This is a genomic window from Nonomuraea sp. NPDC059007, assembly GCF_042740555.1.
In the GTDB taxonomy this organism is placed as follows: Bacteria; Actinomycetota; Actinomycetes; order Streptosporangiales; family Streptosporangiaceae; genus Nonomuraea.
In genome coordinates this window covers 1-115,343 of record NZ_JBHYJD010000008.1, presented here as the reverse complement: position 1 = coordinate 115,343, position 115,343 = coordinate 1, and the positions used below count along the sequence as shown (strand labels likewise).

The following is a 115,343-nucleotide window of genomic DNA, read 5'->3' as shown; positions in this document are numbered from 1 at the left end:
GGCACCGTACGCATCCTCGCGGTGACCAGCGCGGAGCCGATCGACGTCGTCAAGGACGTGCCCACGCTCAAGGCGTCCGGCATCGATCTCGTCTTCAGCAACTGGCGCGGCATCGTGGCGCCGCCCGGGATCAGCGACGCCGACAGGAAGACCTGGATCGACGCCATCACCAGGATGCACGACTCGCGGGAGTGGAAGGCCGAACTGGCCAAGCGCGGCTGGACCGACTCCTTCCTCACCGGCGACCGGTTCACCGCCTACCTCGCCGAACAGGACAAGAACGTCGTCGCCATCCTCGCCGAACTCGGGCTGGCATGAGCCACGGCACCCCGGCGGCGGCGAAGGACCGCGCGCAGTACGGCGTGTGCGCGGTTCTGGCCCTCGCCGGCGTCCTGGTGATCGCCGACAGCCTCGGGATCACTCATCTGACCAGCAGCAACGACCCCATCGGGCCGCGCCCGGTCCCGGTCATCCTGGGCGTCTGCCTGCTCGGGGTGGCGATCGGGTACGCCGCCGACGTCGCCCGCGGCGGCCGCGGCGAGCCGGAGCCCGGCGAGGACGTCGACCTGACCACCCGCGCCGACTGGCGTACCGTGCTGCTCCTGATCGGCGTCTTCCTGCTCAACGTGGCGCTGATCGACTGGCTGGGCTGGGTCGTCAGCGGTTCGATCCTGTTCTGGGGAGCGGCCTTCGCCCTGGGCAACCGGCATCACGTGCGCGGCCTGCTGATCGCGGTCACGCTGGCCCTGGTCACCTTCTACGCGTTCGCGATCGGCCTCGGCGTGAACCTCCCGGCCGGCGTGCTGCGGGGCATCCTGTGACGGACAATCTGAACCTCCTGCTCGACGGCTTCGCCAACGTCATGGCCCCGGGCAACCTCCTGATGGCCCTCATCGGCGTGATCGCCGGAACCGGTGTCGGGGTACTGCCCGGCATCGGCCCGGCCATGACGGTGGCACTCCTGCTGCCCATCACCTACGGCCTGGACCCCACCCAGGCGTTCATCCTGTTCGCCGGCATCTTCTACGGCGGCATGTACGGCGGCTCGACCACGTCCATCCTGCTCAACACGCCGGGCGAGTCCTCCTCGGTCATCACGGCCATCGAGGGCAACAAGATGGCCAAGGCGGGCAGGGCGGCCCAGGCGCTGGCGACCGCGGCGATCGGCTCGTTCGTCGCCGGCACGATCGCCACGCTGGCGCTCGTGCTGGTCACACCGTTCGTGGTGAGCTTCGCCGTCAGCCTCGGCGCGCCCGACTACTTCGCCATCATGCTGCTGGCCTTCGTCGCCGTCTCGGCCACGCTGGGCGCCTCCCGGGTACGCGGCTTCGCGTCCCTGCTGATCGGGCTGGTCATCGGGACGGTCGGCATCGACGGCGTCACCGGCCAGCAGCGGCTCACGCTCGGCATCCCCCAGCTCGCCGACGGCATCGACGTGGTCGTCGTCGCCGTCGGCATCTTCGCCGTCGGCGAGGCGCTGTGGGTCGCCGCGCACCTGCGCCGCACGGCCGTCCCCGTCGTCCCCGTCGGGCGGGCGTGGATGGGCGCGGAGGACTGGCGGCGATCCTGGAGGCCGTGGTTGCGCGGCACCGCGCTCGGCTTCCCGTTCGGCGCCCTGCCCGCCGGCGGCGCGGAGATCCCCACCTTCCTGTCGTACGTCACGGAGAAGCGGCTCGCAGAACGGCCGGAGGAGTTCGGTCACGGCGCGATCGAAGGCGTCGCCGGACCGGAGGCCGCCAACAACGCCTCGGCCGCCGGCACGCTCGTGCCGATGCTGGCCATCGGCCTGCCCACCACGGCCGTGTCCGCGGTGATGCTCGCCGCCTTCGAGTCCTACGGCATCCAGCCGGGGCCGCTGCTGTTCGAACGCCAGCCGGCCCTGGTCTGGACCCTGATCGCCGGCCTGTTCCTGGGCAACCTGCTCCTGCTGGTGCTCAACCTGCCGCTCGCTCCCGCCTGGGCCAGGCTGCTGCGGATCCCGCGCCCCTACCTGTACGCGGGCATCCTGTTCTTCGCCTCCATGGGCGCCTACGCCGTCAACGCCCAGCCGTTCGACCTGCTCCTGCTGCTCGGGCTCGGCCTGCTCGGCTTCGGCATGCGCCGCTTCGGGCTCCCGGTGCTGCCGCTGATCGTCGGCGTCATCCTCGGCCCGCGCGCCGAGCTCCAGGGCCGCCGCTCGCTGCAACTGTCCGGCGGAGAACTGCCGGGCCTGCTCGGCGGCCCCGTCTCCTTCCTCGTCTACGCCGTCATCGTCATCGTGCTGGCCTGGCCGTGGATCAGGCGTTTCGCCCGGCGGCCCCCACGGCGGCGTAACGCGCCGCCAGCTCGCCGCACGCCTCGATGAGCTCCGGCGGGCCGCCGCCGCGGAACACCCGCCACCGCGCCCGATCGAGATCCAAGACGAGAAGGCGGTGTGGCTCCACCCGGAGGGGCGGCGGCTCCTCCGCCTCCCGCGCCGCCGTGGCCGAGTAGTCGAAACGCGGCACCTCGCACCAGTCGCGGCGTGCCTGAAGGAGCGAGAGCAGGAGGAGTGAATGGCGGCCATTCGATGTCCGCCTCTGGTGGAACCGTGCCCGCATGGCTTCCCCACATACCGCTTCGCCGCCGGACTCCTCGATGATCACCAGTGGCCGCGTGGCGCTGATCGCCGTCGCCGTAGTGCTCCTCGCCGACTTCATGGAGCTGCTCGACGCCACGATCGTGAGCGTCGCGGCTCCCGAGATCATGCGTGAGCTCGGCGCGAGCGAATCAGCGATTCAGTGGACGGTCGCCGGCTACACGCTCGCGATGGGCGCCGTGCTCATCACCGGAGGGCGGCTGGGCGATCAGTTCGGCAGGCGGCGCGTCTTTCTCGGCGGACTGTCCGGATTCGGCGTCGCGTCGGTGCTCTGCGCCCTGGCGCCGAGTCCCGAGGCGCTGATCGCCACTCGTGTGCTGCAGGGCCTGGCCGGTGGACTCATGGTGCCGCAGGTGTTCGGGATCATCCGCTCCTCGCTGCGCCCCGCCGCCCGCGCCAAGGCGTTCGGCGCGTACGGGGCGGTGCTCAGCCTCGCGTCGGTCGCCGGACCTCTGCTCGGCGGGTTCCTCGTCGACGCCGATCTGTTCGGCCTCGGGTGGCGCGCGATCTTCTGGGTGAACATTCCCATCGCGATCGCCGGCCTGATCCTCGGCGCGAGATACCTGCCCGAATCGCAGGCCGAGGAGAAGCCGCGGCTCGACGTTCCCGGCGCCGTTCTGGGCGCGGTGACGTCCGTGCTGGTGCTGCTGCCGCTCGTCCAGGGCCGCGAATGGGGCTGGCCCTGGTGGGGCTACGCGATGATGGCGAGTTCCCTGCTGACCGGCGGGCTGTTCCTGCTCTGGGGGCGCCGGGTCTCATCGCGCGGGGAGCAGCCGGTCTTCGATCCCGCCCTGCTCAGGGTGCGATCCTTCTCCGGAGGGCTCGCCGCCTCGCTGCTCTTCTTCGGCGCCGTCGGTTCGTTCTTCTTCCTGTTCTCGCTGTACCTGCAGCTCGGGCTGGGGATGAGCGCGTGGGAGACCGGGCTGGTGATCGTCCCCTACGCGGCCGGCGCGATCGTGACCTCCGGCATCGGCGTCCAGTTCGCCGGCCGGGCCGGGCGGGCGCTCCTGATCGGCGGAGCTCTGGTCCTGGCGGTGTCCCAGGTCGTCCTGCTCGTGGTCGTGGGCGCCGGGGCTCACCCCGGCTACTGGCTCCTGGCGCTGCCGCTGTTCATCGGCGGCCTGGGCCTCGGCCTGACCGCGCCCTCGCTCGTCAACGTGATCCTGGCCGGGGTGCCGGCGAGGGCCGCGGGTTCGGCCGGCGGCGTGCTCACGACCGTCAGCCAGATCGGCAGCGCCGTCGGTGTCGCGGTGCTCGGCGGAGTCTTCTTCGCCGGTGTCGATGGGGCGCTGGCCGCCGGGACGGCCGTGGCCGACGGATTCGCGCAGGCGTTCGCCGCGATCCTTCCGTGGCAGATCGGGTTCTACGTGCTCGCGGCGGTGCTCATGCTGCTGCTGCCCGCGCGCGCCGCCGTATCCGCGGATTGAAGTTGCTCAGTTGTACTTACTAAGTTTTACTGAATACATGGCAGGGAGAACATCGGAGCTCGGCCGCTTCACGGACGTGGCGCTGCTGGTGCTCATCAGCCTCGCGGAGGGGCAGAAGCACGGATACCGGATGATCAGCGATATCGAGGAGTTTTCCGGGACGTCGCTGGAGCCGGGCACGCTCTACGGCGCGCTGATGCGGCTGGAGGAGCGTGGCTGGATCGAGCGGGTGGAGTCGACCGAGCGGCGCAAGCCGTACCGGATCACCGAGAGCGGACGTGACGCGCTGCGTGAGCAGCTCGCCACGCTGCGCCGGGTCGAACGGGCAGGATTCAGGCGAGTGGCATGGGGGCAGGCGTGAGACGGCGTAGGGGCGTGCTGCGGATCGTGGCGGGGGTCGTGCTGGGGCTCTATCCGAAGCCGTGGCGGGAGCGTTACGGCGAGGAGGTCGCCGACCTGGTCGACTCGCGGCCGGTGCGGCTGCGCACGGTGGCCGACCTGGCCGGCGGGGTGGCCGACGCGTGGGTGCACCACCGGCGCGTTCCCGGCGCCCGGCCGCCGCGCGTGCCGCTCCCGGCGATCCTGGCCGTCGGCGCGGGCGCGCTGGGGTTGTTGTGGAATCCGGGTGTACGCGACGCCGCCAGCCTGCACGGCGTGTGGGAGCGGGCGGCCGGAGCGGGCGCGATCGCCGCCGAACTGCACAGGACGGCCACGGCGTTGTTCGCCATGGCGGGGCTTCTGGCGCTGCTGTCGCTCTGGCAGGTCGCCGTGAGGGTACGCGCCGCCGGGAAGGACGCGCAGGAGCGGGCGATCAGGGGGCGGATGGTCATGGTGGCGGCCCTGGTCGCCGTCCCGGCCGGGTTCGTCGTCGCCGCCTACGTCGGCCTCGGATTCCTGGACGTCGGCCATCCCGTCGGGCCCCTCGCGGAGGCCATGCTGGGCGGCTTCTTCTCGCCGATCGTCATGGCCCTCGTCCTGCCGTTGCCCCTCACCGCGGCGGCGTCTCCCCGGCTTGCGGACGCCGTACGCGCCGCCGGCAAGTCGCTCGCGGTGGCCGCCATCCTGAACGCTATCGCCTGGCTGGCCGTGGCGGCCCTCCTGGCGATCGGGCTGAGGCAGGCCTCGCCGTGGTTCGCGATGGCCGTGGCGGCCAGCGCGCTGGTGAGCACCGGCATGGCGGCGCTGGTGGCGCGGGCCGTGCTCAGGCGGGCCCCGCATGACCCGGTCGGGCCTTCCTCGATCGGCCGCCTCCCGGCCTGAGGCGTCGCACCGCTCCTGCCTACTCCTGCCAGTCCGCGTCGGGGATCTCGTCGGCCAGGGAGAGTATGACCGAGCCGCTGACCGGTTCCGGCCCCAGGTCGCCCTGGGCATGGCGCAGCGCCAGTACGGCCCTGGCCGCGACGTCCCCGATGGTCGCGTACACGTGCGGCGCGTCGGCGGAGAAGGCCACGAAGTCGCCGGTGGACAGCGTGACCGGCTGGTCCACCGGCCCGGCGGTCAGCGTGCCCGCGGTGACCACGATGTTCTCCACCCCGGCGTGGCCGCGCGAGCGGTACTCCTGGCCGGGCAGCACGATCATCTCGTAGAACTCCACCGTGTCCAGGCCGCTGGAGCTGAACCTGTGCATGAAGCGCAGATCCAGATTCGGCCGGGTGACCCGCGCGCCCTGGTCGGCCCGCACCACGGTGACGGGCGGCCGCCTGGCGCCGTCGATGAGGTCGGTCACCGGCACGCCCAGAGCGGCGGCGAGTGATGTCACGGTCTCCAGCGTCGGGTTGCCCTGCGAGCGTTCCAGCAAGGACAAGGTGGCGGGGCCGACGCCGGCCCGCCGCGCCAGTTCCGCGCTCGACAGGCCGCGCAACCGCCGCAACCGCCGCAGATTCGCGGCCAGCAAGTCAATGATCTCCACGTTACCCATCACAACCTCCGGGTGAATTCTCGCGCCCTTTGAAGGCTCCTCTGGGCGGAAGGGGGCTTGACGATTGGGGTGCTCGGCGTTCAGTATGCGATGTCATCGTTCGATTCGTCGAATTGTAGAGCTACGAGCAGGGAGTTTGCATGCCGTCAGAGATCGTTGCCCGGGTCATGTCAGGTCTCTCGGAGACCATCGGCGTCCGTTTCTCGGCCAGTGAGGGCGAGCACCGCGCCGCCGAGTTCCTGTCCGAGTGCTTCCGCGAGCAGGGCCTGCCGACCACGTTGCAGCGCCTCGGCTTCGTCGGCTGGTCGGTGACGCGCGCGCCCAGCCTGACCGTGGCGATCGGCGGCGCCGAGGAACCCCTGGACGTGGCGCCCGTGGTCTACTCCGCACCGGCCGACGACCTGACCGGGACACTGCGCAGGTACGGCGTCAAAGTGCTCATCGAGGGCCTGTACGAGATGCCCACCATGGAACTCGTGGACGGCGCCGGAAACCCCGTCGCCCAGATCGTGGTCAACGCGAGCGGCGACGCGATCCCGCTGATCAACCCCAGCGCGCTGTATCGCGTCCCGATGGTGGTGGTGTCCGCCAAGGACGGCGAACGGCTGCTCGCCGCGATCGACGCGGGCACACCGGTGACCGCGCGGGTGTCCATCGGCACCCGGCTCGACCCCGACGCCTACTCCTACAACGTGATCGCCACCTACGAGGGCGACCCGTCCTCCAGCGACTACGTGGTGGTCTGCGCGCACTACGACACCCAGCTCGACACCCCCGGCGCCTACGACAACGCCTCCGGCACGGCCGGCATGTTCGGCGTACTGGAACACCTGCGGGCCAACGACATCGCGATGAACGTCAAGTTCGTCGGCATCGCGGGGGAGGAGGTGGGCATGTTCGGCTCTCACTTCTTCGTCAACGACCTCACCGAGCGCGGCCTGCTCGGCCAGGTGCGCTACTGCGTCTGCCTCGACCAGATCTCCGGCGGCGACTTCTTCTGGCTGTGGTGCACCGACCCGGACCTGCGGGCCACCGCGCTCGAGGCCATCGAGGGGGCCAAGGTCGCCGAGATCGGCGAGGTCAGGGTGGACGACAACAAGCCGGGCGCCGACCACTGGGCCTTCCACGAGCGGGGCATCCCCGCCCTCCTGCTCATGTGGTGGCGCCAGGCCGACTACCACAAGCCGGGCGACACGTTCGACAAGGTCGACTTCGGCCGCGTCGACGTCGCCGTCGAGGCCGCCGGACGACTGCTGGCCTCGCTCGCCAAGCAGATGTGAGGAACCGGATGTCCACCACCACGCGAACGCCGTCACCACCCGCGGACACCCCGTCCGCCACCCGGCCCGCCGGGCGGCGGACCGCCACGGCGCTCGCCGGCGGACTCTCGTGGCGGCAGTGGGCCCTGGTTGCGCCCGCCGTACTCGCGACGCTGCTTCTCTTCGTCGCCCCGCTGGGGCAGATGGTCGCCGCCAGCTTCACCGGCGGGGCGTCGGCGTACCGGCGGGTCCTGACCGACGGGCTCTACTTCGAGGTGACCGTCACCACCCTGCGGGTGTCGCTGATCGCCACCGCGGTGACCGTGGTCGTCGGGTACGCCACCGCCTGGTGCATGGCCCGCTGCGTGCGCAGCGCGGCGGTACGGCGGGCCCTGCTCCTGCTTCTGGTCACCCCGCTGTTCATCTCCGCGGTGGTCAGGTCGTTCGCGTGGCTCGTCCTGCTGGGCAAGGAAGGGCTGGTCAACGATGTCGTCAGGGCGCTCGGGCTGTCGCGGGAGGGCTGGTCGCTGCTCTACAACGAGACCGGCGTGATCATCGGCCTGGTCTACATCCTGCTGCCCTACACCACCCTGTCGATCCTGTCGGCCTTCGAGGCGCTGGACGGCCGGCTCGAACGCGCGGCGGCGGACCTGGGCGCGACCGCCTGGCGCCGGTTCACCTCCGTCACGCTGCCCCTGACCGTGCCCGGCGTCGCCAGCGGGGCGCTCATGGCGTTCGCGATGGCGGTCACCGGGTACGTCACCCCGGCCGTGCTGTCCGGCGGCCAGGTGCGGGTGCTGTCCATGCTGATCTACGAGCAGACCCTGGTGACCTTCGACTGGGTGACGGCCAGCGTACTCGCGGTGCTGCTGCTGGTCCTCTCGCTCACCGCGGTCATCTTCTACCTGCGGATGCTCAGGCGGTACGCGATGGAAGGAGCACGATGAGCCAGGGAATGGAGACCGGCCGCGTGGCCAGGACCGCGGGCAGGCTGTGGCTGATCCTGGTGTCGCTGTTCCTGCTCGCGCCCTCGGTGGTGCTGCTGGGCACGGCGGTCACCACCACCGGGTACCTGGCCTTCCCGCCCGAGGGCCTCACGCTGCGGTGGTTCGCGCTGGTGCTGTCGGACCCGGCGTGGGTGGACTCGATCGTGGCGTCGGCCAACATCGCGCTGATCGCCACCGTCGTCGCCGCGGCGCTGGCGGTCCCCGCGACGCTGGCGCTGACCTCGCCGCGGATGCCCGGCCGCGACACCGTCGAGGCGCTGCTGACGATGCCGATGCTGGTGCCGCAGATCGTGCTGGGCGTCGGGCTGCTCCAGTTGCTGCTCGTCCTCGGGGTGGGGCGGACGTACCCGGGCTTCGTCATGGCGCACGTGATCCTGGCGCTGCCGTTCGTGCTGCGCAGCGTGCTCACCTCGCTGCGCGGCGCGCCCAGAACGCTCGAACAGGCCGCGGCCGACCTGGGAGCCGGCCCGTGGCGCAGGTTCGCCCACGTCACCCTGCCGCTCATGCGCACCGGGCTGGGCGCCGGATGCCTGCTCGGCTTCGCGGCCAGCTACGTCAACGTCGAGGTCAGCATGTTCCTCTCCACGCCGGCGCTGAACCCGCTGCCGGTCAAACTGCTCAACCAGGTCGCGTACACGGTGGATCCCGGGGTGTCCGCGGTCTCCACCCTGACCGTGGCACTGGCCTTCGTGGCCATGTTGATCGTGGACCGGGTGTCCGGTCTCAAAGCGGCGGGAGCACCCTCATGACCCGGACAGGACGCGGGCTCGCCGCCCTCGCCGCGGCCGCGCTGCTGGTGAGCGCGTGCGGGAACGTCATAGACGCGCAGAACCAGGCCAAGTCCGGCGAGGACCACGGCGGCGGCAAGCTGCTCCGCGTCGCGATCTTCGGCGGCTCCTGGGAGAAGGGCATCAGGCAGAGCGTGATCGCCCCCTTCGAGAAGGAGACCGGCATCCGCGTGCAGGCCGAGATCGGCACCTCCACCGTCACGCTGGGCAAGCTGCGCCAGTCGCCGGACGCCGTCGACGTCGCCCTGCTCGACTCGGGCATCTCCGAGGCGGCGCGCGCCGAGAAGCTGGTGGCCGCCCTGCCCGAGGACAAGATCCCGGCGATGTCCGAGCTGGCCGATCGCGCCAAGCTGCGCGACCGCGACGGAGTCTGGGCCCTCACCATGGGCTACTGGGCCCTGGGCCTGGCCTACAACAGCGAGAAGGTGAAGACGCCGCCCGGCTCCTGGGAGGACCTGTGGGCGCCCGCGAACGCCGGCAAGGTCGCCATCCCGGCGCCCGCGACCACCGGCGGGCTGCCGCTGGCGCTGCTCGCGGCCGGTCGGCTGGAGGCCAAGGGCGGCGCCGACATCACGCCCGGCCTGACGAGGCTGAGCGACCTGAACGCCGTGTCCTTCTTCGACTCCTCCGGCGCGGCCAGCAACCTGCTGCAGTCCGGCGAGGTCGCCATCGCCGCCCACTACAACTCCGGCGCCTGGCCCCTGGCCGACCAGGGCCTGCCCATCAAGTGGGTGGCGCCCAAGGAGGGAGCGCTGGCCGCCGACAGCCGCTGGCACGTCACCGCGAAGGCGCACAACACGGAGGCGGCCTACAAGTTCCTGGACTTCGCCTCCCGCAAGCAGGCGCAGGAGGGACTGGTCAAGACGCTCTACCTGGCCCCGGCCAGCACCACGGCGGTGATCCCTGCCTCGGTGCGCGAGCGCATGCCGTACGGGCCGGACGGCTCGCTGGACGACCTGCGCTACGTGGACTGGGACATGGTCAACGAGAACAAAGCGAAATGGACGGACGCATGGACCAGGACCGTGCCGCGATGACCGGCGGACAGCTCGAGCTGCGGAAGGTCAGCAAGCGCTACGAGAGCCAGCTCGTCGTGGACGACGTCGACCTCACCGTCGCCGAAGGGGAGTTCCTCACGCTCCTCGGCCCGAGCGGCTGCGGCAAGACGACCGTGCTGAACCTTCTGGCCGGGTTCATCGGCCCCGATGCCGGTGACATCCTCATCGACGGGGTGAGCATGGTGGCCACCCCGCCCAACCGCCGTCCGGTGAACACGGTGTTCCAGGACTACGCGCTGTTCCCGCACCTGAGCGTGCTGGACAACGTCGCGTTCGGACCGCGGATGGCCAGGATGGACCGCAAGGCCCGGCGCGCGCTGGCCGGCGAGGCGCTGGAGCTGGTCGGCATGAGCGGCTTCGGCGATCGCCGCCCGGCCGCGCTGTCCGGTGGCCAGCGCCAGCGTGTCGCCCTGGCCAGGGCCCTGGTGTGCCGGCCCCGCGCGCTGCTGCTCGACGAGCCGTTCGCCGCCCTCGACCTGCAACTGCGCAGGCAGCTCCAGCGCGAGCTGCGAGCCCTGCACACCGAGCGCGGCACCACCTTCGTGTTCGTCACCCACGACCAGGAGGAGGCGGCCACACTCTCGGACCGGATCGCGGTGCTGCGCGGCGGCCGGGTCGAGCAGGCGGGCACACCGGGAGACATCTTCGACCGGCCGGAGACGGCCTTCGTCGCCGGGTTCATCGGCGAGTCGAACGTCCTTCCCGCCGTGACGGGGGAGGCCGGGCTGGTCGTGCCCGGACTGGGCGGCGCGCGGATCCCCGTTCCCGCCGCCCGTCTCTCGGCCGAGGGCGTCGCGATCCGCCCGGAGCGGCTGCGGGTGCTCGCCGCGTCCGAGGACCTTCCGCAGGGCTGGTACGGCGTGCCCGCCCGCACCCTGGACGTCATCAGAGTGGCCTCGGACATCCGCGTCACCGCCGCGACCGAGGCGGGCGCCACGCTACGCGTCACCCTGCCGGTCACCCAGCCCGCCCCGGGCGAGAACGAGAACGTGCGCCTCGCCTTCCATCCCGACCACGTCGTTCCCCTGCCGCAGGCCTGACGTCGTCTTCGGTGCCGGGTCGCAGCCCGCGTACCAGGCACAACGTCGCCAGGACCGACGCCGCGGCCATCACGGACATGGCCACGGCGGGAGAGGTGTACTGCGCGATGGCCCCGGCCAGAGCCGCCCCGACACCCTGCATGGTCATCGTCCCGGACGAATGCAGCCCCAGGGCTTGCCCCCGGATCTCGGCGGGAGTCAGCGCGATCAGCCGCTCCTGCAGGAGCAGGCTGCTCGCGAAGCCCGCCGAGGCCAGCGTGACGGCCACCGCCGCCAAAGGCGGTGCGGGCTCCAGCAGGAAGATCAGATAGGGAGCGGCCAGCAACAGTCGCAGCGGTACGGCGAGCCGCTCCCGCCACCGCGGCGCGAGGAACCGGCCGACGAGCACGTCCCCGGTCAGCATGCCGAACGCGGCCAGCGCGAAGAGCAGCCCCGCGTGGCCGGGCGCGTACGGGACGAAAAGCGCCTCACAGCCGACGATCAGCCCGTTCGGCACCCAGAGCGCCAGATAGACGTACCGGCGAGGCGCCGACGACCACAGCCGCACGTTGGTGCGCCAGGTGACGGCGACCGACGGGCGGCCGGGAGCACGCGCCGCCCGCCGGGACAGTCCGGAACCCGAGATCAGCGCGCCGGCCAGGGCGAGGACCGCGGCGGCGAGCAGCGTGCCCCGCGGCGACAACACGTTCACCAGCAGGCCGCCCAGCGCGAACCCGCAGATCTGCGTCAGGCCCACCGACATGTTCAGCACCGATCGGCCGAGCAGGTATCCGTCACGCGGAAGGATCTCGTTCAGCAACCCGAACCGCACCCCGCCGCCCAGCGACGCGATCAGCCCGAGGCAGAACAGGACGGCGAAGATCGACCACACCGGCAGCCCGGGAACCGCCATGACGGCCGTGCCGACGCCGAAAGCCGCGGCCAGGGCGCTCAGCGCGGCACGCGGCGGCAGCCGGTCCGCCGCGGACATCAACGCCGTCGCGCCCACCACCTGGGCCAGGGACGGACCGAACATGCTCAGAGCCGCGAGCAGCGGCGAGCCGGTCGCCGCGTAGACGAGCGTGCCCAGCGCCAGGCCGCTCACCGTCGAGGCCATCGTCTGCGCGGCGGAGGCGGCGAACAGCGGCGTGAACTCCGGCACCCGGAAGAGGTCCCCATACGTACGCATGGGGGAATCTCATCGGTGCCGATGGCCGGGCCGGTAAGGTTTCGCGGGGGAGCGAAACATGGGTTATTGGGAAGTCAACGCCGACACCCTCGCCAGGAGCCGGTTCGTGGTGTCCGCGCTGGCCGAGACCACCGCGAGCCTGCTGACCTTGGCGATGGGGAGCGCGGCGCATCCGGGTGAGCGCGCGTGGCTGGATGCCCACCGGCCCGCCTACCGGCGCCGGATGGCCGATGATCCGCTCAGCGCGCTGCTGCTGCGCGCCGCGCTCGGACGCCACTGGATCGCCGACTTCCTCATCCCCACGCCTGACGACGGAGCCGCGAGGTTCGAGGACGAACTGGAGCGCGTACGCGAGACCCCCGCCGAGATCATCCACGCGGACCTGGAGGTGACGCTCGGCGGGCCGCTCCCCGCCCCGCTGGACCGCGCCGACCTGGGAGAACGCGCCGCCGACCTGCTGGCGTGGGTGTGGCGGGAGACGGTGTCGCCCTCCTGGCCGCGGCGCCGCAGGGTCGTCGAGGCGGACATCGCCGCCAGGTCGGAGCGGCTGAGCCAGGGCGGGTGGGCCGCGGTGCTGGACGGCATGCGGCCGGGGATGCGCTGGCTGGGGGAGGGCCGGCTGCAGATCAACGCGCACGACAACCCGCCCCGGGAACTGTCCGGCGTCCAGTTGCTGTTCGTGCCGGTGACCCCGGGCTGCGGGCGGTGGGTCAGCTGGCGCCTGCCACACCGCTACGCCGTGATCTACCCCTGCCGGGGAGCGCTCGCCGAAGGTGAGCGGGTGCCGGTGCCCGACGCCTTGAGCAAACTGCTGGGGCAGGCTCGGGCCGGCGTTCTCGTGCTGCTCGCCGGCCCCAAGAGCACGACCCAGCTCGTGGCGCTGACCGGGCAGGGACTCGGTTCGGTGGGGCGCCACCTCAAGGTTCTCCTGGACGCGCGCCTCATCCGGCGCCGGCGGGTGGGCCGCTCGGTTCTCTACTCCCGCACCGATCTCGGCCAGGCCCTGGTCGAAGGCCTGTAGTCGCTCCGCGCGCGAGGCGATCTCCACGGCCCGCCCGCCTTGCCGAGAAGGAAGGACACGGTGCGGACCGTGACGTGGCGCGGAGCGTCGAGGGGCCTGGGCAAGCCGTGCGGGGATCTCATCGGGTTCCGGCGGCCGGACGCCAAGGTTTCGCGGGCGGGCGAAAGACGAGGTCAGCGCGGGGCGTGGTGACGCACGTTCAGGCGCATGAGGTCCTTCCCGACGATCATCTTGCCGCGGTAGCCGGCCTTCTGCGCGCCGGCACGGGCGCGCTCCTGCCACTGCGCGTGCGGCTGGAAATCTCCGATATGGCTGAGCACAAGGGAATCGACGCCCGACTGCCGGGCCACCGTACCCAGGTCGAGAACGTCCGTGTGGGTCGTGCGCATGTGCTCCACGAAGTGCTCTGAAGCTCCGTGCTCGTGCCACCACTGGGGATCGTTGGCCTCGTGGACCAGGATGTCCGCGCCCTCGGCGAGGGTGGGGATGTTCGGCGTCAATGTGGTGTCTCCGGAGAAGACCACGCTGCCGTGTTCGGTCTCGAACCTGTAGGCCAGGCTGGGGAAGACGACGCCGTGGGAGACCAGGATGGCCGTCACCCTGACGTCGTCGTTGCTCATCACGGGGAAAGCCTTCATGGCCGGCGCCGTGTTGCCGATGGGGGACGCGCCCACATCCGGCAGCTTGATCTCATGGACGCGGAGGGCGGCGGCCGGGTCGAATCCGATCTTCTCGGCGATGAAGGTGTTGCTGGAGTAGGCGAAGGCCTCGTTGGAGAGCCTGGTCAGGTCGGCGAGGCCGGGGGTCGGGCGGTGCGGAGCGACCCATTTCGCGCCGGGAACGTCGGGCAGGGCGCCCGCGCTGGGCGGGCCGTAGACGTCGATGCTCGGCAGGGCGCCCGTCTGGGACATGATCGCGGGAGCCATGTACATCGCGAGGTTGAAGTAGTCGGCGATGTGGTCGGCGTGGAGGTGGGTGACGAAGATGCCCTTGAGCTTTGCCGGGTCCAGGCCGGCGCGTACGTACTGCGACACCGCCCCGCGGCCACAGTCGACCATGTAGACGTTGCCCCGGACCACGAGCGCGCTGGCGATGCCGAAGCGCCCGCTCGAAGGCGTCGGACCGGCCGCGGTTCCCAGCAGGACCAGGTCGGTTCCGCCGGAGGGTGTCCTCGCCAGCGCGGGCGCCGGCTGGGAGAGGGCTCCGACCGACGCGATGCCCGCGGCGATGGCACTTGAGCGCAGGAGCGTTCGCCGGCTCAGCGGACCTGGCGTATGGGCATGGTCGTGATTGTTCACAGACGTTCCTCTCACGGTGCGGCCTCGACGAGATGACACTTCCACGCCGCCCCGCGCTTTCGCGTCGGTGATATCTACCTACCTCACTACTCTGTGGTACTGTATAGTGGTACTCGGTACTACAAAGTACCGAGAGGGCGAAGAGGACCGCGATGGACGACCTGACGGAGATGCTGAAGGGCACGCTGGAGGGCTGCGTGCTGGAGATCATTGGCGGTGAGGAGACCTATGGGTACGCCATCACCCGCCGGTTGAACGAGCTCGGCTTCGCCGATGTGGTGGAGGGCACGGTCTACACCATCTTGCTGCGGCTGGAGAGGAACGGGCTGGTCGTGGTGACAAAGCGGCCGTCCGGGCAGGGCCCGCCGCGCAAGTTCTACGCGCTCAACGACTCCGGGCGCGCGGAGCTGGCGAAGTTCTGGGCGAAGTGGGAGTACGTGACATCACGGATCGACACACTCAAGGAGGGTGGGCGATGAACTTCTGGGAGACCATCACAGGCAGTGATCTCACCAGGGAATGGAAGGCGTTCGAGGCTCGGGCCGGGGCGCTGCCCGCCGATTACCGGGGGGCCTGGGAGGAGATCAAGGGTCATCTGACCCTGCACGGGGACTTCACCGGCCGCAACCTGATGCCGATCTTCGACGGCGTGCTGGGGCTGCTCGAAGAGAGCGCGGCCGAGGGGCAGAGCGTGGACGAGGTGCTCGGCGACGACATCGCGGGCTTCTGCGCGGCGCTGGCCGGGGGCGAGCGGGCTCGCAGCTATCGCGATCGCTGGCGCGAGCAGTTGAACAGGAACGTGGCCAGGAAACTTGGCCGGCTAGGAGGCTGACATGGGCATCCAGGACATCATCGAGGGCAAGAAGCAGTGGCGGGCGCACATGGCGCGGGTGAAGGCGCTGCCGCCGGACTACCAGATCGTCTACAAGGAGATGCAGCGGTACTTCTTCAAGGTCGGGCCGGTCGACCTGCCCGACGGGCCGCTGCTGCCGGGGATCGTCGACTTCTTCGAGGAAGGCGTCGCCGCGGGCAAGGGCGTCCTGCAGCTCATCGGCAACGACGTCGCCGCCTTCTGCGACGACCTGATCAAGGACACGCCGACCCACGCCGACTTCTACCAGAAGTCCCTCATCGACAATCCCGGCACGACCGAGAAGTAACACCCATCGGCCGGCGGTGAGCTGCGAAGTGACAAGCCACGAACGAGAGAACGGATAGCCGCATGACCACCAACCAGGACAACTCCCCACAAAGCGGTGTCGAAGAAGGCTGGGGAAAGGTCGCCGACGCGTTCCACGCGAACTTCGACGCCCCCGGCGAGGTCGGCGCGGCGTGCAGCGTCAACGTGGGCGGCCGCCCCGTCGCCAACCTGTGGCGCGGCCTCGCCGATCGCGAGGCGACCCGGCCGTGGCGCGAAGACACGATCGTCCAGGTCGCCTCCACGACGAAGGGCGCCACCGCGATCTGCGCCCACATGCTGGCACAGCGCGGTGAGCTGGACCTGGACGCCCCGGTCACCCAGTACTGGCCGGAGTTCGGCGCCAACGGCAAGGAACAGATCAAAGTACGCTGGCTGCTGTCCCACCAGGCCGGCCTCCCGCTCCTCGACGGACCGCTGACGTTCGAGGAGGCGTGCGCGTGGCACCCGGTCATCCGTGCGATCGAGGCGCAGAAGCCGCTGTGGCAGCCGGGCACCGAGCACGTCTACCACGCCGTCACCTACGGCTTTCTCGTCGGGGAGGTCGTGCGCCGGATCACCGGCAAGTCGCTCGGCACGTTCTTCGCCGAGGAGGTGGCCGCCCCGCTCGGGCTGAGCGCCTGGATCGGGCTGCCGGAAGAGCACGAGGAACGAGTGGCCCGCCTCCACTACGCCGACGCGTTCAGCGTGGAGGAACTGCTCGCCGGGATGATCGCGTCCACCGGCCTCGACGCGGAGACGGTCACCGCATGGGTCCAATCCCTGTGGAGTCCGGGCTCGATCCAGATGCGCGCCGGCGAGCTCGGCGGCGCCCTGGACAACACCTCCGACTATCACACCACGCGGGCCTGGCGCGCGGCCGAGTTCCCGGCCGCGAACATGCTCGCCGACGCGCACTCGCTGGCGCGGATGTACGCCGCCACGGTCAGCGACGTCGACGGGGTGCGGCTGCTCGATCCGCCCGCGGTCGAGACGATGACGGCCGTCCAGACCGACAAGACGCGGATGTACGGGCTGCCGCCCGGCCTGGACATCCCGGCCGACCGGTCCTTCTACATGTCGCTGGGGTTCTGGCGGGCCTGCCCGCCGGCGCCGATGATCGGGCCGGGGTCGTTCGGCCACCCGGGTTCCGGTGGATCGATCGCCCTGGCCGACCCCGACGGCGAGGTCGGCTTCTGCTACGTCACGAACCTCTGGAACTTCCGGCCCGACGACCCGAGGGCGGCGAACCTGGCCAAGGCCGTCCGTTCCTGCCTCGGCTGACATCTACGGCCCGGTTCCGTCAGGGGGCGTCGACCGCCTCGGCCCTGGCGAGGACGGCGGGCTTGAGGGTCTGCGCGCACCACTGCGCGAATCCGGTGGCCGGGCCTGCCTGCGGTGAGCGGTCCACGCCCGAGTCGAGGCCCTGGTCCTTGGCGCGCTTCATGTCGACCATGCCCTCGACGAACGCCTCGTTGAGGCCGTAACCGAGCATGGTGGAGCGCAGTTCCCCGAGCGGCTGACGCCGGTAGCGGACCGGGCGGCCCAGCTCCTCGGTCATGATGCGGGCCAGGTCGTCCGGCGACAGGTCCTGCGGGCCGAGCACCGGAACGCTGCCGACACCGGTCCAGGAACGGTCGAGCAGCAGCCCGGCCGCCGTCGAGGCGATGTCGGCGACGGCCACCAGCGGGGCCGGGCGGTCCGCGGCGACGGTGTCGGTGAAGACGCCGTTCTCGCGGATCGAATCGGCCTCCTCCAGCAGGTTCTCGAAGAACGACGGGCTGGCCAGGGCCCGGTAGGCGACGCCGGAGCCGGCGATCAGGTCGTCCATGGCCAGGGAGGCGGTGACCAGCCCGGCCCGGGCGGCCTGCGGGGTGCCGCGGCCGAGCGCCGAGACGCCGACGACATGGCCGACGCCGTGGGCGGCGAACGCCCGCGCGGCCGGGCGGGTGAAGCCGCTGTACGCCTCGTCCGGTGTGAGGGAGGCGTCCGGCGGCACCAGCCAGAAGACGGCGTCGGCCCCGGTGAAGGCGCGTTCGACGGTCGCGGCGTCGCCGTGCGAGCCGGTGACCACCTCGACCCGTTCGCGCACGGCCTCGGGGAGCCGGGCGGGATCGCGGACGATGACGCGTAGTGCGGGCCCGGCCTCGACCAGCAGCGACAGCAGCCGCCGGCCGATGTTCCCGGTGGGAGCGGTAATGACGATCATGAAAACCTCGCGGTAGGTGCCGGATCGGTACAGCCCCCATCGTGAGGAGTCCCACCGTATTGCCACAATGGGAATTTCAGCATCCAATCATTGCCCGAAATGGAATGATGCCGGTGACCAGCCCAGATCCGAACCTCGACGCCAACCTCGCCATTGCCCTCGACGCGTTGCTGACCGAGCAGAGCGTCACCCGGGCCGCCGCGAGGCTGCGCACCTCGCCCGCGGCGATGAGCCGTACCCTGGGCCGGCTGCGCCGGGTGCTCCAGGATCCGCTCCTCGTGCGGGCGGGGCAGAAGATGGTGCCCACACCCCGCGCCGAGGCGCTGCGGGACGAGGCCGCCGCGGTGGTGCGTCAGCTGGAGGCGTTGCTCACCCCGGGCGGCGGGATCGACCCCGCCGCGCTGCGGCGCACCTTCACCGTTCAGGCCTCGGACCTGGTCGGTACGGCGCTGGCGCCGGGACTGCTCGACCTGGCCAGGCGCCGGGCGCCGGGCGTCTCGCTGCGGGTACTGGCCGAGGAGTGGGAGGCGGGCCCCGCCCTGCGCGAAGGCCGGATCGATCTGGAGATCGGGGCCATCGACCACGTCGACCCGGAAACCAGGGTGGAAGAGCTGGTCACGCTGCGGATGGCGGCCGGCGTCAGGGCCGGGCACCCGCTCACCGGCGGAACGCTGACACCCGCCAGGCTGGCCGGGGCCGAGCACGTGGCGGTCAGCCGCCGGGGACGTTTCACCGGCCCGCTGGACGCGGCCTTGGCCGAGGAGGGGCTCACCCGGCGGGTCAGCGCCGTCCTGCCCGGACATCTGGCGGCGATGGCGCTGGCCGCGGCCGGCGACGTGGTCTGCCTGGTGCCGGCCGCGCTGCCGGGCGAACCCCCTTCACCACTCAGCGACGCCGCGCACACGATGGGGCTGCGCCTGCTGGAAATCCCGCTGCCGCTGCCACCGCTGACGATCGGCATGGCCTGGCACCCGCGCCACACCGCCGACGGGGGCCACCAGTGGCTGCGTGGCGCCGTGCGCCGCGTACTCCGTCGCGCCGACAGGCCATGAGATCCCGATGTAGGGCGTTCACCGGACATTGCCCGGCCCGGCCCGTCCTTACAGTGGAAATCACCTGAGAGGCGGACGGAAAGGTCGCGGTAGCACGCTCTGATGGGAATGCAGATCAACGTCCTGGGACCCTGGGAGATCAGCGCAGGCGGTACGCGGCTGCCGCTGGCAGGCGCGCGACGGGTCGGGGTTCTGACCAGGCTGGCGCTGAGTGCCGGGCAGCCGGTTTCCGCGGACCACCTGCTCGCCCAGGTCTGGGACGAGAGCACCGCGACGACGGCGGCCAAGCAGTTACAGATCGTGGTGTCGAAGCTGCGTGGCCTGCTCTCGCCGCACGCGGGCATCGCCACCGTTTCCGGTGGATACCAGCTCAACGTTCCGCGTGAACACGTGGACGCCCTGCTGTTCTCGCTCCTGGTACGCCGGGCGCGTACCGCGAAGACGCAGGGAGACCTGACGACGGCGGACGGCCTGTTCCACCGGGCGCTTACCCTGTGGCGGGGGGAGGCGCTGGCGGGCGTCCGCGCCCCGTGGGCCCGTGCCGAGGCCGCCCGCCTGGAGGAGGAACGCCTGGCCGCCCAGGAGGACCACGCCGACCTGCGCCTGGCCGCCGGCGACCACCACGGGCTGATGCCGACGCTGGCCGGTCACGTCACCGCGCACCCCCTGCGGGAACGACCGCGTGCGCAGCTGATGCTGGCGCTCTACCGGGCGTCGCGCCCCTCCGAAGCGCTCGACGTGTACCGGGACATCCGCCGCGTCATGGCCGACGAGCTGGGCATCGAGCCGGGACCGGCACTGCGTACCCTGCACCAGGCAGTGCTCAGGCGAGACCCGGCTCTGGACGCCCGCGGGCATGCGTCGTCCTGGGGTTAAGGGGGGTGTTGCCGACGCGTGCGCGCCACAGGTCGTCCTGGGCGCCTGACTTGTGCCAGAGCTGGGCGATGCCGTTGCGGCCGAGGTCGCCGAGCGGGACGAGGAAGTCCGCGGACAGCGTTCTGGCGAACTCGTCCGCGTCGCCGATGGTCCGGGGTTCCTTGTCGCCGGCGCCCAGCCGGCGCAGCGTGCGGGACAGCAGTACCAGCGTGTGGCCGGAGCTCGGCCGGGCGGCAATGAGCGTGGTGACGTACGCCGATTCGGTGGAGGTGGACAGTTCACGGGAGCGGGCGGCGAAGTCGGCGATGTCGCACGGTCGCAGCCGGAAGTCGTAGGAGGCGATCGTTCCGCCGGGGTGGTGGTGGAAGCGCCAGGTGTCCGGGTCGAGCCGTTCCAGCCGGTAGGTCAGGTTTCCCTGGGCGTGCGACCCCTCGCGCAGCGGCAGCGGCTCGACGAAGCCGTCCCCGATGCCCGCGTCGGCCAGCCAGCGGCGGCCGTCGAGGTCGACGAGCAGCGCGCTGTGGTTGCCCCACATCGCCGCGCCGCGAGCCGCGCGCATGACGGCCGCCTCCACCATCGTCACCTGGAAGCCGGCCAGGCGCAGCAGCATGGCCAGGCCGCCGTTCTGCTCGAAGCAGTAGCCGCCGCGGCGCCGCCGTACGAGCTTGTCGAACAGCGGCTCAGGTTCGAGGCTGATCGGCCTGCCGAGCTGGATGTCGAGGTTCTCGTACGGCACGGCCTGCCGCCAGGCCCGGTGCAGGGCGACAAGCGTCTCCAGGTCGGCGGCCACGGGCCCGTGATGCCCGATCCTGTGGAGCATCGGGCCGATGGTCATCTCTGCGGTCATGTACGCCTCCTAAGTGAAAGAAGATCACCCACTTACTTAGCATAAATGACTGAGATCCTTCCGTATACTGCTGGAGTGGACAACGAGAGCCCCGGTCGCAAGCTCCGAGCCGATGCCAGGCTCAACCGTGAGCAGATCATCGAGGCGGCCCGCGTGCTGTTCGCCGAGCGCGGCGCCGAGGTTCCGATGGACGAGGTGGCCCGCCGCGCCGGTGTCGGGACCGCCACCCTCTACCGCCGCTTTCCCGACCGCGAGGCGCTGGTGCGCGAGGTCGCGCTGGACGGCTTCCACCGCGTGGTCGCCATCGCGCGCGACGCCGAGGACGAGGAGCCGGACGCCTGGCAGGCGCTGTCGCGTTTCATCCACCGGGCCGCCGCCGAGCTGCGGCTGGCCACCTGGCTGTCGATCTGGTTCGCCAGTACCTGGGAGCGGGTCCACGACGACCCCGAGCAACGGCGGCTGCGCCGGATTCTGCTGAAGATCCTCGACCGGCTCGTCCACCGCGCCCAGGCCGACGGCGTCCTGCGCCGCGACGTGGACGCCGGCGACCTGGCGATGATGACGGCCCTGCTGCTGCGGCCCATGCCCGGCCTGCGTACCGAGCTCACCCAGCGCGGCGTGGACCGCTACCTGGCGCTCATGCTCGACGGCCTGCGCGCCCACCCGGACAACCGGCGGCTGCCCGACGGCGACATCGGCCTGGCCGACCTCGGCGGCGATTGACGGCACCCTTCGCTCGGACATCGCAGGGCACCGAGACGCGCCGCCAGCCGGCTATCTGCCCCGGAGTTGCGGGTCGTCCGGCTGGGGGCGGTCGAAGGTGGGCCGTGCGTCCTTCCAGTGGCCGCGGGTGAAGTCGGGCACCTTGACCGGGCGCAGCCGCTCGGTCTTCAGCGACTCGTGGCTGAGCGGGATCACCGAGCACCACGCCGCCGAGTCGTAGACGTCGATGTCGGGCGTCATGCCGAGCCGCATCAGCTGGACGAGGCGGAAGATGGAGACGAAGTCGCCGCCGCCGTGCCCGCCGTACTGGCCGGCCAGCCGTTCCAGCAAAGGCCACAGCCAGTGGTCGTGCTGCTTCAGAATGCCGGTGTACGCGCCGCCGGTCCGCCACGCGTGGTCGTGGTGGCCGAGCGACTCGAGGTAGACCCGGGCGTTGTCGAGCTCGATCGACCCCCTGGTCCCGGTGAGCGTGGTCTCCCTGGTGTACGGATGCGGTGAGTTCACGTCATGCTCGACCCGGATGAACCGGCCACCGGCGGTGGTGAGGAAGCAGGTGTGCCGGTCGCCCGAGATGTACGGCCTGTCCTGCCACGACGAGTGATCCGGGCCCACCCGGGAGTCCTCCTCGCGGAACAGGGCCAGCGCCTTGGGCAGGGACGCCACGGCGACCAGTTCGTCGAAGCGGTCGCCGCGGTTGATGCCCATGGACGCCGACACCGGCCCCAGGCCGTGCATGGGGTAGTGCAGGGCGTTCATCCGGGTCTGCCAGCGCCGCCGCCAGTGCTCGGGGTGGTAGGCGCCGCCGAACAGGTACGGCCAGCGCAGATCGTGCACATAGCCACCGGAACCGTGCTGCAGGTCGCCGAACAGCCCCGCCCGTACCATGTTGAACATCTGCAGTTCCGGCCGGAAGTAGTTGACGTTCTCCAGGAGCATGCAGTGCTTGCGGGTACGTTCCGAGGTGCGGACCAGGTTCCAGATCTCCTCCAGGTGCGGGGAGATCGGCAACTCGACGGCGACGTGCTTGCCGTGTTCCATGGCCGCCTTGGCCTGGCGGTAGTGCCACTCCCAGGGGGTGGCGATATAGATCAGGTCGATGTCGTCGCGCTGGACGAGCTTGAGGAAGTCCTCCTCGCCCGCCGAGTATCCGACCGGCTCGACGTCCTGGAAGCCCTGCTCCATGATGCGGGCGATGGTGCGGCTGACCCGTTCGGGCCGGATGTCGCACACGGCGGTGACCGTGGAGACGGCGGCGAACCGCAGATCCTGGCCGCCGCCCCGGTTGCCGAGCCCGATGAGCCCGGTCCGTACCTTCTCGAAACCCTCGAACGGCACGTTGACCATGCTCTTCTCGCGCGGGTCGCGAGCGGGTTCCCAGGCGGCGGCGGTGGTGGTGCCTGCGATGCCGGTGGCGGCGCCCAGGACGATGCCGGACTTCAGTAATCGGCGGCGGGAGGGGGTGTGAGGATGCGGAGGGGCCACGGCGATCACTCCCTGGAGCGTGGACAGTGACTTTTCCCCGATAGTGAGCAGTGTCAACTGTCCGGTGTCAGAGATCAAGGCGATCGCCGCGGCGGTACCGCCTTGTCCACGTCAGGGGACCGGGCGCGTGTCCAGGCCGTAGCTCAGGCGGTCGATCCACCATGGTCCGCAGCTGGCGATGCTCCACTGGCCGCTGTTCGTCGTCGTCCAGCCGCCGTCCCTGCGGCCGTTGACGCACTGGACCCACGCGCGGAACTGGTAGGCGGGACCGCTGGTGGCGCATCGGGCGGAGAACGAGTTCTGGCCGATGGCGTACTCACAGTCACCGGCTTGGGCCGATGCCGGGCTCAGCGCGCCCGACGCGACGGTGATGGCTCCCGCCGCGAGCGCGGTCGCGGCTAAGGCGCGCAGGGTTCTTCTCATACCCTCTCCTAGTACTGGTGGCGGATGGTTCCGCACGCCCCGACTCCGGGTCGTGCGGCAGAGGGAATTCTTAGGAAACTTTCCTAAGCGAAAGATACGTGCCTCTGGTGGCACGTCAACCCCGCGCGCCCGTCCGGCGACCCGGCGTCCGGGCGGGGCCGGGATCGCGGACGGCCCGCCGGCTGGGTGGGGTCAGGAGGCGCGGGTGCTGTGACCGCGGAAGGTGGTGACGATCTGGGCGAGGGTGATCTCGCTGAGGAGCCGGGTCTCGTGCTCGCGGATCTCGCTCCAGACGGCGGCGAGGGGCGCGGCCGCGCCGGGGAAGTGGTCCTGGTCCTGGTCGATGCCCTCGACGACCACGATGACGTCGGCCAGGGAGATCGTCTCGGGCGGGCGGGCCAGGCGGTAGCCGCCCTCAGGGCCGCGCATGCTGATCACGAGGCCGCCGCGGCGTAGCTGGAGCAGGATGTTGTCGCAGAACCGGCGGGGGATGTCCTGGCCGGTCGCGATGCGCCCGGCCGTCAGGGGTCCGTCGGCCGCGGCGAGGGTGACCATGGCTCGCAGGGCGTATTGGGTACGGGCGGAGGTGCGCGTCATGTGCCGCTCCGGTGATGGCTCGGCTTCACGAAAGGGGCTCCTTGGTGTCGGGGTGTCCTTGACGGGAGGTGCGGGCGGGTGGGGCGGCAGGGGTGGGACCGGACGGCCGCGGCACGCTCGTCTCCGGCGGCAGCGCAAAGCTCTCCACCGGCAGCGCGAAGCTCGTCTGCCAGCGGCAGCGCGAAGACCGCGCTCGGCGTGCCGAGCGCGGCCATCACGAAACCGGCCGGTACGGCCGGTGTCATCTCCGTCATCACCGCCCCCCGCGGCTTGTCCCCGATCGCGGGACCGCGCGTCGGGTGACGGCTCCGGTCCCGCGGTCCCGGCCGGTGACACGGCCGGGAAGCGTCGCTGGCATGATCAGGCGGGGCTCTTCTCCCCTTCTTCGGCCGCGCGCTGCCGCAGTTCGGCTTCGATGGCCTCGACGGACTCGTTCTCCTTGTCGCGCCGGTACTCGCGTACCGAGTAGACGATCGCGGCCACCCAGATCACGGCGATGACGAGGTAGGCGATGGCCTGTACGTTGCCGGGCGCGTCGATCCAGTCGCTGCGCAGCAGGGTACGCACGTTCGTCAGCACGATCACGCCACCCACGGCCGAGCCCAGGATGCGCGGCGGGATGTGCCGGACCAGCCAGGCGGCGATGGGTGCGGCGATCACGCCGCCGAGCAGCAGGACGCCGACCCAGGCGAAGTTGATGTTCTCCGAGCCGATGCCGATCAGGAAGCCGACGCTGGCCGCGATCGCGACCAGGAACTCGCTGGCGTCGATCGAGCCGATCACCTTGCGCGGCGGGATCCGGCCGCTGGCCAGAATGGCCGGCGTGCCGACCGGCCCCCAGCCGCCGCCCCCGGTCGCGTCCACGAACCCGGCGACCAGGCCGAGCGGTGCCAGGAAGCGCTTGCGCAGCGGCTTGCCCAGGTTGCCCTTCGGCAGCCCGAACGCGGTGAAGCGGACGATGATGTAAACGCCCAGGCTGAGCAGGATGATCGACATGATCGGCGCCGCGAGCTCGGTCGACAGGCTCGACAGGAACGTGGCCCCGGCGAAGGCGCCGATGGCGCCCGGGACGCCGATCTTGGCGACGACCTTCCAGTCGACGTTGTTGAACCGCCAGTGGGAGATGCCCGAGGCCAGCGTGGTGCCGATCTCGGCCAGGTGAACGGTCGCCGAGGCGGCGGCGGCGTTGGTGCCGATGGCCAGCAGCAGCGTGGTGGAGGTGACGCCGTAGGCCATGCCCAGGCTGCCGTCGACGAGCTGGGCCGCTAATCCCACCAGGCCGAGCAGGATGAGTGCGCGCACCACATCCCCTTTCCGGTAATTCCTACTAAACAAGTAGACATAATCGTGAATGTGGGGAGGGTGGACGTCAAGTCACGGTTCGGACACCGCCTGCCGAGGCAAAGAAACACCCCGGGCTCAGATGCCCCGGCCCGTTCGCGGAAACAGGGGGATGGAAGGAGCCGGCCACGAAGGAGCCCACCATGCGTGGAGTAGTGCTGCACGCCCCAGGCGACGTCCGCGTCGAACAGCGCCAGGACCCGGCGATCGTCGAGCCCACCGACGCGATCATCCGCCTGGCGGCGACCTGCGTCTGCGGCTCCGACCTCTGGCCGTACCGCGGCATCGCGAAGATGGACGGCCCCGCCCCGATGGGACACGAGTACGTCGGCGTCGTCGAAGAGGTCGGCAGTCAGGTGAGCACCGTCCGGCCGGGCCAGTTCGTCGTCGGCTCCTTCGTGGCAAGCGACAACACCTGCGAGATCTGCCGCTCGGGCTACCAGAGCGGGTGCGTCCAGCGGGTCATGATGGGCGCCGTCGGCACCCAGTCCGAGCTGGCGCGTATCCCGCTCGCCGACGGCACGCTCGTCGCCACCCCCGGCACGCCCGGCCCGGATCTGGTGCCGAGTCTGCTGGCCGCCTCCGACGTGCTGGGCACCGGCTGGTTCGGCGCCGCAGCCGCCCAGGCGGGCCCCGGCAAGACCGTGGCCGTCGTCGGTGACGGGGCCGTCGGGCTGTGCGCGGTGCTCGCGGCCAGGCAGCTCGGCGCCGAGCGCATCATCGCGATGAGCCGCCACGAGGCCCGGCAGAGGCTCGCGATGGAGTTCGGCGCCACCGACATCGTCACCGAACGCGGCGACGAGGGCGTGGCCCGGATCAAGGAACTCACCGGCGGGCTCGGCGCCCACAGTGTCGTCGAGGCCGTCGGCACCCAGGAATCCATGACGCAGGCCATCCGCTCCACCCGCCCCGGCGGTCACGTCGGATACGTCGGCGTCGCGCACGACGTCGCCCTGCCGGGCGACGAGTTGTTCTTCTCCCTCGTGCACCTGCACGGCGGTCCCGCGCCGGTACGCCAGTACCTTCCCGAGCTGATCGAGCTGATCTGCGACCGCCGGATCGACCCCGGCAAGGTCTTCGACCTGACCCTCCCTCTCGACCAGGCGGCCGAGGGCTACCGGGCCATGGACGAGCGCCGCGCCGTCAAGGTGCTGCTGCGGCCGTAACCCCCGTCCGCTTCAGGACAGGCGCAAGGGGTTCTTCCCGGACGGCCCGCGGCATACGTTGAGCTGACCCGCCGCCTTGGAACGGTCCCGCAGGCGGCGTCTCCTCCGAGGAAGGACCCGGCCATGGAGCCCTACCAGTTCTACGCGCCCATCCCCGCCTCCACCGCCTCGGCGCAGGCCATCAAGGACTGGTTCTACCGCAGGCGCACGCAGGTGTCGGCGCTGGCCGCGTCGTACACGCCGCACTCGGCCTTCAGCCAGGACGCGATGGAGGCGCTGGAGAAGAAGCTCAGGTCGATGGAGAGCTTCCTCGCCAACAAGGGCGCTCCGGCCACCGCCGTCGACGAGTTCGGGAAATGGCTCGCGAGCGACAGCGACTACGGGGCCTGGGACTACTACGTCGCCGACCAGCAGGCGAAGGACCTGGTCGAGAGCGACCGGCAGGCCCAGGCCATGAACGCGGCCGCGATCACCGACGCCAAGAACCGGGCCAGTGCCGGCGCGCTCGCGCTCAGCAGGCAGAACGCCGCCGGGATGATGTCGCTGGACAAGAAGAACGGCCGGGTCATCGCCGGGCTGGCCGTCGTCGGTGACGCCACGCAGCTCTACACCGGCATCAGCGGCAAGGACAAGCACGGCTTCCCCGACCACCCGCTCATCGCCCGGCTCCTGGAGGGCACCCACCAGGCGATGGACTGGCCGCAGGAGTCGTGCGCCGAGGTGGACGCGCTGAAGAGGTACCTGCACGGGCAGCCCGCGCCGGTCACCGCGCTCAACCAGATCCCGCGCAACACGCTGGTCTTCAACGCCTTGGTCTGGCACCCCGGCGGGAGCTGGGAGGGCAAGGTGACCTCGCAGCGCTGGCAGCCCAGGGCCGCCTGCGCCAACTGCGACCAGTGGCTCAGGAAGATCGGCGCCCTGCGCTCGTAGGCCGAGCATGTGCGAACATGTCCGGAATGTACGCCCGTTTCCTTGGTATCCCCGATCTGGTCGAAGCTCCGTCCGTGGCGGTCGTCGTCGACGTCATGCGGGCCTTCACCGTGGCCGCCTGGGCCTTCGCGCGGGGCGCTGAGAAGATCGTTCTTGCCGAGTCGCTCGACGACGCCCTGGCGCTCAAGGCCCGCCACCCGGACTGGGTGACGCTCAAGGACGGCCCGGCCGCACCCGGGTTCGACGCCGTCAACTCGCCGGGCCTGCTGCGGTCCGCCGACCTCGGCGGCCGGACCGTCGTGCAGAAGACCACGGCCGGGACGGTCGGCGCGCTCGCGGTCAAGGAGGCGTCGCTGGTGCTGTGCGCCAGTTTCGTCGTGGCGGAGGCGACGGCCCGGCTCCTGCGGACGCGCGCGGGCGACGGCGTCACGTTCGTGGTCACCGGCGAGGACGGGCGGGCCGACGAAGATCTGGCCTGCGCTCAGTACATCGCCCGGAGGGCCGACGAGGCCGGGGCGGACGCCGCCGAGTACCTGCGCCGTGCCGCCGGCTCGCGCGCCGCCGCCGAACTGGCGCAGGGGGTACGTGAGGGAGTTCATCCCGACGACGTCGCGCTCTGTCTCGAACTCGACCGGTTCCCCTTCGCCATGGTGGCGACCCTGGAGGACGCGCTCATGGTCCTGCGACCGGAACCCGGACTCAGATCATCCGCCGCAGCGCGGTCTCCACGGCGTCGATGAGCGCATCGCCTTCGGTGCCGGGGCGGCGGGCAAGGCCGAGTTCGACGTCCGGCAGCGCGGGCAAAGCGGCCGCGTCATGGCGGGCCATGGCCGGATCGAGGTTGGCGGGCATGAGCGCGGCGACCCCGAGCCCGGCACGCAGCGCGGCGAGAACTCCGGCCAGGCTGTTGCTCTCGAACGCCACCCGCCAGCGCCGCCCGCTGCCTTCCATCGCGTCCAGCACCGCCGTACGCCAGGCGCAGGTGTTGGAGAACAGCACCACCGGCAGCGGATCGGCGTCGACGGCGACGCCGTGCCCGACCGCCCAGACCAGCGGCAGGCGGACCGTCCAGCGCGGCGGCCAGGGCAGGTCCGGCACCTCGTCGAGCACGAGCTGGACGCGGCCGGTGTCGTAGGCTTGCCGCATCGCCGCGTCGGACAGAATGAGCACCTCCAGTGTCGCCTCGGGATGCAGCCGCGCCAGGTCGGCGAGCGCCTGCGGAAGGCGGGAGACGGCGAGATCCTCGAGGAGCCCCACGCCGCAGTGCCCGGTGAGCGCGCCTCCGGTTTCGGCCAGCGCCTGTGCCGACAGCGCGAGAATGCGCTCGGCGTACGGCAGGAGTTCCTCGCCGGTCCGGGTCGGCCACACGCCGGACGGCGCCCGGTGCAGCAGCGGACGGCCGACGACGCTCTCCAGCCTGCGCAACTGCTGGCTGAGCGCGGGCTGGGTGTTGCCGAGCGCCGCCGCCGCACGGCTGATGCTGCCGGCTCGCACGGCGGTGACGAACGTTCGCAGCAATGCGGTCTCAAGGTCGCGTGCCATAAGCGTTCATTATATCCGGCACAACGAATTAACGACTTCCTATAGCCGCACGGACGACCTACCGTCAGATCAATGACGAGATTTCGCCAGGTGCTCGCGGTGCGGGGGATGTCGCCGCTGCTGGGCGTCTCGCTGCTCGCTCGTACCGCGATCACGGCCGACGCGATGGCGCTGACGATGTACGTCGTGCTCGCCCTCGACATGAGCTACGCGGCGGCGGGTGGCGTGGTGGCGGCGCTCACCGCCGGTGTCGCGCTGGGCGGGCCGCTGCTGGGCCGGATGATCGACCGGCGGGGCCTGCGTGCCGTGCTGGTGGTCACGATCGTGCCGCAGATCGTCTTCTGGCTGACCGTGCCGATCATGCCGTACGTGATCTTGCTGGCCGCCTCCTTCGCCGCCGGGCTGCTGATGGTGCCGGTCCAGGCGGTCACCCGGCAGGCGGTCGCCGCGATGACGACCTCCGGGCAACGGCAGGCGGCGTTCGCGCTGGAGTCGGTGGTGGGCGAGCTGTCGTACGTGGTGGGCCCGGCGGTGGTGATCCTCTTCGCGGCGAGCATCTCCCCCGGCGTGGTGGCCTGGGGCCTGGGCGCCGTGATCGTCGCAGGGGGAGCGGGGATCGCCCTGCTCAACCCGCCGCTGCGGGCCGCGGACGAGGGGGAGGGCGAGGCGGCGGAACGGCCCCGGCGCCGGGAGTGGCTGGGAGCGCGCATGGTCGCCGTTCTGACGATGGGGTTCGGCGTCGCGATGCTGCTCAGCGGCGTCGACCTGGCCATCGTCGCCACTCTTGAGGAAACCGGTCAGCTCTCGTGGGCGGCCGTGGTGGTCGCAGTGCTCGGGGTGACCTCCGTCGTGGGCGGTCTGGTGTACGGAGCGCTGCCGCGGCCGATGCCCACCTGGCTGCTGCTCGGCCTGCTCGGGCTGGTGACGATTCCGGCCGGTCTCGCCCACGATTGGCGGTGGCTGTGTGTGGCCGTGATCGGCGCCGGGCTGCTCACCGCGCCGACCCTCTCCACGGTCTCCGACGCGGTGAGCCGGCTGGCGCCGGTCGGCGTGCGGGGCGAGGCGACCGGCCTGCAGGCCTCGGCCGCGAGCGCGGGCTTCGCACTCGGCGCCCCGGTCGTGGGGACGGCGATCGACGCGTCGGCGCCCGCGGGCGGCTTCGTGGCCGCGGGCCTGGCCGGCCTGCTCGCCGCTCTGACGGGCTACCTGCTCTCCCGCCGGTCACCCGCCAAGGCGACGTACACACGCGTACCGGCCGGAAAGTGAGCCGGCTAGATTATCGCGGCGCCGAGCCCGGCCAGTGTGGGCAGGGAGCGGAGACACGGTCATGTCGTCCAGGATGCCATTCACGCCGGCCGGGCAGGCCGGTCCGGCTCTTCCTCGCCGGCGGGTCTGGCAGGGTGAGGAGCCGTTCTCCGCGATCGCCTGGTAGGCCACGAGTACCTAGGGGATTTCGGATGAAATACCGGAATCGGTGCGATGACCGCCCCCACGGCCGCAGGCAAGATCGCGAACATGAGACGCACCTCGGCCGTCCTGCTCTTAGCCGGCTTACTGGCCCTGCCCGCTCCCGCCCAGGCAGCCGCCACCGGACGGGCGCTCACCGGCACCGAACTCGCCCAGATCAGCCCCCTGCGCTACCACGAGACCATCGCGGACCGCGACGACGTCGCCGCCAGGTTCCCCGTGGTCAAGACGACCCTGAACGACCTCCTGGCCCCCGGCGGCCATACGGCCAGGCCGCTCTGCCACGGCGCGGCCTGGAACAACGGGACCAACCTGCAGCCGAACATCGCCTCCACCGGCTACTGCTGGGACACGACCGACACCACCACCGCCAACTGGTACCCCCAGGGCATCACCGGCAGCGGCGACGCCATGAACGGCTCGGTGAACTACCCGCCGTGCCCCGGCTGTCCCGGCAAGAAGATCACCGCGGTGAGCTGGCGCAACGGGACATTCCCCGCGAACGCGGTCCCGCGCTGGCAGGCCAACCAGTTGGCCAGGGTGACCTTCACCGGCTTCTCCGGCGCGACGGCGGAGAACTACCGGCACGCCCTGCTCGTCGAGCCCGACGGCTCGGCCGAGGGGTTCCGTGAGATCAACAGCCACGCCGACGGCCTCACGTGGTACGGCAACAAGCTGTTCCTGTTCGCCGGAGGCGACCCGGCCGGCCGGGTCGTCCGCGTCTTCGACCTCACCCAGTTCTGGCGGATGAACTCCACCTCCTCCGGCAACGTCGGCTGCGTGAGCGGGGTCTGCTCCGCGGCCTGGTCGGGCTTCGCGCTGCCGCAGATCGGCTACTACCGGTTCCGGGACGCGGGCGGCTGCGCCGGAGTCACGGGGCCGCGGCCCTGCTTCAGCGGGGTCTCCCTCGACCGGTCGGGCGCCGACAGCCTGATCACGGTGGAGCACGTGCAGGCCGCCTCGGGACGCGTCGTCCGCTGGCCGCTCGACTCCGTCACCGCCCGGCTCGAGGAGGGCGCCGACGGCCTGGTCCGGCCCCGGGAGGCCTGGTTCAGTCCGGTGTGGGACATGCAGGGCGCGGTGTTCTCCGATGACATGGGCGTCATGGAAGGACTGTGCCCGAACGGCTATCCAGCGGTCTCCTACATGCCGCACGTCACCGTGGGCGGGGTGTCCCAGTCGATCGTCAACGCCGGCGGCACGCAGTACCGCAAATCATGCCTGCACCAAGTGATCATCTCGGCCGACCGATCGCGGATCACCACCAGCTATCTGACCACCGCGCCGGGCAACGCGCAGAACCTGTCCTTCTGGCCGGCCAGCAACGAACTGTGGCTGGTCAACGAGTACCGCGGTGACACCACCGGCTCCTACGGCAGCAACCGGCAAGTGCTGTCGCTCACCTGCGTCAACCTCGTGTGCTGACTCTGGGCCTGTCCGCGCCGCTCGCGTAAGCGTACGGTGACAGAACGCCTCGGGAACACTTGAGCCCGCAGGCGCGCTAGGGACCCGGGCTGCACGGCCCTGGGCGTCGAAGGGGCCTACCCGCCCCTCGGTGATTGGCGGGTGGGCCCTTCTCGCAGCGCGAAACTTCGCCTCTGGTTTCGGCGCGGCTTCTGCGGGAGAGTAGGCCGAGATCGGCCTACGAGGAGGCGGGCAGTGCGGCTCGGATTCAGTATCGGCACTCTCGGTCCCGTGGCGGCCGGTCATGATGCCCAGTTGGCTCTGGTCCGTGAGGCGGAGCGGCTCGGCTACGACTCGGCGTGGGCCTCGGAGGGCTATGGGGTCGATCCGGCGACCACCCTGGCCTGGCTGGCGGCCGGTACCGAGCGGATCGGGCTGGGCACCGGCGTGATTCAGGTGACGGGGCGTACCGCGATCTCGGCGGCCATGACGGCGACCACGGTCGACCGGGTGTCGGGCGGGCGGTTCCTGCTCGGGCTCGGCGCGTCGGGGCCGCAGGTGGCCGAGGGGTGGCACGGGCAGAGGTACGCGCGCCCGCTGGCCCACTTACGTGACTACGTGGCCGTGGTACGCAAGGCGCTGGACGGACGGCCGGTCGAGCACGCCGGGCCGGAGATCGTGCTGCCGTTGCCGGACAGCCGGGGCAAGGCGCTGAGCATGACCGTCTCGCCCGCGCGGCAGCCGTTGCCCATCCATCTGGCGGCCATGGGGCCCAAGGCGGTGGAACTGGCCGGGGAGATCGCCGACGGATGGTTACCGATCCATTTCCCGCCCGAGCACCTCGCCGAGACGATGACGCACCTGCGGTCCGGGGCGGCCCGCGCCGGACGGGACGTGGCCGGGGTGGAGGTCTCGCCGATGGTCATGGCCATGGTGGACGACGACGCCGACTACGCCCGTGACCTGATCCGGCCGATGCTGGCGGTGTACCTGGGCGGGATGGGCACGCGGGGGGTCAACTTCTACAACCGGCTCGCCCATCGCCTCGGGTTCGGCTCGGCGGCGGGGCGGGTGCGGGACGCCTACTTCGACGGCGACCTGGGCGAGGCGATGGAGGAGGTCCCCGATGATCTCATCGACACCCTGGCCTTGTGCGGTACGCCCGAGCGGGTACGCGAGCGGCTGGCCGCCTACCGCAAGGCGGGCGCCACCCGGGTGATCGTCGGCCTGAACGCGCCCACCGTGGACGACCGCGCCGAGCAACTCGGCTGGCTGGCCGAACTCAACACGTGACCGGTCTCGACACCTGACCGGTCTCGACTCCTGGCCAGACCCGACGCGTGACCGGGCGGGCGCGGGTTCGCGACGGAGCCCGCGCCCGGCCGGGGTCAGGCCGTGGCCGGTGCCTGGGGGAGTTCGCGCATCCGGGGGATCGGCGACAGCGCCAGTACGATCATCGGCACGACCGCGCCGATGATCGCCGCCACCAGCACCACCGGCCGCATCCCCACGGACTGGCCGAGGAACCCGGCCACCAGCGCGCCCAGCGGCGCGGGCACCAGCCCCATCGCCCAGATGGTGGCGATGACCCGCCCCATGAGCTCCCGGGGCGTGGCCGACTGCAGCACCGTGATGTTGTTGACCACGAACACCTGCGTGCACAACCCGACCAGCAACTGTGAGAACGCCAGCATCGCGATCGCCAGCCACACCGGCCCACCGGCCAGCGGCACCAGGATCAGCGCGCTGTTGCCGATCACCGTGGACCAGAACATGGTGGGCCCAGGCCCCGCCCCCTTCATGAGCCGCACCGACAGCCACGCGCCGGCGATCGCCCCGACCCCGCCGACGGCCAGCACGCCCCCGACCCATCCCGCGGGCACCCCGGCGCCGTCGATGACGTACGGGATGTAGAGCGTCTGCAGGATGCCGATGTCGAAGAAGGAGTAGACCGCGCTGGCGATGGCCAGCGGGCGGACGACCGGGTGGCTCATCACCCAGCCGAACCCCGCGCGGATGGCCGCGATCATGCTGCCGCCCTCGTCGGGCGCCGGCGGGTCCTCGCGCTTGCGGATGGAGATCAGGCAGAGCGCCGACAGGACGTAACTGATCGCGTCCACCAGGATGACCAGCGGCGCCGAGCGGATCCCGATGAGGACCCCGGCCAGGCTGGGCCCGACCGCCTTGGAGATCGAGTCGCTGAGCTGCAGCTTGCTGTTGCCGTCACCGAGGTGCTCGGGGGACACCAGCACCGGCAGGTACGACCGGTAGGCGATCTCGAAGAGCACCCCGAACACGCCCATCACGAGCACGACCACGTACAGCCACCACAGCGTCAGCATGTCCATGACGAACAGCAGCGGCACGGTGGCCAGCATGAGCGCGCGGATGACGTCGCTCCAGATGAGCACGGGACGGCGCCGCATCCGGTCCACCCAGACGCCCACGACGAAGAACAGCACCATGGGCAGCCTGGCCAGCGCGCCGAGCACCCCCATCTCGGCGACGGAGGCGTGCAGCCACAGGTACGCGACGATCGGCATGGCGAGCACGGTCACCTGGGAGCCGACCAGTGACAGGCTCTCGCCGCTCCACAGCTTGAGGAAGTCGCGGTTCTTCCACAGCGTCGTGGGCGGCTCAGTCGTGGGGGGTGATGCCATGGTCGATGCTGCTCCTCAATTCGGCGGCCGCGAGGGCGACCCGGGGCTCGTACATGACGGTGAAACGCTCGCCGTGGATCGGCGAGATGCGCAGGCGGCCGGTGACGACGTTGCTCCATCCCATGTCGTCGGGCGGGACGCCCTCGGCGGCGGGCGAGAACAGCAGGACGTCCCCGTCGTAGGGGGCGTGCCGGAAGTGGCCGACGGCGTGCGCGTTGGCACGGAAGACGTCGACGAAACGGCGGGCCTGGCGCAGGTCGGCGGTGTCGGGCTGCAGGGTGTCGGCGCGGGCGGCGGCGTCGATCACGGCCAGCAGCCGCTCGTCCGGGCTCATCCGGTGCAGGTCGTCGAGGTCGACCTGGACCTTGCCGCCGGCGAGGGCGTGGGTGAGCAGGACGGCGTCGTCCTCAAGAGAGGCGCGCAGCACCGGCTCGTCGGCGTCGGAGTAGAACAGGACGAGCAGCGGCACCTCCTCGCCCATCTCCCGCAGGCGGCGGGCGGTCTCCAGGGCGATGTTGCCGCCGATGCAGTACCCGCCCAGCACGTACGGGCCATGCGGCCGCAGCTTGAGCACGTGGGCGGTGTAGTCGTCGACCATCTCCGCCAGAGTCGCGTGCGGCTCCTCGCCGGGGGCGAGACCGGCCGCCTGGATGGCGTAGACGGGCTGGTCGGCGCCGAGGTGGCGGGTCAGCGGCAGGTAGCGGAAGACCTGGCCGCCCAGTGCGTGGAACAGGAAGATCGGGTCGCGTTCGCCGGTGGGCCGCAGCGGCACGATCCGTTCCGGGGCGCCGTCGTTGTCCTGGGGACGGCGCAGCTCGACGGCGAGCTGGGCGACGGTCGGCGCGGTGAGCACGGTCGACAGCGGCACGTCGCGGCCCAGTTCCTTGCGCAGCCGCATGGTCAGGCGCAGCGCCAGCAGCGAGTGGCCGCCGAGGGCGAAGAAGTCGTCGTGCACGCCGACGTCGTCGACGCCGAGCGTCTCCTCCCACAGCGTGCCCAGCTTGGCCTCGAACGGGTCGCGCGGCGGCATGTACGGCGCGCGCCCGGCCTCACCCGGCTCCGGCAGAGCGGCGCGGTCGAGCTTGCCGTTGGCGGTGACGGGCAGCGCGTCCAGGCGTACCCAGGTGGCCGGGACCATGTGCTCGGGCAGCTTCTCGCGCAGTGCCGGGCTGAGATCGGGCAGGTCGTCGCCCTCGGGGACGACGTAGCCGACCAGCCGTTCGCCGCGCAGCACGACGACGGCGGCGCGTACCGCGGGATCGGCGGCCAGCAGCGCCTCGATCTCGCCGAGCTCCACCCGCTGGCCGCGGATCTTGACCTGGAAGTCGGTCCTGCCGAGGTACTGGACCTCGCCGGTGGGCAGCCAGCGGGCCACGTCGCCGGTGCGGTAGAGGCGGGCGCCGGGCGGGCCGTACGGGTCGGGGACGAACCGTTCGGCGGTGAGCTCCGGCCGGCCGACGTACCCGCGGGCGAGCTGGACGCCGCCCAGGCACAGCTCGCCCGGGGTGCCGACGGGGACCCGGTGGCCGTCGGCGCCGAGGACCTCCAGGCGGGTGTTGGCGACGGGACGGCCGATGGGCACCAGCCGTTCGCCCGGCTCGCAGGGATGCCAGGTGACGTCGACGGCCGCTTCTGTGGGGCCGTACAGGTTGTGCAGCTCGGTCCGGGGCAGGCGCTCGTGGCAGCGGGCGGCGAGTTCGGCGCCGAGCGCCTCGCCGGAGCAGATGAGACGGCGCAGCGCGGGCAGGCGGGGCTCGTCGAGGAACAGCTCCAGCATGGACGGCACGAAATGCATGGTGGTGACGTCGAAGGCGGCCAGGCGGGCGCTGTCGCGCTGCGCGCCGGGCTCGGCGACCACCAGTCCGGCGCCGGCCATGAGCGGCCAGAACAGTTCCCACACCGACACGTCGAACGACAGCGGCGTCTTGTGCAGCACCCGCTCGTCCGCGCCCAGCCCGAACGCCTCCTGCATCCACTGCAGCCGGTTGACGATCGCCCGGTGGGAGACGCCGACCCCCTTGGGCCGGCCCGTGGAGCCGGAGGTGAAGATCACGTACGCCAGCGCGTCGGGATGTACGCGCGGAGGCGCGCAGGTGAGGGCGGGGGCGGGCCCGCCGAGCGGGAGGGCGACGCCGTCCGGCAGCGACGACGCTCCCGCCGGACCGGTCAGCACCGTGCGCGCCCGCGCGTCCTCGATCATGTACGCCAGCCGCTCCGGCGGCAGATCGGGCTCCAGCGGCAGATAGGCGGCCCCGGCGCCGAGCACACCGAGCAGCGCGGGCAGCAGGTCGGGCCCGCGTTCGAGGCAGACTCCGACGACGTCGCCCGGCCGCGTACCGGCGGCCAGCAGCCGGGCCGTCACCGCGCCCGCCCGCCCGGCCAGCTCACCGTAGGTGATCCACGTTCCGTCGTAGCAGACGGCGGGCGCGCCGGGCGTGCGCGCTGCCTGCTCCCCGATCAGCTCGTGCAGCACCCCGCCCGGGTACGGCCGCGCCGTGCCGTTCCACCCGCCGATCGCGGCGGCGTCGAGGGAGAGGTAGGGATCGGCGGCCCGCGGATCGGCGGCGGGGTCGGCGGCCTGGCCCAGCGCGATGAGGTAGAACTCACCGATCCGCCCGATCTGCTCGGCTCCGAACTGGGCCCGGTCATAGGTGAGGGTCAGGTCGAACCCGCCGTGCTCACGCGAGCGGCTGAACGCGGCGGCGAACGGCACGTCGGTCTGCTCGAAGAACTCCTGGCCGACGATCTCGATCCCGGGCAGCTCGCGGTAGACGTGGAAGTCGCGGAAGTCGAACAGCACGTCCAGCAGCGGGGAACGGCCCGCCGCCCGCTGGATCTCGAACAGCGGGTACCGCCGGTGCGGTAGCAGCGCCACCTCCGCGTCGAACACCCCGCGCGCCAGCGCCGCCCAGGTCGGGGCGTTCACGTCCAGGCGCAGCGGCACGGTGTTGAGGAACAGGCCGAGGACCTCCTCGCCGGCCTCGCTCTCCGGGCGGCTGTGGGTGACCAGGCCGGTCATCACCTCGTTCTCGCCGGTGAGCAGGGCGAGCACGCGCAGGTGGGCGGCGAGCAGCAGGGTGCGCAACGGCACCGCCAGCTCCCTGGCCGCCGCGCCGAGCCGTTCCAGCAACTCCGCCGCCAGCGGCAGCCGCAGTTCCTCCGCGCCGGGCTCGCCGTGCTCGCCGGGCAGGCGGGGCAGCCGGGTGTCGGGGGCGTCGGCCACCTGGGCGTGCCAGAAGTCGCGCGTCCCGGGCGCGGCCACCGCGGCGCGCTCGGCGGCCACCAGCTCACGGAAGGCCGCGGCGGGCGGGGTGAGCGGCAGCCGTTCACCGCTCAGCTGTCCGTGGTAGCGCTGGAGCAGCTCGGTGACCAGGGACGCCACGCTCCACCCGTCGAGGATGGCGTGGTGGAAGCTCAGGCTGAACGCGAACAGCTCACCGGGCAGCACGTGCACGTGCGCGCGGGCCAGCGGCGGCGCGGCCCAGTCGAACGGCCGCCGCTTCTCCGCCTCCGACCACGCGGCCAGCCGCTCGGCGGCCCCCGGATCGCCGGACAGGTCCGTCACCTCCAGCGGCAGCGTGGCCGTACGGTGCACGAGCTGCAACGGCTCGCTGAACCCGCTCACGTCGATCGAGGTGCGCAGGACGGGATGCCGGGCGGTCACCTCGGCCAGCGCCCCCTCGAACGCCCCGGCGTCGAACCGGCCGCGCAAGGTGATCGTGGTCAGGTCGTGGTAGGTGGCCGCATCCGGCTCGTACGCGCTGTGGTAGAGCATGCCCGCCTGCAGCGCGGCCAGAGGATAGGCGTCCTCCAGGCCGCGTGCGGCTCCCGTCGTCACGGTCATCGCGCCTCGCCTTCCAGCAGTCGTGCCAGGTCCTCGGGATTGAGCAGGCCGAACGGCGTCTCGGGCGCCTCGGGTGGTTCGGCCGCCGGTGCGGTTGGGAGCCGTCCGGCCAGATCTCTGACGGTCTGGTGGAGGAAGAGCTGCTCCAGCCGGATCGCGTAACCGGCCTCGCGCAGGCGGGATACCACCTTGAGGCTGCGGATGGAGTCTCCGCCGACGGCGAAGAAGTTGTCGTGGGCCGAGACCCGCTCCAGCCCGAGCACTCCCTGCCAGGCGGCGGCGACGGCCAGCTCGGCCGGCCCCTCCGGCTCGGCGTGCGCGGCGGTCTCGGGTGCCCGAGGGTCGGGCAGGGCGTTCCTGTCGAGCTTGCCGCTGCGGTTGAGCGGCAGCTCGCCGAGCACGGTCCAGGTCCTGGGGATCATGTGATCGGGCAGGGTGTCGCGCAGCATGCGCTCCCAGCCGCCCGTCGCCCCTTCCGCGGCGGGGACCACGTATCCGGCCAGGCGCAGCCCGGCGCCGTCCTCGATGGCGCGCACGGCCGCGGCGCGCACGCCGGGCAGGGCCGCCAGGGCCGCCTCGATCTCGCCCGGTTCGACCCGCATGCCGCGGATCTTGACCTGGTGGTCGGACCTGCCCAGGTACTCGATCTCGCCGTCGGGGCGCCAGCGGGCCAGGTCGCCGGTGTCGTAGAGGCGGCCGCCCGGGGGACCGTACGGGTCGGGGACGAAGCGCTCGGCGGTCAGCGCGGGACGGGCCGCGTACCCCCGGGCGAGTTGCACGCCGCCGATCCACAGCGCGCCCGGGACGCCGACGGGCACGCGGTTCATGCGGGCGTCGAGGATCTCCAGCCGGGTGTTGGCCACCGGCCGCCCGATCGGGATCGTGCCCTCGCCCGCGGCGCACACGTGCCACGACACGTCCACCGCCGCCTCGGTCGGCCCGTACAGGTTGTGCAGGCCCGCCGCGGGCAGCGCGGCGGCGAAGCGGGCGGCCAGGTCGGCGCCGAGCGCCTCCCCCGAGCACACCACGGTACGCAGCGCGCCCAGCCGCGCCCCCAGCTCGGGCTCGGCCAGGAAGAAATCAAGCATCGACGGTACGAAATGCACGGTCGTGACCGACTCGCCCGCCATCAGCGCGGCCAGGTGGGCGGGGTCGGCCTGCCCGCCGGGCCGCGCGACGACCAGTCCCGCCCCGGTCAGCAACGGCCAGAACAGTTCCCACACCGACACGTCGAACGAGAAGGGCGTCTTGTGCAGCACCCGGTCGTCTCCGGTCAGCCGGAAGGCGTCCTGCATCCAGTCCAGCCGGTTCACGATCGCCCGGTGCGAGATCCCGACGCCCTTGGGCCGGCCGGTGGAACCGGAGGTGAAGAGCACGTACGCGAGCGAGTCCGGGTGCGGCCGGATCCCGAGCGGCCCGCCGTCCTCGGCGGCGACGGCCCCGGCGTCGCGGTCGAGCAGCACCGTCGCGACGCCGCCGGGGCCGGTGAAACCTTCGACGGAGACGGCCAGCCGGGCGCCGGCGTCGGCCATCATGCCCGCCAGGCGCTCGGCCGGATGGTCGGGCTCCAGCGGCAGGTACGCCGCCCCGGTCGCGACGACCGCGTGCACGGCGACGACCAGGTCCGCCCCCCGCTCCAGGCACACCCCGACGACCTGGCCCGGCCCGGCCCCGAGCGCGAGCAGCCGCCTGGCCAGGCGGTTCACCCGGCCGGTGAACTCGGCGTAGGTGAGCCAGGCCCGGGTCCCGTCCGGGGCCTCGTAACCCAGCGCGGGCGCGTGCGGCGTACGGGCCGCCTGCGCGGCCACCAGCTCCGGCAGCGTGCCGTCCGCGACGGGCGTGACCGTGTCGTTGGCCCGGTGGATGGTGTCCAGCTCGGCCGGGGTGAGCACGGGCAGATCGGCGACCGGCCGCTCCGGCTCGGCCACCGCGGCCGCCAGGAGCGCGCGGAAGTGGTCGGCGAAGCGCTCCATCCGGTCGTGCTCGAACAGGTCCGTCGCGTAGTGCAGCACCCCGGTGAGCCGGTCGCCGCCCTCCTCGATCACCAGGTGCAGGTCCGCCTGCGTCACCCCCGGATCGACGTTCAGGGTGCTCAGGGCCAGGCCCGCCACGTCCGGCGGCGCCGGAGGCACGTTCTGGTAGGCCAGCATCACCTGGAACAGCGGGTTGCGGGCCAGGTCACGGTCCTGGGCCAATTCCTGCACCAGCACCTCGAACGGCAGCTCGGCGTGCTCGTGCCCGTCCAGGACACGTTCGCGGGTGCGCGCGAGCAGTTCGGCGAAGCTCGGCTCGCCGGACAGGTCGCCGCGCAGCACGAGCGTGTTCAGGAACAGCCCGGCCATCTCCTCCACATCCGGGTGCGCGCGGCCGGAGACCGGGGTGCCGACCGGGATGTCGGCTCGTCCGGTGTAGCGGGCCAGCACCGCCTGCAGCGCGGCCAGCAGCACCATGAACGGCGTCGCCTGCCGTTCCAGCGCGAGCGCGTGCACCGCCGCCGTCGTCGCGGCGTCGATCGGGAACGTCAGCCGCCGCCCGGCCATGCTCGCCGGCCCCTGACGGTGCCGGTCGGCGGGCAGGTCCAGGGTGGCGGGCAGATCGGCGAGCGTGTCCTTCCAGTACGCCAGGTCGCCGGCCCGCCCGGAGACCCGCGCCCGATGCCAGGCGGCGAAGTCCCGGTAGCCGGCCCGGAGCGCGGGCAGCTCGGCCGGGGCGCCGGTGACGCGTGCCCGGTAAAGCTCCATCAGGTCGCGCAGCAGGATCGACAGGCTCCACCGGTCGGTGACGACGTGGTGCAGGGTGAGGTACAGCTCGTGCTCGGCCGGGCCGCGCCGTACCAATGCGGCCCGCGCCAGCGGACCTTCGGCCAGGTCGAAGCGGTGACGCGCCTCCTCCAGCCCCACGCCGGGACCCTCCCGCACGGTCAGCCGCGGCCGGTGGGCGCCCTCGCGCAGGCAGGGTTCGCCGTCGTCGGCCACGATGACCAGGCGCAGGGCCTCGTGCCTGGCCACCAGGTCGTCGAAGGCGGCGCTCAGCGCGGCCACGTCCAGCGGGCCGGTCAGGCGTTCGGCCCAGGCGACGTTGTAGGCGGGGTTGCCCGGGTCGAGCTGGTCGAGGAACCACAGGCGGGCCTGCGCGTGGGAGGGCCGCACGACGGCCTGCCCGGCGAGGGGGAGGCCCCCGGTGGTGGCGCCGCCGCCGGGGATGAGCGGGGCCAGGCCCGCGATGGTCGGGGTCGCGAAGCAGCGGCGCAACGTCACGTCGGCGCCGTGGGCCTCCCTGAGCCTGACCACCAGGCGCATGGCCAGCAGGGAGTGGCCGCCCAGGGTGAAGAAGTCGTCCTCCACGCCGAAGTCGTCGCGTTCGAGCAGCTCGCTCCAGAGGGCGTGCAGGACGTGTTCCGCGGGGGTGCGTGGCGGGACGAACGCGGTGGTGGTGGTGCTGGTCTGGGGTGGGGGGAGGGCGGCGCGGTTGAGTTTGCCGCTGGGCAGGACGGGGAGGTCGGTGACGGTGACGAAGGCGGTGGGGATCATGGCGTCTGGGAGGCGGGTGCGCAGGTGTGCGCGGAGTTCGGTTTCGTCGGTGGTGCCGATGGTGTAGGCGACGAGGCCGCGTCCGCCGGGGGCGTCGTCGCGGACGGCTACGACGGCTCGCCGTACGGTGGGATGTTCGCCGAGGACGGCGGCGACCTCGTCGAGCTCGATCCGCACACCGCGGACCTTGACCTGATCGTCGAGACGGCCGAGGCATTCGAGGGTGCCGTCGGGGCACCAGCGGGCCAGGTCGCCGGTGCGGTAGAGGCGGCCGCCCGGCGGGCCGAAGGGGTCGGGGACGAAGCGTTCCGCGGTGCGGGCCGCCAGGCCGTGGTAGCCGCGGGTCACCCCTGCTCCGCCGAGCAGGAGTTCGCCCGGCACGCCCACCGGGACCGGACGCAGGTACTCGTCCACCACGTAGGTCGTGGTGTTGGCGACCGGGCGGCCGATCGAGCCGCCCCTGCCGTCGGTGACGTGGAGCCTGGTGGACCACACGGTGGTCTCGGTCGGGCCGTACAGGTCCCACAGCTCGTCTGTGACGGTGAGCAGGCGTACGGCCAGCGGGCCGGGAAGCGCCTCGCCCGAGCTGACCACCCGCGGGACCCGGTGGCCCAGCGCGGGCAGCAACCCCTCCAGCACGGACGGAGTGGCCTGCACGGTGTGCAGGTCGCCGCTGCGGAGGAGTTCGTGGACGTCCTCGATCGCGGTGACCGAGCCGACGACGACCGTGCCGCCGCTGACCAGCGGGCCGAAGATCTCGGCCATCGAGATGTCGAACGACACCGACGTCAGGAACAGATAACGCGCGCCGGGCGCCAGGCCGGGGCGTTCGCGCAGGTCGCAGAGCAGGCTGAGCAGACCCCTGTGCGGCACCACCACGCCCTTGGGCCGGCCGGTGGAGCCGGAGGTGTAGATCAGGTACGCGCACTGGTCCGGATGGAACGCGGGCTCCGCCACGGCGGCGGCCTTCCCGACACCCTCGTCGAGCAGGAGCACGCGTGCGTCAGCCGGCAGGTTGTCCCTGAGCGAGGTGACGGTGACCGTCAGGGCGGCGCCGGAGTCGTCGATGATCTGCCTCAGCCGTCCGGGCGGGTAGCCGGGATCCATGGGGACGAAGCTGCCGCCGGACTTGAGCACGCCCAGCAGCGCCACCACCACGTCCGGATGCCGGGGCAGGAAGACGGCGACCCTGTCCTCGCGGCCGACGCCGAGCGCGCGCAGTTCCGCGGCCAGGTCGTCCGCGCGTGACTCCAGCTCGGCGTAGGTCAGCGACGTGCCGTCCGGGCCCTCGACCGCGGTGGCCTCGGGGGTGCGGGCGGCCTGCTCGGCGACCAGGTGGTGGATGCCGCCTTCCGGGTACGGCCGCGCGGTCTCGTTCCAGGCCCGCAGGGTGTTCCCGAGCTCGGTCGCGTCCATGAGCGGCAGCTCCGACAGCCGCAGACCGGGATCGGCGACCGCCGCGCCCAGCAGCGTGCGCAGATGCGAGGTCAGGCGCAGCGCCCGGTCCTCGTCGAACAGGTCGGTGGCGTAGTCGAGCACGCACACCAGTGACCCGTCCGCGCGCTCCTCCACGATGAAGTCCAGATCGAACATGGCGGTGCCGGAGCGCACGCCCAGCCGTTCCAGGCGCAGCCCGCGCGGACCGCCGGGCGGCGCCTGCGGCACGTTCTGGTAGGCGAGCATCACCTGGAAGAACGGGTTGCGGGACAGGTCCCGGCCGCTGGAAAGCTCCTCCACCAGCGTCTCGAACGGCACCCCCGCATGCTCGAACGCGGCCAGCGTCCGCTCCTTGGTCCGCCGCACCAGCTCGGCGAAGTCCGGGTCGCCGGACAGGTCGCCGCGCAGCACCACCGTGTTCAGGAACAGCCCGACGGTCTGGTCCAGGGAGGGATGCGGCCGGGCCGACATCGGCGTGCCGATCGGGATGTCGGCCCGGCCGGTGTAGCGGGCGAGCAGCGCCTGCAGCGCGGCGACGAGGACCATGAACGGGGTGGCACGCTGCCCGGCGGCCAGCTCGCGCAACCCGGTGACCAGGGTGTCGTCCAGCTCGAACACCAGGCGGCGGCCCCGGTTCGACTGCATGGGCGGGCGCGGCCGGTCGGCCGGCAGGTCGAGCACGTCGGGCAGGTCGTCGAGGGCCTTGCGCCAGTAGTCCAGGTCGCCTTCCCCGGACGGCCGGCCCTGCTGCCAGGCCACGTAGCCGGCGTACTCCACCGGCCGCTCGGGCATCGGTTCGCCGGAGTAGAGCCGGAAGAGGTCGCCGAACAGGATCTCCACCGACCAGCGGTCGGCCAGGATGTGATGCAGGGTCAGGTACAGACGGTGCTCCCCGGGCGCCACGCGCACCAGGCGGGCCCTGGTCAGCGGCCCGGTGCTCAGGTCGAAGGCGAAACGGGCCTCCTCGCGGGCGACGGCGTCGGCCTCCTCGGCCGGCATCGTCTCGATGCTCAACGCGGGGCGGAGGTGGCCGGGGGCCTGGCGGGGCTCGCCGTCGCGGGTCTCGATCACGTGGCCGAGGATCGGGTGCCGGTCCACGAGCGCGTCGAACGCCTTGGCCAGCGCGGCGGCGTCCAGGTCGCCCTCGATCCGGTACGCCCACGACAAGGTGTAGGCGGGGTTGCCCGGGTCGAGCTGGTCGACGACCCAGAGGCGGCGCTGGGCGGCCGACAGGGCCCCGGTGTCCGAGGCCGGGATGGGCGGGATGGACGCCGTCCCCTTGTCCGCGGCCCGGGTGCGGGCGAGGCGGGCCTCCAGCGCGGCGCGTTGTTCCGGGCTGAGCCTGGCCAGCCGCGCGCGTACCCCGTTCCCGTCGCTCACTGCTCCTCCTCCAGGAGTTCCAGCAGGTCGGCATCCGTGAGTCCCTCTTCGAGCACCGCGAGCGCCTGCTCCTCGACGGTCGTGGCGTCGAAGCAGCGCCGCAGCGGCAGCTCCACGCCGAACTCCTCGTCGATGCGGCCGATGAGGCGGACCACCAGCAACGAGTGGCCGCCCAGGGTGAAGAAGTCGTCGGTCATCCCGACGCGCTCCCGGCCGAGCAGTTCGGCCCAGATCTTGGCGATGCTCTCCTCCATCGGGGTGCGTGGCGGGACGAACGCTGTGGTGGTGGTGCTGGTCTGGGGTGGGGGGAGGGCGGCGCGGTTGAGTTTGCCGCTGGGCAGGACGGGGAGGTCGGTGACGGTGACGAAGGCGGTGGGGATCATGGCGTCTGGGAGGCGGGTGCGCAGGTGTGCGCGGAGTTCGGTTTCGTCGGTGGTGCCGATGGTGTAGGCGACGAGGCCGCGTCCGCCGGGGGCGTCGTCGCGGACGGCTACGACGGCTCGCCGTACGGTGGGATGTTCGCCGAGGACGGCGGCGACCTCGTCGAGCTCGATCCGCACACCGCGGACCTTGACCTGATCGTCGAGACGGCCGAGGCATTCGAGGGTGCCGTCGGGGCACCAGCGGGCCAGGTCGCCCGTGCGGTAGAGACGGCCGCCCGGCGCCCCGAAGGGGTCCGGGACGAAGCGCTCTGCGGTCAGCGCGGCCCGGCCGTGATAGCCCCGGGTCACCCCGGCGCCGCCCAGCAGCAGCTCGCCCGGCACGCCCACCGGGACCGGACGCAGGTCGCGGTCGACCACGTACGCGGTCGTGTTCGCCACCGGCGCGCCGATGAGCATCGTGGCGGGGGAGTGCGGCACCCGGTACGCCGTCGACCAGATCGTCGTCTCCGTGGGCCCGTAGAAGTTCCACAGCTCGTCGGTGACCGTGAGCAGGCGGGCCGCCAGGTCGAGGGGCAGCGGCTCGCCGCCGAGGATCACGCGGGGCAGCCCGGATGGCAGCTGCTCCACCGCCACGCTCGCCACCGACGGCGTGAGCTGGACCAGGTCCGCGTCCTCGGCGGCCCGGCGCAGCTCCTTGGGCGTGCGGGCGGCGTCCTCGGGAGCGATCACGAGCGTCCCGCCGGACAGCAGTGGCGTGAAGATCTCCAGCGCCGCGATGTCGAACGAGAGCGAGGTCATGTACAGCGCGCTGCCCCCGCCCAGCCGCCGGATCACGTCGGTGACCAGGTTGACCACGCCGCGATGCGGCACCTGCACGCCTTTGGGGCGGCCGGTGGAGCCGGAGGTGTAGATGGTGTACGCCAGAGAGTCCGGCCGCACCGCCGGCAGCGGCCGGGCGCTCCCTGAGACCTGGTCGAGCAGCAGCTCCGGGGGACGCTCCGCCGGCAGCCGGTCGAGGTGGGCGGAGTCCGTGAGCAGCAGGGCGGCGCCGGAGTCGGCCAGCAGGTACGCCAGCCGCTCCGCCGGGTAGGCCGCGTCCAGCGGCACGTAACACGCGCCCGCCCGCAGCACTGCCAGCAGCGCGACGATCTGCGGCACGCCACGCGGCAGGCACAGCGCCACCCGCGACTCGGCCCGCACACCTTCGGCGACCAGCCGCCCGGCCAGCGCCTCCGTGCGGGCGTCGAGCTCGGCGTAGGTGAGCTCCTCGCCGTCCGGCGCGCGCACCGCCACCGCGCCGGGCGTACGCGCCGCCTGCTCGCCGACGAGCTCGTGCAGGGTCTTGTCCGGGTACGGCGCGGCGGTGTCGTTCCACCCGGTCAGCAGTTCCGTCCGCTGGGCCGGCGTCATCAGCGGCAGCTCCGACAGCCGCGTACCGGGGTCGGCGGCGGCCGCCTCGAGGATCAGCCGGTAGGCGCCGGCCAGGCGCTCGATCGTGCCGGCGTCGAACAGGTCGGTGCTGTACTCGAAGTAGACGCCGGCGCCGCCGGCCGTCCTGACGATGTCCAGGTTCAGGTCCAGCTGGGCGGTGCCGTTGGGGAACTGCCCGCGCGCGCTCATCGGCAGCAGGTTGAAGCCCACCTGGTAGAGCGGTGTGCGGCTGGTGTCGCGGACCGGCTGGAGCGCCTCGACCAGCCGGTCGAACGGCACCTCGGCGTGGTCCAGCGCGTCCAGGACGGTCTCGCGCACCCGGTCCAGCAGCGCGCCGAACGACGGGTCCCCGCTCAGGTCGCTGCGCAGCACCAGGGTGTTGATGAACACGCCGAGCACCGGCTCGAACTCCGGCAGGTCGCGCCCGACCACCGGCGTGCCCACCGCCACGTCCTCCTGGCCGGCGTACCGGGAGAGCAGGGCCTTCAGCGCGGCCAGCAGCACCATGAACAGGGTCGCGCCGCGCCGCATGGCCAGCGCTTCGAGCTCGTCCACCAGGGCGGCGGGCAGCACCAGGTGGTGCTCTGCCCCGGCGTGCCCGCGCACCGGCGGCCTGGGCCGGTCGGCCGGCAGCCCGAGATCGGCGGGCAGCCCGGCCAGCCGGTCCCGCCAGTGACCGAGCTGGGCGGCGAGCACCCCCTGGCCGAGGTGCTCGCGCTGCCAGGCGGCGTAGTCGGCGTACTGGATGGGCAGGTCACGCAGCCGCGCCGGGCGGCCCTCGTCGAGGGCCGCGTACAGCTCCCGGATCTCCTCGCCGAGGATGGTTCCCGAGCGGGCGTCGAACACGGCGTGGTGGAACACGGAGATCAGCCGTTGCTCCCCGCCCGGCATCAGCACCAGGTGCGAGCGCCACAACGGCGCCCGATCCAGCGCGAACGGCTGCCGCGCCGTCGCCACCGCCAGCGCCCCGAACTCCCGCTCGGCCTCCTCCGGCGGCAGCTCGCGCAGATCGGTACGGGGCAGAGTGACCGGCATGTCGACCTGGACGATCTGGACGAGGCTCCCGTCCTCGATCGCCAGGGCGGTGCGCAGCGCCTCGTGCCGCTGGACCAGCTCGCCCAGGATCCGCTCGCAGCGGTCCGGGTCGGTCCGCTCGGGCAGCTTCATCATGGCGTTGATGTGGTACGTGGGCGCGCCGGGATCGAGCTGGGCCAGGAACCACAACCGTTCCTGGGCGAACGAGGCGGGGAAAACGTACGTGCCGGTCACCTGGGCCGCTCCTCTACTGCCCCATGGCCTCGCGCAGGCTGCGCGGGCGCATGTCCGTCCAGACCTGCTCGATGTGGTCGAGGCAGCTCTGCTTCTCCCCTTCGAAACCGGCCTCCCGCCAGCCGCCCGGCAGGGGCCGCTCGGCGAACCAGATGGAGTACTGCTCCTCGTCGTTGACCACGACCTTGTACTGGCCGTCGCGCATGTCAGTGCCTTTCCACTCGGGGGAGCCGGGTGATCGCCGGTGTCTTCTTCTCCTCGCCCTGGCCGCGCAGTTCCTCCACGAGCCCGGCCATGCCGGCCACGGTGGGCACCTGGAAGAGGCTGCGCATGGGCAGCCGGACGCCGATCTTCTTCCTGATGAGGGCGATGAGCTGGACCGCCACCAGCGAGTTGCCGCCCAGCTCGAAGAAGTCCTGCTCGACGCTGACGCGGCGGGCGCCGAGCACCTCGCCCCACAGCCCGGCGAGCACGCTCTCCAGCTCGTTGCGCGGGGCGACGTGATCGTCGGCGTCCAGGCCGGCCTCGCCGGCGGCGGAGGCCGCGGCCAGCTCGTCGGCCACGGTGTCCTGGGTCAGCTCGCGTACCCCGGCCACGAACTCGGGCAGCGCGGTGGCGTTGACCACGACCTGGACGCCCAGGTCGGTGGCGAGCAGGCGGCGGAAGGCCTCGGCGCCGTCCGCCGGCGGGATGCCGCGCTTGGCGCCGTCGAGGTCCAGGGCGACGCCCGCGGTCGCGGACTCCTCCTTCACCGTGACGTCCCCGGCCGCCTGCCGCGCGTCCTCGCCGATGGAGCGGGAGACCGCCTGCGGGTCGACGCGCCTGAGCACGAAGTCGGAGATGCTCACCACCGGCTCGCCGGCCTCGCCGTACAGGGTGAGATCGGCGGCGAGCACCTCGCCGCCGCCGGTGTCACGCAGCCGGGCGTGGCTCCACAGCGTGGCGGGCAGCGGGGCGTGCACGGTGATGCGGCCGTAGCCGAGCGGCAGGTAGCTGTGCTCGCCGGAGACGGAGATGAACGCGGTCGCCTCGTCCAGCAGCGCCGGGTGCAGCGGCAGGGCGGCCAGCTCGGGGGTGACATCGGGACCGGCCACCAGGTGGGCGAGCTGCTCGTTCCGGCCCAGCCGTACGGTGCGCAGGCTGGTCCATCGCGAGCCGAACGTGACCAGCCCGGAGGCCGAGGCGAACGGGTTGGCCTCGTCGGAGCCGTGGGTGCAGCGGGACCGTACCTCGGCCAGGTCCCCGGCGGTCTCCCCGGCCGCCACCCAGGCCGCCGAGCCTCGGGCGTGCGGGACCGGCTCGCCGCCGGCGATGCTCACCACCTCGAAGTCCATGCCGTCGCCGGTGGGGGTGAGCAGCACCCGCAGCTCGGCGCTGGACCCCTCGGCGACCGGCAGCGGCGCGATGAAGGCGACGTCGCGCAGCTCGATCGCGTGCCCGGGGCCAGGGGGCGGGACGGCCGCCTCGAACGCGGCGCGGGCGCTCTCCAGGTAGCCGGTGCCGGGCATCACCGGCACGCCCGCCACCCGGTGCTCGTCCAGGAGCCAGTGGGTCTCGGGCGACAGGGTCGCGGCGTACCAGGGCTGGCGGCCGGCGCTCTCGTGCCGGTGGCTGAGCACGGGGTGCTCCAGCCGGGTCACCCGGTCGCCGCGCTGCAGGGCGCGGAAGGCCACCGGGGCGGCGACCTCGGCGGCCATGCCGACCTCCAGCCAGGCCCCCCAGTTCACCGACAGGACCCGGCCGGGCCAGACGTGCGCGTAGGCGTCCATGAAGTTGTTGGCCGCGCAGTAGTCGACCTGGCCGAACCCGCCCGCGACCGCGGTCACCGACGAGCAGAGCAGCACGAAGTCGAGCGGCAGGTCGCCGAACACCTCGCGCAGCGCCAGCGTCCCGGCGATCTTGGGCGCCATGACGTCGTCGGCGGCCTTGCGCTCCTTGACCTCGGCCATGCCGCCGCCGGGGAGGCCGGCCGCGTGCACGATGCCGTCGACGCGGCCGAACCTGGCGAGCGCCTCGTCCTTGACCCGGCGCAGCGCCTCGGGGTCGGTCACGTCGGCCGCCGTCACGATCACCTCGGCGCCCGCCCGCTCCATGCGCAGCACCGCGGCGACGGCCCGCCGTACGCGCTCGGGGGCGCCGTCGAGCGTGTCCCACTCCGCACGGGGCGGCAGCCCGGAACGGCCGAGCAGGACCAGCTTGGCCTGGACGCGCCGGGCCAGGTCCTCGGCCAGCGTGAGGCCGATGCCGCCGAGCCCGCCGGTGATGACGTACACGCCGCGCGGGCGCAGCGGGTCGTCCTGCGGGGGTAGCGGCACCGGCTCGAAACCGCGCACCCAGCGGCGGCCGGCCCGCAGCGCGACGGGGGACGGCGGCACGCCCTCCTCCGGCTCCGCGGGTTCGGCGGCCAGCTCCGCCAGCACCTTCCCCACGTCGTACGGCCCCGCCTCCAGGTCGAGATGACGAGCCGTCAGCCAGCGGGCCTCCAGCGGGACGACGCCGGTGAGGCCGGCGACGGTGGCGTGCTCGGGCCGGTGGACGTCCTGGCCGGTGACGCCCTGCGTGGCGGTGGTCAGGATGTCGAGCCGCACCCCCGCCTCGCGCTCGGCGCCGGCCAGCGCCTGCACGAGGGCGAGCAGGCTGTGGAAGCCGAGGTCCTGCGCGGCGGTGGCCCGCGCCGCCGTGGTCGCGGGGTCGCCGTCCAGCGCCCAGGCGTGGATGACGCGGGCCGGGACTCCGGTCTCGGTGAGCAACGCCTCGTAGTCGTCGCGTTCGGCGGGGCGGATGGTGATGGTGCCGTCGGGGGCGGCGCCGTACGCGCTGCCGGGAACCACCCGGACGGCCTTGACCCCGGCCACGCGCAGCCCCTCCAGCAACGGCTCGGCGGCAGGGCCGGCGAAGACCAGGCAGCGCAGGCCGGTCAGTGCGGCGGTCCCGGCGGGGGCGAGCGGCGCCTGGCGCCAGGCCGGCGCCGAGAACCACTCCTCCAGCGGCAGCGCGCCCGCCCGCGGCGGCCGGGTGAAGACGAGCTCCGGGTCGAACGCGGTGCGTACCCAGTGCTCGGCGCGCTCGTACGGGTAGGCGGGAAGCGGGACGCGGCGGGCGGGCTCGGCCAGGGCGTCGGTGTCCAGCGGGACGCCCGCGGTCCAGAGGGCCCCGGCCGCGGCGTAGACGATCTCCAGGTCGGGCCGGGCGTCGGCGGGGCCGGGGAGGCTGGCCAGCGGCTGCGGCGCGGACTTGGGCAGCTGGGTCCTGGCCAGGCCGGCGAGCTGGCGTCCCGGACCGCACTCCACCAGCCGCCACTCGCCCTCGGCGACGAGCGTCGCCACGCAGTCGCCGAACCGGACCGCCTCGCGCAGGTGGCGCGTCCAGTAGCCGGGGTCCGTGGCCTGCTCGGCGGTGATCCAGGTGCCGGTGACGTTCGACAGGAACGGCAGGCCGGGCGCGTGCCGGGCCGCGGCGGCGACGGCCTCGTGGAAGTCGCCGAGTATCGGGTCCATCATCGCCGAATGGAAGGCGTGCGAGGTGCGCAGCGCGGTGTGCTGGACGCCGCTCTCCTCCAGCCGGGCGGCGTAGGCGGCGATCAGCTCGCCGGGTCCGGCGACGACGCACGTTCCCGGGCCGTTGACGGTGGCGATCGACAGGCCGTCGGGCAGGTCCCCGCGTACCTCTTCCTGGTCGCGGCGCACGGCCAGCATCGCGCCCGGCGGCATGCTCTGCATGAGCCGGCCACGCGCGGCCACCAGGCGCAGCGCGTCGGGCAGGGAGAAGACGCCCGCGACGGTCGCGGCCACGTACTCGCCGATGCTGTGCCCGATCATCGCGGCCGGCTCCACGCCCCACGAGCGCCACAGAGCGGCCAGCGCCCACTCCACCGTGAACAGCGCGGGCTGGGTGAGGCCCGTCTGCCGCAGCCGCTCGTCGGCGGCCTCCTTCTCGTCCTCGGCAGGGAAGAGCAGCGTGCGCAGGTCCAGGCCCAGCTCGTCGCGCAGGATCGTGGCGCACTCGTCGACCGCGGCGGCGAAGACCGGCTGGGTGGCGTACAGCCCGGCGCCCATGCCCGCGTACTGCGCGCCCTGGCCGGAGAACAGCCACGCCACCTTGGGCGTGCCCGCCTTGCCCTTGACCACGCGGCGTGGGGTGGTCAGCGCCGTGATCGCGTCGGCGGTGTCGGAGGCCACCACGGCGGCCCGGTGCGCGTATCGCCGCCGGCCCGTCCGCAGCGTGTGGGCCACGTCGGCCAGGTCGCTCTCGCTGCCCTTGAGGTGGCCGGCCAGCCTGGTCACGGCGGCGTCCAGCGCGGCCGGGGTCCGGGCCGACAGCAGCAGCAGGTGGGCGGGGCGCGGCTGGGCGGTGGGCAGCGGCGCGGGCGGCGCCTGCTCGACCAGCACGTGCGCGTTGGTGCCGCCGATGCCGAACGAGCTGACGCCCGCGCGGCGCGGGAAGCCGTTCGTCTCCCACTTGGTCAGCGTCGAGACGACGTGGAAGGGGTTGGTGCCGAAGTCGATGCGCGGGTTCGGCTGGTCGTAGTTGAGGCTCGGCGGGATCATGCCGTGCTCCAGCGCGAGCACGGTCTTGATGAAGCCCGCGATGCCGGCGGCGGGGCCGAGGTGGCCGATGTTGGTCTTGACCGAGCCGATGCCGCACCAGCCGGCCTCGTCGGTGCCGGCGCCGAGCACGCTGGAGAGCGCTCCCACCTCGATGGGGTCGCCCAGCGAGGTGCCGGTGCCGTGCGCCTCGACGTAGGTGACGGTGCGCGGGTCGATCTGGGCGACGCCCAGCGCCTGCGAGACCGCGGCCGCCTGGCCCTCGGCGCTCGGCGCGGAGAAGCCCATCTTGGTGGCGCCGTCGTTGTTGATCGCGTTGCCGATCACCACGGCGCGGATGTGGTCGCCGTCGGCGACGGCGTCCGACAGCCGCTTCAGCACGGCCATGCCGCCGCCACCGCCCCAGATCGTGCCCGCCGCGGAGGCGTCGAAGGCGCGGCAGTGCCCGTCGGGGGCGTAGATGCCGTCCTGGTGGAACTGGTACCCCCACTCGGCGGGCATCTCCAGGGAGGCGCCGCCGGTGAGCGCCATGTCGCACTCGCCGGTACGCAGCGCCTCGCAGGCCACGTGCAGGGCGACGAGCGAGGAGGAGCAGGCGGTGTGCAGGGTGAGGCTGGGGCCGCGCAGGTCGAGCTTGTACGACACCAGCGTGGCCAGGTAGTCGGGGTGGTTGCCGGTGTAGACGGCGAGGTTGCCGACCGAGGCGAACACCTTCTTGTTCGGCCGGATGTACAGCCATTGATACTCGTCCGAGCCGATCGCCCCGTAGACCCCGATCTCGCCGTGATAGCGGGCGGGGTCGTAGCCGGCGTCGTCCAGCGCGGTGCTGGCCAGCTCCAGGAACATCCGCTGCTGCGGGTCGCGCAGCTCCGCCTCGCGCGGGGACATGCCGAAGAGGGCGGCGTCCAGGGACCGGTAGTCGTCCGCGATCGAGGACGCCGCCACGAACGTCGGATCGTCCAGCAGATAGTCCGGTACGCCGAGCGCCTCCTGCTCCTCACGCGTGTAGAAGCGCACCGACTCGACGCCCCCGACCAGGTTGCGCCAGTAGGCGGGCACGTCCTCGGCGCCGGGCAGACGGCAGGCCAGGCCGACGACCGCGATCGGCTCGACACCGAGCCCCTCTTCCTCGTGGTTGTGCGCAGCGGTCATTCGTTACTCTCCCGTCTGGCCCGGTAAGGCCGAGTTGAGGGTCGTGCCCGGCGCGCCGCGACCCGCATGGCGGCGCGCTTCGTTCCCGCGGCGCGGCGCTCGCCGTCGAGGTGTGCCGCGAGCGTCCGTACGGTCGGGAAGCGGAACAGGTCCACGATCGGCACCTCGCGCCCGAGCGAGGCGGTGAGGCGGGCCTGAACCTGAGCGGTGGCGAGCGAGTGCCCGCCGATCTCGAAGAAGTTCGCGTCGGCGGAGATCCGCGGCTGGCCGAGGACCTCCCGCCAGATGCCGGCGACCAGGCGCTCGGTCGCGGAGGCGGGCTCCTGGCCGGGCCCGGCCGCGGCCCGCGGGGGAGGGGCGGGCAGGGCGGCCCGGTCGACCTTTCCGTTCGGCGTCAGCGGCAACACCGGCAGGAGCACCAGCTCGGCCGGGAGCGCGTAGTCGGGCAGACTCGCCGCGAGATGCCGCTGTAGCTCACCGGCCTGTACGGCCGCGCTCGCCGGCACCGCGTAGGCGTGCGGCACCGGACCCCCGGGCTGCTCGGCCACCCTCGCGGCGGCCGCCCGGACACCGGGATGGGCGGCCAGCACGGCCTCGATCTCGCCGAGCTCGACCCGGTATCCGCGGATCTTCACCTGCCCGTCGGCCCGCCCGGCCAGCACCACCCGGCCTTCCGGGTCATGGCGGCCCAGGTCGCCGGTCCGGTAGCGGGCCGTCTCGCCGTCCGCCTCGTGGCTGAAGCGCAGCCGCGTGAGCTCCTCGTCCAGGTACGCCTGCGCCAGCCGGCGGCTCCTGACCACCACCTCGCCCAGTTCCCCCACGGCGGCCGGTGCCCCGCCGGCGTCCAGCACGATCAGCTCCGCCCCGTCCACGCCGCGGCCGACCGGTACCTGATCGCCGGTGCCGCCCAGGTGGCCGGTGATCTCGTGGACCGCCTGCGCCTGGGGCGTCTCGGTCGTGCCGTAGGTGTTGACCAGGCGGGCCTTCGGCGCCACCGCCGCGAACCTGGCCACCTCCGCGTAGGTCAGCCGGTCTCCGCCGAACAGCACCAGCCGCAGGTCGGGCAGCTCCACCCCGGCCGCGGCGATCAGGGTGGCGAGCTGCGGGGTCAGGTGCGCCACCGTGACGGCCCGCTCGCGCAGCCAGGCCGCCAGCCGGGCCGGGTCGCGCACCCGGTCCTGGGCGGGCACGTGCAGCGTCGCCCCCAGGGTCAGCGGCGTCCAGGCGTCCCGGAGCAGCGGGTCGTGCGCCAGCCCGGCCAGCAACGCGAACCGGTCGGCCGAGGTCAGCGCGTACTCGGCCGCGTACCAGGACAGAAAGCGGGCCAGCGGGCGTTCGGTGGCCCGCACCGGCTTGGGCTCGCCGGTGGTGCCGGAGGTGAACGACAGGTAGCCGCGCTGCTCGAACGGCACGGGGAACGACGGCATGGGCCCGGCCGGTCCCGCACGTTCGGCCGGTCCGCCACGTTCGGTCGGGTCGGTCGGGTCGGTCGGGCCGGTCAGGTCGGGAAGCCAGGCCAGGTCGGGAGGCACGGAGACGCCGGGGCAGGCGATCAGCGCGCGGGCTCCCGCCGCACGGGCCTGGGCCGCGAGGCGGGCCGGCGGCAGGGCGGAGTCGAGCACCGCCCAGCGGGCTCCGGCGCCCAGGACGCCGAGCATCAGGGCGGGCAGTTCGCCCGCGCGGGCGGCCAGGATCGCCACCGTGTCGCCCGGACGAACGGCCGCGGACACGGCCCCGCCGGTCGACCTCGCGAGGCGGGCCAGGGCGGCATAGGTCAGCTCGCCGTCCTCCCCGGCGACCGCCACCCGCTCGCCGTCCGCCCGTCCGGGAGCGTCCCCTACGTGCTCCTCCTCCCCCTGTGCGGGAGCGTCCCTTACGTGCGTGTCGGCCGCCCAGGCGAGGACGCGTTCCACCACCCCGGGTCCGTCCCAAGTGGGGAGCGGGGTGGTGCCGTCCGGCAGGCTCGTGTGGCCGACGGGCGGGTGCGCGGGGCGGAGCGACGCCTGCCGGACCGGCCGCCCGGGAGCGGTGACGAGGTCGCCGAGAATGCGGAGGTAGCCCTGGAGCAGTTCCTCGATCCGCTCCGCCCGGAACAGCCGGGGGTTGTACACGGCCTGCAGCACGTACCGTCCGTCGCGTTCCCCGACGTACAGGGTCAGGTCGAACAGGGCGCCCGGCAGGCCGGGCGGCAGCGGGACGGCCGTGACGCCGGGCAGCTCCAGCCGCGGCTCGGTGAAGTCGTACATGTTGAACAGCACCTGGACCAGCGGGTTCCTGGACAGGTCGCGGCCGGGGCCGAGCCGGTCGACCAGCCGCTCCAGGTGCACGTCAAGGTGGGCGAGCGCGCCGGACAGCGTCTCCTGGCAGCGCCGCACGTGCGTCTCGAAGGAGTCGGCGTCGGCGACGCGCAGCCGTACCGGGAGAACCTGGACCAAGCAGCCGGTCAGCGGGTGGAAGGCCGGATCGCGCCGGTCGGCGACGGGCGCGCCGACGATCAGGTCGTGCCGGCCGGTGAGGCGCCGCAGGACCTGCGCGAACGCGGCCAGCATCACCGCGTACGGCGTGCTGCCCAGACCGGCGGCCAGCGAGCGGACCCCGGCGCTGACGGCGGCGTCGGCCTCGGCGCCGGCCCCCGCGCCCTCGAACGTCTGCACCGCCGGGCGCGGATGGTCACGGGGCAGGTCGAGCACGCTGGGCGCGCCCTCCAGATGGTCCCGCCACCACTCCAGGCCCGCCTCCTGGTCGCGCCCGCCGAGGTAGGCCACGTACCCGCCGAACGACGTGCGCAGCGCCGCCGGCGACTCGCGGCGGTAGGCGCGGCTGAGGTCGTCGTAGAGCACCTGCTGCGACCAGCCGTCGAAGACCAGGTGATGCGCCGTCACGGCCAGCACGTGTTCCCGGTCGGACAGGCGCAGCAGCCGGGCCCGCCACAGCGGCCCCGCCGCCATGTCGAAGGTGAGCCGGGCCTCGGCCTCGAGACGTTCAGTCACCCGCGCTTGCGAGACATCCTCCACCGGCAGCGGCACCGGGCCGGGCGGCGACACGGCGACGGCGGGAACCCCGTCCGACTGCGGCACGCGCCATCTCAGCACCTCGTGCCGCTCGGCCACCACCGCCAGGGCGGCGCGCAGGGCGTCGATGTCCAGCGGTCCGGACAGGCGCTGCGCCATCGCGATGTTGTGCGCGGGCGTGCCGGGCGCCAGCCGTTCCACGAACCACATCCGCCGCTGCACCGCCGACAGCGCGGCCGGCGCCGCGGCGAGCGGCTCGTCGCGCACCGGCGGGGCGAGCTCGGCCAGACGGGCGATCCCGGTCACGGTACGGCCCGCGAGCACGTCGCTGACCTCGATCTCCTTGCCGAGCCCGGTACGCAGCAGCGCGGTCAGGCGCATCGCCACCAGGGAGTGCCCGCCGGAGGCGATGAAGTCGTCGTCCGGCCCCGGCTCCCCGGTCCCGAACGCCTCGGCCCAGGCCGCCGCGACACCGCGCTCGGTCACGCTCGCCGCGGTCCGCACCTGCCCGGTGGCGCGCGGGGAGCCGGTCGCCGTCGCGCGCAGGGCCGCCATGTCGATCTTCCCGGCGACCGTCAGCGGCAGTACGGCCAGCCGTACCACCCTGGTGGGCGCCATGTACGCGGGCATGCTCTCCAGGCAGTGGGCCCGGACGTCCTCGATGCCCGGCGCGTCCTCCGGCGCCAGGTAGGCGGTCAGCTCCTTCAGCCCCGCCGGGCCGGTCGCCACGTCCGCCACCGCCTGCCGTACGCCGGGATGGGCGCGCAACACCGCCTCGATCTCGCCGATCTCGACGCGCTGCCCCTGGACCTTCACCTGCCGGTCCAGCCGGCCGATGAAGCCGATGCGGCCGTCGTCCTCCAGCACGACCTGGTCGCCGGTGCGGTACATGCGTGCCCCCGGCTCACCTTCCGGGTCGGGCACGAACCGCTCGGCCGACAAGCCCGGCCGGTCCAGGTAGCCGCGGGCCAGTTGCGGGCCGCCGATGCACAGCTCGCCCGGCGTGCCGGGCGGGCAGGGCCGGAGCAGGTCGTCGAGGATGTACGCCCGGCAGCCGGGCAGCGCGTACCCGATCGGCAGGGGCCTGTCCCAGACGCCGCCCAGTTCGGTGCCGACCACGCACACCGTGGTCTCGGTGGGGCCGTACCAGTTGAAGAAGCGCCGCCCGCCCGTCGACCAGCGGGCCACCTGCTCGGGGCCGGCCGGTTCGCCCGCGGTGAGCAGGTCGCGTAACCAGGGCAGCCGGTCGGGGTCCAGCAGCGGGAGCAGGGCGGGCGGGATGGTGCCCCAGGTCACCTGGTGACGTTCGAGGAAGCGCTGGAGCCGTACCGGATCGACCCGGTCCTCCTCCGGGATGAACATCACCGACCCGCCGCGCGCCAGCGGGGCGAAGACGTCGAGCACCGACACGTCGAACCCGAGCGCGGCGAATCCGATCGACCGGCACCCGGCGTCGAGCCCGAACACCTCGCCCGCCATCCGCACGAAGGTCACCGCCGAGTCATGGCTCACCACCACGCCCTTGGGTCGTCCGGTGGAGCCCGAGGTGTAGAGCACATAGGCCGCCGCGCCCGACGGCGTGACCCGCGCGGGCGGCTCGCCGTCGCCCGGCCGGGGCACCTCCTCCAGCCGGACGGGGAGCCCGGCCAGCAGTTCGGCGCCCGTCTCGTCCGCGACGACCGTGGTGATCCCCGCGTCCTCGACGATCCCGGACAGGCGCCGGCGCGGGTGCGAAGGATCCAGAGGTACGTACGCGCCGCCGGACATGAGGACGCCGAGCACGCAGACCAGCAGGCCGGGAGTACGGCGATGGCAGATGCCGATCCGCACCTCGGGCCCGGCCCCGAGCTCGCGCAGCCGGTGCGCCAGCGCCGCCGCCGCGGACACCAGCTCGCGGTAGGTCAGCTCGCGGTCACCCTGCCGCACGGCCGTCGCGTCGGGAGTACGCCCGGCCTGCGCCAGGACGAGGTCGTGAAGAAGCGCCCTGTCGGTCACTCTGTCCCCCGTTACCTTGGCTTTTCAGCAGTGATGTCCAAGCTCAGCCGCACCGTGTCGTGCGGCACGGCGACCGCGCCCAGCGCTTCTCCCCGAGAGGTGTGCAGGGGCAGGTGGAGGACCTGCCAGCGGGTCAGCCGTTCCAGTCCCGGATCGCACTGGGCCTGCCAGGGACCGGGATCGGTGAGGTCGGGGAAGCCGGCCGCCGCGGGGTCGGCTCCCTGGCCGTCGGCGGCCATCAGCGCCCGTTTCGCGGTGACGGCACGCAGCGCCAGCCAGCGCCGGTCCTCCTCGGCGGCGTCCTCGATCTGCTCGAGCTCGTCCCCGCTCAGCTCGGACAGGTCGCCGCCGAGATCCGGCGCACGCAGGACGGCCACCCCGACCCCGGGCTGGTGTGCGGCGACCGCGGCCACCAAGGTCAGCTCGCCGGTGTGGCTCGTGCCGAACGTGGCGCGGCCGGCGTACCCGCGCGTCACCGCGGTGTGGCCGGCGGGACGGCCGAGCCAGAGCTGAAGCTCGTCCGGCTCCGGCGGGGCGGGCTCGCCCGTGAGGTCGGCGGCGATGAGCGCGGCCAGCTCGGCGGGGCGGTCCTGGACGAACAGGTGGCCGCCGCGCAGCGTGCGCAGGCGGAACCCGGCGGTGGTGTGCCGGGCCCAGCCGAGCATCTCCGCCGCCCCGACCTCGCCGTCGTCCAGCCCGGTGAAGGCCACGATGGGGCAGTCGATCGGCGGCTCGGGCGCGTAGGAGTAGTTCTTGATCCAGGTGAAGTCGGAGCGCAGCACCGGCATCAGCAGCTCGCGCAGCTCCGGCAGGTGCTTGAGCTCCAGGAGCGCGCCCGCCCTGCGGACGAGCTGGTCGATGAAGGCGTCGTCGGGCAGGTCCACGGCGGCGGCCAGCGGTACCCGGCGGTCCGGTGGGTGCGCGCCGCCGACGTAGAGCCGCGACGGCCGGCGCAGGCCGCGCCTGCGCAGCTCGCGCACCACCTCGAAGGCCAGGCGGGCGCCCATGCTGTGGCCGTACAGCGCGTACGGCCCGGCCGTGGCGGGCGCCACCTCGTCGGCGATCTCGGCGATCGTGAAGGCCGGCGGTTCGACGATGCGGTTCTCCCGGCCGGGAAGCTGGACGGGGACGACGGTGAGGTCGGCGAGTCCGGCGAGCTCGCGCACGAGTCCGGTGTAGGCGCTGGCGCCGCCTCCGGCGTACGGGAGGCAGATCATCGTGCTGGCGGAGCGGAGATCCATGGGGTGGGGATTCTGCGCCGACGCGGCTAACTGGTCACTGATCGCCCAGCACCCCCCTGCGGGGAGTCACCGTGTGCGGCGAGTGGTGGATTCGTCGCTGAATAGAGAGGTCGTCAACCGCCATGTTACGGCGCTCCTCGACAATTGCCTCGAAACAACCTCGAAATAGAGAGCTGTACAAGTGTCACGACTTAGCGTGTGATGTCACGCCGTTCACGACATTCACTCTTATATCGATGTTTGCCGGGTGGAGTCAACGGCTTGATTAGCGGGCACCGGCCGGGGTCGCGGGAATTCAGCACAAGAGCCCCTTGCATCACCGGTCATGCGATGATATGCGTGTCCGTAAATAGGATTCGGGCAACCGAAACCTGTCCCAGGGCCATGGGGGATCTTCCGCTCGCCGGGGGCGCCCGTCGCGGCCTCGGCGAGGGGCGGGTGGGGCCTGTCGAAGTGCGGTGCCGCCTTCCGCCGCCCCTCGGCAGCCATGCGAAATAACCTCTGTGCGGCCGCGTGGGAAGAACTCCGGTCGCCCCGGGATCGCCGGCCTTCAACGGGGTCGTCGACTCATGTTCGGACTCGTTTGTCGCCTGTCCTGTCAAGAGGCGCGAAAAACCTCGACATATCAGTCAGGACGATTGTCTGATCACCTTAACCCGGGCTCTGGTCACCCCGAAACTCCGGCCCGACGTGCGAAGTTGGGCGGCACGGGCGGGCCGCGCGGCTCTCTCCGATGGCTCGTCAACCACGACGCCATTTACCGGATTTCCGGCAAGGTGCTTTACCAGATGTGTCAATCGAAACTCTGGGCCCCATGCCGCCGCAGGCGTAGCCGCGATATCCGTGAACGCCCGTCTCTCATTCGCCCGATTAACGCCCGCGCCGTAATCCGCGCACGGCCTAACCGCCCGTGGACAGGCGTAGATCGCGCACGCGGTCCCACCGCTGCGCCGTGACGATCTTGGCGGTGAGGTTCTCCTGGTCGTAGACGATCGACCACCGGGTGTGCGTCTGGGCGACCCGCTTGAGCAACTGCATCGGCTCCGTGCCGTCGCCTTCGGACAGCAACCGGTAGCGGCGGTCGGCCAGTTTGGTGTTCCGGTCGGCGCCGGTCATCGTGATGTTGGTCAGGTAGCGCTCGTCGATGACGTTCATGCGCCCCTCGGCGAACTCCACGACCACGGACCTGCCCGCCCGGTCGGCGATCAGGTAGTGGAGCTGCGGGCCGCCGCTGAAGTCCAGGTCGTAGCGGCGCATCAGCTCGATCGCCTCCGGCACGGTCGCGGCGCGGTCCAGCATGAGCCGGATGATCCGCGTGCCGCTCACGACGGTGCGCCCCGGGGTGCGGGCGGGCAGGTCCGCGTGGGGCGCCTGGGCCAGGCCGACGGCGAGCCCCTTCTCGTTCATGCCGTCGAAGGGCATCAGCACCGCGTGCGCCAGCCGCCGCCGGTCCTGGGCGGACTTCAGATCCGGCCGGGCCGCCGGCGGGAACACATAGGAGACGTCGACCTGGGAGAGCGAGGCGTAACCGTCCGGCGGGTCGGCGTGGACGACCATGGCCGGGTTGGGGTCCCAGTCGAAGTTCCTGCCGAACCGGCCGGGGCGGTGGAACAGCGAGCACGCCCAGCCGTCCCCGTTCCTGGCCAGCTCCGCCTCGGTGAGCGGCGCCTCGGCGTCGTAGCCGCCGTGGAAGGTCATCTCGTACAGCGGCATGTCGTCCAGCCGGCGCAGGCCCGCGGCCGTGCGGGCGATCTCGTCCTCCGTCTGCCGGAGAATCCCGGGGCGCGCCGCCAAGGAGGGCGCCGGCGGCGCCTCGGCGGGCGCGCACGCCCCCGCCGCCGCGAGGGTCAGGGCCGACAACACCGCGAGAGCAGGGGTCCGCATGTCTGTAGTCTGCCTACCGGCACCCGCCGTGTCACGAGGGGGACCCATGGCCCGTTTCGCCGCTATCTCCGCCGCCGTCCTCGGCGTCCTGTTCATCGGCCTTGAGACCGTTCGGCGAGGCATCCAGGCGTGGTGGACGACGCCGGTCACGATCCTGGAGGACTACGTCGCGGGCGTCCTGCTGATCATCGCCGCGCTGGCCCTCCTCCGCTCGGCCCGCCTGAGCTGGCCGCTGATGCTGGCGGCGGGCGCGTACGCCACGGGCATGATGACCTCAAGCCTCTGGGGGCAGGTCGAAGCTCAGCTCAAGGGCGAGACGTGGGAGTCGCAGCAGATCGTGGTGATCGCCGTGAAGGCGCTGCTGTGGCTGCTGCCGCTCACGCTGAGCGTCATCTCGATCAGGGAACTGCACCGGCGTCCCGCGACCGCTCAGCAGTGACACCTCTACCGGCCGACCAGGGCCTGAAGGTGTCCCACCCGCCGGGCTTCCGCGGCACGGGCCCATCCGGTGAAACGTGTCGTATCAGCCGTCATGTCAGGACGGCGACGGTCCGGTGTCAGCGCGGTCGGCGATCGTGGCTGCCATGAGTGAATCCCTCCACACCCTTGAGGCCATGCCGACGGCGCGTCAGGCCGGTTGCCCCTTCGATCCGCCGAAGGAGCTGGTCCAGGCGCGCGAGCACGGTCCGATCAGCCGGTTCACCTTCGCCGACGGCCACGAGGGCTGGGTGGTCACCGGGTACGAGCTGGTCCGGTCGGTGCTGGCGGACCAGCGGTTCAGCTCGCGCAAGGAGCTGATGCTCCATCACCCGACCATCGACTTCGGCGACATCGAGGTTCCTCCGGCGCCGCCGGGCGAGTTCCTGCTGATGGACGATCCGCAGCACAGCCGCTATCGCAAGCCGCTCGTGGGCAAGTTCACGGTACGGCGGATGCGGCAGCTCACCGAGCGGGTCGAGCAGGTCACCGCCGAGCACCTGGACGCGATGGAGCAGGCCGGGCCTTCGGCGGACCTGGTGACCGCGTTCGCCAAGCCGATCCCGGCCGTCATCATCTGCGAACTGCTGGGCGTGCCGTACGCGGACCGGGACTCCTTTCAGGAGAACATCGACAAGTTCCTCGGCGGGGAGGTCGGCGACGAGGAGCTGATCGCGGCCTACGTCGAGACCCAGCAGTACCTCGCGGAGCTGGTGGCCGCCAAGCGCGCCAACCCCACCGACGACGTGCTGAGCGACCTGCTCGACAGCGACCTGACCGACGAGGAGCTGAAGGGCATCGCCCTGATCCTGCTGTCGGCCGGGTTCGACACCACCGCGAACATGCTGGCCCTGGGCACCTTCGCGCTGCTGCGGAACCCGGAGCAGCTGGCCGCGCTGCGTGCCGACCCCGAGCTCGCCGACGGCGCGGTGGAGGAGTTGCTGCGGTACCTGAGCGTGGCCAAGCAGTTCATGCGGGTGGCGCTGGAGGACGTCGAGCTGGGCGGCCAGAGCATCAAGGCCGGAGCGACGCTCATCCTGTCGTACGCCACCGCCAACCGGGACCCCGAGCGCTTCACCGACCCCCACGCGCTCGACCTGCGCAGGCAGGAGGGCGGGCACCTGGCCTTCAGTCACGGCATCCACCAGTGCCTGGGGCAGCAGCTGGCCCGCGTGGAGCTCCGCGTCGCCCTGCCCGCGCTGGTCAACCGCTTTCCCTCGCTACGGCTGGCCGTACCGGCTGACGAGGTCGCGCTGCGTCCGGAGAGCGCGGACATCTACGGCGTCAAGAGCCTCCCGGTCACCTGGGACGCGTGACCGGGCCTGCCCGGCGGCCCGCCGCCGCTCCGGACGAGGGCGGCGGGCTCTGACCTCGGGGACGGGGGTGTCAGGCGGTCTCGTAGGGGATGATCTCGGCCAGGGCGGAGGCGCCGCCGAGGCTGTAGTCGCTGCGCAGCCTGATGTAGCGGGCCGAGACGCCGTCGAGCGTGACGTCGTTGGGCGCGGTCATCCGGGGCCACGTGACCCGCTTGACGTCCCTGAAGGTGACGCCGTCGTCGCTCACCTGCACCATGCCTTCAAGGATGGTGCCGTTCATGTTGACCCGGAGCTTGGGCTGGAAGCGTACGGCGGACAGCGTCCTGACGCGGCCGAGGTCGACGGTGATGGTGTGCGGCTGCGGCGGCACCACGGGGTAGTCGGAGTGGAAGTCGGTGGTCAGATTGCCGTCGACGGCCCTCGACGGATCGCCGATCCCGGGCTTGAACGTGCTGGCGGTCGCGGTGAGCTCGGCGGGCGGGACGCGGCGGCCGGCGGGTGCCGCGGGCCAGATGTCGCGCCCCTTGCCGGGCTGTTCGGTGACGGGCGCCCGGTCGGGTCCCCTGCCCTTGCCGCGGATCAGGATGTCGGTGATGACGGAGCCGTGGTCGGAGTAGAAGGGGTAGGGCCGGTTGAGCGGCGACTGCTGGTGGCGGGGGAGGCGGTCGACGTCGGCGCGGGAGCCCAGGACGCGGACGTCCTTGCCGCGGGCGAAGACGTAGTCGATGCGGCCGGGAATGGCGCCCATGCCGTGGAACGGGCTCCACGTGCGGCCGGGGTGGCGTCCGGCGTCGGGGTTGGCGTAGCGGAAGGTGTCGAGGAAACCGGCGTCGCTGTACTGCTTGGTGTACGGCCAGGGCAGCACCACCCCGCCGTGACCGGGAGCGCCGGCGAACTGCTCGGACCAGTCCAGGTGCGACTGCGCGTTGAGGTCGCCGCCCATGAGGACGGGGGCGTCGTCGTCGCCGATGAAGGACGGGATGGCCTTCTCGAGGATGGCCCTGCCCATCGCGACCCGGCGGAAGTGGTCGCCCTCCAGGATCTGCTCGGTGGTCTTGGTGCGGGGCAGGCCGTGGGTGTTCTGCACGGCCGCGTCATGGGTGTCGCCGTACGCCCAGCCGTCGTGCCAGGTCCACAGGCTGAACGCGTGGACGTGTTTGCCGTTGGGCAGGCCGAGGCGGGCGCCGCCGAGGTTGAAGGAGGAGATGTCGGCGTCGGCGTAGCGGGGGTAGACCTTCTCGATCTTGAGCTTGGTGTAGAGCCACAGGTTGTCGCCGTTGACGCTGTAGTCCTGCGGCTGGGTGAGCTGCACCCCGGAGTACCGGTCGTTCGACGGCCGCCCGGCGTTGAGCCCGTCGAGGATCTTCTGCCCGGACCCGTATCCCTCGACCACGAAGAAGACGTCGGGGTTGACCTCGTTCATGTAGTCGATCATTTGGGTGAGGTTCTCGCCGGTCGTCTCCTTGCGGTCGAACGTGCCGCCGACGAAGAGGTTCCACGCCATCAGCCGGAGCGGGGTGCCCACGTGGTTCTCGGGCAGGGAGGTGACGGAGACGTCGACCGTGATGTCCTGCTCGGGAAGGGTGAAGGGGCGGCTGCGTACGCGCCCGTCCCGGCTGTAGAGGGTGTCTCGTGCCCAGACCTGCTCACCGCTTCTGACGGTGGTGACGAACTCCTGCATGCGGTGCGGCCGGGACTTGGCGGTGGCGACCACGGTGCAGGTGCGGCCGTCGCAGTCGAGGCGGTAGCTGGGCTTGGATCCCCGGTCGGCGGTGGCAGGAGTGGTGGCGGCGAGCAGTCCGGCCAGAGCCACGGCCACGGCCAGGGGAGGGGTTAAGACGCGCATGGGCATTCCTTCACGGCGAGACGTCGAGGGGAGATCTGAAGGGCCGCGGGCGCTGCCCACCCATGGTTGCTGCTCACTATTGATGGACTCCAGAGGATATAGCTCCGAACACGGCGCCTCATGTCGGGATCATCCCGTCTTCTGACGCGTTGTCGCAAGCCCTGTTGGAGAGTATCTATGGAGTCCAGAATAAAGACGGGCGGTTAAGGGGTGGCGGTGGACGGGGTGTCGCCGTAGGACCGCAGCAGGCCGGACATGATCGCGGCGAACTGCTCGCGGTGCTCCTCGTCCAGCGACTGGAGCAGCCTGGCCTGGTTGGCGATGTGCTCGGGGAGCACCCGGTCGATGACCTCCAGGCCGTGCGGGGTGAGGCGGATCTTGACCGAGCGGCGGTCGGCGGTGTCGCGTACCCGGGTGACCAGGCCCTTGTCCTGCATCTTGTCCACGCGCAGGGTGATCGCTCCGGTGGTGACCAGGGAGACCTTGAGGAAGGTCCCTGCGGTCAGCTCGTACGGCTCGCCCGAGCGCCGCAGCGTCGACAGGACGTCGAACTCGCCGGGTTCGAGACCGTGCCTGGCCAGCACTTCCTTGATCGACATGTCCCACATGCGCGACAGCCGCATGAGCCGGCCGACGATGCCGACCGGCCAGATGTCGATGTCGGGACGCTCCCGGCGCCACTGCTCCAGTACCGCGTCCACCGCGTCGGCCATGACGACTCCTCCAAATAGGCGAGCGCTCATCTACTTGACACTCACATAACTGCTCATTATCTTAGCGCTCATCTTATCAGGTATCGCCTTTCTCAGGGGTTGATTCACATGCCTTTCACCTCCATCCGGGGTGCCAAGGTCCACTACGAGGTGGACGGCGACGGGCCGGGCCTGGCCCTGGTGCACGGGACCGGCGGTGACGCCGAAAAGGTCTTCGGCAACGTCGTGCCGTACTTCGCGGACACCCACACGGTGATCCGCCCCAACTTCAGCGGCAGCGGGCAGACCGAGGAAGACGGCTCGGAGCTGACCGTCGAGCTGATCGCCGCCCAGGTCGCCGCGTCCGTCGAGGCCGCCGCGGACGGCCCCGTGGACCTGCTCGGCTTCTCCCTGGGCGCGGTCGCCGCCGCGTCCGTCGCCGCGACCAGGCCCGAGCTGGTACGCAGGCTGGTGCTGGCCGGCGGATGGGCGCATTCGACCGGACCCCGCGACGCCTTCTACTTCGAGACCTGGCGCAGGCTGCTGGAGACCGACCGGGACCTGTTCAAGCGGTTCTCCGCCCTGACCGGATTCAGCGCGGCGGCACTGGACTCCTTCGGCCACGACGGGCTCGCCGCCTCCCAGGCCGACGCGTGGCCGCCCGCCGGGATGGGCCGCCAGATCGAGCTCGGGGCGCGCGTGGACATCCGGGACCTGCTGCCCGCCATCACCGCCCCCACCCTGGTCATCGGGTTCGGCGACGACGCCATGATCCCGATGGAGGGCTCGCGGCAACTGCACCGGGCCATCGCCGGCAGCCGCCTGATCGAGGTGCGGGGGCAGGGCCACATGGACTGGTTTGCCGACCCCAGCGGGCTGGCCGAGCTCACCCGCGGCTTCCTTACCGAGGAGAAGTAACCATGTCCTACCCCGACCCCCGCTACTTCGGCGACCAGGGCGAGGTCAACGCCCAGTTCCGGTCGTCCGCCGCCGCGCCCGACTTCGTCTCGGGAGCGGGCACCGGCGGCGAGACCACATACCACTACCTGTCCACCAACGTCTCCACCGGAGGGGAGTACGGCCTGTACCGGGTGGACATGGGGCCGCGGTTCGGCGGGCCCAGCACCCACTTCCACAAGGCGATGTCGGAGTCGTTCTTCATCCTGTCCGGCACCATGCGGCTGTTCGACGGCGAACGCTGGATCGACGCCGTCCCCGGCGACTACCTCTACGTCCCCGTCGGCGGGCTACACGCCTTCCGCAACGAGTCGGGGGAGCCCGCGTCCATGCTGATGCTGTTCGCCCCCGGCGCGCCCCGCGAGGAGTACTTCGAGGGGATCACCCAGGTCGCCGGCCTCACCGACGCCGAACGCGCCGAGTTCCTCATCCACCACGACAGCTACTTCCTCTGACCGGCGGTGAAGGACAGCAGGACGGCGGCGGTCCGCGCCGGGTCCTCCAGGATGGGCGAGTGCCCGAGACCGGGCAGCATCTCGACCTTCGCGCCCGGGACGAGGCGGTAGTCGGCCGCGGACGCGGATCGCCATCTGCGGTCGTCCTCGCCGAAGATCACCAGGAGCGGCTTGCCGAGGGGCGCCAGCCGTTCCGGGAGAGCCCGCTCGTGCAGGTATTCGGTCGTCGCCCGCATCGTCGCGACGAGCGAGTGGTACGTCATGGCGCGTACCTCGTCCAGAAGTTCCCGGGGGACCTCGTAACCCGGGCGGCTGAAGCCGGTGCTCGCGAACCGGCGGATCTGCTCGTCGGCCGGCGGCCACGGCGTGGGGCTGATGGCGGCGGACTCCGATGCGATGAAGGCGCCCAGGCCGGGGCCGGTGTTGATGAGCGCGAGCGCGTTCACCAGGTCCGGACGCTGTTCGGCCAGAGCGGTGGCGACCACGCCGCCGCTGGAGTGACCGGCCACGACGGCGTGCCCGACGCCGAGCCGGTCCAGGGCCGCCCCGGCCCGGCGGGCCTGGTCGGCGCTCGCGTAGCTGACGTCGTCCGGTTTGGCCGATCGGCCGTGGCCGAGCAGGTCGATCCGGATCACGTGATGGGATCCGGTCAGCAGCGGAACCAGCCAGTCCCACGAGCGGGACGAGGACGCGGAACCGTGAATGAGCAGAAGCGCGGGGGCGTCGCGAGGGCCGTCCTGGCACACGTGGAGGTCGCCGTCGTCAAGGGAAACAGTCATGCGCTCACTGTCGCCGCCGATGCGTGGCGCTGTCTTGGACGAATGTTCCCCCACCGGGCCGCCGTAGCATGGGGCCGTGCGGACGTTCGTACACGGTGCGGCCACGTGGGAGGTCGCGGTCCCGCGGCGGCCCGGCCGCGTGGCCGGCGTCACCATGGCCGGTTTCCGGGTCGGTGACCTGGACGCGCTCCGGATGGTCCCGCACCCCGCCGTGACGTTGCTGCTGGAGTTCGGGAGCGGCGCGCCGGTCCTGGACCACGCCGCCGGGCGGCAGGGGGGAAGCATCGCCGCCGGGCCCGGGTTCGGCACCGGAGGCACGGCCTGGGCGCGGGGCGAGAACGTCGAATGTGTGCAGGTGCGGCTGTCTCCGCTGGTGGCCCGCGCGGTTCTGGGCGTTTCCCCGGCTGAGCTGGACGGCGCCGCCGTGGCCCTGAGCGACCTGTGGGGGCGGGAGGCCGCGCGGCTGCTCGAGCGGCTGGGCGAGGTCCCCTCCTGGGATGACCGCTTCGCCTTGACGGAGGCGCTGCTCGCCCGCCGGTACGAGGCGGGGGCGGGCGTGGATCCGGAGGTGGCTCGGGCCTGGCGGCGGATCGTCGCCGGGCGTGGCCTGGCGCGGATCGACGGGCTGGCGGCCGAGGTCGGGTGGAGCCGTAAGCGGTTGTGGTCGCGGTTCCGGGAGCAGATCGGGCTGCCGCCCAAGCGCGCCGCCACACTGGTCCGCTTCGACCACGCCGCCCACCGGCTGGTCGCGGGTGAGGGCGCGGCCGGGGTCGCGGCGGAGATGGGTTACGCCGACCAGTCCCACCTGCACCGGGACGTCATGGGGTTCACCGGGGTGACCCCGGCGAGCGTGGCCGGCGAGGCGTTCCTGGCGGTCGACGACCTCGCCTGGCCGACGAAATTCACCGCAAGAGAGCGCTCTCTTGACAGCGGGCTTGTCGTGCCGGACAGTCTCGGGTAAATCCATTTCTGTGAGGAAAACCGAATGGATCACACCCCCCGTTGGAGAATGTCGCTCGCCATCGGCGCCGCCCTCACCACCCTCCTCGCGCCGCTGACCCCCATGGCCCCCGTGGCCGCGAGCGCGACCGCCACCGCCGCACCCGCCCCCGGCCCGCTGGTCTGGTCCGACGAGTTCAACGGATCCGCCGGCGGCGCCGTGGACCAGTCGAAGTGGCGCTTCGACATCGGCGGCAGCGGCTGGGGCAACAACGAGCAGCAGTACTACACCGGCAGCACCCGCAACGCCGCCCTGGACGGCGGCGGCAACCTCGTGATCACCGCCCGCCGGGAGAACCCCGCCAACTACCAGTGCCACTACGGGACCTGCCAGTACACCTCGGCCCGATTACTGACCGCCGCCACCTTCACCCGGGCCTACGGCCGGTTCGAAGCGCGCCTGAAGGTGCCCCGCGGCCAGGGCATCTGGCCGGCGTTCTGGATGCTCGGCAACGACATCGGCTCGGTTGGCTGGCCCAACAGCGGCGAGATCGACATCATGGAGAACATCGGCCGCGAACCCAGCACCGTTCACGGCACCATCCACGGTCCCGGCTACTCCGGCGGCGCGGGCATCGGCGCCGCGTACTCGATCAGCGGCGCGTTCGCCGACGCCTTCCACACCTTCACCGTCGACTGGTCGCCGAACCTCATCATCTGGTACGTCGACGGCAACGAGTACCAGCGGCGCACGCCTGCCAGCCTCGGCGGCAACCGCTGGGTCTTCGACCACCCGTTCTTCATGATCATGAACGTCGCCGTCGGCGGCCACTGGCCCGGCTACCCCGACGCCACCACCACGTTCCCGCAGACGATGACGGTCGACTACGTCCGCGTCTACGCCCCGCCCGCGGGCGGCGGCGGCCAGATCACCGGCGTCGGCGGCAAGTGCGTCGACGTGGCGGGCGCCAACCCCGCCAACGGCACGGCCGTGCAGCTCTGGGACTGCAACGGCTCCGCCGCCCAGAACTGGACGTGGAACGGCGACGGGTCCGTGCGGGCGCTCGGCAAGTGCATGGACGTCACCGCCGCCGGCACCGCCAACGGCACACAGGTGCAGCTCTATGACTGCAACGGCACCGGCGCCCAGCGATGGACCTTCAACTCCGGCACCGGCCAGATCGTCAACCCTCAGGCGAACAAGTGTCTCGACGCGACCGGAGCGAGCTCGGCCAACGGCACCCGGCTGCAGATCTGGGACTGCTCGGGCGGCGCCAATCAGCGATGGGCGCGTTGACACTTATTGAGAACGCGCTCTCTCGGTGCCATTCATGCGCACCGTGACCTTTCCCCGGATATTCCCGCGCTCGGCCGCTCGGTGCAGGTCCGCCAGCGCCGCCGGTGGCCGGGCGTCCACCTCGACGTCCACCACGCCCTTGTCGATCAGCGCCACCAGCTCGGCGAGCTGGCCCGGATCGTTGCGGGCCACGAAGTGAACGGCGCGCGGATGGTCGATCGGCCGGGTGATCGACACGAACGCCCCGGCGAGCCGCGTCACCGAGGCGGGCGGTTCGGCCACCAGATTGATCAGCACGTCGTTGCCGGACGGCAGGGGAGCCGCGGTGTAGTCGACGACCTCGTCGGCGCCCAGCGCGAGCACCGCTGCGGCGCTGCGCGGGCTCGCGGTGGCCACCACGTACGCCCCCACGTGCTTGGCCAGCTGCACGGCGAACATCCCGACCCCGCCACCGGCCCCGTTGATCAGCACCCGGCTGCCGGGCCCGACGCGGGCATGCTCGAAGACCGCCTGCCACGCGGTGAGCCCGGCCACCGGGACGGCCGCCGCGTCCGCCAGCGGGATCCGCTCGGGCGCCCTGACCAGCAGGTCCGCCGTGGCGACCGCGTACTCGGCCGCCGCCCCGCCGATCAGCCCGATCACCCGGTCGCCGGGGGACAGGCCGCCCGCGCCGGTGATGACGGTCCCCGCGACGTCCCAGCCGAGCGTGTGCGGCAGCGTGATGCCGAGCGTGTCATGCAGCAGCCCCGTCCGCAGCCCGATCTCCGACGGGTTGAAGGAGGTGGCGGCCACCCGGATGAGCACCTCACCAGGGCCCGGCCGCGGCACCGGCACGTCGTCCAGCGAGATCACCGAGGCGTCGCCGTACTCGTGGATGCGGGCGGCCCGCATGGGGGCGAGGAAGTCCGCGGCGTGCTCGCTCGCCCAGGTCTCGAACGTGCTCGCGGGCACGCCCGTGACCTCCTCCACGGTGCCGGTGGGGTCCGGGCCGGGCGCGGCGAGCGCGCTCAGCATCCCGTCCACGGCCGGCGCGGGCCACCCCAGCCCGAGCAGTCGTCGCCGCGCCTCCTGCGGAGGCTCCTCCTCCCAGCGCACCGGCCGCCCGATCGCGGCGCCGATCGCCGCCGCCTGTTCCCGCTGGGTCAGTGGCCGGGGCCCGGTCAGCGTGTAGACCGCACCGTGGTGGCCCTCGCCGAGCAGCGCCCGTACCGCGACGGCCGCGACGTCCCGCTCGTGCACGGGAGAAAAGCCCGCCTCCCCGTACGGCTGCCGCACGAAGCCCGCACGAACCTGCTCGGCCCACCGCAACGTGTTGGCCGCGAACGCGTGCGGGCGCAGCACCGTCCACTCCCGCGCGGTCGCGGCGACCAGCCGCTCGATCTCCACCTCGTACGGCCGGGCGGCGGCCGAGGACAGGTACACCACCCGCCGCGCCCCGACCAGCTCCAGCACCTCACGAGCACCCTCGGCCGACGCGAACGGCCACAGCAGGAACACCGCGTCCACACCATCGAGCGCCGCCGCCAGCGCGACCGGGTCGGTCAGTTCTCTCGTCACCGTGCGCACGTCGGCGCCCGCGTCCCGAAGCCGGCTCACCAGCGGACGGCCGATCGTGCCGGTGGCCCCGCTGACCAGAATTCTTGTCATGACGTCCACGCTAGGGCGCACAGAGGAGCCGCCCAATGCCCTGCCGTCTGCGAGAGATACGCGATCGTCTCTCGGGTTAGACTGCCGCCATGGACGTCCTGAGCGACGTGATCGCCTCCATGCGCATCGGCGTGCCGCGCTCGGCGCGGGTCGAGTGGCCGGCGCCCTGGGGGCAGCGGTTCCCGTCGGCGCCCGGCTCGGCTGGTTTCCAGGTGATCCTGAAGGGCTCATGCTGGGCGATCCCGCCGGAGGGCGAACCGATCCCGGCCGGGACCGGCGACGTGCTGTTCTTCCCGCACGGCCACGGCTACACGCTGGCCGACTCGCTCACCACGCCCGTCGCCGAGCCCGACTGCGACCCCTACGCCGACGCCGAGCTGTTCGCCTCGGCCACCATGGAAGGCGCCGGGCCCACGACGGTGACGCTCTGCGGCGGCTACCGGCTCGACCCCAGCCGGGCCCATCCGCTGCTCAGAGACCTGCCCGAGATGATCCACCTGCCCGCCAGGCTGGGCCACAACACCGACCTGCGCGCCGCCGTCGACCTGCTCGGCAAGGAGATGGACACCCCACGTCCGGGCGCCGACCTGGTGGTGTCGGCGCTGCTGGACACCCTGCTCCTGTACATCCTGCGAGCCTGGTTCGACTTCTCGACGGAGCACTGCGCGACCGGCTGGGCCGCGGCGCTGGCCGACCCCGCCATCAGCGCCGCGCTGGACGGCATCCACCGTCACCCCGCCGGCCCGTGGACCGTCGAATCGCTCGGCCGCCGCGCGGGCCTGTCCCGCGCGGCGTTCTCCCGCCGGTTCGCCCAGCTCGTCGGACAGCCGCCGCTGACCTACCTGACCTGGTGGCGGCTGGGCACGGCCGCCCGGATGCTGCGTGACAGGGACGCCGCGCTGAGCGAGATCGCCACCGCGGTCGGCTACAGCTCCGAGTACGCCTTCTCCAACGCCTTCAAGCGCCGCTACGGCATGGCCCCCGGCAAATACCGCCGCCTGGGCTGCCCGCCGCCCGCTCGCTGACCACGACCGTCCGGCGTCACCTGGAGCTCCCGCGCACATGAGTCTCCTGTGCGTACGACATTCGCGAACGGAACGGTGTACGCACTGCGTACGTTGTGCGTATAGTGAACGTCGTACACATCGAACGGCCGGTCCGGCCGTCGAAAGGAGACTCCATGCGACTGAGCGACTCCCCTTACAAGACCGCCGAAAAGCTCCTGATGCACAACCGGAGCAAGATCGTCTTCGGCGACAGGGTCGTGCCGAACTGGCTCGGTGACGGGGCCCGCTTCTGGTACCGGTCGAGCACCGCCACCCGGCGGCAGTTCCTCGTCGTGGACCCGGAGGCGGGCACCCGGCGCCCCGCCTTCGACCACGAGCGGCTCGCCAAGGCCCTGGAGACGGCCTCCGGCCACGAGGTGAGCGCCGCCAAGCTGCCCTTCATGGCCATCGCGCTGGTCGGCGACTCCGTCTACTTCGCCGCGTTCGACAAGACCTGGCAGGTGTCACTCGACACCTACGAGGCGCAGGAGACGCCGGCCCCGCCGGCCGTCAACCCGATCGAGGCCGTCTCGCCCGACGGGCAGTACACCGTCTACCGCGACGGGCCCAACCTCGGGCTGCGCCGGATCGCCGACAACCAGACCCGGCCGCTGACCACCGACGGCGACGCCGGCCACGAGTACGGCGTGAGCCCCGACTACTTCCAGTACGACAACCTCATGACGGCGATCGGCCTGCCGGAGAACCCGATCTGCGCCGCCTGGTCACCCGATGCCACCAAGGTGCTGAGCCACCGCACCGACCAGTCGGGCATCGGCCTGGCGCACCTGATCGACAACTGGCCGCGCGGCGGCGGCCGCCCCGGCCTGCAGCCGCAGCGGCTGGCCCTGCCCGGGGACAAGCGCATTCCGACCGCCGAGATGACCGTGGTCGACGTGAACAGCGGCCAGGTCGTGAAGGCGCAGGACGAGCCGGTGCTGATGACGATCATCTCGCCGATGGTGGTGCGCTGGGCCTTCTGGGCGGAGGACAGCTCGGCCGTCTACTACCTGAGCCAGTCCCGTGACGTACGCACCCTGAAGCTCAAGCGCATGGACCCGGTCACCGGCGAGGTGACCACCCTGATCACCGAGACCGGTCCCACCCGCGTGGAGCCCACCCAGACGGCGCTCAACTTCTTCCCCATCATCAAGGTGATCAACGGCGGGGCCGAGGTGCTGTGGTACTCCCAGCGCGACGGCTGGGGCCACCTCTACCTGTACGACACCAAGACCGGCGAGCTCCGCAACCAGGTGACCTCCGGCGGCTGGGCCGTCCAGGAGATCCTGCACGTCGACGAGGCGAGCCGTACCGTCTACTTCACCGCGAGCGGGCTGATCTCCGAGGACCCCTACCGCCGCTCGGTCTGCAAGGCGGGGCTGGACGGTGGCGGGTTCACCCGGATCACCGACGACGCCCTCCACCACGTGGTGAGCGTCTCGGCCGACGGCCGCTACTTCGTCGACAACGCCTCCACCACGAGCACGCCGCCGGTGATCACCGTGCGCGGCTGGGACGGGGCCGTCCGCGTCGAGCTGGAGCGGGCCGACATCTCCGCGCTGCAGGCCACCGGCTGGAGCGCCCCCGAGCGCTTCCGCGCCAAGGCCGCCGACGGCCTCACCGACGTCTTCGGCGTGCTCTACAAGCCGCACGACTTCGACCCGAACAAGTGCTACCCGGTCATCGACGTGGCCTATCCGGGTCCGCAGGTCCTGCGCGTGCTCCCGACGTTCGACCCGGGCCCGTTCGGGTACGAGGCCGAGGCGCTGGCCGCGCTCGGCTTCGTCGTGGTCGGCATGGAGGGCCGCGGCACTCCGGGCCGCGACAAGGCCTTCCACGACCACTCCTACCGGAACTACAAGAGCGCCGGCGGCATGGAAGACCACGTGGCCGCGATCACGGAGCTGGCGCGGAGCCGTCCGTGGATGGACATCGACAAGGTGGGCATCACCGGCATCTCCGGCGGCGGCTACCAGACCGCGCGGGCGATGCTCGACCACCCCGAGTTCTACAAGGTCGGCGTCTCCCGCTCCGGCAACCACGACAGCCTGACCTACCAGCAGGGCTGGGCGGAGACCTACGACGGCCCGGTGGGCGAGGTGGACTACGCGCTGTCCTCCAACGCCGAGTCCGCGGCCCGCCTGCAGGGCAAGCTGCTGCTCATCCAGGGCGGCGTGGACACCAAGGTCCTGCCGGAGCAGACGCTGCGCTTCGTCGACCGGCTCATCGCCCACGACAAGGACGTCGACCTGCTGATCATCCCCGGCGCCGAGCACCTCTACCTGGGCTACGAGCACTACATGTTCAGGAAGCTGTTCGACTACTTCGTCCGTCACCTGCTCGAGGTGGAGCCGCCGGCGTACCGGCTCGCTCCCTCGGTGCTCGACGAGGAGCGCATCGCGGAGATGTTCGTCGGATGACCCGGCCGTCCCGGGCGGCCGGGGGACCGCCCGGGGCGCGCCGTCACAGCACGTCGAGCTTACGAACCGAAGGAGAGACCTGATGAGTGGAGTACCGGCGCGCCCGGCGTGCCCCGACCCGGAGCACGTGTCCGCCACCGGCGGCAAGGGCATGATCTCGACCTCCCACCCCGCGGCGTCGGCGGCGGGCGTGGCCGTGCTGCGCAAGGGCGGCAGCGCCGTGGACGCCTACCTGGCCGCCGCGGCGGTGCAGACCGTGGTCGAGCCGACCATGACCACGCTGGCCGGCGGCCTGTCGATCACGGTCTACGACCCGGACACCCGGCAGAGTCTGGTGATCGCGGGCATGGCGGGCCTGCCCGCGGGCGAGAACGGCGACCTGGACGACGGGGCCCGGCTGTCGGGCCGCACGGTGGTGCCGCCCGGCTGGGTGCGCGGCGCGCACGCCGCCTGGAGCAAGTTCGGCCGCCTGTCGTGGGCGGAGCTGTTCGCCGACGCGGTGGTGGCCGCGCGCGAGGGCTTCGTGGCCGACCAGTTGCTGTGGGGCTGGGCGTTCGCCTACCGCATGGCCGCCGGCCGTTATCAGGAGGGCCACGACACCTGGTTCCCCGGCGGCCACCTGTTCCGGGTCGGTGAGGTGCTGCGCCAGCCCGCTCTCGCGCGTACCATCGAGCAACTCGCCGAGCAGGGACCGGAGTACTTCCACGAGGGCGAGTTCGCCAAGAGGTACGTCGAGACGGCCCGGCAGCACGGCGGCCGGATCACCCTCGACGACATGGCCGCGGCCGGCGCCGTCGAGATGCCGCTCCCGCCGCTGCCCACCGCGGGCGGCTACGAGCTGCACACGGTGGGCGCGCTCTACCCGCTGCTGCTGAGCCTGTCGTCGCTGATCGAGACCGACGACCTGTACACGCGGATGCGCATCGTCGAGGAGGTGTGGGCCTATGGCCTGGACGAGATCCCCGACCCCTTCACCGATCCGACGGTCCCGATCGAGGACACGCTGCGCGCGATCTCGCCGGAGGCGGCCGAACGGCTGGTGCCCAGGGTGGTGCACGGCAAGCCGCGGCCGTTCGACCCGATGAACGGCGGCACCAACGCCATCGTGGTCGTGGACGAGCGCGGCATGATCGCGCACGGCACGCACTCCTCCAGCTCCACGGCGTTCGGCGTCGGGCTGATGACGGACGGGGTGATCATGCCGCGGCCGATCACGTTGTTCGCCGATCCGTGGGTGAAGATCCCGGTGGGCTGGGGCACCTCACTGCTGGCCATGCGCGACGGCAAGCCCGCGTACGTGGCCGGGTCGCCGGCGATCTCGGCGGTGCAGAACGTGTACCAGAACTCCGTGAACGTCCTGGAGCGGGGCATGACGGCACTCGAATCGGTGAACCAGCCCATGTTCGGCGCGTCCGTGTATCCCAGCAGGCGGCCGATCGTGGAGTCCTCCTTCGGCGACGTCGTCCTCACGGAGGTGCAACGGCGCGGCGTCGGCATCACCCGCGTCTCGCCGTGGGAGCTGGAGATGGGCAGCTGCCAGGCCATCGCGTTCGGTGACGACGGCACCCTGCACGGCGTCGCCGACCCCCGCCGGCTGGGCAGCGCCGCCGGGTACTAGCGGACAGCGCGGGCACGCCGGCCGGTGGGCGTGCCCGCTTCCGCCGGTGTGGTCATGACGCGATATTGACGGATCTCCTCGTCAAGGGCGCGTCAATTTCGCTTGCCGCGCCTTTTCCGGTCCTGAATAGTGAGGTCGGTACAGAGTCGGGTTTGTGGAGGGAAGGGGCATGATGCGCAGATCAAGCGCCATTCCCGGTCCCGCCCGATGTCGCGTTCCCTAGTCAGGGAATGACCCGGCCTCCCGATGCGGGCCAAAGAAGGCAACGGGTGAGAAATCAAAAGCCGGCGCGGGCATGCCGCATTCTCGCTCGTCTTTCTCGGGAGGCCTTCAGCGATCCGGAGAAGAAGGTCGATGACCATACCTCAGTCCATCGCGCTCGACACCAGCAGAAAAGAACTGCTCCTGCTGGCCGCGCGCACCCTCACCGATCCACGGGCCCACGAGCCGGGCGACCGGCTCGCCCTTCTCGCCGGCGCGCTCGCCGCCGACGAGGACTGGATGCGTTCGTTCCTCTTCTGGAGCGGCAAGCAGCACCGGCTGCGCGCGTTCACCCTGGCCGTGACCACGGAGTTCGTCGTCGCCCGCCTGGCGGCGAAGCTGTGCACGGCCGCCGACGCCAGGCGACTCGTCGACGCCGCGCTCGTCCGCGCCGACGAGCCGGGCATCCTGCTCGCCTACGCGCTGCGCCGCCTGGGCCGGACCATTCCCAAGCCGATCAAGGACGGCGTGGCCAAGGCCGCCGAGCGGCTCTACGACGAGCACGCGCTCGCCGTCCACGACACCGGGGACGCCGCGATGCGGTTCGCCGAGGTGATCGGCCAGACCCACCCCAAGCCGGTGGGCAAGGCCCGGAACGCCGTCTTCCAGTACGCGAGCCAGCGCCTCAAGCGCGAGAACCCGGTGCCCGAGCCGCTGGCTGAACTGCGGGCCAGAGCGGAACTGCTGGCCGTACCCGCCGCCCGGCGCGCCCGCATGCTGGACCGGCTCGACGCCGCCGACATGTTCGCCGCGGCCGATGACCTGGCCACAGGTCGCCGCCTGGCTGGACGGGGCCATGACCGGCAAGGCGTGGGCGGCCGTGGCGCGCTCGATGAGCCAGTCGCAACGCCTTGCCCACCTGCGCGACTTCGACGCGGCCGGGCTCGATTCCGAGGCCGCCGACTGGGTCTGCGCCGACCTGGCCGAAGGGACCAGGACGACCGCGATGCCCTTGGAGATCATGGATGCCTATCGCATGGTGCCGTCGTCTCGCTGGTCGTGGGCGCTGGAGCGGGCGCTCGAACGTGCGCTGGCGCAGGTGCCGGTCCTGCGTGGCAGGACGCTGATCCTGGTGGACCGCGGCGCGTCGATGGCGTCGCAGGCCGATGGCGGCGCCGCCTTCGCCGCGGCGCTGGCCCTGCGCTCGCCTTCCGCGGAACTGGTGGAGTTCGGGCCGCGGGTCGCCCCGGTCGAGGTGGGCAGGTCGGTGCCGGAGACCGTGGCCGCCTTCAGCACTCCCGGCGGGGCGCAGACGGTGGCGCAGGCCGTACGGGAGCGGATGGACGGGCACGACCGGGTGATCGTCCTGACCCACCCCGGCGCCGCGGCGCAGGCGGCGGAGGCCGTCGCGATGCCCGGTCACGAGCACGTGATCACCGAGCCCGGCGACGGCTGGTTCGCCGCCATCCCCGTGATCGAGATGGCGCGCGCCGCCACCTGGCCGTTCTGAAGGAGGAGCGCCACATGTCCAAGCGATCCCGCAAGAAGAACGGCCGCCGCAAGAAGAAGGCCAACCACGGCAAGAAGCCCTGTAATCGCTGATGAGGAACGGCTCCGGCACCGCCGTGCCGGAGCCGTGTGAGATGACGGAGTTGAGCACATCCATGACGACACGTGCACTCACCGGCGTGGACACGGCCAGGAAGGAGCTGTTCCTTCTCGTCGCGCGGGCCTTCGCCGACGGCGGTGCCGCCGTTCACGACGACCGATTCGGCGCGCTGGCCGCCCGGCTGGCCGTCGCCGACGAACCGTGGCTGCGCGGGTTGATCCGCTGGATGGCCCGCCATGACGCCACCCGGCGGCTGCGGCTGGCGGCGATCGCCGAGCTCGCCCACGCCCGTGGCAAGGGGACCAGGCAGTTCGTCGGCCAGTCGCTGCTGCGCGCCGACGAGCCCGGCGAGCTGCTCGCGTACTGGCTGCGCAGGTTCGGGCGGAGCCTTCCGCAGCCGGTCAAGCGCGGTGTGGCCGACGCCGCCGTCCGCCTCTACGACGAGCTCGCGCTGGCCACCTATGACGCTCCCGGCGCCATGCGGTTCGCGGACGTGCTCGCGCTCACCCACCCGGCCCCTACCGGCGCCGTCCAGGCCGCCGTCTTCGCGCACGCGATCAACCGCCGCAGGGGCACCGTGTCGGCGATCCCGGAGTCGCTGCCCGTCTCGCGCGCCCGCCGGGCCCTGTACTGGGTGCCCGCCGAGCGCCGCCCCCGCCTCATGGAGCAGCCGTCCGCCGCCGCCACCCTCGCCGACGCCCGGATGACCTGGCCGGCCGTCGAACGCTGGCTGCTCGGCACCATGACGGCCGCCGCCTGGTCCGCCGTCCTGCCGTCGATGTCCTACCGCGACAAGCTCGCGTCCCTGGCCGACCTCGACCGGCTCGGCGTCGCCGCCCCCGGCCTGGAGGAGGAACTCGCCGAACCCGCCTCGATCCTCGGCTCGGGCGTCACCCCGCTGGACGTGATGGCGGCGATGCGAGCCGTACCCGCCTCACGCTGGAGCCGCGCGCTGCGTCAGGCCGCCGAGCTGTCCCTGGCCAACGTGCCCGCGCTCCCCGGCAGGACGCTGGTGCTGACCGACCGCGGCGACCTGATGTCCTGGCCGGGCGCGCGGCTCAGCCGCGCCGACGCCGCCGCGGTCTTCGGCGCGGCGCTGGCGCTGCGTGCCGCGTCGGTGACGCTCCTGGACTCCGGTACGGCACTCGCCGTCCGCCCCAGGGAACCGCTGATGGACGTCCTCGGCCGCTTCGGCCCCGGAGGCGGCCCGGCCGGAGCGCTGCCGTCCCGGCTGGACGGTTACGACCGGGTCGTCATCCTCACCAGCCCCCACGCGGCGCCAGAGAGCGCCGACGCGGTCACGACGCCCGGCCAGGAACACGTGATCACGCAGGTCAGCTCCGGATGGTTCGCCGCGATCGCGCACGTGGAAGCGGCCAGGACCGGGTCCTGGCCCTTCGCGTGCGTCACTTCAGCACCCTGATGCTGGTCGGGATCGGCTGCTGCAGCCAGCCCTCCGTCTCGCCCTGGGCCTTGCTGAAGAAGAACGGCTGCTTGGCCACGGCGATCGGGACGATGTCGGCGTCCCGCAGGAGGGCTTGCTCGGCCTCGTTCCAGAGCTTGCAGCCCGCGGCGCCGGTGGTGCCGGCGGCCTTGGCGGCCAGCTTGACGAAGTCGGGGTTGTCGATGCCGGTGAAGTTCTGGCCCTTGGGCGGGGTGGCGCCGGAGGCCCACGGCAGGATGTGGGTGGGCAGGTCGAACCTGAGGCCGGCCCAGTAGGCGTCGAAGTCGCCGGTCTCGAACATGGCCCTGGTGGCGGCGGCCAGGTCGTCGGAGGTCAGCTTCACGGTGACGCCGACCGCCTGCCAGCGCTTGGACACCAACTCCGCGGCGGCCACGCTGCCCTCGCCCTCGCTGGGGCTGTAGTGCAGGTCGACGACGAGCTTCTTGCCGTCCTTGGCGCGGGTGCCGCCGGCGCCCTTGACCCAGCCGGCCTGGTCGAGCAGGGCGGCGGCCCGTACGGGGTCGGTGGCGGGCAGGTGGCCGGTGACGTTGTCGGCGGCGCACGGCTGGGTCTGGCCGGCGACCAGGCCGGGGGCCCGCGTGCCCGTACCCGAGGTGACGACGTTCACCAGCTCGTCCAGGTCGAGCGCGGCGGTCAGGGCGCGGCGGACGAGCGGGTCGGCGCCGGGGCGGCCGTCGCGCTGGTTGTACCAGAGCTCCCCGAGCATGGCCGTGAGGTCGAAACGCTCCAGCTTGCGGGCCAGCAGCCGCTCGCGGTCGGGGCCGGCGATGTTGGCCAGGTTGACCTGCCCGGCCAGCAGCAGGTTGGCGCGGGTGGTCTCGTTCGGCACGACCTTGAACACGATCGTGGCGGGGCTGCCGGGGGCGTTGTTGGCGGCGCCGTCCGGGCCCCAGGTGTAGCCGTCGCGGCGGGTGAAGGTGTAGGTGTCGCCGCGGACGACCTTGCTGAGCACGAAGGGCCCGCTGCCCACCGTCGTGTTCTCCAGGAGCTTGGGGTCGTCCAGGCCCTTGTCGCAGACGATGGGCACGCGGCCCAGCGTCTCCACCAGGAGGGCGAAGGGCTCCTTCATCGTCACCGTCACCGTGCCCGCGGCCTCGTCGGCACGCACGTCGTACGGCGCGGCCGGCACCAGCAGCCCGGACAGGGGCGACGGCTTCTTGAGGTGGCCGAGTGCCTTGGCCACGGTGCCCGCGGTGAGCGGGGAGCCGTCGGAGCAGATGATGCCCTTCCTGAGGGTGAAGGTGGCGGTCCTGGCGTCGGCCTTCCAGGTGGCCGCCAGCCCCGACACGGTCTCGCCCCGCGGGGTGACGTTGATGAGCGAGTCGTAGGTGAGGCTCGTCATCTCGCCGTGCGGGAGCAGGTTGCGGTAGGGGTCGAGGATGCCCGGGTCGGCGGGGATGGCGAAGGTGAAGGTGCCGTCCTTGACGTACTCGGCGGGGCCCGCGGCCGGTCGCGGCGCGGCGGCGCAGCCCGAGGCCAGCGCGGCGGCGGCCGCGGCGGCGACGAGAGCGATGACGGGGGTGCGGGTCTCAGCCACGGCGCACGACCGGCAGCACGACGCAGGACGCGAGCTCCGCCTCGTGGAAGACGCGCTGGTCGGCGATGACGACCTTGTCGTCGTCGAAGGGGTTGTCCGCGCCGGAGTTGGTGTTGCGGTCGTAGCGGCTGAACCCCGAGCTGCTCACCTCCACGCGGATGCGGTGTCCCGGCAGGAAGCGGACCCCGCAGGCGTCCATGGTGAACTCGAACAGGGTGGGCTCGCCGGGTTCGAGCAGTTTCGGCTCCTCGAACGACTCGCGGAAACGCGCCCGCAGCGCGCCGCGGCACAGGAAGCGCGCGGTGCCGTCCGGCCGCACGTCCGACAGGCGCACGTGCCAGTCCGTGTCGAGCGCCGACGAGGAGGCCCACAGCCGGCAGGTGACCCAGCCGACGACGTCGAGCGGCTCGGTCAGCGGCTCGCTGGTGTAGCAGAGCAGGTCCGCGCGCCGCTGCGCGGGACGCTCGTCGACCGGGCCCTCGTGCATGTTCCAGACGCGCGTGCCCTGGTCGAGGGGGTCGTAGCGGTAGGCGTCGGAAGGTTCGGCGCCCGGCGGGTCGATCGACAGGACGCCGTCGCCGTCCAGCGAGTTGGCGCGGCCCCGCGAATGGAAGTAGAACGGCACCTCCTCGGTGCCGCGCAGCGGCCATTCGTCCTCCGCCCACCACTCGTTCGCGCCGGTGACGAAGACGTGCACGGGCTTTTCCGCTTCGATACCGTTTCCGATCCCCTTCAGCCACCGGTCGAAGAAGCGGATGACATAGTCGTTGAGCGCGACGACGGCGTGCTCGCCGAAGTCGGCGCCGCTGAGTTCGCGCCACATGTTCACCATGTGCGGCCAGGGTCCGATGATCAGCTTCTGTTTGTCCGCGGCGCGGCCGGTCCGCATGGCCTCGAAGTTCAGGGGCGCGCCGGGGAAGTTCATGTCCCACCAGCCGGTGATGTTCAGCACCGCGAGGTCGGCGTCCGGGTGGTGGTCGTAGGAGCGCCGCTTCCAGTACGCGTCGAGTACCGGATGCCGCAGCATCTCATCCAGCCACCGCGAACCGGCCCCGGCCTGTTCCGCCAGCGACGTCAGCGGCAGCGCGTCGAAGTACGGCTGGTGCTCGGTCAGCATGCTCATGGGGTTGAGCCGCTGGTAGGAGCGGACGCCCATGTCGACCATCCACTCGGTGATGCCGAGCATCAGGCACCCGCCGAAGATCGGCTCGTTGCGCCACGGTGAGGCGGGCGGCGAGCAGTACGGCACGATCGCCTTCAGGCTCGGCGGCCGGCGCGAGGCGGCGAACCACTGGGTCTGCCCGGCGTAGGAGCCGCCGAGCATCCCGACGTTGCCGTCGCACCAGTCCTGCGCGGCGATCCACTCGATCACGTCGTGGCCGTCGTCGGCCTCGTGGAAGTGCGGCTCGAACACGCCGTCGGAGTTGAACCGCCCGCGGCAGTCGTTGAACGCCGTGATGTAGCCCCGCTCCACCAGCCCCCGGTAGATCTCGCCGTCCCGTCCCGCCACCTTGTCGTACGGCGTGCGCTGCAGGACCACCGGCAGCGGACCGGGAAGGTCGGGCCGGACCAGGTCCAGCGCCAGCTCCACCCCGTCGCGCATGGGCACCCGCAACCCGTGGATCACGCGCGAGCTTTTCGACACCACCGGCGAGGTCTCACCGCGCGGCGGCTCACCGGGCTGCGGCCTTTCCGCCGGGCGCACTTCTGTCATGACATTTCTCCTCGCGTCGAGGCAGGGCCGGAATTCACTGGCGACGGTACGGCAGCCGCGAACGCCCCCTTTTGAACGCCAGTAGAAAACTGGCCACGCCGCTTTGGACAGATGTCGCGCCGCCACCCCTTTCGTATGCGCATCCCAAAACCGGCCCGTTATTCGTACCGGCGTATGGACAACGCGCCCGGTGCATTCACCTAGCCTGCCGATGCCAGCGCATTGACCCGGAATAGGGGAAACATGTTCGCGCACGAAGAAGTCGTCATCCGGGCCGGCGTCCGCACCGGCCTGCCGATCATCATCGCCGTGCATTCCACCGTCCTCGGCCCGGCCGGCGGCGGCTGCCGGGTGCGTCACTACGCCGACTGGCGCGACGGCCTGACCGACGCGCTGCGGTTGTCGCAGGCGATGACGGACAAATGCGCGATCGCCGGGCTGGACACCGGAGGCGGCAAGACCGTGGTCGCCCTGCCCGAGGGATACACCTTCACCCCGGAACGCCGCCGCGACATGTTGCACGACGTCGCCGACGTCGTCCACTCCCTGCGGGGCCGGTACGCGACCGCCCCGGACGTGGGCACCGGCCCGCAGGACCTGGCGGTCATCAAGGAACGGACCCCGCACGTCTTCTGCACCCCCACGGAGCTGGGCGGCAGCGGCGACTCCTCTCCCGCCACGGCCACCGGCGTGATGGCCGCGCTGGCCGCCGTCTGCGCCCGCCTGGACAAGGGCGCCGTGCTCAAGACCGCACCGCTGAAGGGGCGGCGGGTGGGCGTGCTGGGGCTCGGTCACGTGGGGTCGCACCTGGTAAGGCGCCTGGCAGCGGAGGGCGCGGACATCCTCGCCGCCGACGTCGACCGGGCCAAGAAGGGCCTGGCCACGGAGGTGGGCGCAACCTGGCTCACCCCGGACGAGCTGGTCGGGGCCGAGCTCGACATCCTCGTCCCGGCCGCGATGGGCGGCCTGCTGACGGAGGAACTGGTGCCCCGGCTCAGGTGCGCCGCCGTCGCCGGACCGGCCAACAACCAGATCACCACCCCCGAGGTCGCCCGGCTCCTGCACGAGCGCGGCATCCTCTGGGCCCCCGACGACATCGTCAGCGCCGGAGGCGCGATCTACGCCCACGCCGTCGAGCTGCGCCACCTGCCCGCCGAGGAGGCCAACGCCCGCGTGGCCGAGATCGCCGAGCGCCTAGGCGACGTGCTCGACCTCGCCGAACAGGACGGCGTCAGCCCGTACTTCACCGTGCGCGAGATCGCCCGCATCCGTCTGGGCCGATGACCATGGCCCCGCCACACGACGAGCACAAGCCACACGACGAGCACAAGCCGCACGACGAGTACGCGCTGGACGACAAGTACGCGCGGGCCGGCGGCCGGGTCCTCATGACGGGAGTTCAGGCGCTGGTACGGCTCACGCTGGAGCAACGCCGCCTGGACGAGGAGCGCGGGCTGGACACCCGGATCTTCGTCAGCGGCTACCGGGGCTCCCCGCTGGGCGGGGTCGACATGGAGATGGAACGGGCGGCGCCGTTCCTCGAACCGGCGGGTGTGGTCTTCCGCTCCGGCCTGAACGAGGAGCTGGCGGCGACCGCCGTGGCGGGCACGCAACTGCTGGAGCGGGCGCCGGGGCGGCGGCACGAGGCGGTCACCGGATTCTGGTACGGCAAGAACCCGGGCCTGGACCGGGCCGCCGACGCCGTACGGCATGGCATGGTGTCCGGCACGGCCCCGCTGGGCGGGGTCGTGGCGTGGATCGGCGACGACCCGGCGTGCAAGTCCTCGTCGTTGCCGAGTTCGTGCGAGCAGATGTGCCAGAGCCTGTCGATGCCCCTGCTGGTGCCGGGTTCGGTGGAGGAGGTGATCGAGCTCGGGCTGCACGCCGTGGCGATGTCGCGGGCCAGCGGGCTGTGGGTCGGGCTGAAGATGCTCGCCGACGTCGCGGACGGCTCGGCCACCGTGGAACTGGCGGGGCGGGGCGAGGGCGTCCCGCCGCCGGACCGCGGGCGGGCCGGGTCGTCCGGGCTGGGTGGCGCCGTGCTGGACGCCGAGCACGACATGCGCACCCGCCGCCTGGACCTGGCGCTCGCCTACAGCCGGACGGCGGGGCTGAACCGCGTCACCTCCGACGCCGACGGCGCGACCCTGGGCATCGTCGCGCCCGGCGGCGCCCACGCGGTCGTGCTCCGCGCGCTGGCGGATCTCGGCCCGTCGGCCCCGAGGCTCCGGCTGATCAGATTGTCGATGCCGTTCCCCGTCTCCGACGAGGAACTGGTGGAGCTGACCGCCGGCCTGGAGCGCGTGCTGGTCGTGGAGGACAAGGTCAGCTTCGTGGAGTCGCGGCTGAAGGAGGCGCTCTACCGCCGCCCGGACGCGCCCGAGGTGCTCGGCCGCTCCCTGCTGACCGCCCGGGGCACGCTCGGCGCCGAAGACGTCGTACGGGCGCTGGCGACGCTGACCGGCGAGCCGCCGCGGCCCGAGCCGATCGTCCGGCGCGCGCTGCCCCTGGTCGCGGCCAGAGCGCCGTTCTTCTGCTCGGGCTGCCCGCACAACACCTCCACCCGCACCGACGACGCCACCCTGGTGGGCGTGGGCATCGGCTGCCACGCCATGGTCGCGCTCGACGGCAAGGGCCGGGGCACCCAGCTGGGCATCACGCAGATGGGCGGCGAGGGCGCACAGTGGTTCGGCATCGCCCCCTTCACCGACGACCGCCATTTCGTGCAGAACCTGGGCGACGGCACCTTCCACCACTCGGGCTCGCTGGCCATCCGGGCGGCGGTGGACGCGGGCGTCACCATGACCTACAAGCTGCTCTACAACGACGCGGTCGCGATGACCGGCGGCCAGCGGGCCGAGGGCCGGCTTGACGTGCCGACGCTGACCCGGTGGCTGGCCGACGAGGGGATCAGGAAGGTCGTCATCACCACGGCCGACCCGGCGAGCTACCGCGGCGTACGCCTGGATCCGATCGCGACGGTCCGCCATCGCGACGAGTTCGCCGAGGCCGAGCGGAGCCTCGCCGCGCTCGACGGGGTGACGGTGCTGATCCACGACGACCGGTGCGCCGCGGAGGAACGGCGGCTGCGCAAACGCGGCAAGCTGCCCACCCCCAAGGAGAAGGTCGTCGTCAACGAACGGGTCTGCGAAGGCTGCGGCGACTGCGCCGAGAAGTCGACCTGCCTGTCGGTGCACCCCGTCGACACCCCGTTCGGCGGCAAGACCCGCATCCACCAGGGCTCCTGCAACTCCGATCTCAGCTGCCTCAAGGGCGACTGCCCCTCGTTCCTGCTGGTGACGCCGGGGAGCAGGCGCAAGAAGGAACCCCCGGCCCTGGGCGTGGACCTCCCCGACCCGCTGCTCCGCTTCCCCGACGTCCTGATCCGGATGCCCGGCATCGGCGGCACCGGCGTGGTGACGGTCTCGCAGATCCTCCAGACCGCCGCCCGCCTGGACGGCCGGCACGCGGCGGGCGTGGAGCAGACCGGCCTGGCGCAGAAGGGCGGGCCCGTGGTCAGCGATCTGCGGATCTCCGCGCGGCCCGTGACCGGCTCGGTCAAGGCGGCCCAGGGCAGCGCCGACGTCCTGCTCGCCCTCGACCTGATCGGCGCCGCCGCGGACAGTAACCTGGCCACCGCGCGGCCCGGCCACACGATCGCCGTGGTCAACACGACGCTGGTGCCGACGCTCGGCATGGTCACCCACCGGACCGCCCTGCCCACCTCCCCCGCGGACGCGCTGGAGCGCATAGAGTCCGTGACCGCCGCGCGCGACAACCTGTACCTGGACGCGCAGGGGCTGGCCGAGACGCTGTTCGGCGACCACATGCCGGCCAACATGGTGCTGGTCGGCGCAGCCTTCCAGTACGGCTGCCTGCCGCTGAGCGCGGAGGCGATCGAGCGGGCCGTCCGGCTCAACGGCGCCGCCGTGGACAAGAACCTCGCCGCCTTCCGCTGGGGGCGCGCCGCCGTGGCCGACCCCGCCGCGGTCCTGGCCGTGGCCGAGCCCGCTTCCGCAGAGGAGCCCGCGGGCATGGCCCTGTGGACCGCCGACCTCACCGCCTACCAGAGCCCGCTCTACGCCCGCCGCTTCGCCGGCGCGGTCGGCGAGGTCGAGGCGGCCGTGGCCGGGCGCGTGGACGAGGAGACCGGCCGCACGATCACCGCGGCCTACGCCAGGAGCCTGCACCGGCTGATGGCCTACAAGGACGAGTACGAGGTCGCCCGCCTCCACCTGGACCCCGCCGAGCAAGCCCGGCGCGCCGCGGAGTTCGGGCCGGACGCGAAGGTCGCGGTCCTGCTGCACCCGCCGGTGCTGCGGGCGCTGGGCATGAAGCGCAAGATACGGCTCCGCCGTACAGCGCGGCCGCTGTTCCTGCTGCTCAGGGCGGCCAGACGGCTGCGCGGCACGCCCTTCGACCCGTTCGGGTACGCGCGGGTCCGCCGGGTGGAACGGGAACTGGTCGCCGAGTTCCAGGAGCTCATGCGGGCCGCGCTCGACCGGCTCACCCCGGAGACGGCCGGGCGGGTGGCCGCCATCGCCGCGCTGCCGGAACTCATCCGCGGCTACGAGGACATCAAGCTCGCCCGGGTCGCGGAGTTCCGCGACCGGGCCGATCAGGAGCTCGCCGGGCTGGAAAGGGTCGCCAGTGCTCCATGACCGAGGCGGGCCGATGAGCGGCCTGGCCGTACGCGACCTCCATGATCTGACGGACCTTCGGGACGTCGCTGCGATGTTCAACCGCATCTGGCGGCCGCCGGCCGGCGTCGACGCGGTCGGCCTGGAGTGGCTCCGGGCCCTGTCGCACGCCGGGAACTACGTGGCCGGGGCCTACGCGGGCGGGCGGATCGTCGGGGCCTCAGTCGGCTTCCTGTCCGCGCCGGCCGGCCTGGCGCTGCACTCCCACCTCACCGGCGCCGACAAGGGCCACGGGATCGGCTTCGCGCTGAAGCTGCACCAGCGTGAGTGGGCGCTGGCCAGGGGGCTCGACCGGATCACGTGGACGTTCGATCCGCTGGTCCGCCGCAACGCCCACTTCAACGTGGCCAAGCTCGGCGCCAGCCCGGAGGAGTACCTGCCGTCCTTCTACGGTGCCATGACCGATGCCATCAACGGCGACGACGACTCCGACCGGGTGCTCACGACGTGGCGGCTGGCCGAGCCGGGGGTGGTGGCCGCGGCAGGGCGGCAGCCGTACCGGAGGGAGATTCCCTGGGACGCGGCGGTCGGGCTGGGTGAGGCGGACGGGCGGCCGGTGCCGGGGCGCACGGACGCGGCGACGGTGCTCGTCGCGGTGCCGCAGGACATCGAAGGGCTGCGCCGCGCCGATCCGGCCGCGGCCAGGTCGTGGCGGCTGGCGATGCGCGAGGTGCTGGGCGGCCTGCTGGCCGGGGGCGGACGGGTGACCGGATTCCACCGGCGTTCCTTCTACGTCGTCGAGAGAGACGGGCCTACATGAAGATCTCCATCTGGAGCATGGCGTCGAGCCGCGCCCGATGGTCGTTCAGGTCGATCCCGCTGATCTCGACCGCGCGCCGCAGGCGGTACCTGAAGGTGTTGGAGTGGACCCCCATCGCCGCCGCCGCGCCGATGACGTCGCCGAACGCCTCCAGGTAGGCGCGCAGCGTGCCCGCCAGGTCGCTGCCGTGGCCGGCGTCGTGGGCGAGCAGCAGCCGGTACGGCCCGCCGGGCTCCTGCCGTTCGGCGGCGGCCAGGTCGGCGAGCCGCAGCAGGAGCGACTCGAACTGGACCTGCCGGTAGGCGGCCACCGTGCCGCTCGCCCGGCCCGAACGCAGGACGCGCAGCGCCCGGTCGGCGTCCGCGCGGGCCGCGGCCACCTCGCTCAGGTCCGCCGTCGGCGAGCTCACCCCGATGGTGGCGGTGAAGCGGTGGCCGACCCGGTCGAGGAAGGACTCCGCCACGCGGACGGCGCGTTGCTCGGCGTCGCCCGGCGCGCGCACGGGCAGGACGGCGTAGGTCACCCGGCCGATGAGCGCGGCGGCCGAGCCCGGGTGGACGGCGCTCAGATGCAACGCCAGCGTGTCGCTGAAGCGCTGCCGCTCGCTCTCCTGCTTGACCGGGTCCGCTTCGACGGAAACGGGGTTCTCCGGGCGCGGGTGGTCCTCCGGGCTCGGCCAGCCGCGCGGCCAGGACGCACAACCGCCCTCCGGAGACGCCCAGCCGCTCCGCCGCCCCGGCGGCGTCCTGCCCGCCCGCCAGCACCGCGGACAGCAGGTCGGCGCGCAGCCGCCGCCGGGTGTCGGCGCCGGCCCTGGCGCGGAGCATCTGCATCGCGACGATCTTCGAGGCGTCGGTCAGCGCCCGCTTGCGGGCCGGGCTCAGCTCCTCGCGGGTCACGGCCCAGATGGTGCCGAGGATCTCGTCGCCGGACCGGACCGCGATGGCCGTGCGGAAGATGTCCTCGTGGTGGAGGTAGAGCGGCTCCAGGCTCTTGTAGATGTCGCGGTAGGTGCCGAGTTCGTCCATCAGCCGCCGCAGCCGCTCGGGCGTCTGGCGGCCGAGGATGGTCTCGACGCGGCTGGGATCGGCCTTGTCCTGGCGTTCGGAGTAGGCCACCACCCGCGAGGAGCGATCCTCGATCGTGATCGGCGCGTCCACCAGCGCGCAGACCGCGTTGGCCAGGGCGAACAGGTCGTCGGGCACGTCGTCGGCCGCGGGCGTCTGTCCGCCGGCGAGCATCGCGCGCATCAGCGCCGCCACCTGGGTCCACGACGCGCTTCTGTCCAGGCCCAGCAGCGTCGTCCCGGTCCGCGCCGCTGTGGCACGGACCTCGTCGTCGACCGTGACCGGATGTTTCACCACGAGCGCCACGGACCGCCCCGCCGCCAGCAGGTCGCTGATCCGGCGCGGGCCGGCCACGCCGACCCCGAGCAGCAACCCGCCGGGCGGGACCGGCTGCCCGTCCGCCGGGTCGTGGATGAACACGCCGGTGACCTCGGCGTCCAGGTCGCCGGACGGCACCGCCACGTCGAGGACCGAACTGCCCAGGTCCTCCAGGATCCGCCGCACGTTGATCGGCGGCCGGCTCGTCATCCGCTCACGATAATGGACGCCCGCTCGCGCTGACATCGGCCCGTCCACGTGTATCAGCAACTTGTCAGCGTGCCCGAGCAGGGTGCACCCCATGATCAACGATGCGTACACCGTGCCGGCGCTGCCGGCCGCCCGCACCCCCGGCTGCCCCTTCGACCCGCCGCGGGAGCTGTCGCGGGCCCGCGACCACGGCCCCGTCAGCCGCCTGCCCTTCCCCGGCGGGCACGACGGCTGGCTCGTCACCGGCCACGAGCAGGCCCGCTCCGTCCTGGGCGACCCCCGGTTCAGCTCCCGTCAGGAACTCATGCGCTCCCCGCTCGTCGACCTGGGCGACGGCCCGGTGCCCCCGGCGCCGCCCGGCATGTTCATCATGATGGACCCGCCGCGGCACAGCCGGTACCGCAAGCTGCTGGCGGGCAAGTTCACCGTCCGCCGGATGCGGCTGCTCACCGAACGCGTCGAGCGGGTCACCGCGGAACGGCTCGACGCGATGGCCGCCGCCGGTCCGCCGGCCGACCTGGTCAGCGCGTTCGCCCAGCCGATTCCGGCGATCATGATCTGCGAGCTGCTGGGGGTGCCCGCCACCGACCGGCCCTTCTTCCAGGAGCATGTCGCGACCATGTTCGACGAGGACGCCCCGGACGAGGAGCGCTACGCGAGCCACGCCGCGGTCCACGGCTACATCGCCACCCTCGTCGCCGCCAAGCGCGAGGCCCCGACCGATGACGTGCTCAGCGACCTGACCGGCACCGGCCTGTCGGAGGCGGAACTCATCGGCGCCGCGGGACTGCTGCTGGCGGCGGGCATGGACACGACCTCGAACATGCTCTCGCTGGGCACCTACGCCCTGCTGAGCAACCCCGGCCAGGTGGCCCTGCTGCGCGAGGACCCCGACCGGTCCGTCGAGGAACTGCTGCGCTACCTCAGCGTCGTGCACGTCCGGCCACGGGTGGCCCTTGAGGACGTCGAGCTGGCCGGCCACACCATCAAGGCCGGCGACCAGGTGATCCTGTCGCTCAGCACCGCCAACCGCGACCCCGGGCGCTTCGAGCGTCCCGGAGTCCTCGACGCCGGGCGCTCGGCCGGCGGCCACCTGGCCTTCGGCCACGGGGTGCACCAGTGCCTCGGCCAGCAACTCGCCCGCGTCGAACTGCGCACCGCCTACCCGGCGCTGTTCGGCCGGTTCCCGTCGCTGCGCCTGGCCGTACCGGCCGGGGACATCGCGATCCGCCCGGAGTCCGGGGACGTCATCGGGGTGAAGAGCCTGCCGGTCACCTGGGACGCCTGAGCCCCACCTACCGTGCACGTCGTATGCGAGTTGCGCACACCGATCCGAATGCGTACAGTGTGCACAGCGAGTGTACGACGTGCGCCTAAGGACTGATCATGCCTGTCTTCGAAACCCCAGAACCGATCCTCGCCGTCATCGCCCTGGCAGCCGGCGACGTCCGGATCACCGCCACCGGGCGGAGCGACACCAGCGTGGAGGTACGGCCGAGCGACGCGGCCAACGACGAGGACGTCAGCGCCGCCGGATCGTGCGAGATCGAGTTCCTCGCCGGCCGGCTCACGATCAGGACGCCGCGCCAGGACGCGCTGGCCGGACGCTCCGGATCGGTCGAGGTCACCGTCGAGCTGCCGGAGGCCTCCGGCCTGGAGGCCGACGTGGCCGCCGGGGGAGTGCGCTGCGCGGGGCGGCTCGGCGAGACCCGCGTCACCGCCTCGCACGGCGAGATCGACCTCGACCGGACCGGCCGCCTGGAGGCCGGCTCCGGCTCCGGGGCGATCCGGGTCGGCGCCGTCGACGGCCAGGCCCTGATCAAGACGCTGAGCGGGAACGTGCACCTGGGCGAGGTCTCCGGCGACCTGCGCGCCGGCACAGCGCACGGGGACATCGTCGTCGAGCGGGCCCTGTCCGGCGTCCAGGCCAAGACCGCGCACGGCGACATCCGCATCGGCGAAGTGGTCCGCGGGCTCATCTCCGTCTCCACGGGCCTGGGCGAGGTCGAGGTCGGCGTACGCGCGGGCACCGTGGCCCGGCTGAACATCGGCTCCACCTATGGCCGCGTCCGCAACCTGCTCCAGCCCGGGGCCGCCCCCGGACCCGCCGAAGACCACGTCGAGGTCAGCGCCTCGACCACCCACGGCGACGTCCTCATCCACCACTCCTGACCTCGAAAGGAATCCACCATGACCGAGCCGTTGAGCACCCTGCCCCTGGTACGGCCCGCCGGCCGCCCCTTCGACCCGCCCGCGGAGCTCGCGCCGCTGCGCGCGGAGCAGCCACTGCGGCCGCTGATCTTCCCCGACGGACACGAGGGCTGGCTGGCCCTCGGCTACGACGAGGTCCGCGCCATCGTGTCCGACCCGCGCTTCAGCTCCCGCTACGAGCTGATCCACTACGCGCTGGCCGACGCCGGCCAGATGCCGCCCGCCCCGCCCGGCGACCTGGTCGGGGTGGACGCGCCGCAGCACACCCGCTACCGCAAGCCGCTGGCGGGCAAGTTCACCGTGCACCGCATGCGGCTGCTGGCCGAGCGCGCCGAGGAGGTCACCAAGGAGCACCTGGAGGCCATGGCGGCGGCCGGCTCGCAAGCCGATCTGATCGAGGCCTTCGCCCGGCCGGTGCCCGCGGTGATGATCTGCGAGCTGCTCGGCGTGCCGTACGCCGACCGGCAGGAGTTCCAGCAGATGGCCGCCACCATCGGCGGGCTGGACGCCACCCCGGAAGAGCAGTACGCCGCCTATGCCCAGATGGGCGAGTACATCGCCACGCTGGTCCAGGCCAAGCGCGCCGCTCCCACCGACGACCTGCTCAGCGACCTGACCGGCAGCGACCTGACGGACGAGGAGCTGGCCGGCATCGGCGCGTTCCTGCTCGGCGCCGGGCTCGACACCACCACCAACATGATCGCGCTGGGCACCTACACCCTGCTGCGGCACCCGGAGCAGCTCGCGCTGCTGCGCGACGACCCGGAGCTGGCCGGCAACGCGGTGGAGGAGCTGATGCGGTTCCTGACCATCACCCACACCGGAGCGCGCGCGGCCTTGGAGGACGTCGAGCTGAGCGGGCAGACGATCAAGGCCGGGCAGACCGTCGCGCTGGCGGTGCAGGCCGCCAACCGCGACCCCAAGAGGTTCCCCGACCCGGACGTGCTCGACCTGCGCCGCGACGCCGCCGGCCACATCGGCTTCGGCCACGGCATCCATCAGTGCCTGGGCCAGCAACTGGCCCGTGTCGAGATGCGCGCCGCCTTCCCCGCGCTGCTCGGCCGCTTCCCCGGGCTGCGGCTGGCCGTACCCGCCGACCAGGTGCCGATGCGCGACGGCATGGACATCTACGGCGTGCACCGGCTGCCGGTCGCATGGTGAGCGTCCCGCGACCCGCGGAAAGTCCATGACCATGACCGTGGCCGAACCCGCCCTCAGCTGGGAGAACATCGTCACCGCGCACTCCGCGCGCGTGCACCGGCTGGCCTACCGGCTGACGGGCGACCCGCACGACGCCGAGGACCTCACCCAGGACGTCTTCTGCAAGGTCTTCCGCTCCCTGCACACCTACCGGCCGGGCACTTTCGAGGGCTGGCTGCACCGCATCACCACCAACCTCTTCCTCGACGGGGTACGGCGGCGCGCCCGCGCCCCCGTGCACCCGCTCAGCGAGGAGTCGGCCAACCGGCTGCCCGCCCGCGACTCCACCCCCGAGCAGCTTCTCGACGAGCGGCGGTTCGAGCCCGACATCGAGGCCGCCCTGCTCGCCCTCACCCCGGTGAACCGGGCCGCGGTCGTGCTGAGCGACGTCGAGGGCCTGCCGTACGAGCAGGTCGCGGAGGTGCTCGGGATCAAGACCGGAACCGTCCGCAGCCGCATCCACCGCGGCCGCGCCCAGCTCAAGCAATACCTGAACCACAGAGCCTGTGAAAGGACATGACATGCACACCTTCGACACCCCCGGCCCCATCCACGCCCTCGTCGAGTTCGGCGCCGGCGAGGTCCGCATCGACGCGGGGCCGTACGAGGAGACCACGGTCGAGGTGACCCCCGCCGACCCCGCGCGCTCCGCCGACGTGGATCTGGCCGGGCAGACCGAGGTCGCCTACGCCGACGGACACCTGACCGTGCGGTCGCCCCGCCAGGCCTCGCGCCGCTGGTCCACCAAGACGCCGCCGTCGGTGGTGGTGGCCATCCGGCTGCCGGCCGAGTCCGAGCTGAACGCCGACGCCTTCTACGGCGCCATCCGTGCCACCGGAAGCCTCGGCGACGTCGAGGCGCACACCTCGCACGGCGACATCTCCCTGGAGGAGACGGCCGGCGTGCGCGCCCGCAGCGAGCACGGCTCCATCACCATCACGCGGCCCGTCGGCGTGGTGGACATCGCCACCGACGGCGCCGTCCGCGTCGGCGAGGCCGGCGCCGGCCTCACGATCGAGGCGGGCAGCGGCGACATCGACATCGACCGGGTGCACGCCGACGTCAAGGCCACCTCGGCCCACGGCGGCATCCGCATCGGACGGCTGGCCTCGGGCAAGGCCGTACTGGAGACCGGTTACGGCGCCGTCTCCGTCGGCGTGGCCCGCACCACCGCCGCCGACGTGGACGTCAACTCCCGGCACGGCGAGGTCCGCGACACCCTCGAGTCCGGCCGCGCCCCCGTGCACACCGACGCCAAGGCGGACATCTACGCCCGCACCACCTACGGCGACATCAATGTCCACCGCGCCTGACCTGCCGAGGAATGCGACCATGACCAGTTCCGCCATCACCGTCTCCGGGCTGCGCAAGTCCTACGGCTCCCACCGCGTGCTCGACGGCATCGACCTGACCATCCCGCAAGGATCGATCTTCTCCCTGCTCGGGCCGAACGGCGCCGGCAAGACGACGACCGTGCAGATCCTGTCCACGCTCATCAAGGCCGACGCCGGGCAGGTCACCGTGGCCGGCAACGACCTGGCCAAGCAGCCGGACGCCGTACGCGCCGCCATCGGCGTCACCGGCCAGTTCTCCGCCGTCGACGGGCTGCTGACCGGCGAGGAGAACCTTCTCCTCATGGCCGACCTGCACCTGCTCGGCCGCTCCAAGGGCCGCAAGACCGCCCGCGAGCTGCTGGAGCGCTTCGACCTCACCGGCGCGGCCCGCAAACGGGCCACCACCTACTCCGGCGGCATGCGGCGCCGCCTCGACCTGGCCATGACCCTGGTGGGCAACCCGAGTGTCATCTTCCTCGACGAGCCGACCACCGGCCTCGACCCGCGCAGCCGCCGTTCGATGTGGGCGATCGTGCGCGAACTCGTCGACGGCGGCGTCACCATCTTCCTCACCACCCAGTACCTGGAGGAAGCCGACCAGCTCGCCGACCGCATCGCCATGCTCAACGGCGGCCGCATCGTCGCGGAAGGCAGCGCGGAGGAGCTCAAGCGGCTGGTTCCCGGCGGGCACATCAGCCTGAAGTTCGCCGACTCGGCCAGCTACGAGCTCGCCCTGCGCGGTGTCGGCCCGATCTCCCGCAACGACGAGGCCCTCACCCTGCTCGTCCCCAACAGCGGCGGCACCACCACCCTGCGCGGCCTGATCGACTGGCTCGACGGCAACGCCATCAAGGTGGAGGAGCTGTCGGTGCACACCCCCGACCTCGACGACGTCTTCCTCGCCCTCACGGAGTCCCGATGAAACGCGCCCTGACCGACTCGGCGACCATGCTCCGCCGCCAGCTGCGCCACATCTGGCGCTATCCGGCCCTGACGCTGACCGCGGCGGGCGTCCCGGTGATCTTCCTGCTGTTGTTCGTGTACGTCTTCGGCGGCACCATGGGCGCCGGCATAGACGTCGGCACCGGCGACCCCCGCACCGCCTACGCCAACTACCTCGCCCCCGGCATCATCCTGATGACCATCGTCAGCGGCGCCCAGGGCACCGCGATCTCGGTGGCCACCGACATGACCGAGGGCATCGTGGCCCGCTTCAAGACCATGGCCATCGCCCGCGTCTCCGTCCTGACCGGCCACGTGCTCGGCGCCCTCATCCAGAACCTGATCGCCATCGTCCTGGTCATCGCCGTCGCCCTGCTGGTCGGCTTCCGCCCGAGCGCCGGCCCGGTCGAATGGCTCGGCGTCTTCGGCGTCCTGACCATGATCGGCTTCGCGGTCACCTGGCTGTCGGCCGCCCTCGGCATGGTCACCGACGACGTGGCCGCCGCCAGCAACCTGCCCATGCCCCTGCTGATCCTGCCCTTCCTCGGCAGCGGCTTCGTCCCCACCGAATCCATGCCCGGCGCCCTGCGCTGGTTCGCCGAGAACCAGCCCTTCACCCCCGTCATCGAGACCCTGCGCGGCCTGCTCACCGGCGCCCCGATCGGCGACAGCCTCACCCGCTCCATCGCCTGGAGCGCCGTCATCGCCCTGCTCGGCTACCTGTGGGCCAAGAAGCTCTACAACCGCGACCCCGGAAAGTGAGATCCGCCGGCAGACCCAGAACAAGGAGACGCACCATGCATCAGTCCGCCTCGGAGCGGGGGCCGGCGTGACCGCCTCCGCCACCCTGCCGGCTCCCCTCAGCACGACCGCCCGATCCCTGGCGCCGGATCTGGCACGCGGCATCATGCTGCTGGGCATCGCCCTGGCCCACGCCCCGCAGTTCCTGCTCGACTGGACGCGCGGATCCGCCGCGCTCAACACGATCGCCCACTTCTTCACCACCCTCGTCACCGACAACCAGGCCCGCGGGATGTTCGTCTTCCTGTTCGGCTACGGCCTCGGGCAACTGGCCCAGCGTCAGTACGCGCGCGGCGCCGAATGGCCGTCCGTGCGCGCCCTGCTCCGCCGGCGCAGCCTCTGGCTCATCGTCATCGGGCTGGCGCACGCGGTCGTCCTGGTGCCGTTCGACGTCATCGCGGTCTACGGCGTGACGATGCTCTTCCTCGCCTTCCTCGTCCGCGCCCGGGACGCCGTGCTGTGGCGGCTGGGCCTGCTGACCCTGATCCCGGGGGCGCTCTTCCTCACCTGGCAGAGCGTGCAGGTCTACACCACGGCCGCGGAAGGCTCGCCGTTCACCATCGCGAAGTACATGGAACCGACGTTCGTCGAGCACCTGCTCACCAACGCCATCGCCTGGCCGGGCAGAACCCTGGTGTCCATCCTCTTCGCGATCCCCGGCATGGCATGGGGACTCCTGGCCGCACGCAAGAAGATCCTCGACGAGCCCGGGCAGCACGTGGCTCTCCTGAAGCGCATCGCCCTGCTGTGCGTCGGCGCCGCGCTCGTCGGACGGCTCCCGGCGGCGTTCCTGGCCGTCGGCACCTGGCCCGACGTCGCGACGCCCGTCGTCTGGGTGACGTACGCCGCGCACAGCTTCACCGGCTACATCGGCGGCATCGGCGCGGCCGCGGCCATCGGGCTGGCCGCCGTCCGCATCGGCCGGAGTCACGGCCGCCTCACCACCGCCCTGGCCGCCCTCGGGCAACGTTCGATGACGTTCTACCTCGCGCAGTCGGTGATCTGGGTGGCCCTCTTCTACCCGTTCACCCTGGGCCTGCGCGACGACCTCAGCTTCGCCGCCAGCCTCGCCGTCGCCGTCGCCATCTGGGCGGCCTCGCTGCCCGCGGCGGCCTGGATGCACCGCAAGGGCTACCGGGGCCCGTTCGAGTCGCTCGTGCGCCGCATGTCGTACCGGTAGCCCGGCCGCGGGGATGCCCGGGACCGGCCCCCAACCCGGACGTCCTGGTCTGCGACGAGCCCGTCTCCGCCCTGGACGTCTCGATCCAGGCCCGGATCCTCGACCTCCTGGCCACCCTCCGCCGGGACCACGGCGAGGTGTTTTCACCGCACCCGCGCAGCCGTACACCAAAGCGCTGCCGGCGGCGGTTCCCAGCTTCCCCCGGTACGCGCCCCGGTGAGCCCGGCTACCCGAAACGTTCGGCGACCAGGGCGGCGTTGGACTCGGCCAGCCCCAGTGCCGCCTTGCGCAACGGCAGGTCGTCGCGGGTGACCGCGGCGACCAGGTCCCGCATGACCACGTCGATCTTGGCGAAGGCGGCCTCGGCCGTCGGCTCGATGTCGCCGAACAGCACCCACCACCACCAGGCATTGGTCATCACGTTGGCCAGGAAGTCCGGCACCACGGGTACGCCACGGCCCAGCAGGACCGACTCGGCCTCCGGCAGCGTGGGCAGGTTGGCCCCCTCGACCACGAGCCGGGCCAGGACGCGGGTGGCCTGCTCGGGCCCGATCACGTACGACATGGCCGCGGGCACCAGCAGGTCGGCCGGTACGTCGAGCCACTCCTCGCGCGCGCCGATGTGGTCGCCGGGACGCAGCGCGGCACGGTCCACGACGCCGTGGGTGTCGCGGGCGGCGAGCATGCGTTCGACGTCGAGGCCGGCCGGGCCGCGCATGAGCCCGTCCCGGTCGGCGACGCCGACCACGGCCACCCCGGCCCGCGCGAGGTAACGCGCCGCCGCACCGCCGATCGAGCCGAAGCCCTGCACCACCGCCGTCTCCACCCGGATGCCGCGCGCCCCGGCCACCTCCAGGGCGGCCCTGGCCACGCCGTACCCGCCGACCAGGTCCGGCAGCGCCACCCCGTCGACGGTCACCGCCATCGCGGCCCGCAGCCGCTCGCGCGCCCGGCCGGGCTCGTCGAGCAGCGCGAACGCCGCCTCGACCGTGGAGGCCAGGCCGAGGGAGGCGGCGATCCCGTCGAGGGTGTCCTGGCGCAGGCCGAAGTCCTCGCCGGTGTTCCACTGGGCGCGCACCACGGGCAGGACCGCGGTGAAGAAGCGCTTCAGCACCGCGTGGGCCTGCGGGTCCAGCGGGTCGACGTCGATGCCGCCCTTGGCGCCGCCCAGCGGGATATACCGGTCGCCCGGCCGGTAGACGAGCGCCTCCTTGAGCGACATGCCGCGCGCCAGCCCGCGTACCTCCTCCAGCGTGCAGCCCTCGCGCAGCCGCAGCCCGCCGCTGGCCACGCCGCGCACGAGACTGTCGATGACGACGTAGCCGCGCCGCCCGCTGACGGGGTCGGTCCAGGTGATCTCCAGCAGGCTCATGGGGACTCCCTCACGTGGATGAGCGTGGGCCGGTCGGCGCTGAGCGCCTCCCTGAGCGCCGAGGTCAGCGTCGTCTCGTCGTCGGCGCGCAGGCCGCGGGCGCCTAGCGCGCGGGCGAGCAGCGGGAAATCGGGGGAGGGCAGGTCCACGGCCTGCCGGGGGTCGTCGCGGGCGGCCATCTCGGCGCGGATCTCGCCGTAGCCGCCGTTGTCGACGACCACGACCGGCAGCGCCAGCCCGAGCTGCGCGGCGGCGGCCAGCTCGGCCACGGTGAACATCACGCCGCCGTCGCCCATCAGCGCCGCCACGGCCCGTCCCGGCGAGGCCAGCGCGGCGCCGATGGCGGCGGGCAGCCCGTAGCCGAGCGTGCCGTACCCGGTGGGGTAGAGGAAACGCGCGCGCAGCCCGGTCAGCGCGCCGTAGTAGCAGACCATGGCGCTGTCCCCGGCCACGACCGCCTCGGGGCCGAGCCCGGAGTTCAGCGCGCGCACGATCCACTCCCACCGCGCGCCCTCCGCACGCGCCTGCCCGTCCTTGAGCGCGCGCCAGCGCGCGACCTCCTCTCGCGGTACGGCCACGCCGTCCCCGAGCAGGTGGACCAGCCGGTCGAGCGTGGCCGGGGCGTCCCCGGCCAGCGCGACGTCCGGCACGGCGTTCGTCACGATCTGGGCCGGATCCACGTCCACCCGGACCACCGCCCCGGTGAACTCCAGCGGCCCGTTCCACAGGTCCGACGGCGCCAGCTCGCACCCGGCCACCAGCACCACGTCGGCCCAAGCGGCGAGTTCGCGCACCGCGGGCAGGTGCAGCCCCGCCCCGAGCGCCAGCGGATGGTCCTCGGCCAGGACACCCTTGCCGTTGGCGCTGGTCACGACCGGCGCCCCCAGCCGCTCGGCGAGCTCGCGCACCGCCGCGCCCCGCGCGCCGCCGCCCGCGATCACCAGCGGCCTCGCGGCGCCCGCGAGCAGCCGCGCCGCCTGCGACAACTCGGCCGCACCGGGTACCCGCACGGGCGGCAGGACCGGCGCCACGTCCGCGACCACCGCGCGCCTGTCCAGGAGGTCCAGCGGGATCTCCAGGTGCACCGGGCGCGGCCGTCCCCCGGTCATCGCCGCGAACGCCGAGGCCACCGCGGCCGGGATCGCCGCCACGCCGCCCACGCGATGGCTGTAGGCGGCCACCGAGTCCAGGGCGCGGCTCTGGTCACGGGTCTCGTGCAGGTACCCGCAGCCCGCCACGTGCCCGGACGGCATGCCTGGCGACAGCAGCAGCACGGGCACCGAGTCGGAGTAGGCCTGCCCGATCGCCGCCGCCGCGTTGAGCGTGGCCGGTCCCGAGGTCACCAGGACCACCCCGGGCCGCCCACTCACCCGCGCGTACCCGTCGGCGGCGTACCCGGCCCCCTGCTCATGCCTGGTCAGCACGTGCCGTACCCCGTAGGCGGGCAGGTGCCGGTAGATCTCCAGGTTGTGGGTGCCCGGGATGCCGAACACGGTGTCCACCCCGTGCGCGGCCAGCGCCCTGACCACGGCCTCGCCACCCGAAATGCCGGAAATAGCTGGCATGGTGGTCATCGGGTCACCACCAGCGCGTCCACCGCGAGCACGCCGTCCGGTCCGGCGCGCAGCGGGTTGATCTCGCACTCGGCGACGTGCTCCTGCTCGGCGATCACCCGCGACACCGCGACGACGGCCCGCGCCGCCGCCACCTCGTCCACCGGGGGCGCGCCGCGCCAGCCGCGCAGCAGCGGGTAGGCCCGCAGCCCGCGCAGCATCGCCAGCGCCTGCTCCTCGTCCACCGGCGCCAGCGCGAGCACGACATCCTCATACAACTCGCTCAACGTCCCCCCTGCCCCGGCCATGACCACCGGCCCGAAGGAGGGGTCGCGCCGCCCGCCCGCGATCAGCTCGACGACCCCGGCACGCGTGTCCATCTCCTCCAGCACGTACTCGCCCGCGCCCAGCCTCTCGCGCATCCCGGCCAGCGCCTCGGCCACCTCGCCGGGACCGCGCAGGCCCACGGCCACGCCGCCGGACTCGGTCTTGTGCGCGAGCCAACCGGCCTTCAGCACGTACGGCCCCGCCGCCACCCCGGGCGGTTCCCCGGAGACCGCGACCGCCCGCGGGTACGGCACGCCGTACCACTCGAACAACGCCCGCGCCCCGAGATAGCCGGGCGCGACGGCCCGCGGCGCGGCGGCGACGGCGACCGGAACCGCGACGGGGCGCGAGGCCAGGTCGGTGGCCAGCCCCAGCGAGGCCACCGCCTGGTCGATGGTCGCGTAGGTCGGCACGTTGTGCTCGCGCAGCGCGCGGACGGCGGCCGAGTCGCGGCACATGCTGTGCACCACCACCGTGCGCCCGTGCTCGCGCACCAGCGAGCCGAGCGTGTCGACCACGGCCAGCTCGCGCCCGAGAAGCGACGGCGCGTCCGCCCCGTAGGAGCCGAAATAGCCGGTGAGCACCACGCTGTCCACCTCCCCGCTGTCCAGCAGCACTCCGACCAGCTTCGCGTAGGTGGACAGGTCGCGCTCACCCGCCCCCGCCAGGTCGATCGGGTTGCGTACGGCCGCGCCCGGCGGCAGCAGCGCGGCCACGCGGAGGGCGGCGGCGCCGAGGGCGGGCACCGCGAGCCCGGCCGCGCTGAGCAGGTCGGCGGCCAGCGCGCCCTGCCCGCCGCTGTCGCCGACGACGGCCACCCGCCGCCCGACCGGCGCGGGCGCGTCGAGCAGAAGCTGGGCCAGGTCGACCGCCTGCGCGGGCGTGCGGGTCAGGATGGCGCCCGCGGCCCGGCAGGCGGCCTCGACCACGGCGGTCCCGGCGGTGAGCGAGCCGGTGTGCGAGCGCGCCGCCGCGCGCCCGGCGTCGCTGGCTCCGACGGTCAGCACGATCACCGGCTTGCCCGCCGAGCGCAGCGCGGCCAGCGTGCGCACCAGGGCCCGCCCGTCGCCGAAGCTCTCCAGGTAGACCACGACCACCCGGGTGGCCGCGTGCCCGGCCAGGTCGTCCAGGACCTCGACCGCGGTGACGTCGGCCTGGTTGCCGACCGACACGAACCGCGACACCCCGATGCCCGCCTCCCCGGCCAGCCCGGCCAGCTCCAGGCCGAGCTGCCCCGACTGCGAGACGATGCCGAGCGCCCCCGGCGAGAACGTGCCCCAGGCCAGCTCCAGCGCGGCGGACGCGTCGTAGATGCCCAGGCAGTTGGGGCCGATGAGGCGCGCCCCCGCCCGCCGTACCCGCTCGGCCAGCTCCGCCTCCTCGGCGGGCGGCAGACCGGCGGTGATGCCGACGAACCCCTTCACGCCCAGCTCCAGCGCCTCGTCCACGAGCGCGGGCAGCGCCGCGGCGGGCGTGCACAGCACGGCCAGCTCGGGCGGCTCGGCCAGCGCGCGCAGCCCGGGTACGGCCCGCACCCCGTCCACCACCGCGCCCGACCGGCTGACCAGGTGCACCTTGCGCCGGTGTGAGCCGCGCAGCGCGCCTCTGGCCAGCCAGTAGCCCCACTTGGCCGGGTCGGCGGAGGCGCCGACGACGGCGACGGAGGCCGGATCGGAGAAGACCCTCATCGGGCCAGCGACCGGGAGATGATGAGCCGCTGGATGTCGGAGGTGCCTTCCTCGATCTCCTCCAGCTTGGCGTCGCGCATCCACTTCTCCAGCAGGAACTCGCGCGAGTACCCCCAGCCGCCGTGGGTCTGCAGGGCGGCCCAGGTGCACCACATGGCGTTCTCCGAGGCGGTCAGCTTGGCGATGGCCGCCTCCTCGGCGCACGGCCGGCCGCTGTCGTGCACGCGGGCGGCCCGCCAGGTGAGCAGCCGGGAGGCGTCGGTCTTGGCCGCCATGTCGGCCAGCCGGAAGGCGACCGCCTGGTGCCGGATGATCGGCACGCCGAACTGCTCGCGCTCCTTCGCGTAGTCGAGCGCGGCGTCCAGCGCCGCCCGCGACAGGCCGGTGCAGGCCGCCGCGATCAGGATCCGGGAGGCGTCGAAGGTGCGCATCAGGCCGTAGAAGCCCTGGCCCTCCTCGCCGAGGCGGTGCTCGGCCGGAACGCGCACGCCGTCCAGGAACACCTCGGCGCTGACGATCGCGCGCTGGCCCATCTTGGGCAGCGCGCGGCCGACACGCAGGCCCGGCGTGTCACGCTCCACCACGAACGCGCTCACGCCGCGCGAGCGCGAACCCGGCGCCACCGTGGCGAACACGACGATCCAGCGGGCGTAGGGCGCGTTCGAGATCCACGTCTTCTGCCCGGTCAGCACGTAATCGGACCCGTCGCGCTCGGCCCTGGTCGTCAGCGCGGCGGCGTCGGAGCCCACGCCCGGCTCGGTCACCGCCAGCGCGGTCATGGGCGGGTCGCCGCCGGTCAGCGGGCGCAGCCAGCGTTGCTTCTGCTCGGGCGTGCCGAGCGTCCCGACCGGGCCGGCGAAGAAGCCGTTGGAGGTCAGCAGGTTGCCGATGCCGATGTCGCCGTAGCACAGCTCCTCGGTGACCAGAGCCTGGGTGACGAGGTCGGTGACGCCGCCCCCGCCGTACTCCTCGGGCAGCATGAACGAGGTCAGCCCCAGCTTGGCCGCCTTCTCCCACAGGTCCAGCGGCGACTCGTGGTCGGCATCGTCGACCTCGCGGGCTCTCGGCCGGATCTCGCGCAGCGCGAAGTCGCGGGCCAGCGCCACGAAGTCGCGCTGCTCGCCGGTCAGCTCGAAGCCGTCAGTGATGGCACGCATGGCTCTCCTATGCGGGGACGTTGACGCTGTCGTGCTCGCTCCAGTGCGCGACGACCTCGTCGCCTGGGCGCGGCGGCTCATTCGGCCGTACGGCGGTGCGGGCGACCAGGCGCTGCCCGCCGGGCCGTTCGACCTCGATGCGCAGCCCGCCGCCCACGTAGATCACCTCGCGGACCACGGCCCGCAGGCCGGGGCCGTCCGGCGGGCCGATCCGCAGGTGCTGCGGGCGCACGAGCAAGAGCCCGCCGTCCTCGTCCAGCAGGTTGGACTCGCCCAGGAACTCGGCCACGTACCGGGAGGCGGGTCTCTCGTACAGTTCCTGCGGCGTGCCGACCTGCACGATCCGGCCCTCGCGCAGCAGCGCGACCCGGTCGGACATGGTCAGCGCCTCCTCCTGGTCGTGGGTGACGAAGACGAAGGTGATGCCGAGCTCGCGGTGCAGCCGTTTGATCTCCAGCTGGAGCTGCTCGCGCAGGCGCTTGTCCAGCGCGCCGAGCGGCTCGTCCATGAGCAGCACCCGGGGCCGGAAGACGATCGCGCGGGCCAGCGCCACCCGCTGCTGCTGGCCGCCGGACAGCTGGGAGGGGCGCCGCTCGCCGAGCGCGCCCAGCTCGACCACCTCCAGCGCGTCGCGCACCCGGCGGCGCAGCTCCGCGCCCCTGACCTTGCGCCGGCGCAGCGGGAAGGCGACGTTCTCGAAGACGTTCATGTGCGGGAACAGCGCGTAGTGCTGGAAGACCATGCCGAGCTCGCGCCGGTGCGGCGGCACGCCGGTGATGTCGGCGCCGTCCACGAGCACGCTGCCCGAGGTCGGCTCGGTGAACCCGGCGACCACGTTGAGCAGCGTCGACTTGCCCGACCCGCTACTGCCCAGCAACGTCATGAACTCGCCCGCCGCCACGTGCAGCGACACCTCGCCCAGCGCGAGCGAGCCCGGGTAGCGCTTGGTCACGGCCCGCACGTCCACGGCGCCTGTCATGACTTCCTCCGTCTCAAGAGCCCGGCGGTGGCGAACACGGCCAGCGTCACCAGCAGCAACATGGTCGAGACCGCCGCCACCGTCGGGTCGATCTGCACGCGCACGCCCGACCACATCTGCACCGGCAGCGTCGTCAGGTCGGGCCCCGACAGGAACACCCCGGTCACCACCTCGTCGAAGGAGGTGACGAAGGCGAAGACCGCGCCGCCGGCCAGCCCCGGCGCGATGAGCGGCAGCGTCACCCTGGCGAAGGTGCTGACCGGCCCCGCGCCCAGGCTCATCGCCGCCTGCTCCAGCCGCCGGTCGAAGGAGACCAGCGACGAGGACACCGTGATCACCACGTACGGCACCGCCAGCGCCGTGTGCACGAGCACGAAACCGAGCGTGGTCTGGGTCAGCCCCAGCTCCAGGAAGGTCGCGTACACCGCCAGCCCGACGATCACGTACGGCACCAGCACCGGCGCCATCACCAGCCCGGAGACCAGCGCCCGCAGCCGGTAACGGCCCCGGACCATGCCGAGCGCGGCAGCCGTACCCAGGACCAGGGAGAGCAACGTCACCAGGACGGCCACGCGCAGGCTCGCCAGCGCGCTGTCCAGCCAGACCGGGTCGGTGAAGAAGTTCTCGTACCAGCGTCCCGACCACTCCTTGGGCGGGAACTCCAGGAAGGAGCTGGCCGAGAACGAGGTCGGGATCACGATGAAGACCGGCAGCACCAGGTAGACGGCGGTGAGCGCGGCCAGCACCCACAGCGCGGCCCGGCCGGGCCTCACGAGCCGCTGCCGATCATCTTGCGCAGGTCGACGAGCCGCGAGGCGACCAGCAGCAGCGTGCCGGTCACCAGCAGCAGGATGACGGCCAGCGCGGAGGCGAACCCCCAGCGCAGCACGCCGGAAAGCTGCTGCACGATCAGCTCGCCGATCATCACGTCCTTGGGCCCGCCGAGCAGCGCGGGCGTGACGTAGAAGCCGAGCGTCGAGACGAACACCAGCAGCAGCGCGGCGGCCACGCCCGGCAGCGCGAGCGGCGCGTACACCCGCCAGAACGCGAAGACCGGCGTGGCGCCGAGCCCTTCGGCGGCCCGCAGCAGGCGGCGGTCGATGCCGCGCATCGTCGCGTACATCGGCAGCACCGCGAACGGCAGCATCACCTGGACCATGCCGATCGTGATGCCGGCGAGGTTGCGCAGCAGCGGCACCGGCTCGCCGGGGATGAGCGCGTTGACCACGCCGGTGTCGCGCAGCAGCAGCACCCACGCGAACGTGCGCACCAGCAGGCTGGTCCAGAACGGCACCAGCACCGCCGCCATCAGCACGCCCCGCCAGAACGGCCGCGCCACCGTCATCAGGTACGCGTACGGGAAGCCGAGCAGCAACGTCACCAGCGTAACCAGCCCGGCGGTGACGAAGGTGTTGCCCAGCACGTCCAGGTAGACCGGCGAGCCGAAGAACGCGGCGTAGTTGCCGAGGCCGGGCGCAGGATCGGTGAGGCTGCGCGCCAGCACCGAGGCGAGCGGATAGACGAAGACGATCAGCAGGAACGCCGCCAGCGGCAGGACCAGCGCTCCCCACCCGTCCCCGAGCCTGCGCGTCACCTGGCCATCCACTCGTTGAACCGCTCGGTGACCTTGTCGTAGTTGGCGGCCCAGTAGGTGTAGTCGATGATCGCCGCCCGCTTCTTCTCGTTCGCCGGGTCGGTCGGCAGCTCCTTGCGCACCTCGGGATCGACCAGCGGCAGCGCCTTGTCGTTGACCGGCGCGTACGCGGACTGGTTGGCGTACTGGGCCTGGCCCTTGGTGTCGGCCAGGAAGTGGTTGAGCCATTCCATCGCCAGGTCGGCGCGCGGGTATCCGGCGGGGATGACGAGCTGGTCGTAGGACAGGAAGTGCTCGTTCCACTCGTTGGCGACCGGCTGGCCGTCCTTGGCGGCGGCGAAGATCCGGCCGTTCCACGCCTGGATGAGCGGGGTCTCGCCGCTGGAGATGAGCTGTTGCTGCTGCTCGCCGGTCTCGTAGAAGACGATGTCCTTCTTGATGGTGTCGAGCTTGCGGAAGGCGCGGTCGATGTCGAGCGGGTAGAGCTTGTCCTTCGGGACGCCGTCGGCCAGGAGCGCGGCCTCGAAGACGGCGCCGGTGGCGTACTTCCAGAAGCCGCGCTTGCCGGGGAACTTCGCGGTGTCGAAGAACTCGGCCCAGGTCTTCGGGTGGTTGGCGGCGGTGAAGGTCTTGGTGTTGTAGGCGATGGTGAAGGCGTACTCCAGCACGGGGGCGGCGCAGTCGCCGACCAGCTCCGGCTTGACCATCGAGGTGTCGACCTTGGCCTTGTCGAGCTTGACCGCCCAGCCGTTCTGGCAGGCGGTGACGGCGAAGTTGGGTTCGACCTCGACCGCGCCCCAGCTGACCTTCTTCGACTCCACCTGCGCGCGGAACTTCGCGTAGTCGGTGGGGGAGTCCTGCTTGACCGTGACGCCCTTGCTCTTGGCCCACGGCTCGATCCACGCGGCGACGGACTTCTTCTGGTCGTCGCCTCCCCACATGACGACCGTGAGCTCCTTGGCGGACGCGCCGCCCGCACCGCCACCGCACGCGGTGAGCGCCAGCAGGCCGGCCACCGCGGCCACCATAGTCCGACGCGACATGCCGCCTCCATAATTGACTGGCGAGCCAGTTATTAATGGAGCACTGTGGCGCACGTCACCCGGGATGTCAACGGGTCAGGACTCCAGATCGCGCAGGAACGCGTCGCAGACCTCGCTCATGCGCGCCACCGTCATGCTCCGCGAGCCCACCAGAACCTGGATCGCCAGGCCGTCGATCATGCCGATGAGCTGGTTGGCCAGCTCGACCGCGTCACCCGCGTGCAGCATCCCCTGGGCCTGGCCGTCCCGGATCACCGCGGCCACGATGCGCCGCCACTCGCCGTAGACCCGCTCGTTGAGATCCTGGAGCTCCGGCTCGCGCAGGGCCTCGCTCCAGAGCTCCATCCAGACCCGCCACGCCTGCACGGTCTCCGGACTGTCGGGCAGATACGAGCGTACGAACGCCCGGAGCCGCGCCTTCGGATCCTCGCCGCTGTCGAAGATCGGGCGGCGGCGTTCGATCGAGCGGGTGAAGTTGTCGTCGAAGGCGGCGTGCACCACCTCGCGCTTGTTGGCGAAGTAGTAGTGCACGGTGCCGTTGCTCGTGCCGGCCCGTTCGGCCACGTCGGAGACGCGCAGCGCCCGCAGGCCCACCTCGGCGAGGACCTCGCAGGTGGCCCGCAGGATCTGGGCGCGGCGCTCGGCCTCGACGCTGGGACGTGGCATGGGCATCTCCTGGGGACGTTACGGCGATCACCCGCACCTTAGCCGTTGGGGTGCCTCCGCAAAGATAACTGGCCTACCAACCAGTTATTCCCACGCTGTCGTCACCCCAAGGCCTGCCACACCATACGCAACCCCGGCTCCCGCCAACCCGGCCCAGATCCTGGGCAGGCCACGGAGCCCCGCCCCGGAGCTTCGCGCCCCGCGCCCCGCGCCCCGCGCTTCGCGCCCCGCGTCCCGCGCTTCGCGCCCCGCGCCCCGCGTCCCGCGCTTCGCGCCCCGCGCCCCGCGCTTCGCGCCCGCGCCCCGCGCTTCGTGCCCCGCGCTTCGTGCCCCGCGCTTCGCGCCCCGCGCTTCGTGCCCCGCGCCCCGCGCCTCGTGCCCCGTGCCTCGCGCTACGCGTCTCCGGTCTCGCGTGAGCCGGGTGGTCGGGGGCGCCGCGTGTGTGGGCATGGTGACGTTCGGGTGCCGGGCTGTGGTGCCCGAGGCTGGCGGGCCGGGTCAGGGCCGGGTCAGGGGCGGGGGATGGCGACGGCGTTGTACGGCGTGTCGGGAGCCGGCGGGGTGGTGAAGCGGGCGTTGGGCAGATACAGGCGGGACCCGAAGGCGGCCACCGTCGTCGGCACGTCGAACAGGGCGCTGGTCACCCGCCGGACCACACGGCCCTCGGTCCCCGCCGCGTTCAGCCGCAGGACGGCCACGGTGTTGATGCGGTTCTGCACCGCGTACAGGGTCCGGCCGCGCAGCAGCAGCCCGTCGCCCTGCGGCAGCGACTCGCCGTGCAGGTCGATCCGGGAGGTGGTGCCGGAGCCGTCCACGCGGAACAGGCCGCCGGTGTTCGACTGCACGACGATCAGGCCCCGGCCGTCGGGGGTCGCGGCGATGCCGTTGGCGTTGATGCCGGTGCCGTACACCAGATCTCCCGTGAGCGGGACCCGCACCACGTCGGCGGGCAGCCGTCCGCCGCGCAGGGGCAGCTTGTAGAGCACGGGGTTGGCGGAGTCGGTGAACCACGCGGCGTCGCGGGTGAGGATGACGTCGTTGACGAACCCGGCGCCGGTGGCCAGCCGGTAGGAGGCCAGGACCCGGCCGGTGCGGGTGTCGATGACGCGGGCGTCCCCGGCCGTGCCGCCCGCCACGAACAGGCGTCCGCGCCCGTCGATCTTCATCCCGACGGACGGGGTGCCGGGACCCTCGCTGATGATCGCGCCGCGCCCGGTACGCAGGTCGGCCCGGTAGATGGAACCGTTCGCCAGCGAGCCGAAGTAGGCGAGCGGGCCGGAGCCGATGGCGATGCCCTCGGGCCGGAAGCCGTTGGGCAGTGGGATCGACTCGGGTAACTCCCGGTCGGTGGCCGCTCCGGCGGGGCCGCCGGTGGCGACGGCCAGGACGAGCGTGGTGACAATCGCGCAAAGGAGCCTGATGGTTGGCAGCATCTGATGCCCTCTTTCCAATCGTCTCGGGACCCACGCTAGATCGCCGGGCGCCGTGCGCAAGTGCCGGGAGGTGGTGAGGAACGCATCCTCGGCGGGTGAAGGCCTTCAACGTCTTCCCCTCCCCTTCAGTGGACCGGCGCCGGTGGCGATGTGCGGTGACGACCAGCGGGCGTTGCGCGTCGTCGGCGACCTGGTTCGTGATGCCGGCGGGGTCCCGGCGGTGCTGGGGCCGCTGGATCGCGCCCGCCAGCTTGAGGAGGTCGCGGGTTTCGTCATCGGGCTGGCCGTCGCCGGCACCGACCCCGGCTCCGCCATCCCACGCCTCCCCACCTCGAGCCACCATCCCGGACGCAAGCCGTTCACCAGACGCGAAGTTCTTTCGCCATGTGTGGATTTGTACGCGGATGTCGCCCCCGATCCTTCCTAAGTTTTGCGTTGCCGGACAACACCGGCGCCACCACTGATGGGAGTCAGGAATCATGCGTAAGCTTCTCGCCACCACCGCCATCGCCGGTTCGATCGCCGCCGGTCTGGCCATCGCGCCCGCCGCCAACGCGCAGAGCGCCACCACCGCCGCACAGAGCCAGTCGGGCATCGTGGTCTGGAAGAAGTTGTTCTCCAGCGACGGCAAGGCCTACACCCGCGGCGTCGTCCAGAAGACCGGCCCCGGCGCATGGCGGATCAGCTGGAAGGGCTTCGACAAGGTCGGCGGCAAGAAGGGCTACGCCTGGTTCCGCTACCAGAAGAACGGCCAGTGGAAGAGCCGCGTCACCGCGTGGGACGGCGTCACCGGCACCCGCCAGTTCGAGCTGCGCGGCATCAAGAAGCTGTTCACCTACACCTGCTGGGCGGGCAAGTTCGACAACTGCGGCAAGAAGCTCTGGCTCGTCAAGTAAGTCAATCCACGCCACCGCCACGGCCGCGACCGGGCGGCAGGCGTGCGCGTCCCGCATCGGGACGCGCCTCGACCAGTTCCATCCGAAGATCCCGGAACGCTCCCAAGCGACGTGCCCCTTTTGATATCGCGATCTCTTCTCTAGCGTCGGCATATCCGCTGGCACATCACCCGGAAGGGATCACCGATGTCGCACCCCCCAACCGCCGAGGCGGCCTTACCCCCCGACACCGGCCTGGCCCGCGAGGACTACGCCCTTGAGCGCGTCCCCGCGTCGGCCCGCTACGGCTGGATGACCATCGCCGTCCAGCGCTTCGGCCTGCTCAGCGCACTGTCGCAGTTCCTGCTGGGCGCCACCCTCGGTCTCGGCATGACGTTCTGGCAGGCCGTGCTCGCCGTCACCCTGGGCGCCGCCATCCTGGAACTGGTCGCGATCGCGCTCGGCGTCGCCGGGATGCGCGAGGGCCTGTCGACCAGCCTGCTGGCGCGCTGGGCCGGTTTCGGCAGGTACGGCTCCGGCCTGGTCGGCCTGGTCATCGCCACCGCGCTGCTCGGCTGGTTCGGCGTCCAGACCGCCGTGCTGGCCAGGGGCGTCTCCGGCCTGCTCGGCGGCTCACCGGCCTGGATCTGGGCGATCGCCGGCGGCCTGGCCATCACCGCGATCGTCGTGCACGGCTTCGCCGGCATGGCCTGGACCGCGTGGATCACCGTCCCGGCGTTCCTGGCGCTGGCCGGCTGGGCCATCGCGGTCGAACTGGCCCAGCGCCCGCTCGGCGAGCTCATCGCCTCCAGCCCGGCGGGCCCGGCGATGAGCCTGGCCCAGGGCGCGACCCTGGTCGCGGGCGGGTTCATCGTCGGCGCGGTCATCTCGCCGGACATGTGCCGCTTCAACCGCAACGCCGCCGACGTCGTCAAGCAGACCGTCCTCGGCATCTCCCTGGGCGAGTACGTGCTCGCGCTCGTCGGCGTCCTGCTGGCCCACGCGCTGCGTACCGGCGACGTCGTCACCATCGTCACCACCACCTCCGGGACGGTCGGCGTCCTCGTGCTGATCACCGCGACGGCGAAGGTCAACGACTGGAACCTGTACGCCGCCAGCCTGGGCGTCACCAACACCCTCTACACCGCGTTCGGCCTCAAGGCCGGGCGGGCCGCGGTCACCGTCGGGCTCGGCGTGGTCGGCACCGCGCTGGCCGCCCTCGGCATGGCCGACCACCTGGTCGGCTTCCTCATCCTGCTCGGCGTGGCGATCCCGCCGATCGCCGGGATCATGGTGGCCGAGTACTACGTCGTCCGCACGTGGCGGGCCGTCCTGGACACCTCCCGCGAGCAGGGCGCCCTGCCCGCGCGCTCGCCCGGCTGGGCGCCGGCGGCGCTGGCCGTCTGGGTGGCCGCCGCGCTCATCGGCCACTACGTCACCTGGGGCATCCCGGCGCTCAACGCGCTGCTGGCCGCCTTCGTCCTGTACGCCCTGGCCGGCAAGGCAGGGCTGACCGGCTCCAACCGGGCATCCGCCGCATGAGCGCGGCGCCGTACCCCGGCCTTCCCACAGACAGGAGCACCGCACCGTGCGCATAGGCATCGACGTGGGCGGCACCCACACCGACGCCGTCCTCCTCGACCCGGCCATGAACGTCGTGGCCACGATCAAGACGGCGACGACCGCCGACGTGACCCGCGGCGTCGTCACGGCGCTGACCGACCTGCTGGACAGCCACAACCTCGACCGCGGCCAGGTCACCGCCGTCATGATCGGCACCACCCACTTCACCAACGCGCTCGTCACCCGCCGCCGCCTGGCCCGCACCGGCGTCGTACGGCTCGCGCTGCCCGCGACCGCCGCGCTGCCGCCCACCTCCGACTGGCCGGCCGAGCTGATCGCGGCCATCCGCCCGAGCGTGCACATGTGTCACGGCGGGCACGAGGTCGACGGCCGTCCCATCTCGCCGTTGAAGCCCGACGAGCTCAAGCGGGCCGCCGCAGACCTGGCCGCCCGCGACATCACCACGGTGGCGATCAGCTCGGTCTTCTCGCCCGTCACCGCCGAGGCGGAATTGACCGCCGCCGACATCCTGCGCGCCGAACTGCCGCACCTGCGGGTGAGCCTGTCCCACCAGATCGGCCGCATCCGGCTGCTCGAACGGGAGTCGGCCACGATCGTCAACGCCTGCCTGCTCGACCTGGCCGACGAGATCGTCGACGCCTTCACCGGCGCGCTCACCGCCGTCGGGGTGCGCGCCCCGCTGTTCCTGTCGCAGAACGACGGCACCCTCATGGACGCCGAGTACACGCGCAGATACCCCGTCAGAACCTTCGCCAGCGGCCCCACCAACAGCATGCGCGGCGCCGCCTTCCTGGCCGACGTCACCGACGCCGCCGTGGTCGACATCGGCGGCACCACCGCCGACGTCGGCGTGCTGACCGGCGGCTACCCGCGCCAGGCCAGCACCGATGTGGACATCGCGGGCGTACGCACCAACTTCCGCATGCCCGACGTCATCTCCGTCGGCCTGGGCGGCGGCAGCCGCGTCACCCTCGATCCCGGCCTGCGGATCGGCCCCGACTCGGTCGGCTACCGGCTCACCGAGCAGGCCCTGGTCTTCGGCGGCGACACCCTCACCGCCACCGACCTGGCCGTCGCCGCCGGCCTGGCCGAACTCGGAGACCCGGCGCTCGTCAGCCGCCTGGACCGGGATCTGGTCCGGCGCGGAGTGGCGTGGATGGCCGATCGGGTGGCGGGTCTCGTCGACCGGATGCGCCTGAGCGCCGAGCCGCTGCCCGTCGTCATCGTCGGCGGCGGCAGCATCCTCATGCCGCCCGGCCTGCCCGGCGTCCCGGAGGTACGCATCCCCGAGCATTATGGCGTCGCCAACGCCATCGGCGCCGCCATCGGCCAGATCGGCGGCGAGGTCGACCGCCTGTTCCTCACCGGCCCACAACTCACCCGCGCCGACGTCCTCGGCCAGGCGCGCGCCGAGGCGATCGACCTGGCCGTCTCGGCGGGTGCCGCACCCGCGAGCGTCCAGGTCGTGCACGTGGACGAGATCCACGTCAACTACCTGCCCGGCAACGCCGTGCGCGTCATCGTCCGCGCCGTCGGCGACCTCGACCTCGGCCGCACCCCGAAGGAGGCGCCCCAGTGGGCTACGACCTGACCCCGCAGGGTTTGCACGACCTGGCGGAAGGCGCCGCCGTCCTGGGCACCGGCGGCGGTGGAGACCCCTACATCGGGCGCCTGCTGGTGGAGAAGGAGATGGCGGCGGGCCGCACCGTGCACATCATCGGCGCCGACGAGCTGCCCGACGGCGCGCTCGTGCTGCCGTCGTCGATGATGGGCGCTCCGACGGTGTTCGTGGAAAAGCTCCCGTCCGGCGACGGCAACGCGGCCGCGTTCCGCGCCCTGGAAAGGCATCTCGGGCGTACGGCTCACGCCGTCATGCCGACCGAGTGCGGCGGCCTGAACAGCATGATCCCGCTCATGCTCGCCGCCCAGCTCGGCCTGCCCGTGGTCGACGCCGACGGCATGGGACGGGCCTTCCCCGAGCTCCAGATGCAGACCTTCGGCGTGCTGGGCGTGTCCGGCTCGCCCATGGCCATCGCCTCCGACCACGGCGACACCGCCATCATCACCGCCGGTGACAACAAGCGCATGGAACAGCTCGCCCGCGCGCTGACCATCCAGATGGGCGGCGCCTCCTACATCAGCGACTACCCGATGGACACGGCCGAGGTCCGGCGTACCTCCGTCCACGGCACGCTGACGCTCTGCCGCCGCATCGGCGAGACGTTGCGCGAGGCCCGCGCCACCCACGCCGACCCCTTCGACGCCCTCACCAAGATGCTCGCCGGCACGATCTACAGCCTCGGCACGGTCCTGTTCCACGGCAAGGTCGTCGACGTCGAACGCCGCACCGTGGACGGCTTCGCCCGCGGCACGGCCAGGCTGGAGGCGACCGGCGACCCCGGCGACGTCCTGGAGATCACCTTCCAGAACGAGCACCTCGTCGCCCGCCGCAACGGCACGATGGTCGCCATCGTCCCCGACCTCATCTGCACGCTCAACACCGAGTCGGGCGCGCCCATCCCCACCGAGTCCCTCGCCTACGGCCAGCGCCTGACCGTCTACGGCATCTCCACCCCGCCGATCATGCGCAGCCCGGAAGCCCTGGCCTGCTTCGGCCCCGCGGGCTTCGGCCTGCCCGACCCGTACGTCCCGCTGGAAGATCTGTGACCAGCCGCCGGAGCCGTCTTCTTCATCCAGGGTGCCGCGATGGCCAACATCATGCCGCCCGCGACGACC

The 115,343-nt window shown here is 72.2% G+C and carries 90 protein-coding genes (1 of these 90 running past the window's edge); 53 read left to right on the top strand and 37 right to left on the bottom strand.

Annotated elements, in window-relative coordinates:
- The 6 genes from ACFWY5_RS15265 to ACFWY5_RS15240 all read left to right on the top strand — a co-directional run.
- Positions 1–318, top strand: partial view of a Bug family tripartite tricarboxylate transporter substrate binding protein gene (locus ACFWY5_RS15265; RefSeq protein WP_379632382.1) — the 3' end only. 681 nt of this gene lie to the left of the window's left edge; only the last 318 of its 999 coding nucleotides appear in the window; the start codon falls outside the window, past its left edge; the stop codon is at positions 316–318.
- On the top strand, positions 315–821 hold the full coding sequence (locus tag ACFWY5_RS15260; RefSeq protein WP_379632380.1) for a tripartite tricarboxylate transporter TctB family protein: 507 nt from the start codon (positions 315–317) through the stop codon (positions 819–821). The genes ACFWY5_RS15265 and ACFWY5_RS15260 overlap by 4 nt, the downstream gene beginning before the upstream one ends.
- Before the next feature lie 41 nt (positions 822–862).
- Positions 863–2,344: a tripartite tricarboxylate transporter permease gene (locus ACFWY5_RS15255; protein WP_379632655.1), complete on the top strand. Its 1,482-nt coding sequence runs from the start codon at positions 863–865 to the stop codon at positions 2,342–2,344.
- Between the two features lie 233 nt (positions 2,345–2,577).
- A complete protein-coding gene (locus ACFWY5_RS15250; protein WP_379632378.1) occupies positions 2,578–4,044 on the top strand; it encodes an MFS transporter in 1,467 nt (488 codons plus the stop codon).
- Positions 4,045–4,081: 37 nt separating this feature from the next.
- On the top strand, positions 4,082–4,405 hold the full coding sequence (locus tag ACFWY5_RS15245; protein WP_379632376.1) for a PadR family transcriptional regulator: 324 nt from the start codon (positions 4,082–4,084) through the stop codon (positions 4,403–4,405).
- Positions 4,402–5,304, top strand: coding sequence for a hypothetical protein (locus ACFWY5_RS15240; protein WP_379632374.1), 903 nt, complete (start codon positions 4,402–4,404; stop codon positions 5,302–5,304). Before ACFWY5_RS15245 ends, ACFWY5_RS15240 begins: the two co-directional genes overlap by 4 nt.
- 19 nt (positions 5,305–5,323) lie before the next feature.
- On the opposite strand, the gene ACFWY5_RS15235 is transcribed toward ACFWY5_RS15240, so the two are convergent.
- Entirely contained in the window at positions 5,324–5,953 is a 630-nt protein-coding gene (locus tag ACFWY5_RS15235) for a helix-turn-helix domain-containing protein (RefSeq protein WP_379624404.1), read from the bottom strand.
- A 149-nt stretch (positions 5,954–6,102) separates the two neighbouring features.
- On the opposite strand from ACFWY5_RS15235, the gene ACFWY5_RS15230 reads away from it, so the two are divergent.
- From ACFWY5_RS15230 to ACFWY5_RS15210, 5 genes are read left to right on the top strand one after another with little or no spacing between them, the layout of a single operon-like run.
- Positions 6,103–7,242: a M28 family metallopeptidase gene (locus tag ACFWY5_RS15230; protein ID WP_379632372.1), complete on the top strand. Its 1,140-nt coding sequence runs from the start codon at positions 6,103–6,105 to the stop codon at positions 7,240–7,242.
- An 8-nt stretch (positions 7,243–7,250) separates the two neighbouring features.
- Positions 7,251–8,168, top strand: a complete 918-nt coding sequence (locus ACFWY5_RS15225; RefSeq protein WP_379632370.1) for an ABC transporter permease — start codon at positions 7,251–7,253, stop codon at positions 8,166–8,168.
- A complete protein-coding gene (locus ACFWY5_RS15220; RefSeq protein WP_379624411.1) occupies positions 8,165–8,977 on the top strand; it encodes an ABC transporter permease in 813 nt (270 codons plus the stop codon). Before ACFWY5_RS15225 ends, ACFWY5_RS15220 begins: the two co-directional genes overlap by 4 nt.
- On the top strand, positions 8,974–10,053 hold the full coding sequence (locus ACFWY5_RS15215; RefSeq protein ID WP_379632368.1) for an ABC transporter substrate-binding protein: 1,080 nt from the start codon (positions 8,974–8,976) through the stop codon (positions 10,051–10,053). The genes ACFWY5_RS15220 and ACFWY5_RS15215 overlap by 4 nt, the downstream gene beginning before the upstream one ends.
- On the top strand, positions 10,029–11,114 hold the full coding sequence (locus ACFWY5_RS15210) for an ABC transporter ATP-binding protein (protein WP_379632366.1): 1,086 nt from the start codon (positions 10,029–10,031) through the stop codon (positions 11,112–11,114). Before ACFWY5_RS15215 ends, ACFWY5_RS15210 begins: the two co-directional genes overlap by 25 nt.
- On the opposite strand, the gene ACFWY5_RS15205 is transcribed toward ACFWY5_RS15210, so the two are convergent.
- On the bottom strand, positions 11,032–12,282 hold the full coding sequence (locus ACFWY5_RS15205; protein WP_379632364.1) for an MFS transporter: 1,251 nt from the start codon (positions 12,280–12,282) through the stop codon (positions 11,032–11,034). The two genes, ACFWY5_RS15210 and ACFWY5_RS15205, sit on opposite strands and share 83 nt — an antisense overlap.
- 58 nt (positions 12,283–12,340) lie before the next feature.
- Between ACFWY5_RS15205 and ACFWY5_RS15200 the strand changes: the two genes are divergently transcribed.
- Positions 12,341–13,303 carry a transcriptional regulator gene (locus ACFWY5_RS15200; RefSeq protein ID WP_379632362.1) on the top strand — a complete coding sequence of 321 codons (963 nt, stop codon included), beginning with the start codon at positions 12,341–12,343 and terminating at the stop codon, positions 13,301–13,303.
- 173 nt (positions 13,304–13,476) lie between these two features.
- Here the strand turns inward: ACFWY5_RS15200 and ACFWY5_RS15195 are convergent, their stop codons facing one another.
- Positions 13,477–14,601 (bottom strand): MBL fold metallo-hydrolase, encoded by a 1,125-nt coding sequence (locus ACFWY5_RS15195; protein WP_379632360.1) that lies wholly within the window; start codon positions 14,599–14,601, stop codon positions 13,477–13,479.
- Between the two features lie 152 nt (positions 14,602–14,753).
- Here ACFWY5_RS15195 and ACFWY5_RS15190 point away from each other — a divergent pair, with 152 nt between their 5' ends.
- From ACFWY5_RS15190 to ACFWY5_RS15175, 4 genes are all read left to right on the top strand, one after another.
- Complete coding sequence (locus tag ACFWY5_RS15190; RefSeq protein WP_379632358.1) at positions 14,754–15,080, top strand: PadR family transcriptional regulator; 327 nt, start codon at positions 14,754–14,756, stop codon at positions 15,078–15,080.
- Complete coding sequence (locus ACFWY5_RS15185; protein WP_379624425.1) at positions 15,077–15,433, top strand: DUF1048 domain-containing protein; 357 nt, start codon at positions 15,077–15,079, stop codon at positions 15,431–15,433. Before ACFWY5_RS15190 ends, ACFWY5_RS15185 begins: the two co-directional genes overlap by 4 nt.
- 1 nt (position 15,434) lies before the next feature.
- The gene (locus ACFWY5_RS15180) at positions 15,435–15,761 is read left to right on the top strand and encodes a DUF1048 domain-containing protein (RefSeq protein ID WP_379624427.1); all 327 of its coding nucleotides are present in this window, start codon (positions 15,435–15,437) and stop codon (positions 15,759–15,761) included.
- Between the two features lie 62 nt (positions 15,762–15,823).
- On the top strand, positions 15,824–17,062 hold the full coding sequence (locus ACFWY5_RS15175) for a serine hydrolase domain-containing protein (protein WP_379632356.1): 1,239 nt from the start codon (positions 15,824–15,826) through the stop codon (positions 17,060–17,062).
- A 19-nt stretch (positions 17,063–17,081) separates the two neighbouring features.
- On the opposite strand, the gene ACFWY5_RS15170 is transcribed toward ACFWY5_RS15175, so the two are convergent.
- On the bottom strand, positions 17,082–17,987 hold the full coding sequence (locus ACFWY5_RS15170; protein ID WP_379632354.1) for an NAD(P)H-binding protein: 906 nt from the start codon (positions 17,985–17,987) through the stop codon (positions 17,082–17,084).
- A 113-nt stretch (positions 17,988–18,100) separates the two neighbouring features.
- On the opposite strand from ACFWY5_RS15170, the gene ACFWY5_RS15165 reads away from it, so the two are divergent.
- Complete coding sequence (locus tag ACFWY5_RS15165) at positions 18,101–19,039, top strand: LysR family transcriptional regulator (protein ID WP_379632352.1); 939 nt, start codon at positions 18,101–18,103, stop codon at positions 19,037–19,039.
- Between the two features lie 102 nt (positions 19,040–19,141).
- Positions 19,142–19,915, top strand: coding sequence for a BTAD domain-containing putative transcriptional regulator (locus ACFWY5_RS15160; protein ID WP_379632350.1), 774 nt, complete (start codon positions 19,142–19,144; stop codon positions 19,913–19,915).
- On the opposite strand, the gene ACFWY5_RS15155 is transcribed toward ACFWY5_RS15160, so the two are convergent.
- Positions 19,863–20,762, bottom strand: coding sequence for an arylamine N-acetyltransferase (locus tag ACFWY5_RS15155; protein ID WP_379632348.1), 900 nt, complete (start codon positions 20,760–20,762; stop codon positions 19,863–19,865). The genes ACFWY5_RS15160 and ACFWY5_RS15155 overlap by 53 nt on opposite strands.
- Before the next feature lie 75 nt (positions 20,763–20,837).
- On the opposite strand from ACFWY5_RS15155, the gene ACFWY5_RS15150 reads away from it, so the two are divergent.
- Entirely contained in the window at positions 20,838–21,485 is a 648-nt protein-coding gene (locus ACFWY5_RS15150) for a TetR/AcrR family transcriptional regulator (protein WP_379632346.1), read from the top strand.
- Between the two features lie 51 nt (positions 21,486–21,536).
- Here the strand turns inward: ACFWY5_RS15150 and ACFWY5_RS15145 are convergent, their stop codons facing one another.
- The 4 genes from ACFWY5_RS15145 to ACFWY5_RS15130 all read right to left on the bottom strand — a co-directional run bounded on the left by ACFWY5_RS15145 (position 21,537) and on the right by ACFWY5_RS15130 (position 25,289).
- Positions 21,537–22,967, bottom strand: a complete 1,431-nt coding sequence (locus tag ACFWY5_RS15145) for a Gfo/Idh/MocA family protein (RefSeq protein ID WP_379632344.1) — start codon at positions 22,965–22,967, stop codon at positions 21,537–21,539.
- 111 nt (positions 22,968–23,078) lie between these two features.
- The gene (locus ACFWY5_RS15140) at positions 23,079–23,390 is read right to left on the bottom strand and encodes a hypothetical protein (RefSeq protein WP_379624443.1); all 312 of its coding nucleotides are present in this window, start codon (positions 23,388–23,390) and stop codon (positions 23,079–23,081) included.
- A gap of 192 nt (positions 23,391–23,582) precedes the next feature.
- Positions 23,583–23,987, bottom strand: coding sequence for an RrF2 family transcriptional regulator (locus ACFWY5_RS15135; protein ID WP_379632342.1), 405 nt, complete (start codon positions 23,985–23,987; stop codon positions 23,583–23,585).
- Between the two features lie 360 nt (positions 23,988–24,347).
- Positions 24,348–25,289: a sulfite exporter TauE/SafE family protein gene (locus tag ACFWY5_RS15130; protein ID WP_379632340.1), complete on the bottom strand. Its 942-nt coding sequence runs from the start codon at positions 25,287–25,289 to the stop codon at positions 24,348–24,350.
- A gap of 182 nt (positions 25,290–25,471) precedes the next feature.
- Between ACFWY5_RS15130 and ACFWY5_RS15125 the strand changes: the two genes are divergently transcribed.
- The 3 genes from ACFWY5_RS15125 (at position 25,472) to ACFWY5_RS15115 (ending at position 28,164) form a co-directional block, all read left to right on the top strand.
- Complete coding sequence (locus ACFWY5_RS15125; protein WP_379632338.1) at positions 25,472–26,494, top strand: zinc-dependent alcohol dehydrogenase family protein; 1,023 nt, start codon at positions 25,472–25,474, stop codon at positions 26,492–26,494.
- Positions 26,495–26,617: 123 nt separating this feature from the next.
- Positions 26,618–27,424, top strand: a complete 807-nt coding sequence (locus ACFWY5_RS15120; RefSeq protein ID WP_379612746.1) for a hypothetical protein — start codon at positions 26,618–26,620, stop codon at positions 27,422–27,424.
- A gap of 17 nt (positions 27,425–27,441) precedes the next feature.
- The gene (locus tag ACFWY5_RS15115; protein ID WP_379632336.1) at positions 27,442–28,164 is read left to right on the top strand and encodes a 2-phosphosulfolactate phosphatase; all 723 of its coding nucleotides are present in this window, start codon (positions 27,442–27,444) and stop codon (positions 28,162–28,164) included.
- On the opposite strand, the gene ACFWY5_RS15110 is transcribed toward ACFWY5_RS15115, so the two are convergent.
- Complete coding sequence (locus tag ACFWY5_RS15110; protein ID WP_379612744.1) at positions 28,124–28,966, bottom strand: LysR family transcriptional regulator; 843 nt, start codon at positions 28,964–28,966, stop codon at positions 28,124–28,126. The two genes, ACFWY5_RS15115 and ACFWY5_RS15110, sit on opposite strands and share 41 nt — an antisense overlap.
- 72 nt (positions 28,967–29,038) lie before the next feature.
- On the opposite strand from ACFWY5_RS15110, the gene ACFWY5_RS15105 reads away from it, so the two are divergent.
- From ACFWY5_RS15105 to ACFWY5_RS15095, 3 genes are all read left to right on the top strand, one after another.
- The gene (locus tag ACFWY5_RS15105) at positions 29,039–30,232 is read left to right on the top strand and encodes an MFS transporter (protein WP_379632334.1); all 1,194 of its coding nucleotides are present in this window, start codon (positions 29,039–29,041) and stop codon (positions 30,230–30,232) included.
- A gap of 249 nt (positions 30,233–30,481) precedes the next feature.
- The gene (locus ACFWY5_RS15100) at positions 30,482–31,858 is read left to right on the top strand and encodes a hypothetical protein (RefSeq protein WP_379632332.1); all 1,377 of its coding nucleotides are present in this window, start codon (positions 30,482–30,484) and stop codon (positions 31,856–31,858) included.
- 294 nt (positions 31,859–32,152) lie between these two features.
- Positions 32,153–33,130 carry an LLM class flavin-dependent oxidoreductase gene (locus ACFWY5_RS15095; protein ID WP_379632331.1) on the top strand — a complete coding sequence of 326 codons (978 nt, stop codon included), beginning with the start codon at positions 32,153–32,155 and terminating at the stop codon, positions 33,128–33,130.
- 95 nt (positions 33,131–33,225) lie between these two features.
- Here ACFWY5_RS15095 and ACFWY5_RS15090 read toward each other — a convergent pair whose 3' ends face one another.
- The 9 genes from ACFWY5_RS15090 to ACFWY5_RS15050 form a co-directional block, all read right to left on the bottom strand.
- Entirely contained in the window at positions 33,226–34,497 is a 1,272-nt protein-coding gene (locus ACFWY5_RS15090; RefSeq protein WP_379632329.1) for an MFS transporter, read from the bottom strand.
- Complete coding sequence (locus tag ACFWY5_RS15085; protein WP_379632327.1) at positions 34,475–38,341, bottom strand: amino acid adenylation domain-containing protein; 3,867 nt, start codon at positions 38,339–38,341, stop codon at positions 34,475–34,477. Before ACFWY5_RS15085 ends, ACFWY5_RS15090 begins: the two co-directional genes overlap by 23 nt.
- Positions 38,338–44,688, bottom strand: coding sequence for an amino acid adenylation domain-containing protein (locus tag ACFWY5_RS15080; RefSeq protein WP_379632324.1), 6,351 nt, complete (start codon positions 44,686–44,688; stop codon positions 38,338–38,340). Before ACFWY5_RS15080 ends, ACFWY5_RS15085 begins: the two co-directional genes overlap by 4 nt.
- Positions 44,685–47,771: an amino acid adenylation domain-containing protein gene (locus ACFWY5_RS15075; protein WP_379632322.1), complete on the bottom strand. Its 3,087-nt coding sequence runs from the start codon at positions 47,769–47,771 to the stop codon at positions 44,685–44,687. The genes ACFWY5_RS15080 and ACFWY5_RS15075 overlap by 4 nt, the downstream gene beginning before the upstream one ends.
- A 13-nt stretch (positions 47,772–47,784) precedes the next feature.
- On the bottom strand, positions 47,785–47,976 hold the full coding sequence (locus tag ACFWY5_RS15070; protein ID WP_379612737.1) for an MbtH family protein: 192 nt from the start codon (positions 47,974–47,976) through the stop codon (positions 47,785–47,787).
- A 1-nt stretch (position 47,977) separates the two neighbouring features.
- Positions 47,978–53,467 (bottom strand): SDR family NAD(P)-dependent oxidoreductase, encoded by a 5,490-nt coding sequence (locus tag ACFWY5_RS15065; protein ID WP_379632320.1) that lies wholly within the window; start codon positions 53,465–53,467, stop codon positions 47,978–47,980.
- Entirely contained in the window at positions 53,464–58,473 is a 5,010-nt protein-coding gene (locus ACFWY5_RS15060) for an amino acid adenylation domain-containing protein (protein WP_379632318.1), read from the bottom strand. The genes ACFWY5_RS15065 and ACFWY5_RS15060 overlap by 4 nt, the downstream gene beginning before the upstream one ends.
- A gap of 11 nt (positions 58,474–58,484) precedes the next feature.
- Positions 58,485–59,714 carry a thioesterase II family protein gene (locus ACFWY5_RS15055; protein ID WP_379632316.1) on the bottom strand — a complete coding sequence of 410 codons (1,230 nt, stop codon included), beginning with the start codon at positions 59,712–59,714 and terminating at the stop codon, positions 58,485–58,487.
- Between the two features lie 900 nt (positions 59,715–60,614).
- Positions 60,615–61,598, bottom strand: coding sequence for a linear amide C-N hydrolase (locus ACFWY5_RS15050; protein ID WP_379632314.1), 984 nt, complete (start codon positions 61,596–61,598; stop codon positions 60,615–60,617).
- A gap of 46 nt (positions 61,599–61,644) precedes the next feature.
- Here ACFWY5_RS15050 and ACFWY5_RS15045 point away from each other — a divergent pair, with 46 nt between their 5' ends.
- Positions 61,645–62,037, top strand: a complete 393-nt coding sequence (locus tag ACFWY5_RS15045; protein WP_379612732.1) for a hypothetical protein — start codon at positions 61,645–61,647, stop codon at positions 62,035–62,037.
- A 145-nt stretch (positions 62,038–62,182) separates the two neighbouring features.
- Positions 62,183–63,391 carry a cytochrome P450 gene (locus ACFWY5_RS15040; protein ID WP_379632312.1) on the top strand — a complete coding sequence of 403 codons (1,209 nt, stop codon included), beginning with the start codon at positions 62,183–62,185 and terminating at the stop codon, positions 63,389–63,391.
- Between the two features lie 70 nt (positions 63,392–63,461).
- Here the strand turns inward: ACFWY5_RS15040 and ACFWY5_RS15035 are convergent, their stop codons facing one another.
- Both ACFWY5_RS15035 and ACFWY5_RS15030 read right to left on the bottom strand, forming a co-directional pair.
- Positions 63,462–65,237: a discoidin domain-containing protein gene (locus ACFWY5_RS15035; RefSeq protein WP_379632310.1), complete on the bottom strand. Its 1,776-nt coding sequence runs from the start codon at positions 65,235–65,237 to the stop codon at positions 63,462–63,464.
- A gap of 203 nt (positions 65,238–65,440) precedes the next feature.
- A complete protein-coding gene (locus ACFWY5_RS15030) occupies positions 65,441–65,950 on the bottom strand; it encodes a MarR family winged helix-turn-helix transcriptional regulator (protein ID WP_379612729.1) in 510 nt (169 codons plus the stop codon).
- A gap of 108 nt (positions 65,951–66,058) precedes the next feature.
- Between ACFWY5_RS15030 and ACFWY5_RS15025 the strand changes: the two genes are divergently transcribed.
- Positions 66,059–66,847 (top strand): alpha/beta fold hydrolase, encoded by a 789-nt coding sequence (locus ACFWY5_RS15025; RefSeq protein WP_379612728.1) that lies wholly within the window; start codon positions 66,059–66,061, stop codon positions 66,845–66,847.
- 2 nt (positions 66,848–66,849) lie between these two features.
- Positions 66,850–67,341, top strand: coding sequence for a cupin domain-containing protein (locus tag ACFWY5_RS15020; RefSeq protein ID WP_379612727.1), 492 nt, complete (start codon positions 66,850–66,852; stop codon positions 67,339–67,341).
- Here ACFWY5_RS15020 and ACFWY5_RS15015 read toward each other — a convergent pair.
- Positions 67,329–68,120 carry an alpha/beta fold hydrolase gene (locus tag ACFWY5_RS15015; protein WP_379612726.1) on the bottom strand — a complete coding sequence of 264 codons (792 nt, stop codon included), beginning with the start codon at positions 68,118–68,120 and terminating at the stop codon, positions 67,329–67,331. The genes ACFWY5_RS15020 and ACFWY5_RS15015 overlap by 13 nt on opposite strands.
- Positions 68,121–68,196: 76 nt before the next feature.
- On the opposite strand from ACFWY5_RS15015, the gene ACFWY5_RS15010 reads away from it, so the two are divergent.
- Positions 68,197–69,081, top strand: coding sequence for a helix-turn-helix domain-containing protein (locus ACFWY5_RS15010; protein WP_379612725.1), 885 nt, complete (start codon positions 68,197–68,199; stop codon positions 69,079–69,081).
- A 48-nt stretch (positions 69,082–69,129) separates the two neighbouring features.
- Entirely contained in the window at positions 69,130–70,356 is a 1,227-nt protein-coding gene (locus tag ACFWY5_RS15005; RefSeq protein WP_379612724.1) for an RICIN domain-containing protein, read from the top strand.
- A 3-nt stretch (positions 70,357–70,359) separates the two neighbouring features.
- Here ACFWY5_RS15005 and ACFWY5_RS15000 read toward each other — a convergent pair whose 3' ends face one another.
- Positions 70,360–72,003: an alcohol dehydrogenase catalytic domain-containing protein gene (locus tag ACFWY5_RS15000; RefSeq protein WP_379632308.1), complete on the bottom strand. Its 1,644-nt coding sequence runs from the start codon at positions 72,001–72,003 to the stop codon at positions 70,360–70,362.
- An 89-nt stretch (positions 72,004–72,092) separates the two neighbouring features.
- On the opposite strand from ACFWY5_RS15000, the gene ACFWY5_RS14995 reads away from it, so the two are divergent.
- The 3 genes from ACFWY5_RS14995 (at position 72,093) to ACFWY5_RS14985 (ending at position 77,087) form a co-directional block, all read left to right on the top strand.
- Positions 72,093–73,028: an AraC family transcriptional regulator gene (locus ACFWY5_RS14995; RefSeq protein ID WP_379612722.1), complete on the top strand. Its 936-nt coding sequence runs from the start codon at positions 72,093–72,095 to the stop codon at positions 73,026–73,028.
- A gap of 155 nt (positions 73,029–73,183) precedes the next feature.
- Entirely contained in the window at positions 73,184–75,469 is a 2,286-nt protein-coding gene (locus ACFWY5_RS14990) for a DPP IV N-terminal domain-containing protein (RefSeq protein ID WP_379612721.1), read from the top strand.
- A gap of 82 nt (positions 75,470–75,551) precedes the next feature.
- Positions 75,552–77,087, top strand: coding sequence for a gamma-glutamyltransferase (locus tag ACFWY5_RS14985; protein ID WP_379612720.1), 1,536 nt, complete (start codon positions 75,552–75,554; stop codon positions 77,085–77,087).
- Positions 77,088–77,417: 330 nt separating this feature from the next.
- Here ACFWY5_RS14985 and ACFWY5_RS14980 read toward each other — a convergent pair whose 3' ends face one another.
- Complete coding sequence (locus ACFWY5_RS14980; protein WP_379632306.1) at positions 77,418–78,146, bottom strand: hypothetical protein; 729 nt, start codon at positions 78,144–78,146, stop codon at positions 77,418–77,420.
- On the opposite strand from ACFWY5_RS14980, the gene ACFWY5_RS14975 reads away from it, so the two are divergent.
- Together ACFWY5_RS14975 and ACFWY5_RS14970 are read left to right on the top strand one after the other, a co-directional pair.
- The gene (locus tag ACFWY5_RS14975) at positions 78,106–78,798 is read left to right on the top strand and encodes a hypothetical protein (RefSeq protein ID WP_379632304.1); all 693 of its coding nucleotides are present in this window, start codon (positions 78,106–78,108) and stop codon (positions 78,796–78,798) included. The two genes, ACFWY5_RS14980 and ACFWY5_RS14975, sit on opposite strands and share 41 nt — an antisense overlap.
- Positions 78,799–78,952: 154 nt before the next feature.
- Positions 78,953–80,320: a TROVE domain-containing protein gene (locus ACFWY5_RS14970; protein ID WP_379632303.1), complete on the top strand. Its 1,368-nt coding sequence runs from the start codon at positions 78,953–78,955 to the stop codon at positions 80,318–80,320.
- Here ACFWY5_RS14970 and ACFWY5_RS14965 read toward each other — a convergent pair.
- A complete protein-coding gene (locus tag ACFWY5_RS14965; RefSeq protein WP_379632301.1) occupies positions 80,304–81,899 on the bottom strand; it encodes an ABC transporter substrate-binding protein in 1,596 nt (531 codons plus the stop codon). The two genes, ACFWY5_RS14970 and ACFWY5_RS14965, sit on opposite strands and share 17 nt — an antisense overlap.
- Positions 81,892–83,613: a CocE/NonD family hydrolase gene (locus ACFWY5_RS14960; protein ID WP_379632299.1), complete on the bottom strand. Its 1,722-nt coding sequence runs from the start codon at positions 83,611–83,613 to the stop codon at positions 81,892–81,894. Before ACFWY5_RS14960 ends, ACFWY5_RS14965 begins: the two co-directional genes overlap by 8 nt.
- A 243-nt stretch (positions 83,614–83,856) precedes the next feature.
- On the opposite strand from ACFWY5_RS14960, the gene ACFWY5_RS14955 reads away from it, so the two are divergent.
- Genes ACFWY5_RS14955 through ACFWY5_RS14945 form a run of 3 tightly spaced genes read left to right on the top strand, consistent with a single transcriptional unit; the run spans position 83,857 to position 89,073 of the window.
- Entirely contained in the window at positions 83,857–84,897 is a 1,041-nt protein-coding gene (locus ACFWY5_RS14955) for a Glu/Leu/Phe/Val dehydrogenase dimerization domain-containing protein (protein WP_379632297.1), read from the top strand.
- Positions 84,894–88,274 carry an indolepyruvate ferredoxin oxidoreductase family protein gene (locus ACFWY5_RS14950; protein ID WP_379632296.1) on the top strand — a complete coding sequence of 1,127 codons (3,381 nt, stop codon included), beginning with the start codon at positions 84,894–84,896 and terminating at the stop codon, positions 88,272–88,274. Before ACFWY5_RS14955 ends, ACFWY5_RS14950 begins: the two co-directional genes overlap by 4 nt.
- The gene (locus ACFWY5_RS14945; RefSeq protein ID WP_379632294.1) at positions 88,264–89,073 is read left to right on the top strand and encodes a GNAT family N-acetyltransferase; all 810 of its coding nucleotides are present in this window, start codon (positions 88,264–88,266) and stop codon (positions 89,071–89,073) included. Before ACFWY5_RS14950 ends, ACFWY5_RS14945 begins: the two co-directional genes overlap by 11 nt.
- Here the strand turns inward: ACFWY5_RS14945 and ACFWY5_RS14940 are convergent.
- The gene (locus ACFWY5_RS14940; RefSeq protein WP_379632292.1) at positions 89,066–89,647 is read right to left on the bottom strand and encodes a PucR family transcriptional regulator; all 582 of its coding nucleotides are present in this window, start codon (positions 89,645–89,647) and stop codon (positions 89,066–89,068) included. The two genes, ACFWY5_RS14945 and ACFWY5_RS14940, sit on opposite strands and share 8 nt — an antisense overlap.
- 7 nt (positions 89,648–89,654) lie before the next feature.
- Here ACFWY5_RS14940 and ACFWY5_RS14935 point away from each other — a divergent pair, with 7 nt between their 5' ends.
- From ACFWY5_RS14935 to ACFWY5_RS14895, 9 genes are all read left to right on the top strand, one after another.
- A complete protein-coding gene (locus ACFWY5_RS14935; RefSeq protein ID WP_379632290.1) occupies positions 89,655–90,701 on the top strand; it encodes a hypothetical protein in 1,047 nt (348 codons plus the stop codon).
- A 58-nt stretch (positions 90,702–90,759) separates the two neighbouring features.
- Complete coding sequence (locus ACFWY5_RS14930) at positions 90,760–91,956, top strand: cytochrome P450 (protein WP_379632288.1); 1,197 nt, start codon at positions 90,760–90,762, stop codon at positions 91,954–91,956.
- A gap of 98 nt (positions 91,957–92,054) precedes the next feature.
- Positions 92,055–92,840, top strand: a complete 786-nt coding sequence (locus ACFWY5_RS14925) for a DUF4097 domain-containing protein (protein ID WP_379632286.1) — start codon at positions 92,055–92,057, stop codon at positions 92,838–92,840.
- Positions 92,841–92,858: 18 nt separating this feature from the next.
- On the top strand, positions 92,859–94,040 hold the full coding sequence (locus ACFWY5_RS14920; RefSeq protein WP_379632284.1) for a cytochrome P450: 1,182 nt from the start codon (positions 92,859–92,861) through the stop codon (positions 94,038–94,040).
- Positions 94,041–94,065: 25 nt separating this feature from the next.
- Positions 94,066–94,599, top strand: coding sequence for a sigma-70 family RNA polymerase sigma factor (locus tag ACFWY5_RS14915; RefSeq protein ID WP_379612708.1), 534 nt, complete (start codon positions 94,066–94,068; stop codon positions 94,597–94,599).
- A 1-nt stretch (position 94,600) separates the two neighbouring features.
- The gene (locus ACFWY5_RS14910) at positions 94,601–95,392 is read left to right on the top strand and encodes a DUF4097 family beta strand repeat-containing protein (protein WP_379612707.1); all 792 of its coding nucleotides are present in this window, start codon (positions 94,601–94,603) and stop codon (positions 95,390–95,392) included.
- A gap of 19 nt (positions 95,393–95,411) precedes the next feature.
- A complete protein-coding gene (locus ACFWY5_RS14905; RefSeq protein WP_379612706.1) occupies positions 95,412–96,335 on the top strand; it encodes an ATP-binding cassette domain-containing protein in 924 nt (307 codons plus the stop codon).
- Positions 96,332–97,117 (top strand): ABC transporter permease, encoded by a 786-nt coding sequence (locus ACFWY5_RS14900; RefSeq protein ID WP_379612705.1) that lies wholly within the window; start codon positions 96,332–96,334, stop codon positions 97,115–97,117. The genes ACFWY5_RS14905 and ACFWY5_RS14900 overlap by 4 nt, the downstream gene beginning before the upstream one ends.
- A 67-nt stretch (positions 97,118–97,184) precedes the next feature.
- The gene (locus ACFWY5_RS14895; protein ID WP_379632282.1) at positions 97,185–98,336 is read left to right on the top strand and encodes a DUF418 domain-containing protein; all 1,152 of its coding nucleotides are present in this window, start codon (positions 97,185–97,187) and stop codon (positions 98,334–98,336) included.
- Between the two features lie 226 nt (positions 98,337–98,562).
- Here the strand turns inward: ACFWY5_RS14895 and ACFWY5_RS14890 are convergent, their stop codons facing one another.
- From ACFWY5_RS14890 to ACFWY5_RS14845, 10 genes are all read right to left on the bottom strand, one after another.
- Positions 98,563–99,708, bottom strand: coding sequence for a Glu/Leu/Phe/Val dehydrogenase dimerization domain-containing protein (locus ACFWY5_RS14890; RefSeq protein ID WP_379632280.1), 1,146 nt, complete (start codon positions 99,706–99,708; stop codon positions 98,563–98,565).
- Positions 99,705–101,282 (bottom strand): thiamine pyrophosphate-binding protein, encoded by a 1,578-nt coding sequence (locus tag ACFWY5_RS14885; protein ID WP_379632278.1) that lies wholly within the window; start codon positions 101,280–101,282, stop codon positions 99,705–99,707. The genes ACFWY5_RS14890 and ACFWY5_RS14885 overlap by 4 nt, the downstream gene beginning before the upstream one ends.
- Positions 101,279–103,276, bottom strand: a complete 1,998-nt coding sequence (locus tag ACFWY5_RS14880; protein WP_379632276.1) for an acetate--CoA ligase family protein — start codon at positions 103,274–103,276, stop codon at positions 101,279–101,281. Before ACFWY5_RS14880 ends, ACFWY5_RS14885 begins: the two co-directional genes overlap by 4 nt.
- On the bottom strand, positions 103,273–104,433 hold the full coding sequence (locus ACFWY5_RS14875) for an acyl-CoA dehydrogenase family protein (protein ID WP_379632274.1): 1,161 nt from the start codon (positions 104,431–104,433) through the stop codon (positions 103,273–103,275). The genes ACFWY5_RS14880 and ACFWY5_RS14875 overlap by 4 nt, the downstream gene beginning before the upstream one ends.
- Positions 104,434–104,440: 7 nt before the next feature.
- The gene (locus ACFWY5_RS14870; protein ID WP_379632272.1) at positions 104,441–105,412 is read right to left on the bottom strand and encodes an ABC transporter ATP-binding protein; all 972 of its coding nucleotides are present in this window, start codon (positions 105,410–105,412) and stop codon (positions 104,441–104,443) included.
- Positions 105,409–106,185, bottom strand: a complete 777-nt coding sequence (locus tag ACFWY5_RS14865; protein ID WP_379632270.1) for an ABC transporter permease — start codon at positions 106,183–106,185, stop codon at positions 105,409–105,411. The genes ACFWY5_RS14870 and ACFWY5_RS14865 overlap by 4 nt, the downstream gene beginning before the upstream one ends.
- A complete protein-coding gene (locus ACFWY5_RS14860) occupies positions 106,182–107,006 on the bottom strand; it encodes an ABC transporter permease (protein WP_379632268.1) in 825 nt (274 codons plus the stop codon). Before ACFWY5_RS14860 ends, ACFWY5_RS14865 begins: the two co-directional genes overlap by 4 nt.
- Positions 107,003–108,049: an ABC transporter substrate-binding protein gene (locus tag ACFWY5_RS14855; protein WP_379612696.1), complete on the bottom strand. Its 1,047-nt coding sequence runs from the start codon at positions 108,047–108,049 to the stop codon at positions 107,003–107,005. Before ACFWY5_RS14855 ends, ACFWY5_RS14860 begins: the two co-directional genes overlap by 4 nt.
- A gap of 75 nt (positions 108,050–108,124) precedes the next feature.
- A complete protein-coding gene (locus tag ACFWY5_RS14850; RefSeq protein ID WP_379632260.1) occupies positions 108,125–108,715 on the bottom strand; it encodes a TetR/AcrR family transcriptional regulator in 591 nt (196 codons plus the stop codon).
- Positions 108,716–109,224: 509 nt separating this feature from the next.
- The gene (locus ACFWY5_RS14845; protein WP_379632258.1) at positions 109,225–110,148 is read right to left on the bottom strand and encodes an SMP-30/gluconolactonase/LRE family protein; all 924 of its coding nucleotides are present in this window, start codon (positions 110,146–110,148) and stop codon (positions 109,225–109,227) included.
- A 148-nt stretch (positions 110,149–110,296) separates the two neighbouring features.
- On the opposite strand from ACFWY5_RS14845, the gene ACFWY5_RS14840 reads away from it, so the two are divergent.
- The 5 genes from ACFWY5_RS14840 to ACFWY5_RS14820 all read left to right on the top strand — a co-directional run bounded on the left by ACFWY5_RS14840 (position 110,297) and on the right by ACFWY5_RS14820 (position 115,274).
- Positions 110,297–110,575, top strand: a complete 279-nt coding sequence (locus ACFWY5_RS14840; protein ID WP_379632256.1) for a hypothetical protein — start codon at positions 110,297–110,299, stop codon at positions 110,573–110,575.
- Positions 110,576–110,627: 52 nt separating this feature from the next.
- Positions 110,628–111,044 (top strand): hypothetical protein, encoded by a 417-nt coding sequence (locus tag ACFWY5_RS14835; protein WP_379612692.1) that lies wholly within the window; start codon positions 110,628–110,630, stop codon positions 111,042–111,044.
- Between the two features lie 186 nt (positions 111,045–111,230).
- Positions 111,231–112,565: a purine-cytosine permease family protein gene (locus ACFWY5_RS14830; protein ID WP_379632254.1), complete on the top strand. Its 1,335-nt coding sequence runs from the start codon at positions 111,231–111,233 to the stop codon at positions 112,563–112,565.
- 46 nt (positions 112,566–112,611) lie between these two features.
- Positions 112,612–114,198: a hydantoinase/oxoprolinase N-terminal domain-containing protein gene (locus ACFWY5_RS14825; protein WP_379632252.1), complete on the top strand. Its 1,587-nt coding sequence runs from the start codon at positions 112,612–112,614 to the stop codon at positions 114,196–114,198.
- Complete coding sequence (locus tag ACFWY5_RS14820) at positions 114,183–115,274, top strand: DUF917 domain-containing protein (RefSeq protein ID WP_379632250.1); 1,092 nt, start codon at positions 114,183–114,185, stop codon at positions 115,272–115,274. The genes ACFWY5_RS14825 and ACFWY5_RS14820 overlap by 16 nt, the downstream gene beginning before the upstream one ends.
- Positions 115,275–115,343: the final 69 nt, after the last annotated feature.

Excerpts from the sequence above, each read along its gene's own strand:
- ACFWY5_RS15260 (WP_379632380.1), top strand. The coding sequence starts at position 315 with ATGAGCCACGGCACCCCGGCGGCGGCGAAGGACCGCGCGCAGTACGGC.
- ACFWY5_RS15255 (WP_379632655.1), top strand. The coding sequence starts at position 863 with ATGGCCCCGGGCAACCTCCTGATGGCCCTCATCGGCGTGATCGCCGGA.
- ACFWY5_RS15250 (WP_379632378.1), top strand. The coding sequence starts at position 2,578 with ATGGCTTCCCCACATACCGCTTCGCCGCCGGACTCCTCGATGATCACC.
- ACFWY5_RS15245 (WP_379632376.1), top strand. The coding sequence starts at position 4,082 with ATGGCAGGGAGAACATCGGAGCTCGGCCGCTTCACGGACGTGGCGCTG.
- ACFWY5_RS15230 (WP_379632372.1), top strand. The coding sequence starts at position 6,103 with ATGCCGTCAGAGATCGTTGCCCGGGTCATGTCAGGTCTCTCGGAGACC.
- ACFWY5_RS15225 (WP_379632370.1), top strand. The coding sequence starts at position 7,251 with ATGTCCACCACCACGCGAACGCCGTCACCACCCGCGGACACCCCGTCC.
- ACFWY5_RS15220 (WP_379624411.1), top strand. The coding sequence starts at position 8,165 with ATGAGCCAGGGAATGGAGACCGGCCGCGTGGCCAGGACCGCGGGCAGG.
- ACFWY5_RS15215 (WP_379632368.1), top strand. The coding sequence starts at position 8,974 with ATGACCCGGACAGGACGCGGGCTCGCCGCCCTCGCCGCGGCCGCGCTG.
- ACFWY5_RS15210 (WP_379632366.1), top strand. The coding sequence starts at position 10,029 with ATGGACCAGGACCGTGCCGCGATGACCGGCGGACAGCTCGAGCTGCGG.
- ACFWY5_RS15205 (WP_379632364.1), bottom strand. The coding sequence starts at position 12,282 with ATGCGTACGTATGGGGACCTCTTCCGGGTGCCGGAGTTCACGCCGCTG.
- ACFWY5_RS15200 (WP_379632362.1), top strand. The coding sequence starts at position 12,341 with ATGGGTTATTGGGAAGTCAACGCCGACACCCTCGCCAGGAGCCGGTTC.
- ACFWY5_RS15190 (WP_379632358.1), top strand. The coding sequence starts at position 14,754 with ATGGACGACCTGACGGAGATGCTGAAGGGCACGCTGGAGGGCTGCGTG.
- ACFWY5_RS15185 (WP_379624425.1), top strand. The coding sequence starts at position 15,077 with ATGAACTTCTGGGAGACCATCACAGGCAGTGATCTCACCAGGGAATGG.
- ACFWY5_RS15180 (WP_379624427.1), top strand. The coding sequence starts at position 15,435 with ATGGGCATCCAGGACATCATCGAGGGCAAGAAGCAGTGGCGGGCGCAC.
- ACFWY5_RS15175 (WP_379632356.1), top strand. The coding sequence starts at position 15,824 with ATGACCACCAACCAGGACAACTCCCCACAAAGCGGTGTCGAAGAAGGC.
- ACFWY5_RS15170 (WP_379632354.1), bottom strand. The coding sequence starts at position 17,987 with ATGATCGTCATTACCGCTCCCACCGGGAACATCGGCCGGCGGCTGCTG.
- ACFWY5_RS15160 (WP_379632350.1), top strand. The coding sequence starts at position 19,142 with ATGGGAATGCAGATCAACGTCCTGGGACCCTGGGAGATCAGCGCAGGC.
- ACFWY5_RS15155 (WP_379632348.1), bottom strand. The coding sequence starts at position 20,762 with ATGACCGCAGAGATGACCATCGGCCCGATGCTCCACAGGATCGGGCAT.
- ACFWY5_RS15140 (WP_379624443.1), bottom strand. The coding sequence starts at position 23,390 with ATGAGAAGAACCCTGCGCGCCTTAGCCGCGACCGCGCTCGCGGCGGGA.
- ACFWY5_RS15135 (WP_379632342.1), bottom strand. The coding sequence starts at position 23,987 with ATGACGCGCACCTCCGCCCGTACCCAATACGCCCTGCGAGCCATGGTC.
- ACFWY5_RS15125 (WP_379632338.1), top strand. The coding sequence starts at position 25,472 with ATGCGTGGAGTAGTGCTGCACGCCCCAGGCGACGTCCGCGTCGAACAG.
- ACFWY5_RS15120 (WP_379612746.1), top strand. The coding sequence starts at position 26,618 with ATGGAGCCCTACCAGTTCTACGCGCCCATCCCCGCCTCCACCGCCTCG.
- ACFWY5_RS15115 (WP_379632336.1), top strand. The coding sequence starts at position 27,442 with ATGTCCGGAATGTACGCCCGTTTCCTTGGTATCCCCGATCTGGTCGAA.
- ACFWY5_RS15110 (WP_379612744.1), bottom strand. The coding sequence starts at position 28,966 with ATGGCACGCGACCTTGAGACCGCATTGCTGCGAACGTTCGTCACCGCC.
- ACFWY5_RS15105 (WP_379632334.1), top strand. The coding sequence starts at position 29,039 with ATGACGAGATTTCGCCAGGTGCTCGCGGTGCGGGGGATGTCGCCGCTG.
- ACFWY5_RS15100 (WP_379632332.1), top strand. The coding sequence starts at position 30,482 with ATGAGACGCACCTCGGCCGTCCTGCTCTTAGCCGGCTTACTGGCCCTG.
- ACFWY5_RS15090 (WP_379632329.1), bottom strand. The coding sequence starts at position 34,497 with ATGGCATCACCCCCCACGACTGAGCCGCCCACGACGCTGTGGAAGAAC.
- ACFWY5_RS15085 (WP_379632327.1), bottom strand. The coding sequence starts at position 38,341 with ATGACCGTGACGACGGGAGCCGCACGCGGCCTGGAGGACGCCTATCCT.
- ACFWY5_RS15070 (WP_379612737.1), bottom strand. The coding sequence starts at position 47,976 with ATGCGCGACGGCCAGTACAAGGTCGTGGTCAACGACGAGGAGCAGTAC.
- ACFWY5_RS15065 (WP_379632320.1), bottom strand. The coding sequence starts at position 53,467 with ATGACCGCTGCGCACAACCACGAGGAAGAGGGGCTCGGTGTCGAGCCG.
- ACFWY5_RS15055 (WP_379632316.1), bottom strand. The coding sequence starts at position 59,714 with ATGGATCTCCGCTCCGCCAGCACGATGATCTGCCTCCCGTACGCCGGA.
- ACFWY5_RS15050 (WP_379632314.1), bottom strand. The coding sequence starts at position 61,598 with ATGCGGACCCCTGCTCTCGCGGTGTTGTCGGCCCTGACCCTCGCGGCG.
- ACFWY5_RS15045 (WP_379612732.1), top strand. The coding sequence starts at position 61,645 with ATGGCCCGTTTCGCCGCTATCTCCGCCGCCGTCCTCGGCGTCCTGTTC.
- ACFWY5_RS15040 (WP_379632312.1), top strand. The coding sequence starts at position 62,183 with ATGAGTGAATCCCTCCACACCCTTGAGGCCATGCCGACGGCGCGTCAG.
- ACFWY5_RS15035 (WP_379632310.1), bottom strand. The coding sequence starts at position 65,237 with ATGCGCGTCTTAACCCCTCCCCTGGCCGTGGCCGTGGCTCTGGCCGGA.
- ACFWY5_RS15030 (WP_379612729.1), bottom strand. The coding sequence starts at position 65,950 with ATGGCCGACGCGGTGGACGCGGTACTGGAGCAGTGGCGCCGGGAGCGT.
- ACFWY5_RS15025 (WP_379612728.1), top strand. The coding sequence starts at position 66,059 with ATGCCTTTCACCTCCATCCGGGGTGCCAAGGTCCACTACGAGGTGGAC.
- ACFWY5_RS15020 (WP_379612727.1), top strand. The coding sequence starts at position 66,850 with ATGTCCTACCCCGACCCCCGCTACTTCGGCGACCAGGGCGAGGTCAAC.
- ACFWY5_RS15015 (WP_379612726.1), bottom strand. The coding sequence starts at position 68,120 with ATGACTGTTTCCCTTGACGACGGCGACCTCCACGTGTGCCAGGACGGC.
- ACFWY5_RS15005 (WP_379612724.1), top strand. The coding sequence starts at position 69,130 with ATGTCGCTCGCCATCGGCGCCGCCCTCACCACCCTCCTCGCGCCGCTG.
- ACFWY5_RS15000 (WP_379632308.1), bottom strand. The coding sequence starts at position 72,003 with ATGACAAGAATTCTGGTCAGCGGGGCCACCGGCACGATCGGCCGTCCG.
- ACFWY5_RS14995 (WP_379612722.1), top strand. The coding sequence starts at position 72,093 with ATGGACGTCCTGAGCGACGTGATCGCCTCCATGCGCATCGGCGTGCCG.
- ACFWY5_RS14990 (WP_379612721.1), top strand. The coding sequence starts at position 73,184 with ATGCGACTGAGCGACTCCCCTTACAAGACCGCCGAAAAGCTCCTGATG.
- ACFWY5_RS14985 (WP_379612720.1), top strand. The coding sequence starts at position 75,552 with ATGAGTGGAGTACCGGCGCGCCCGGCGTGCCCCGACCCGGAGCACGTG.
- ACFWY5_RS14975 (WP_379632304.1), top strand. The coding sequence starts at position 78,106 with ATGACCTGGCCACAGGTCGCCGCCTGGCTGGACGGGGCCATGACCGGC.
- ACFWY5_RS14980 (WP_379632306.1), bottom strand. The coding sequence starts at position 78,146 with ATGGCCCCGTCCAGCCAGGCGGCGACCTGTGGCCAGGTCATCGGCCGC.
- ACFWY5_RS14970 (WP_379632303.1), top strand. The coding sequence starts at position 78,953 with ATGACGACACGTGCACTCACCGGCGTGGACACGGCCAGGAAGGAGCTG.
- ACFWY5_RS14960 (WP_379632299.1), bottom strand. The coding sequence starts at position 83,613 with ATGACAGAAGTGCGCCCGGCGGAAAGGCCGCAGCCCGGTGAGCCGCCG.
- ACFWY5_RS14955 (WP_379632297.1), top strand. The coding sequence starts at position 83,857 with ATGTTCGCGCACGAAGAAGTCGTCATCCGGGCCGGCGTCCGCACCGGC.
- ACFWY5_RS14950 (WP_379632296.1), top strand. The coding sequence starts at position 84,894 with ATGACCATGGCCCCGCCACACGACGAGCACAAGCCACACGACGAGCAC.
- ACFWY5_RS14930 (WP_379632288.1), top strand. The coding sequence starts at position 90,760 with ATGATCAACGATGCGTACACCGTGCCGGCGCTGCCGGCCGCCCGCACC.
- ACFWY5_RS14925 (WP_379632286.1), top strand. The coding sequence starts at position 92,055 with ATGCCTGTCTTCGAAACCCCAGAACCGATCCTCGCCGTCATCGCCCTG.
- ACFWY5_RS14920 (WP_379632284.1), top strand. The coding sequence starts at position 92,859 with ATGACCGAGCCGTTGAGCACCCTGCCCCTGGTACGGCCCGCCGGCCGC.
- ACFWY5_RS14915 (WP_379612708.1), top strand. The coding sequence starts at position 94,066 with ATGACCATGACCGTGGCCGAACCCGCCCTCAGCTGGGAGAACATCGTC.
- ACFWY5_RS14910 (WP_379612707.1), top strand. The coding sequence starts at position 94,601 with ATGCACACCTTCGACACCCCCGGCCCCATCCACGCCCTCGTCGAGTTC.
- ACFWY5_RS14905 (WP_379612706.1), top strand. The coding sequence starts at position 95,412 with ATGACCAGTTCCGCCATCACCGTCTCCGGGCTGCGCAAGTCCTACGGC.
- ACFWY5_RS14900 (WP_379612705.1), top strand. The coding sequence starts at position 96,332 with ATGAAACGCGCCCTGACCGACTCGGCGACCATGCTCCGCCGCCAGCTG.
- ACFWY5_RS14890 (WP_379632280.1), bottom strand. The coding sequence starts at position 99,708 with ATGAGCCTGCTGGAGATCACCTGGACCGACCCCGTCAGCGGGCGGCGC.
- ACFWY5_RS14885 (WP_379632278.1), bottom strand. The coding sequence starts at position 101,282 with ATGACCACCATGCCAGCTATTTCCGGCATTTCGGGTGGCGAGGCCGTG.
- ACFWY5_RS14880 (WP_379632276.1), bottom strand. The coding sequence starts at position 103,276 with ATGAGGGTCTTCTCCGATCCGGCCTCCGTCGCCGTCGTCGGCGCCTCC.
- ACFWY5_RS14875 (WP_379632274.1), bottom strand. The coding sequence starts at position 104,433 with ATGCGTGCCATCACTGACGGCTTCGAGCTGACCGGCGAGCAGCGCGAC.
- ACFWY5_RS14870 (WP_379632272.1), bottom strand. The coding sequence starts at position 105,412 with ATGACAGGCGCCGTGGACGTGCGGGCCGTGACCAAGCGCTACCCGGGC.
- ACFWY5_RS14855 (WP_379612696.1), bottom strand. The coding sequence starts at position 108,049 with ATGTCGCGTCGGACTATGGTGGCCGCGGTGGCCGGCCTGCTGGCGCTC.
- ACFWY5_RS14850 (WP_379632260.1), bottom strand. The coding sequence starts at position 108,715 with ATGCCACGTCCCAGCGTCGAGGCCGAGCGCCGCGCCCAGATCCTGCGG.
- ACFWY5_RS14845 (WP_379632258.1), bottom strand. The coding sequence starts at position 110,148 with ATGCTGCCAACCATCAGGCTCCTTTGCGCGATTGTCACCACGCTCGTC.
- ACFWY5_RS14840 (WP_379632256.1), top strand. The coding sequence starts at position 110,297 with ATGTGCGGTGACGACCAGCGGGCGTTGCGCGTCGTCGGCGACCTGGTT.
- ACFWY5_RS14835 (WP_379612692.1), top strand. The coding sequence starts at position 110,628 with ATGCGTAAGCTTCTCGCCACCACCGCCATCGCCGGTTCGATCGCCGCC.
- ACFWY5_RS14830 (WP_379632254.1), top strand. The coding sequence starts at position 111,231 with ATGTCGCACCCCCCAACCGCCGAGGCGGCCTTACCCCCCGACACCGGC.